Raw genomic sequence first — 115,343 nt, 5'->3', positions numbered from 1 at the left:
CCTCTACGTCTACGAGGTCGAGTCGCTCGACGAAGCGATCGCGATCCAGAACGACGTTCCCCAGGGGCTCTCGTCGTCGATCTTCACCGACGGCATGCGGCACGCGGAGACGTTCCTCTCGGCGCTCGGCAGCGACTGCGGCATCGCGAACGTCAACATCGGAACGTCGGGCGCGGAGATCGGCGGCGCGTTCGGCGGCGAGAAGGAAACCGGCGGCGGGCGCGAGTCGGGGTCGGATTCCTGGAAGGCCTACATGCGCCGCCAGACGAACACGATCAATTGGGGCGACGATCTCCCGCTGGCCCAGGGCGTGCGGTTCGACCTCTAGAAGTCCGATTCTCACTAAGTGCTCCCGCGAGTATCGCCGCGGAGCCGCGATGCGACGAATTCTCAGCGGCTGCCTTCGCGATGCCTGGGATTCGAGGCCCACGGGTATCTAATCGCAGGCATGTTCGAGTGAGGCGGCGATGTGGACATTGCGTCCCCTAGTCGTGGTTCGGGATTGCCTCGTACTCCGCCGCTTCGGACTCGTTGTACTTCCTACTGTTCTCGCCACCTCGTGTGTCGTAACCCACGGTGCCTCGAAGACAGTTGCTCCGAACGTCGCGGCGTCTCCGCATGGGACGACGAGGATCGCCTACAACCGTAATGCCTTGATTGACAGCATCATCGCGGGTCGCGTGGCAGTCGCGCTCACCCATGCCGGCACGTTGCTCCGGTTCTCATTGCCTGAGGTCGCGCTGACGGGCGAGTATTCAGGTCGCAGTCCGATCGCCTGCGTCGGCGCGCTGAACGGCGTCATCATCGCCGCTGCTGAGGACGGCACGGTCTACACCGTCGACATCGCGCGGATGAGTCTGAATGCGATCGCTCACGTCACGGGTCGACCGGTTTGGGTGAGTCCCATGCCGAGCGAATGGGTCGAGCCACGCGTCTTGATCGTAACGGCAAGCAGCGAGCGCAAGCGTTGGACGGCTCAAGAGGGGGGCGGTGAGTACGACGCGGACGTCTTGACCGTATTCAACCTACCCGGGAAGGCGGCATTCCGACTCGAGGGGGAATTCAACGGGGATCGCACCTTCCTCCTGTCGGAGCACCGGCTCTGGATCGGGTTCGACGCGGGCGAGTTCGGAGGGCGATGCGGATACTTGGACGTCGATCTCGGGCGTCAGAAGTGGTTTGACTCGGGCGACGTCTATGGGTTCGCGTCCGTCGATGGGGGCGTCCTCGCGTTCGGCGGAGGCATGCACCTGGGCCTGAGCGGCGCGTTCATCGGCTCAGTTCGAGACGACGCCTTCTCGATCCTCTATGAACAGACGAACTATCGCCCGGACGACCCGAAGTTCGATCCACCCAAGGACCGTCCGTTGTTGCCGATAAGCGCCGTCATCCCTGACGCGACGCCGGGGCATTTGCTCGTCTTCTCCTACGACCGAGTTTTTCTTGTCGACCAAGAGTTCAAGACCTGGAACGATGCCGCACGCCTTCATCTTCGCTACGGTACCGGCCGCGCCAACGCGGTAGGGTTCTATCCATCGATCGTAAAAGCCCACCCTCTCGATCGTCCGTTTCGTTTCTTGCTCGCCACAAAGCTTGATGGGTATCTGCTCTTGGACTTCGGAAAAGTGCTCTCGAAGGCCGTTCCCTTTCAGCCGACCGGCACCGGATTCGACACGCTCGTCACGTTCGGATCCAGCATCGCTTTCGTGAATTCGACCGAGGCGCGCTCGCCACAAGTCTTCGACGGCAAAATTTGGAAAGAACTGCCGGTGTTCCCTTCGGACACGGGCGAAGACTGCTGGAGCGAAGGGTTTGTCACGCCAGGGGCCAACGATTCGCTGCTCATGACGGCGACATCGTGCGAGTCTCCGGGTTCCCGTGTGCTGTCACGCTGGCGCCATGACCGCGTGGAGGTGCTGCACCGATGGACATCCGACGACTGGTGGCGGGACATTCTGGGCACGGCCGACGGCGCGATATGGCATTTCGGCGGCGGGCGGATCACGCGGTTGGTCGGTGGAGACTGGGTCGACGCGGATGCTGGATCCGAGGCAAGCGATCTCCCTGATTCAACCGTGGACCTGCAGAAGGTCGTCTCCGAGATTGGCCCACCGTGGTTCATCTTGAACAGGCGACTCAGTCCTCTGGCGATCGACCATCGTCTGGTCATGTTCGACTACGACCGTGAGTTCCATTCGGCGCGCCTCCGCGACGTCAAACTCGATGGCGATGACAGCCTCGAAGTCTACGACGCGATCGCTCTGGCACCATCCCGCCTGCTGGTGGCTACGAGCGCTGGTCTGAAGGTCTTCGACACACGGAGCAATACTCTCTTGTCGTGCGAGTTTCCTGTCCCCCCACAAGAGGTTCGCCGACTCGCACGAGATCGCCGCGGCCGCATCTGGATGGGCGGTGCCGGACTCTGGATTCTTGACGGACACGACCTGATCGACGGTGGCTCTCGTTTGTCGTCCACTGGGAACGATGTCGAGGCACTCGCCAAAAACCCGATGTCCGATGGCGTGATCGTGCTGCTCAAGCGCGGAATGGTTCTCTTCCTCGACACTCCGAGATGATCGAACTCGGCGTTCGCTGTGCTAGGTGGCGATGAGCGCCGGTCCCGCCGGCGCGAGATGCGCCGAGAAGTGCCTGAGGGTCGGCGGCGCCTCGACGATGCGCACGCCGCGGATCTTCGACGCGAGCGTCTTCACGTGGAGCACGACCTCGGCGACGTAGTCGACGTGGCTCTGCGTATACACCCGCCGCGGGAAGGCGAGGCGCACGAGCTCCATCGGCGCGGGCCGCTCGCTTCCGTCGGGCTGGCGCCCGAACATGACCGATCCGATCTCGACCGAGCGGATGCCGCCCTCGAGGTAGAGGGCGAGCGAGAGCGCCCACGCCGGGTATTCCTCCTGGGGCACGTGGGGGAGGAACCGCTTCGCATCGAGGTAGAGAGCGTGCCCGCCGGCGGGGGTCATCATCGGCACGCCGCCCGCGATGAGGCGCTCGGCGAGGTAGGCGACGGAGCGCGTCCGGTATTCGAGGTAGTCCTCGTGCAGGACTTCCTTCAGGCCGACCGCGAGGGCCTCGAGGTCGTAGCCCGCGAGGCCGCCGTAGGTGACGAACCCCTCCGTGAGGATGAGCAGGTCGCTGCACCGGCGCGCAAGGTCGGGGTCACGAAGGGCGAGGAAGCCGCCGATGTTCACCATCCCGTCCTTCTTGGCGCTCATCGTGCAGCCTTCGGCGAGAGAGAACGTTTCCTGCGCGATCGCGAGCGGTGACAGCGCGGCCCGGCCGGACTCGCGTGTCTTGACGAACCAGGAGTTCTCGGCGAACCGGCAGGCATCGAGGAACAGGGGGATCCCGCGGGCGCGGCAGACGTCGTGGACGGCCCGCACGTTCTCGAGGCTCACCGGCTGCCCGCCGCCGGAGTTGTTCGTGATCGTGAGCATGACGAGCGGGACCTTCCCGGGGTTCTCCTCGAGGACGCGCGTCAGGCGGGCCACGTCCATGTTCCCCTTGAACGGATGTGGCGACGTCGGATCGAGACCTTCGCGGAGCGGAAGGTCGAGCGCCGTCGCCCCGCGATGCTCCACATTGGCCCGCGTCGTGTCGAAGTGCGTGTTGTTCGGGACGACGTCGCCGGGCTTCACCATCGTGCCGAAGAGGATCCGCTCCGCCGCGCGCCCCTGGTGCGTCGGCAGGACGTGGGGATAGCCGGTGATCTCTTGCACCGTCGACTGAAACCGGTAGAACGACTCCGAGCCGGCGTACGACTCGTCGCCGCGCATCATCGCCGCCCACTGCTCCGACGAGAGCGCGCCGGTGCCCGAGTCGGTCAAGAGATCGATGAGCACGTCGCGCGCGGGGAGCAGGAAGAGGTTGTGATGCGCCGCGACGAGGGCGGCCTCGCGCTCGGCGCGGGTCGTCCGCCGGATCGGCTCGACGGTCTTGATCCGGAACGGCTCGATGATGGTCTTGAACGCCATGGCGGGTCAGTCGACCACACCGGGCCACTCCATTCAAGCCGGGCTCGGGACCCTTACGGGCAGGTGGCGTGGGTGCGCGGGCCGCTCGAGGACGCTCCCCATCCGCCGTCCCCGCAGGCGTTCCGGGCGCGGACAACGTAGTAGAAGCCGGCGTCCACCGCAGGAATCGAAGGGTCGCCGAGGCTGGTCGCCGTCCCCGCGGGGCCGTGGCAGAGCGCATCGGCGATCGTCCCGGTGGCGCGCAGCGTCTGAAGATCGCCGCGAACCACGTCATAGACGGTCGCGTTGCCCGCCTGACGGGACTGGTCGTCCCAGGACAGGAGCGTCTTGGAGGCGTTGAATTCGAGCCGCGTCACGTCCGAGGGCGTGTCGTACACCCCGGAGTCGGCCGGCCGGCAGTCGCACACATCGGCGATCCCGTCGCCATCCGAGTCGGGGCCGAAGTGGATCGCGTTGTAGGCGTCGACCAAGCCCCAGCCCCAGAAATTGTTCGGCCGGTCGGCGGCCGTCGTGCCCCCGCAGGTCTGGGGCGAGGACAGAGTGAGCACGGTCGTCGTCGAGCGGCTCAGCAAGCACTTCGTGATCCCGATGAGCCCGCGCACCTGCGGCTTCGCCGACCAGAGGAGCGCCGCCGAGCCGGCGGTGTGGGGGCTCGCCATGCTCGTGCCGCTGAAGCTCGCGTACGTCCCGCCGCGGATCGACGAGCGGACCGAGACTCCGGGCGCCGCGACGTCGGGCCGCATCCTCCCGCTTCCGTCGGTCGTCACCGGCCCGCGCGACGAGAAGCCGGCGAGCGCGTTGTTGATGTCCGACGCGCCCGCGACGAGCGCCTCGTCGTAGATCCCCGGGGGATCGGTCACGGTGCTGCAGCCCGGGCCGCTGTTCTGCGCCGCGGCGACGGCGAGGATCCCCGCGGCCCGGAGCGCCGCGAAGCTCGACTCGAGAACGAAGGCGTCGCAGCCCTCCGACGTCGGACAGCTCCACGAGTTGTTGACGATGTCGGGAGAGAGCGAAGGGTCGCCGTCGGTCTCCGGATCGCCGCCGTGCGGAAAAGGGGCGAGGAAGAACTGGTTGCACGCGATGTAGGTCGACGGCTGCCCGACCCCGTGGTCCATGTTGCGGCAGGCGATCCACTTCGCTCCGGGCGCGACGCCGATCTGATTCCCCGCGCCGTCGTCCCCGACCATCGTGCCCGTGGTGTGCGTGCCGTGGTTGTTGTCGTCGAGCGGCGCCGTCGTCGTGGCGTCGATCGCGTCGAACCAGTTGAAGTCGTGGCTCGCGGTCGTCCCGTTCCAGCCGCGATACTTTCCCTGGATCGCCGGATGCGTCCATTCGACGCCGGTGTCCGCGGAGGCCACGACGATCCCCTCGCCGCGCTTGCCGTCCAGGGTCCAGACGTGGTCGGCGTTCACGCGCGAGACGCCCCACTCGATCGTGTCGATCGCCGACGGGGCGGGGGAGAAGAGGCTCGACTCGATCCCCTGCACCTTCGGATCGCCCACGATCCGGACGACCTCGGGGCGGGCCGCGATCCGCCGCGCCAGCGCGAGATCCCCGCGGAGGGCGAGGCCGTTGACGAGGTAGAGCGGGCGGAACGGAATCCCGTCCGCAGTGAGCGCGGCCCGGAGCGACGCCTGCGTCGCGTGCGCGCGCTCGGTGAGCGCGGCGTAGACCCCGGCGGATCCACGCGCACCGTGGAGCGTGCGCTGCAATCCGGCGTCGTCGTCGAAGAGAACGAGGAGGCCGTCCTGGGCGCCGCCCGCGAGCCGTGAGGAGAGCCACGGGGCGATCTTGACGTCGGCCGGCTCGGCAGCGAGCGCGGCGGCGGCGACAAGCGCGGCGACAAGAACGAGGGCGGGGAGGCGCACGCGGAGGCTTTACGTCGAGGCGCCGCCCTTGTCAACGGGGGCGGGCAGTCCTCGGATGTTGAAGTCGGCCGGCTCGATCTGGAGGGTGACGTGGCCGATCGCGAAACGCTCCGAAAGGAGCGCCGTCGCGACCCTCAGGACGTCATGACCGCGCGCCGAGTGCTCGACCCGGAGGTGCGCGGTCAGGAGCGGGACCCGCCCTCCGAGGGACCAGACGTGGAGGTCGTGGACGTCGGTCACCCCCTGCAGCGCCGCGAGCGCGCGGCGGATCTCCTCGGCGTCGAGATGTCCCGGGGTCCCCTCCATGAGCACGTGCACCGAATCGAGGATGAGGCGGATCGAGCTCACGACGACGATGACGCCGATGACGATGCTCGTCACCGGGTCCGCCCAGCCCCAGCCGAAGAGCGCGATCGCAGCGGAGGCGGCGAGCACCCCGATCGACCCGAAGAGATCGCCGAGGACGTGCAGGCGCGCGGCGCGCGCGTTCAGCCCGTGCGCGTGCCGGTGAAGGAGGAGAGCCGAGACCGTGTTGACCGCGAGCCCGCCGGCGCCGATCCACGCCATCATCCCGGTCCGGATGTCGGGAGGCGCGTTGAAGCGGCGGATCGCCTCCCAGAAGATGAACGCGCACACGACCGCGAGCCCGATCCCGTTCACGAGCGCCGCCAGGATCTCGGCGCGCTGGTAGCCGTACGTCCTTCCGCGGTCGGGAGGGCGGCTCGCGAACCAGGCCGCGAGGACGGCGAGGCCGAGCGCCAGATCGTCCGTGACCATGTGGCCCGCGTCCGCCAGGAGCGCGAGCGAGTTGGACGCCAGCCCGCCCGCGATCTCGGCGACGGTGTACACGAGCGTCAGGGCCAGGACCCAGCGCAAACGGCGCTGCTCCGACTCTTTCGCGTGGCCGTCCGGGCCGTGGGCGTGGCGGTGCACGGGGAAAGGTTAACGCAGGCGAGAACCCGGGCGCCGCCGCCCTCGTACCATCGGGCGTGTCCGGGGTCTTCCCCCCGGCCCGGGGCTGACGATGTTCGGACTGCTGCTCTTGGCGATGGTGCTCGTCGTGCCGCTCATGCTCGTCGGGCTTTTCCTGCGTCTCGTCTTCGCGGTCGTCTTTCTGCCGATTCGCCTCGCGGCGTTCGGCCTCAAGCTGACTTTCGGCCTCGTCTTCGGCCTCCTCGGGCTCGTCGTGGGCGGGATCGGTCTCGCGATCGCCTTCCTCGTCTTCGGCGCGATCCTGATCGTGCCGCTGCTTCCGTTCCTGCTCCTCGCGGGCGCCGTGTGGCTGATGTGGCGCCTCCTGCGGCGGCGGAAGCTCCAGCCTACCTACACGGTCAGTTGAGCCCGCTCGATCCTTCGTCCCGTCCCCTGAGCGATTTCAGCCGCAGCACACGCTCCAGGATCTCGTCCAGGATCTTCGCCGCGCGGCGGTGGCGCTCGATGAGATCGTCGATCTCGAGGAGCGACTGCCGCACGGCGGTCTCGACCGGTAGGATCGTGCAGGCGCCGTTGACCGCCGCCTCGAACGACAGCGTCTCGTCCAGGATCAGCCCTGTGTGCGCGGTACCGGCGAGCTCGCGCGCGAGGCACACCTGCGACGCCAGCAGATCGAGCTTCGCCCGGCGCAGCTTCGGGTCGGTCGCGTTCAGCGGCCGTTCGGGGATCTCGTCGGCGCGGCAGACCCGGTAGGGGGTCTCCCGCGCGACACGGCCGAGGCGCACACGGCTGACGCCGACCAGGCGGAGCAGGAATCTCCCATCGTGCGTCGTCTCGACGTCCTCCATCCGTCCGATCGTGGCGATGGGATGGAACGCGGGGCTCCTGCGGTAGTCCTTCTCCCAGCCGGGCTGGAGGAGCGCCACCGCGAAGGTGCGGTCGGCGGCGAGCGCGTCCTTCACCATCGCGCGATAGCGCGACTCGAAGACGTGGAGCGGCAGGACGGTGCGAGGGAAGAAGACGACGTCGGGGAGGGGGAAGACGGGAACCAAACGCTCGGCCGACATGGAGCCATGGTAGCGCGATCAGGCTTCGGGCTTCCTCGCGACGATCCCGGCGAGCGCGCAGAGCGGCCCGCCCGGCACCGCGGCGTCGATCCGCTCGTGGTGCCGCAGGATCTCGAACGACGAGAACGCCTCTTCCAGCTCGCCCTTCGCGAGGAGGTGGGCGGGGCTCGTCGGCTTGCCGAAGCGGATCTGATCCTCGAAATACGTCTGGTAGACGACGACGCCACCGGGCCGCAGGCCGTCGCGGATGTCGCAGAAGAGCGGGCGGTGGAGGAAGTTGAAGACGACGATGACGTCGTACGCCTCCATCGGCAGGATGTAGGTCCCATCCTCGACGTTGCCGACGATCGCGCGGATCGGCGCGTGGAACCGGCGGGCGGTCTGCCGCGCCGTCGCGACGACGTCCGGGTCGACGTCGACGCCGTCGACGTCGAATCCCCGCGTCGCGAGATAGATCGCGTTCCGGCCGTTGCCCATCGCGACGTCGAGCGCCACGCCCTTCGGGAGGTGATGGAAGTTCTCCACGAGCCACGGCGTCGGCGCAATGAGCTGATGCGGGTGGTGCTGCCCGTTGATCCCCGTGGCGAGCGGCCCGTGCCAGCGCGTCAGGCCGCCGTCCAGGTTGTAGAGAGGGCCGAAGCCGCACTCCGCCAGAAAGTTGCACGCGGAGACGCTGCGGTGCCCTTGCTCGGCGACGATCGCGATCGGCGTGCCGCCGTTCGGGATCTCCGCGGCGCGCGCGGGAAGCTCGTGGAGCGGCATGAGGATCGAGCCGGGGATGTGGGCCTGTGCGTACTCGCCGTCGGTCCGGACGTCGACGACGCAGAACGGCTCGCCCATCGCGAGCCTCTCGTAGAGCTCATCCGCCGCGATGGGCTTGAAGCGATCCCCCGGACGCAATCCCGCTCCTCCCGTGACCAAAGGGACGCGGGGCAATATAGCGAAGGGAGCGGGCGAGCGCCCGTGCGTCAAGGCCTGGGAAACGGACAGTCGGGGTTCAGCGCGCAGCACGGGCAGTCGGGCTTGCGGGCATGACAAACGCGACGGCCGTGCCAGATGAGCCCGGTCGAGGCGAAGGTCCAATCCTTTTCGGGGATGACCTGCTGCAAGTCGGTCTCGATCGCGACCGGATCGGTCTCACGGGTCAACGCCAGACGCCCTGCGACGCGCTGGACGTGAGTGTCGACGGGGATCGCCGGCCGGCGGAACCAGCTCCCGAGGAGCACGTTCGCCGTCTTGCGCCCGACCCCGGGGAGCTTCACGAGCTCCTCCATCGTGTCGGGCACCTTCCCGCCGTGGCGCTCGGCGAGCGCTCGGCCGAGGCCGATGATCGACTTCGCCTTGTTCCGGAAGAACCCGGTCGATCGGATGAGCTCTTCCATGTCGGGTGTCTTCGCGCGCGCATAGTCGGCGGCGGTCTCGTACTTCGCGAAGAGGGCCGGGGTCACGAGGTTGACGCGCGCGTCGGTGCACTGCGCCGAGAGGATCGTCGCGACGAGCAGCTCGAGAGGGTTCCGATGCCGAAGCTCCGTCTCGGCGTCCGGGTAGAGCTTCTTGAGCGTCCGCACGATGCGCTTCGCGCGCGTCTTCCTGTCCGCCGGGGACTCCCTCATCGCCGGCGATCCTGGAGCCACGCGCGCAGCCCGGAAAGGGTTTTCGTGTTGAGCACGTCCGCGGCGGTGCAGCCGCCGCGCCGCGCCGTGTCGATCCCGTAGGTGATGTCGTGCAAGCCGCCGGTCTCGTGAGCGTCGGGATCGATCGCGGTCTCGAGTCCGCGCGCGAGACCGTGGCGGAGACCCACCGGGTCGAGGTCGAGCCGGTGCGGGTGCGCGTTGACCTCGATGGCGACGCCCCGCTCCGCGGCGGCGTCGATGAGCGCGAAGAGGTCGAGCGGGTACGGGTCTCGGCCGAGGAGGATCCGCCCGGTGGGATGCCCGACGATGTCGACGAAGCCGCTCCGGACCGCCCGGATCATCCGCTCCGTCTGCTCGGCCGCGCTCAGGTTGAACCGGCTGTGCACCGAGGCGACGACGAGATCGAAGCTCCGCAGGACCTCGTCGGGATAGTCGAGCGTGCCGTCGACGAGGATGTCGACCTCGATCCCCTTGAGCACGGTGAACGCACCCGCATACTCGGCGTTCAACGTGTCGATCTCGCGATGCTGCTCGAGGACGCGCTCGATCGACATCCCACCCGCGTACGCCGCCGAGCGCGAGTGGTCGCACATGCCGAGGTAGGTCATCCCCATCGCGCGCGCCGCTTCGGCCATCGCGCGGATCGTCGCCGTGCCGTCCGACCAAGTCGAGTGGACGTGCAGGATTCCCTTGAGATCGGCGACGGTCACGAGATCGGGAAGCGGGCCGCGCTCCGCGGCGGCGATCTCGCCGGCGTCCTCGCGCAGCTCGGGGGGGACGTAGGCGAGGCCGAGAGCGGCGTAGATCTCCGCCTCGCTCGAGCACGGGACTCGCGATCCGTCGGCCTCCCGGACGAGCGCGTACTCGTTCAAACGCATTCCGCGCTGCTGCGCCCGGCCGCGGAGCGCGATGTTGTGGGCCTGGCTCCCGGTGAAGTAGCAGAGCGCGAACGGGAACGCTTCCGGCGTCACGACGCGCAGGTCGGCGTTCGGGCCGGCCGCGAGGCGCACGCTGCACTTCGTCGGCCCCCGCCCGACGATGCCGTCGATCCCGGGCAACGCGAGGAACGCCTCCATCACGGGGGCCGGATCCGAGGCGGCCGCGACGAGGTCGACGTCCTTCGACGTTGCCGCTCCGCGGCGCGCGGAGCCCGCGATCTCGACGGTGACGCCGGGGAGCACGGCGAGCGCGTCCCGGAGGCGCCGCGCCTCCTCGAGGATGAGCGGCCGGTGGAACCGGCCGGCGTGCCGGCGGACGCGTCCGATTCCTTCGAGGATCTTCGCCTCGGTCGCCGCGCCGAAGCCTTCGAGGACACGGAGCTTCTCCGCGTGGGCCGCCTCCTCGAGCTCGTCGAGCGTCGAGATGCCGAGCGTCAGGTGGATCGCGCGCGCCTTCTTGACGCCGAGCCCGGGGACGCGGAGCCACTCGAGCATTCCCGGCGGCACCTGCCGCCGGAGCTCTTCGAGCGCGGGGAGGCCGCCCGTCGCGACGAGCGTCGTGATCTTGTCGACGAGCGCGGGGCCGATCCCCTTGATCGTGCCGAGCCGCTTGTCGCGGATCACCGTCTCGAGGTCCTCGTCGAGGCCGCGCACGATGCGAGCGGCGTTCGCGTACGCGCGGGTCTTGAACGCGTTCTCGCCGAGGAGCTCCAGGAGCACGCCGATCTCGTCGAGGGCGTCAGCGACCCTTCCGCGGTCGATCATCGGACGAAGGCGTACCGGCAGAAGATCTCGCCCTCGACGATCTCGGCGGAGACGAGCCTGAGCTTCCGCCGCGACGCCATCGTGAGCCCTTCACCCTCGACCGGCGTCGGCGCGTCCCGGCCGCCGAAGATCGCGGGCGCGACGGTGACGTACAGCTCGTCGATCGCGTCGTTCTCGACGAAGCTCCAGTTCATGTCGCCGCCCCCCTCGACGAGGAGCCGCTCCACGCCCCGCGCCTTGAGGCGCGCGAGGAGCAGCGGGATGTCGACGCGGCCGCGGCCGAGCGTCCAGATCTCCGCCACCTCCCGGAGGCGCCGGAGACGCTCCTCCGGAGCGTCCTCGACCGTCGCCACGACGCACGCCTCGGACTTCGCCGGGTCGAACAGCTTCGATTGCGGATCGACGTCGGCGGACGCCGTGACGAGGACGTTCAGGAGGAGATCCGGCTTGTCCAGCGAGCGACGGTACGCCTTCATCTCCGGGTCGCGGACGTCCTGGCGCGGGTCGTCGTGACGGAGCGTCCCCGCGCCGATGAGCAGGGCGTCCGCCTCGGCGCGGAGCTTGTCCATCGTCTTCTTGTCACGCGGCGACGTGAAGCGCGGCTCCTCCCGGAGCTTGGACGTGATCTTCCCGTCCGCGCTCATCGCCATGTTCACGTAGACGAACGGCCGGTTCATGCCGTCTCCCATTATCGGCGAAGCTCGCGGCCGATCCTGACGACGAGCGGGGGAAGCGCCTCGACATCGGCTCGCTGCGTCCTGAAATTGACGATGCAGGCGCGCAGGAAGACCGCGCCACCGATCTCGGCGTTCGAGACGAAGGCCTCGCCGCCGGTCTGGATCCTCGTGAGGATCTCCCGGTTGAGCGCATCGAGGTCCTTTCCGTCGGGCGGAGCGAATCGGAACGTCGCGATGCTCAAGCCGCCCGGCCCGGCCTCGAGCTCGGGGTGCTCGAGCACCGCCGACTCGAGCGTGCGTGCGAGCGCGATGTCGCCCGAAATCGCGGCGACACAGCCGTCGCGTCCGGCGGCCAGGAGCCCGAGCCAGACCTTGAGCGCGCGAAAGCCGCGCGAGTTCTGGAAGCCGAGGCCGTAATAGTCGAGAGGCGCTTCGTCGTTTTCCGTCTTGAAGGCGTAGTAGCGCGGGTGGTACGCGAAGGTGTCCTCGAGCGCGCGACGGTCGCGGACGAGGACGCACCCGGCCTCGAGGGGCGCGTAGAGCCACTTGTGCGGGTCGACGGCGACCGAGTCGGCGAGGGACAGCGCCTTGAGCGATGCAGGTGCCTCCGGAAGGGCGGCGGCCGGCGCGCCGTACGCCCCGTCGACGTGGAACCAGAGCTCGTGCTCGCGGCAGATCCGCGCGATCGCGTCCAGGGGATCGATCGCGCCGGTGCTCACCGACCCGGCGGTGCCCACGACCAGGAACGGTTGGCGACCGCTCCGCTTGTCCTCGACGATCGCGGCGGCGAGCGCGTCCGTGTCCATGGCGAGGCCGGCATCGGTCCTGATCCAGCGGATCGACGTCGTGCCGAGCCCGAAGAGATCGGCCGCTTTCTCGATCCAGGTATGCGTCTCCTTCGAGACGTACACGACGAGCTCCGGCCCGCCCCGCAGTCCTTCTTCTCGCACGCGGGCGCCTGCCTTCGCGCGGCGCGCCGCGAGGAAGCCGACGAAGTTCGCCATGTTGCCGCCGCTGACGAGGAGGCCGCCGCAGTCGCGCGGGTAGCCGAGGAGATCGGCGATCCACCGGATCGTCTGCGCCTCGATCTCGGTGGCGATCGGCGAGAGCGCGAACGCCCCGCAGTTGGGATTCACCGTCGCCGCGAGGAGATCGGCGAGCGCCCCGATCGGGGCGGCCGACGACGTGATGTAACCGAAGAATCGCGGATGACCGTTCAAGAGCGAATGGTCGATCACGAGATCGGCCGCCCGCGTGACGAGCGGGCCCGCCTCGGCCCCGTGCTCGGGCAGGCGATCGTCGCCGAGGAGCGCGCGGAGCGCGGGCGCCGCCTCCGCCGGCGTGACGGCTCTCGAGGGAACCGCATGGAGAAACTCCGCGAGCCGGTCGACGAGAGCGTGACCGAGCGCACGGAACTCCTCCGGCGGCATGTCGAGCGCAGCCCGGCGGCGCTCCGTCACGACTCGAGCTTGGCGTCCATCGTGATGTTCGTGTTCAGGACGCGCGAGATCGGGCAGCCGGTCTTCGCGTCGTTCGCCGCCTTCTGGAACGCCTCGGCGTTGCCGCCGGGAATGCGGACCTTCACGTCGAGGTGGACGTTCGTGATCGTGGGGCCGGCGTCGGTCTTCTCCATCGTGACCGTCGCCGTCGTCGCGATGCTCTCCGCCGTCATGCCGGCGTTGCCGAGCTGCCCCGAGAGCGCCATCGAGAAGCAGCCGGCGTGCGCCGCGCCGACCAGCTCTTCCGGGTTCGTGCCGATGCCGTTCTCGAACCGCGTCGAGAACGAGTACTGCGCGTTGGAGAGCACACCGCTCTCGCACGAGATCGTGCCCTTCCCGTCCTTGAGTCCGCCCTTCCACTGAGCCGAGGCCGTACGCTTCATTGCTTGTCTCCTATCCAGAGGGGATGGCCGTCCAGCATAGCAGGATCTCCCGGCATTCCGGGCCAATTGGGCGGCGGGTTGCCTCCCCCCTTCGAGGTTCCTAGGTTTCGTCGCAGCGAGGTCGAACACCTCCGAGGAGGCGTCATGGGTTTCTCGGGCATCCGAGCGGTGATCATGATCGCGGTTCTCATCGGGCTGATCCTGTGCGTGACGAAGCTGGACCTTCCGGGCTGGATCCTGCCGGTCGGTCTCATCGTGACCGGCATCGTGCTCCGCAGCGTCACGATCACCCGCGCGAACGCGCAGTAGCGGCTCTTGCGTAGGCGCAGCGCTTGAGGAGGGGACACCGGTCGCAGAGCGGTGCGCTGCGCTTGCACAACGTACGGCCGTGCTCGGCCAGCAGGAGATGCGCCTCGCGCTGGATGCGGGGCGCATCGCCGAGCGCCGCACCCAACGCGCGCCCTGCCGCGTACGTCTTCGCATACGATTTGTCCTCGCGCATCAAGCCGACACGCGCCAGCACGCGGAGCCCGTTCGACTCGGGCGCCAGGAACGCCGCGCGCCCGGCGAAGGTCAGGATCTTCTCCGCCCCCGGCTCGCCGATCCCGGGGAATTTCCGGAGCGCCTTCTTCGCCTGATCGATCGGACCGGCGAGATCGACCTCCATCGCGAGCGTCGCGCAGTCCCGGAGCTTCTCGGCGAACATCGGAGCCAGGATGCCTCGGGCGGTGATCCGCTCGAGCGCCGCCGGCTTCGCCGCCAGGATCTTCGCGGGGTCGGTGCCGACGGTCTGCTTCAGCTCCTCGAATGCCGCTCGACGTTTCTCCGGCGACGCCAGGTACGCGACGTTCTCGTAGAGGACCAGCTCGAACGGATCGGTCGTCGGCGGAGCCTGCGGCTTGCCGTAATGCGCTCGGAGCGCAGCGATGAGGTCGGGAAGGCTCATGACGCTCAATGTCGCACCAGCGCTCGCGCCGTGGCGAGTACCCAGAGGAGAGGCAGCAGGTAGACGATCCAGGCGAGCGCGACGATCAAGCGTTCGGGAGGATCGACGTCGTCGATGTCGCCGCGGTTGTACCACGCCGAGACGAACTCCGCGGTCTTCAGTGGAAACCAGATGGAGAGAAACGGGATTGCCATGAACGTCGCAGCCTTGAAGAAGGGGCCGGGCCCGGGCTGAAACAGGCACGGGCCCAGGTAGATCGCCGCGACCACCAGCGAGAGCACTCGCGACCACGCGATCCGTTCCTTCACGAAGGTCCTCGGCGTGAGCGCGCGAATGTCAGCCCGATTCCGCCGAGCACGAGAACGGAGGATTCCACGAGCCTCAGCGAGAGCGTCTCCCCGAGAAAAGCGATTCCTCCCGCCGCAGTGATCACGGGCGTGGCGAGTTGTACCGAGGCTGCGGGGATCGCCGAGAGAGACCGGAGCGCCTCGTACCAGATCGCATAGCCCAGACCCGAGGCGAGCGCTCCGGACGCGATCGCGCAGACGACGCCGCTCGTCGCCGGAACGCTCCGAGGCCACGTCAACGCGCACACGACGAACACGTAGGGAAGTGACCAGACGAAATTCCGGGCGGTCTGACCGAGCGGGTCGGTAGAGCCGCGGCCGCCCAGCGTGTAGAAGCCCCACGCCGCGCCGGCGACGATCATGAGCGCGGCGTTCGCGGGTCGCGGTGCCGCGACGCCGGGGAGCACGAGCCAGACCACACCGAGAAACGCAATGACGAGGCCGCCCCATTGTCTGAGCGTCGGGGCCGAGCCGCGGACGATTGAGACGACGATCATCGTGATCTGCACCGAGGCGAAGGCCAAGAGAGAACCGGTCCCGGCCGGGAGATCGACGTACGCCCATGAGAACGGCACCGCGTAGAGGGTGAGCCAGAACGCGGCGAGCCAGGGGCGGCGAGCACCTGCCGCCGGCGTCTTTTTTCGCGCCGCCACGAGGATCGAGAGCACGACCGCTCCCGAGACGAGGCGGATCGCGGTGAAGCTCGCGGGATCGATGGCGCCGGCGCGCAGCGCGAGCCGGCACAGAATCGAGTTCGATGCGAAGGCGACGAGGGCGAGGAGGGTGGCGAAGGCGGCGCGCGTCACGCGCGCAGGATAAGGTCAATCGGGAGGCTCGGGATCTTCAACCCACGCGCTCGCCTCGGCGCACCACGACCGGCGATCCGTCCGCCACGAGAACGGAGCGGGGCGCCGACGAGAGCACGGCGCCGAACGCGTCGCCGTAGAACCTTGCGAAGTCGCCGGCGAGCTCGAATCGGCTCGCGCGCCACACGGTCCATCGCGGGTGCTCGACCGCGTATTCGATCGTGCCGCCGTCGCGCTGCCGCGTGTAGCCCCAGAGGTTCTCCGTCATCGCCTCGATGTGGTCGTCCCACGAGGGCGGTTCGTCGTGGTGCGCGCCGAGCGAGAGCCACGACGTCTCGTTCTCGAACGCGTACGTTGCGCCATCGGAATCTACCTTCGATCGTGTCGGCCTCGTGACGTAAGGCTCGTTGTAGATCGCGCGCGCGGCGATCGCGATCGCCCGCTTCGCCACGACCTCGCGCACGAAGACGACGCCGCGGCGCCAGCCTTCGGGCATGCGGCTCCTCACGTAGAAGCGCAGGTTGATCTCGTCGAAGTCGCGGTGGAACGGCACCGGCAGCCCGAGGACGCGCGTCTTCTCGAAGCGGAAGCCGACGAGGCTCACATGCGCGGGCGCATCGAGCTCGGTTCCGTGGGGAACGATCGGGGAGAGAAGAGCGGGGTCCACCGCGAAGTTGAACAGCACCAGATGGCGCCACTCCGCGGTCAGGAAGGCCGCGGCCATCGTTACCTCGAGGGCGCCGTCGGGTGCTTCATCGTCCAGTCGAGGTAGCTCTTGAACGCCTGCGGGTCGCTCGCGGGCGCGATCTCGAACCGTCCGCTCACGATCCCCGCATACGCCTGCTTGTAGGTCAGCCGGAACTTCCCCATGCCGGGGACGTTGCCGCTCGTGAAGACCGCCGAGCCGTCGGCCGTCTCGACGGTGTAGTCGATGACGTGACCCTCGTTGTCGTAGTAGCTCGCGTGGATCTGACCGTCGGACGTGGCGTAGATCACCATGAGGTCGTCGTGCACGGACGCCGGACGATCCTTCGACGCCGGGTAGTCGGCGTGGTTCGTGCGTACCACGACCTTGTTCCCGAGCTTGCGCTCGAACGTCGTGCTGCCGAGGCCGCTTCCCGGCGCGCCGCCGCCGGTCGCTTCCCACGAGCCGAGGAGGAAGTCGAGCGGCGCCAGGGGCGAGCCTTCGGCGCGGGCGGCGGCCGTCGAGACCAGGGCGGCGAGGACGAAGGTCACGAGAATCCGCATGGCGTGCTCCTTCACAGAGGCAGGGCGCCGAGGATCCCCTCGAGCGGCGCCGGGTCGAGCTGATGCCGCGAAAGGCGAGCGTATCGGATCACACCGGCGGTGTCGACGACGAACGACGCGGGCCGCGCGATGTTGATCGAGTCATAGGAGAACGGGACGTACGCGCCCCAGCCCTTCGCACGCGAACGATCGCCGTCAACGAGCAAGGGAAACGGCAGCGGGTGACGCACGACCCACTCGGTGACCGCCGACCGCTTCTGGCAGAGCACGATCACGACGTCGAGTCCGGCGGCTCGAAGGTTCTGGACCCCTTCGCGCAACTGCGCGATGCGTCGCACGCAGTTCGGTCACCAGGTGCCGCGGTGGAACTCGACCAGGACGTTGCGCGCGCGCGGCGCGGCGAGGTCGTAGTGCTCGCCGGTCGCCGTCGTCCCGGAGAGGGGCGGCGCGGAACTACCGACGTCGAGGCGGGTCAGGGCGCGAGCCTCGTCGCGATCGCGACGCCGTCCCGGATCGGCACGATCGACACCGCGAAGTCGGGGGCGCTCTTGAGCGCCGCCGTCAGCTCGAGCACGCCGCGCGTCACGTGATCGTCGGGTGCGGGGTTCAGGACGCGGCCGTCCCACAGCATGTTGTCGATGATGAAGAGGCCGCCGGGACGCACGAGGCGGCGCGCGATCGGCAGCGCCTTGGGATAGTCGTGCTTGTCGATGTCGCAGAACACGATGTCGAACGGTGGCTCGAGCGCCTCCGCGATCGCGAGCCCGTCGCCGACCTCGATGCGGAACCGCCCGCTGAAACCTCCGCGCGTGAGATAGGCCTCCGCCGACTTCGCGTTCTCCGCGCTCCCTTCGGTGAGCATGACCGTGCCCGCCGGCCCCGTGCCGCGCAGGAACCAGTACGCGCTGTAGCCGAATCCGGAGCCGAGCTCGAGCACGCGCTGCGCCCCGCACGCACGCGCCGCCATCTCGAGGAGGCGCCCCACCTGCGGCCCCACGATCGGAAAGTCGCGCTCGGCGGCGATCGCCTCCATCCTGCGGAGAACCGGGTCGTCGTGGGCGGCGAAGGCGGCAAGGTACCGGTCGATGTCGGGCTGCACGAGATCCATGCGTGCCTAGACTACATCAATCCCTCAGGCCGAGACTTCCTCGGTTTCGACCGCTTGGCTCGCGGTCGTCCCCGCCTCGCGCGGTGAGGGCATTCGCGACATCGCGAGCGCGGCGAGCGCCGCCATGGCGAACGCGCCGGCCCAGAGGACGTCGCGGCCGAAGCGCTCGAGGACGACCGTGCCGAGCCACGGGCCGAGCGCGAAGGCGATCCCCCACGACATCGAGTAGAGGCCCATGTACTCGCCGCGTCGGTCGGCGGGGGACAGCTCGGCGACGTAGTTCGACATGCTCGGGAGCAGGGTCATCTCGCCGATCGTCCACACGACGACGGTGGCAGCGACCGCCGCGCCCGTGTGTGCGAACGCCATGGCGCCGAACCCGCACGCGATGAAGAGGGCACCGAGCGCGAGGCTCTTCCGGTGCGGCCAGTGCGCGCTCGAGAGGTTGAGGCGCACCTCCAGGAACACGATCATGATCGTGTTGATCGTGAACATCCAGCCGAAGAACGACTCCGAGAGGCCGAGGTTGCGGACGACGTCGAGCGGGAGCGCTCCTTCGTGCTGGAAGAAGACCGCGGCGAGCGGGACGCACGCGGCGAGGAAGGCGATGAGGCGCAGGTCGCGCCAGGCAGGACCGGAGCGCGGCGCGTCGCCTGCTGCGGTGGCACGGTGGTGCGCGACCTGGAAGCCGGTGAAGGCGAGGACGGCGCACGCGGCGAGCGAGGCGGTGCCGTTGACGCGGAAGATCGAGGGGAAGCTCACCTCCGCGAGGTAGCCCCCGACCGCCGGCCCGACGCTCATCCCGAGGTTGATCGCGAGGCGATTCACCGCGAACGCGGCCTTCCGGAGCTCGGGCGGCGCGATGTCGGTGAGCACCGCGAGGCTTGCAGGGCGGAATGCCTCGGTCGCCACCGCGAGGAGGAAGGTGACGGCGGCGACCTGCGCCGTCGTGTGCGCGAATGGGTAGAGGAACATGAACCCGGCGGAGACGAACAGCGACCCCTTCATGACCCGGACCGGGCCGATGCGGTCGGCCAGCTTCCCGAGGAACGGCGAGGAGACGAGCGAGCCCATCCCGTAGAGGCTCAGCATGAGCCCCGCACGCTCGGCGGTGAACCCGACGTCCTTCGTGAGGTAGAGGACGAGGAAGGGGATCGCCATCGTCCCCATCCTGTTGATCAGGGTGGCGGTGAAGTGGATCCAGATCTTCGGCGGCAGGGCGCCGAGGCCCCGCCACGGATTCCAGCGGGAGAGGCTCATCGCGGCACGCTAGCATAGGGAGCATGAACGAATTGCCGTCACGCGACGAAGCGCTGGGCCTCCTCCACGAGTACACGCAGGGCGCGGGGCTCCGGAAGCACGCGTACGCCGTCGAGTGCGCGATGCGCGCGCACGCGCGGCGCCTCGGCGAGCCCGAGGAGGCGTTCGGTCTCGTCGGCCTGCTCCACGACTTCGACTACGAGAGGTGGCCGTCGCTCGACGATCACCCGTTCCGCGGGAGCGAGATCCTGGAGCGCCTCGGCTACCCGGAGTGGTTCCGCCGCGCGATCCTCTCGCACGGTGACCACACGAAGGTCGCGCGCACGACCGGGCTCGAGAAGTGCCTCTTCGCCGTCGACGAGCTGTGCGGTTTCGTGACCGCGTGCACGCTCGTCCTCCCCTCGAAGGCGCTCGCCGACCTGAAATACGAGTCGGTCAAGAAGCGGATGAAGGACAAGGCGTTCGCGAGGAGCGTGAATCGGGACGACATCGTGAACGGGGCCGCCGCGATCAGGATGACGGTCGAGGACCACATCGTGTTCGTCGTCGATGCGATGCGCGCGTCGGCCTCGGCGCTCGGCTTGTAAGGTATCCTTCCGCGGCTATGGCGATTCCGGGCGGGTCGGCGTTCTCCTACGCGAGGGACATCGCGGAAGGCTTCCAGACCGTGACGGAGCGGTCGTTCAAGGGGCTCACGAAGCCCGAGATGGACCAGCTCGCCTTCGAGATCGACCGCGCCCTGCGCGACATCCGCGCCGAGCAGCCCGCGACCGACGACCTGCCGATGATCCAGGCGAGGAACAGGAAGATCCAGCGCCTGAACGGGGCGATGGTCATGATGCGGAGCTATCGGGCGAAGGTGCGGATCTGATCTAGAACTGCGCGACGAACCCGATGTTCGCATCGTGCGACATCGGGTCGTAGGATCCGCCGACGTGGAAGTGTTGGGGCGCGGTCTCGAACCCGATCGACATGCGCCCGCGCCCGTCGAGGCCGAGGGTCACCCGACCGGTGTTCCCGGAGGGGATGAGCAGCTCGGCACGGGGCGCCATGTGCGCGACGCCGAAGCGCAGGCGCATGCCGCCCGAGTCGGTCCGGAGCGACGAGAGACCGCCGCCTTTGCTTCCACCGCCGAGCGGCAGCGACCACTTGTCGAGGCCGAGCTGCCTGACGACGTAACGCTTGACCGCGTCCTGCGTCGCATTGATCGCGCCGCTGCCGACCCGCTGGACCGTCCGGTTGTCGTGCGTCCACGGATTTGCGAAAGGGTCGCTGCGGAAGCCTGCGTAATCGAGGGCGGCGGCCGCGTCGGACCGCAAGTTCGAGTCGACGCGAGGGACGATGACCGTGTCGAGGAACGTCGAGGACGGCGCCACCGGAGCCGGTGCGAGCGACGGCGAAGGGAGCGACGGGTGATCGTCCGCGAGCGCGGCCGTCCCCGCCAGCAGCATCGCGGCTGCCACGAAAAGACGGCTGGCTCGTGTCGTTCTCACGGTCTTTTACCCGCCAGGACCTATTGCAACACCCGGTCCATGAGGGGGAGGTACGGTGAACAGCGGAGCGGTGCCAGGAGGGGTTGAAACGGCGCACGAAAAGTGCGGCGAATAGTCAGCGGGATGACGGAACCGTGATCGTTTCTGCCGCCGACAATGCAGAATTGACCAGTCTCTGCGGCAATAGCCCGCCGATCCCCGCCACGAGCGCGCACACGACGATCGCCGCCAGGAGCGGGGCGGCGACCGGGACGTCGGGTCCGTCGTCGGTCGACATGAACATGAGACGGGCCACCGACAGGTAGTAGAAGAGAGCGACGACCGCGAGCACGGCGCCGAGGAAGACGAGCCCGTAAAGGCCGGCCTGCGCGGCTGCGAGGAAGACGTACATCTTCCCCCAGAAGCCGAGCACGAACGGGATCCCTCCGAGCGACAACAGGAAGACCAGCATCGACGCCGCCAGCGCCGGGCTCCTGCGCACGAGACGCCTGGCACCGTGGAGCGTCGGCGCCTCGCCCGCGGTCTCGAGCGCCGCGACGACGAGGAACGCGCCCGCGTTCGAGACGAGGTAGGCGACGAAGTAGAAGAGTGCCAAGCCCGCCGCCATCGGCGTGCCCGCCGCGAGCGCCGCGAGCACGTAGCCGATCTGCGCGATGCCGGAGAAGGCGAGGAGGCGCTTGAGGTCTTGCTGCCGGAGCGCGAGAAGATTTCCCACCGTCATCGTGATCGCGGAGAGGAGGACGAGCCAGCTCTTGATCCCGACGCCCGCAGGCCCGAACAGCTCGAAGACGAGCCGGAAGAGCGCCGCGACCGCGGCCGCCTTCGGCGCCACGGACAGGAAGGCGACGACCGGAGCGGGAGCCGCTTGGTAGGTGTCGGGCACCCAGAGCGAGAACGGGAAGATCGCGATCTTGAACCCGAAGCCGACGAGGACGAGCGCGGCGCCCAATCCCACGAGCCGGTCGTGCGGCCACGCGGCCACCTGCATCCAGAAGGTCGTTCCGGTCGCGGCGAAGAGGAAGCCGATCCCGAGGAGGAGGATCGCGGAGCTGACGCTCCCGAAGAGGAAGACCTTGAGCGCCCCCTCGGGCGAGGAGCGTCGCTCCTTCTCGAGCGCCGTGAGGACGTAGAGGGGAAGCGACACCAGCTCGAACGCGACGAAGAGTGTGAGGAGCTCGCGCGCGGAGACGAGCGCCATCGCGCCGACCGTCGAGAAGAGCAAGAGGACGATCGCCTCGGCCGAACGGCCGCCCGAGCCGCGGGCCTTGAGGTAAGGCCCCATACCGACGATCGCCAAGAGCGCCGATGCGAGCAGGATCCGCTTCACGTAGAGCGCGAAGCCGTCGAGCACGAAGGCGTCGGTGAGCGAAGCCGGGGCCGTGACAAAAAACGAAGCGACGAAGAGGGCGCCGAGGCCGACGCACGCGAGGACGTAAGGACCGTTTCCCCGTGCGCGGCCGCCGGGAGACGCGAGGTCCCACAGGAGGACGAGCCCCGCGACCGCGAGGACGAGGATCTCGAGCGCCGCCGCTTGAAAACCCATCTCAGCGCCCCAGCCGGGTCAGGAGCTCGCCGACGCCGGCACCGATCGGATCGAGGAGGAGCTTCGGCCACACGCCGAGGACGACGAGAGCGCCTCCGAGGAGGAGGCAGGTCGCCCACTCCGCTCCGCGCGCGTCGCGGAGGTGCAGGTCCGCGGGCGGGGCCTGGCCCAGGAAGATCGTGCGCACCGCGCGAAGGACGTAGAGCGCGGTGATGAACGCGCCGAGCACGCCGGGGACGAGCCACCAGGGGTGCGCGGAGGTCCAGGCGCCGAGGAAGACGAGGAGCTCGGCGACGAACCCCGCGAGCCCTGGAAGGCCGAGCGAGGACAGCCCCGCGATCACGAAGAAGGTCGCGAGCGCCGGCATCGCGTGGGCGAACCCGCCCATCCTCGTCATGTCGCGGAGGTGCGAGATGTCGTAGACGAGGTTGACGAGCGTGAAGAAGAGCGCCGTCATGATCCCGTGGGCGACCATCTGGTAGACCGAGCCCGTGATCCCCGCCGCGTTGAGCGTGGCCATGCCGAGCATGACGACTCCCATGTGCGAGACCGACGAGTAGGCGATCAGGTACTTGATGTCCTTCTGCCAGCCGGCCCCGAGCGCGCCGTACACGATGTTGATCACGGCGACGAGGCCGACGAGCCACGCGAGATCGGCGGCGGCCGCGGGGAGGAGCCCGAAGCCCACGCGGAGGACGCCGTAGGCGCCGAGCTTCATGAGCACGCCGGCGTGCATCATCGAGCCCGCGGCCGGCGCCGCGGCATGGCCGTCCGGCGACCAGGTGTGGAACGGCCAGATCCCCGCCAGGACACCGAAGCCGACGTAGAAAAGAAGGAAGAGGGTGCGGCCCGAAGCGCCGGCGAAGGTGACGCGCGAGAGCGCGACGTAATCGAACGTGCTCCCACCCTGGACCCACAGGACGAAGATCCCGACCAGGATGAACGCCGACCCGGCGAGGAGGTAGAGGGTCAGCTTCATCGCACCGTATTCCTTGAGCCCGACGCCGACCTTCTTGAAGAGGCCGCCGAACGGACCCCGCCCCGGCACGTCCATCGACGAGCCCCAGATGCCGATGAGCACATACATCGGGAGCACGGCGAGCTCGTAGAAGAGGAAGAAGAGGAACAGGTCGAGCGAGACGAAAACGCCGTAGACGCCGGTGACGAGAAGCGCGACGAAGAGGAAGAACTCCTTCTCGCGCGACTTCAGGCTCCACGAGGTGCAGACCGACGTGACGTGGATGAGCGCGGTGAGGACGAGGAGCGCGACCGCGATCCCATCGGCGCCGAGATGCCACGAGACGCCGAGGCGCGGGATGAGCGGCAGGTGCTCCTCGAGCTGGAACCCCCCGCGCGCCACGTCGTAGCGCGAGAGGATCACGGCCGAGGTCGCGGCCGGCACGAGCGCCCCGGCAAGCGACGCGAGGCGGATCGCGAGGCGGGCGGACTGCGGCAAGAGGAAGACGACGACCGCCGCGACGAACGGCCCCGCGAGGGTCAGCGAGAGGAGATGGCCGCTCATCGCGCCCACGCCAGCACCGCGAGGAGGACGAGCCCCCCTGCGACGAAGTAGAGCGCGTCCTGGACGCGGCCGCTCTGGAGCACGCGCAGGCGGCCGGCGAGGCTCCACGTCCCCCAGGTCACCGCGTTGACGACGCCGTCGACGAGGTAGCGGTCGGTCCAACCGACGGCGGCGGAGATGCCGAGGTAGACGCGGCGGTAGACCGCCTCGAAGAGGTCGTCGATGTAGTAGCGGCGCTCGAGGAGGGTCGTGACCGGTCCCGCGGCGCGGCGGAGCGCCTCGACGTCGAAGCTCTTCTTGACGTAACCCGCCCACGCGACCGCGAGGCCGACGAGCGCGGCGCTCGTCCCGAGGACCGGCACGAAGAACGGAGCGCCCTCGGTCTCCGCGGGCAGGGCGCCGAGCGTCGCCGCGGTGAGGCGCGGCACGACCGGTGCCAGCGCACCCCCCGCGAGCGCCAAGCCGGCGAGGACGAGCATCGGCATCGTCATCGTGCCCGGCGACTCGTGAGGATGACCTTCCGGTTGACCGCTCCCCAGGATCGCGACGAAGAACGCGCGCGCGATGTAGAACGCCGTCATCCCGGCGACGCCGACCAGGATCGCGAAGCCGACCGGGTGGCCGCCCGCCAGGACCGCGGCAAGGATCTCGTCCTTCGAGAAGAAGCCGGACGTCGGCACGATCCCCGCGAGGGCGAGGCCGCCGATCGCGAAGCAGATCGAGGTCAGGGGCATCGTGCGCGCGAGGCGGCCCATCTTGAAGATGTCGTTCGTGTGGACCGCGTGGATGAGCGATCCCGCGGTCAGGAAGAGGAGCGCCTTGAAGAAGGCGTGCGTCGCGAGGTGGAAGTAGGCCGCCGAGGCCGATCCCGCGCCGACCGCGGCCATCATGAATCCGAGCTGGCTCACCGTGGAGAAGGCGAGGATGCGCTTGATGTCGCGCTCGACGAGCGCCATCGAGGCGGCGAGGAACGCCGTGAGGACGCCGATCGCGAAGACCGCTTCGGTCAGGGCCGGCGCGTGCGGGAGGAGCGGCGCGATCCGGACCATGAGGAAGACGCCGGCCGCGACCATCGTCGCCGCGTGGATCAGAGCGGAGACCGGCGTCGGCCCTTCCATCGCGTCGGGCAGCCAGATGTGGAACGGGACCTGCGCGCTCTTTCCCATCGCCCCGAGGTAGACCCCGGTCAGGCCGAGGACGAGCGGCAGTCCCGCCAGGCTGCCGTCGCCGGCTTTCGCGAAGAGGTCGGAGAAGGTGAACGTGCCCGACGCGCCCCAGAGGATCACGATCCCGAGCGCGAACCCGACGTCGCCGAGGCGTGTCGTCCAGAACGCTTTCTGCGCCGCCCGCGCCGCCGCGGGGCGCTCGAACCAGAAGCCGATCAGGAGATACGAGCCGAGACCGACCAGCTCCCAGAAGCCGTAGGTCTGGAGCAGGTTGTGGGAGAGGACGAGACCGAGCATCGCGAAGGCGAAGAGCGAGTGGTAGGCGTAGTAGCGCCCCAGGGACGGCCGCGGCTCGCCGGCCATGTAGGCGAGCGAGTAGATCTGCACGAGGAGCGCGACGAGCGAGACGAGCACCGCCATCGACGCGGAGAGGCCGTCGACGAGGAGGCCGAAGCGGATCGCGGGGGCCGACGCGAGAGGCGCCCAGACGAAGTCGAGCGCCGCGGGCGACGCTCCGTCGCGAAGAAACGGCGCGGCCTGAACGGCCGCCGCAGCGAGCGAGAGCGCGATCCCGGCGATCGAGACGATCGCCGCCGGGAGTCCGCTGCGTCTCAAGGGCGGAAGGAGGCCGATCGCCGCGAGGGCGGCGAGAGGACCGGCGAGGACGACGGCGCCGAGGATCATCCCGAAAGATCCGAAAGATCGTCCAGGACGGCGGTGCGTCGCACCCGGGTCGCGAGGAGCACGAGCGCGAGCCCCACGGCGGCCTCGGCGACGGTGATCGCGATCCCGAAGAGGACGAGCACGACCCCCTCGAGGAGGCCGCGCGACCACGCGATCGCGACGATGGCGAGGTTGACCGCGTTGAACATGATCTCGATCGACAGCAGGACGCCGATCGCGTGACGCCGCGCGAGCAGGCCGAAGAGGCCGATCGCGAAGAGCGCGGCGGCGACGAGCAGCAGGTTCGCGAGCGTCATGCGGTGTCCTTCCGCGCGAGGAGGAGCGCGCCGAACACCGCGCCGAGGAGGAGGACCGAGAGCAGCTCGAACGGAACGAGGTAGGCCCCGAAGAGCGAGGCGCCGATCTCGGCGCCGCTCTCGAGCCCCGGCCCGGGCGGAGGGGTCGGCGTCACGGCGACCACGCGTCCGAGCGCCGCGAACACCGCGACCGCCGCGACCGCCGCCGGCCACGGGCGCCGCCAGCGCGGTCGGCCGGACTCGCCCCCGGCGACGACGAGCGCGAAGACGGTGAGCGTGAGGATCCCGCCCGTGTAGAGGATGATCTGGATCGCCGCGAGGAGCGGCGCTCTGAGGAGGACGTAGAGCCCCGCCGTCGCGAGGAGCGTGGCCGCGAGCGCGAACGCCGCGCGGAACAGGCTACGCGCCGACACGACGACGGCGGCGCCCGCGAGCACGAGGACGGCGAGCGCCCAGAAGGCGGCGTCCCTCATGGGGCCGGATCCGGATCGGGCTTGGGGAGCCCTCGCGTCACGTCGGTCCATTCGCGCAGGCGCGTCCCCGTCGCGAAGGAGGTGAGATCCGGCGACTCGACGAGCGCGCGGCCGTTCTCCATGAGGCGTTCCTTGCTCAGGAAGAGCGCGTCGCGCGTGAGGGCCGCCGGAGCGAGCGCGCGGGTCATGACGATCGCGTCGGTCGGGCAGACCTGGATGCACAGCTCGCACTGCATGCACGCCTGGTAGTCGAGCGTGAACTTGTCGCAGTAGGTGGCGCCGATGCCGTTCTTGCGCGCCTCTCCCTTCCTCAGGGTCACCGCGATGATCTCGGAGGGGCAGGCGTACTCGCAGAGACGGCAGCCGATGCAGTTCTCCTCACCGGTCGCCGGATCGAACGTGAGCGCGAAGCTGCCGGCCCGCCAGGTCTTCGGGATCGCGCGCTTGCGGCGGGGATAGGGGACGGTCGTCGCCGGACGGAAAACGTTCCGGAGCGTCCATCCCATCGCGCGCAGCGTGCCGAGGGCGATCGTGCCGATGGTCGCCATCTCAGCGGCCCGCCACCCACCACGCGACGATCATGAGGTTCACGAGCGACGCGGGGAGGAGGACCATCCAGTTGAGGCGGATCGCCTGATCGATCCGGAAGCGCATCAAGCTCCAGCGGATCCAGAGGATGACGAGGAAGAGCGCGAGGCACTTCAGGATCAGCCAGACCGGCCCAGGCAGGAACGACGGCCCGAGGTAACCGCCCAGGAAGACCGTCGCCGCGAGGCCCGAGATCGCGAGCGTGTGCGCGTACTCGCCCGCGTAGAAGAGGGCGAACTTGATCCCGGAATACTCCACGTTGTACGCCGCGATCAGCTCGGACTCCGCTTCGAGGATGTCGAGCGGCGACTTGTTCCCCTCGGCGAGCGCGCAGAGGAGGAAGATCAGGAAGCCGAGCTGGCCGACGAGCGGATACGCGATGAACCACAGGCCGCGCTGCGCCTCGACCAGGTCCGTGAGGCGGAACGAGCCGGCGAGGACGACCGGGATCAGGAGCGAGAGGATGAGCGGGATCTCGTACGAGACCGCCATCGCCGCCATGCGGAGCGCGGAGAGCAGCGCGTACTTGTTGTTGGATGACCACCCGGCCGCGAAGATGCCGAGCAGGGTGAGCGACGCGAAGGCGATGAAGAAGAGGAACGAGTAGGCGTGATCGGCGATCGCGAGCCCGCGCGCGAGCGGGATGAAGGCGAACCCGATCAACGCGGGCACCACGACGAGGACCGGGCCCAGGTTGAAGAGGACGCGGTCGGCGTCGCGCGGGGTGATGTCCTCCTTGACGAGGAGCTTCGCGACGTCGGCCAGCGGCTGGAGCCAACCGTGGGGGACGCCGACCTCGTACGGCCCGATGCGGTTCTGCATCCGCGCCGCGACCTTCCGCTCGATCCACGTCATGTAGGCGACGAACGTCATCGCCGCGCCGAGCGTGAGCGCCGAGAGGGCGAACGCTCCGATCCAGCCGGTGAAGAGCGCGCTCACCGGTCGACGTCTCCCAGGACCGGATCGAGGGAGCCGAGCGTCGCGACGACGTCGGCGAGCAGGCCGCCCGGGAGGATGTGCGGGACGACCTGGAGGTTCTTGAACGACGGCGCATTGATCTTGAGCCGGTACGGCTTCGCGGTGCCGTCCGAGACGATGTGGAATCCCAGCTCGCCGCGCGGCGACTCGACGGCGGCGTACGCCTCGCCCTTCGGGACCTTCGTCGCCTTCGGGTTCTTGATCGGTTTCCGCGAGAAGACCGGTCCTGCGGGCAGGCCTTCCGCGATGTGCTTCACGAGCGCGAGCGAAGCCTGGATCTCGTCGAAGCGAACCTGGAAGCGCGCCTCGGCGTCGCCGGCGGTGCGCGTCACCGGGACGACGGGGAGCTCGCCGTAGGCGTCGTACGGCGTGGCGGTCCGGACGTCGAACGCGATCCCCGAGGCTCGGAGCGTCGGGCCGGTGACGCCGACGCCGAGGGCGAGGTCGCGCGTGATCGTCCCGACCGCGCGCGTCCGCTCTTGGAAGATCGGGTTGCCGCCGGACATCGCCCAGAGCTCCGGGAGCGCCGCCGCGATGCCGTCCGCGAGGGCGGAGGAGCGCGCGATCGTCTCGGCGTCGACGTCGTAGCGGACGCCCCCCGCGATGTTGAAGTTCGTGTGGAACCGGGTGCCGGTGAGCGCCTCGAGCCAGTCGAGGATCTTCTCCCGCTCCCGGAAGCAGTACATGTAGAGGGTCGTGCCGCCGCCGAGCGCGCCGCCGAGGTCGAGCCCCAGCGTGCCGAGCCACACGAGGTGGCTCGCGACCCGCTGCCATTCGCACGCGAGCGCCCGGAGCCACCGCGCGCGCCGCGGCACCTCGATCGTTCCGAGCTTCTCGACCGCGAGCACGTACGCGTTCGAGTTCGCCGTCGGCGAGAGGTAGTCGTCGCGCTCGTAGACCGGTGCCAACTGGTCGTACGCCAGATGCTCCGAGAGCTTCTCGACGCCGCGGTGGAGGTAGCCGATGACCGGCTGCGCCTTCAAGACCGTCTCACCGGAGAGATGGAGGACGAGACGCAGCACCCCGTGCGTCGACGGGTGCTGCGGGCCCATGTTGAGCGCCAGCTCGCCGAACTCCCGCTCGACGATCTCGACCTGTGCCTCGCTCACTTCCGGTACCCCCACGGCGTCTCCATCGGGAAGTCCTTCCGGAGCGGATGCCCCTCGTAATCGTCGGGCATGAGGATCCTGCGGAGATCGGGATGCGCGCGGAAGCCGACCCCGAAGAGGTCGAAGATCTCGCGCTCGTGCCACTCGGCGCCGGCGTAGACGAACGCCGCCGAGTCGATCGCGGGGGCATCTTTCGGCACCGTCGAGCGCACGAAGATCGTGTCCAGCGGCTCGAGGCGGCGCACCGCGTGGACGATCTCGAACCCGGCCTCGCGCTCGATGGCGCTCCCGACGACGTAGTAGCGGTAGCCGTGCGTGTCCCGGAGCGTGCGGAGCGTCTCCAGGAGCGACGCCGCGGGGACGGAGGCCCCCATCGGATCGGCGGTCGCCCCGAAGCGCGCGGCGAGAGCGGCCAGGACCTCAGGCGCCGGCACGGCCGCCCTCCATGATCTTCTTCTGCAGCGCGAAGACGCCGTCAAGGAACGCCTCGGGGGTCGGCGGGCAGCCGGCGACGTAGACGTCGACCGGGATGACGTGATCGACCCCCGGAACGACCGAATAGACGTTGCGGTAGTGGTCGCCCGAGTTCGCGCAGCTCCCCATCGAGATGACCCACTTCGGGTGTGCCATCTGGTCGTACAGGGTCCGGATGCGCGGCGCCATCTTGATCGTCACCGTCCCGGCGATGACCAGGACGTCGGCCTGGCGCGGCGTCGGCCGCAGGATGACCCCGAACCGGTCGGCGTCGAAGCGGCCCGCGAACGTCGCCATGAACTCGATCGCGCAGCACGCGAGGCCGAAGGTGAGCGGCCACAGGCTCGACTTCTGCGCCCAGTGGAAGAGCGCGTCGGACCGGAGGAGCGCCAAGCCGCCGCCGGGGAAGCGGACGACCTCTTCGGCGATGTCGTCGATCGTTCGCGATTGACCGACCACGGGGAGGCGTTCTTCGCCCATCACCGCGCCCAGTGCAGATCGCCCTTGCGCCAGGCGTAGAGCCAACCGACGAAGAGGACCGCGAGGAAGACGACCATCCCCCAGAACGCCGCCGGACCGGTCTTCCGCAGGGCGAGGACCCACGGGAAGAGGAACGCCGCCTCGGCGTCGAAGAGGATGAAGATCAGGGCGACGAGGTAGAAGCCCACCGGCTGGCTACGCCACGCGGGGCCGATCGGCTCCTCGCCGCATTCGTAGGTCGCGTGCTTCGCCGGGCGGCTGATCGCGACGCGGTGGCGGAAGAGCTTCCCCGCGACGATGAGCGCGATGCCGAGGGTGAGGCAAACGAGGAGGTGGGCCGCGAGACCGATGTACGGAGCCGGCGACGCCAAGGAATCCTCCCCAAACGCAAAGGGCAGGATCTTAGCGTACGGCTACGGCGTCACGTCGACGAAAACGCGCCAAGTCCCATCCGCATTGCGACGCCACACGCGGACATAACCGTATTTCTTGTCCTTTTTCGAGTCGTCGCACGTTCCGTACGCGTACGCGAGATCGCCCGAGGCCGAGGCGGTCACGCGCGCCGCCTCGCAGCGGGGCTCACGCGTGTCGGCCACGAGGAGCGCTGCGCTTCCGGGAGGCCCGCCGTCGCGGTAGACGCGGATCGCAGAATGCGCGACCGCCGCGATCGCCTGGCCGAGGCCCGACGCCCCCGCGCGCGCGAGGAGCTGCTCCGCGTGGAGGACCGCGAGGCGTGCCTGCGCGGCCGACGACGGCGTCGCCTTCGCGGGGGCCGCCGCCGCGAGCGCGTCCACGACTTCGCCCGGCGCGGCGTAGGTCAGCTCGGCGTGGATGCCGAGGTCGGCCTCGACCTTCCACGTGCCGTCGGCCTCTTTCCGCCACGCGGTGAAGAACCACCCGGTCGCCGGAGGCTTGTCTCCGGCCGGGCGGTACTCCCACGGCCCGCTCGTGAAGCCGAGATCGCCGGCGGGGGAGACCGCCGCCCACGCCGGCGCCCACGAGAGCACGACGTCGGCCCGCGGCTTTCCCCCGTGCTTGGCGATCGCATTCGTCGGCGTCGGGTCGAAGACGACCCCGTCAGGCGCGAACGCGGCCGCGAAGGCCGCGTGGAACCCGTCCTTGATCGACGCGGCCGCGAACGCGCGCTCGGCGGCGACGACCTCCGTGTACGGCGAGGCGAGAAGGAGGGCGGCGAGGGCGATCATCGTCAGAACCCCATCTTCAGGCCCAGCTCGAACGTCCGCGGCGGGCCCGCGTTGCTGATCGGCTGCCCGAAGTTCGTGGCGAGCACGCGGCCCTCGACGAGGCCGCCGTTGAACCGGTTGAACACGTTGTATACCTGCAGGTAAGCCTGCCCCGTCCCCTTCGTGCTCGCAAACGGGAAGATGTGGTAGAGGCGCAGGTCGAGCTGCGAGAGGTACGGGGCCGAGAGCGACGTCACGTCGGTCAGGCCGTGCGCCTCGCGGTAGGCGTTGATCGCCGCGAGCGACGTCTCCGGCCCCGTGTTCCGCCCGACCCCCGGCGGCCGGTCGCTCGTGATGCCGTCGACGTTGTCGTCGGCGCCGGTCGTCACGTTGAACGGCAGGTGCGTCGCGTACTCGTAGACGCCGGACAGGTGCATCCTCCCGAAACCGAGCGCGATGTCGCCCGAGGCGACGAACCGGTGCCGCCTATCGTTGTCGGAGAGGCCGCGCTCGGTCGAGAGATCGAACGAGTTCGGCGGCAGGTAGATCCCGCCCTTGAGCGGGTCGGGTCCCATGTCCTCCGACTTCGACAGCGTGTAGGAGAGCGAATACCAGCCCCAGCCGCTCTGCCATCTCCACGCGAGGTCGAGCCCCGTGTACCACGCGCGCCCTTCGGTCGTGACCGCGGCGATCGAGCCGACGTTGACGGTGTCGTACGCGTGGATCGGGATCCCCTGGAGGTCGGTCCCGATCACCGGGTTCAGGTCCCTCATGAGCGGAACGTGATAGGTGAGCGAGCGCGTGACGTTGGCCGAGAAGCTTCCCTCGCGCCCGATGAGCCGCTCGACGCCGAAGTTGAAGAGGTTGGCCTGCGTCGAGTCGAGGCGCGTGCCGGTCGAGAACCGCAGGGTGAGGAAGTCGGGAAAGAAGAGGACCGGCCTGATGGCGTCGATCCCGTTCCGCGCGATGAAGTCCTCGGTGAGCTCGAGCGCGAACCCCTGCGGGAACATGAGGCCGATCTTCGTTCCCGAGGTGACGGCGGCGACCGCCGGGAACGCGAGGATCGTCTTGTTGTAGAAGACGCCGGCGCCGCCGCGGAAGATCCACTCGCGATCGCGTCCCGCCGTGTACGTGAACCCGAGGCGCGGCGCCAGGTTGTTGTAGTCGCGGCCGGCGCCGCCGTTCGGCACCGTCGACTTGACGATCGCGGAGGCAGGGAGCGTGAAGGTGTCGAGGTCGTAGCGCAGGCCGAAGTCGAGGAGCCATCGGGAGGTCGCCTGCCAGGAGTCCTGCGCGAAGAGGGCGATCGCGGTGTTGTTGAGCGTCGCCTTGGGCTGGCCCTCGATGAGCTGGAAGACCTTCGGGTAGGTCCACGGCTTCGCGGGCTCGTCGATGCGCCCGTCGCCGTTGTCGTCGACGCCCGGGATGCCGGGGCAGGGGACCGGGACGTTGTAGTCCGGCGCGCAGTGCCCCTTCCCCATCGCCGGGCACTGGTCGTCCTCGACGTAGCAGGTCTGAGCCGTGTCCCCGGTGCAACGGAACGGGATGTCGCTGACGACGATCCCGCTCGAGAGGTCGCCGAGGTAGCAATCGCCGCCGTCGAACTTCTCGTCGGTGTCGTACGTGAGGTTCCCGTTCGGATTGAACTGGGCGGCGACCTTCGTGCGCGACGGGGTGACGTCGTAGCCGAACTTCGTCGTGTGGTTGCCGGTCACCCAGGTGAGGTTCTGGACGAGCTGGAAGGTCGCGGCGTCGCGCTGCTGCCGGCTCAGGTTGTTCCCGCCGAACTGGGCCGACGGGTGCTCGACGCCGGTCGAGGTCGAGTTCGCGCGCTGGTCGAGCGACGACGATCCGAGGAGGACGCGAAGCTCGCTGATGAGCTTGGGGGAGATGACCGACGTCAAGGTCGCGCCGAGCTGGACGTCGCGCTCGGCCATCGAGAACCCCCACTGCGGCGTCGCGATCCCGCCGACGTTGATCCCCTGCGTGTCGCGATCGTCGATCGACAGACGGACCATGAGCGTGTCGTTCGGGTCGAGGTTGAAGTCGGTGCGCAGGAACGCGTTGTCGTCGCGATTCGGGGCGTCGTAGCGGCCGCCGACCGTGCGGTCGTGCGTGAACCCGGTGTAGGGGATGACCTCGTCCTGCTGCTGGTGCTCGAACGCCGCGAACCAGAACGCCTTGTCCTTCTTGATCGGGCCGCCCCAACGGAGGCCCGACGACCACGACGACGACGCCTCGGAGACGCCCGGCGTCGCCGGGAGCGAATCGACGAGATCGCCCGACGCGGCGAACATCTCGGGGGCGCCCTGGAGGAAGCCGAGCGCGCTCTCCTCGTTCGTCCCGCGCTCCGTGATGATGTTCATCACGCCGCCGGAGGCACGCCCGAACTCCGGCGCGAACTGGTGCGTCAGGAGAAGGAACTCGCTGATGACAAGGCTCGAGAACTCGGCGTTGAGCGACGTGCCGCTCGCCTGGTCGTTGTTGTCGAGGCCGTCGACGAGGTAGCTGTTCGACCGACCCGTCTGGCCGTTGATGACGAACGGCGCGGCCCTCTCGCCGTAGTAGCTCGACGGCGCGGCGCGCCTCACCGAGGAGTCGAGAAGGGCGAGATCGGTCGCGTTGCGCTGTGCCACGGGAAGATTCTCGGCCTGCGTTCCGAGGACGCGCAGCTCGCCCCCGGTCCTCTTCGATTCGAGAATCGGCGCCTCGGCGCTGACGGTGACCTGCTCCTCGAGCCCCTTGCCGATCGCGAGGTCGACCTCGCCGATCTGCTGGAGCCGCAGCACGATCGTCTTCGTGTCGGAGAGCACGCCTTCGGGGCTGCGCGCCACGAGCGCGTAGGTTCCCGGCTGGAGGGCGTCGAACCGGTAGCGGCCGCCCGTATCGGTCGAAGAGGTTCGGACGGCGCCCGAATCCGCGGATCGCGCCTGGACGAGGGCACCGCCGACCGGCTTGCCGTCCGCCGAGCGCACGTGGCCGCCGAGCGTCGCGCTCGTCGACTGCGCGCGGAGCGGCGAGGCGCACACGACCGCTGCGAGGACGAGGGCCGGGAAGAGTCCTTTCACGCGCCGCCGCTCAGTGGTTGTAGTGGCCCCACGGCCCACTGCCGCCGGTCCCCCTCGCCCTCACGAGGACGAAGGTGTGCCCCGGGTCGCCATCCCAGCACGTGGTCAGGCCGGTCTGCCCGGCGACCGTCCACGTCTGATCGGTCGTGTCGTCGTCGGACGAGAGGATGTCGTAGCCGACGGTGCACGGATCGGCCGACGGGCTCCAGCACACGTGCAGGTTCGGGGTCGCGGACCGGTCGATCGTGAGATTCGTGACCTGCGTCTGGGGGATGCACGTTCCGCCGGTCGTCGCCGCCGAGACCTCGACCGGATAGGAGAAGCTCGGATCGCCCGACACGGTCGTCGGATAGCGGATGCTCTCGTACGAGCTCGTGACGCTCGACGACGGGTCGGTGAAGCTCGAGAGCGAGGTCACCGTGAAGTAGTACGTCGTCCCCGGCGTCAAGCCGGAGATCGTCGCGGTCGTCCCGACGATCGACGCCTGTGCGGCGTTCGTCACCGAGTTGAAGGCGTAGTTGCTCGAGGCTCCCGGATCGGTATCCCAGTAGATCTTGTAGCCGCTGATCCGGTGCGTGTCGTTTCCCGGATTCCAGGACAGCGCGATCGACGTGTCGGTCACCGCGCCGGTGGCGATCGACACCGGCGGGTAGAGGCCGTACCCCATGTCGGTGAAGTCGAACGACGTGAAGTTCGTGCACGGCGTCTCCGTCTCGCCGGCGGCGAGATCGACGCGGCGGGGCCCGCGGACGAGCGCAACGGAGCCGAGGTAGGGGACTTCCCAGTAATAGACGACCGTGCGGACCTTATCGAAGAGGACGGCGCACGAGCTGTCGCCGTAGACGCAGAACTCGGTCGAATTCCGGACGACGATTGCGTTCAGCGTGTGTCCGGACGGCGTGATGACGACTCCGGCCTTCACGACTTTGCCCGACTGCGTGCCGGGGTAGGTCTGGCCGCTGCTGGTGCACGCCTTCCCGTAGAGCGGATTCGGCGTCAGCGGCTGCGACGCCCCGCACACGGTCGTGTAGAACGTCTCCTGGCATCCCGCCGGCGGGGCGCTGCCCCATGTGTCCCCGGCCTGCGTGTACCACCCCACGCCATTCTGGTGCGCCATCCGCCAGACCGGCACCTCCTCGCGGTCCTTCCCGGTCTCGTCGGTGAAGCAGAACCGGCTCTCGCCGCTGCCGAAGACCCCGTTGACGTTCTCGTTCTGCGTCCCGGCCCTGAGCCAGAACGTGACGTCGGTCGCCCGGTCTTCCCGCTGGACGACCTGGTTGTCCCTGCGGAGCGTCGACGTGAGATTGCGGTCGAGCCGCTCGAGAATCGGCGTGTGGAGGCCGCCCGTGACCGGATACCCCTGGTAACCGCACCGCGCGGTGTTGCAGCTCTCCGCCGGCACGCTGCTCGCGTCGGTGGTCGCGTTCTCCTTGCCGCTGTTCACGCCGGAGAAATCCCACGTCGAGAGGTTGACGAGGTCGCAAGCGTTGTTGATTCCGGCGTTGGGGACGAGCGCCGACGGCGCCACGCCCGGGCCCCTATCGTAGCCGTACTTGATGTCGATGAAGGTCCCCCGGTAGATCGAGTCGGCGTAGACCTTGAGGTCGGCCGCGCCGAGGGGCACGTCGTCGACGACGGTGCCCTCGGTCACGCCGAGACGGGAGCGGCCGTCGGACGACGCCGGTCCGGCGATCGACGCGAGCACGCCCTTCCTCGGGCTGACCCAGCGGTGCACGAGGAGGTCGGGATGGAACGCCCGCTCGCCGGCGCGCTGCCGCAGGAGGAGCACCCGCTCGAGCACGACCTCCTCGGGGCCGGAGGGGAGGTGGACCCAGCCGATGCCGACGGTCGCGATCTCCGCCGTCACGCGATCGATCAAGCCATCCTTGGTTTCGGTGAGGTCGAGCGTGACGCGCGCTCCCATCTTCATTTGGAGGGGGTCGTGGTCGGGGAGGAACCAGCGCTCGGCGCCCGCCGCGGCGAGGTCGTCGTTCGTGATCGTCCGGGTCGCGGACTCGCCGAGAGGAGCGCCCTCGAGGTGCCACCGCGACTTGCCCTCGGGTGAGACGAGATCGGACGGGAGCGGGGCGCTCACCACGACGCTCCGCACGCGCGTCGTGCGCACGGGAACGGCGGCCAGGGTGATCGAGGCGGCGAGGGCGGCGACGAACATGAAGACCCCTCCTCTATCGGACGTTTTTTACCCGCAGCGGACCGGGAGGGGCAAGCAATTTTTATAAGAACTTCAAGCCGACACCTGGGACTGGAGCAGGTAGAGGGTCCGGTAGAGGCTTCCCTCGCGGGCGATCAGCTCGTCGTGCCGGCCGGTCTCGCGCACCTCGCCGTGGTGGAGGACCAGGATCCGGTCGGCGTCCCGGATCGTGGACAGGCGGTGCGCGATGACGATCGAGGTCCGTCCCTCGAGCAGGCGGCCGAGCGCCTGCTGGATGTGCGCCTCGGTCTCGGGATCGACCGAGGCCGTCGCCTCGTCGAGGACGAGCACGGCCGGGTCGAAGGCGAGCGCGCGCGCGAACGAGAGGAGCTGCTTCTCGCCGACCGAGAAGTTGCCGCCCCGCTCGCGCACCGGCTCGTCGTAACGGTGCGGCAGGCGGTCGATGAACCGGTCCGCGCGGACGGTGCGCGCCGCGCGCTCGATCGTCGCACGGTCGATGGCCGGGTCGTCGAGGCCGATGTTCCCGGCGACGGTCCCCGCGAACAGGAAGTGATCCTGGAGGACGACGCCGATCGTCCTACGGAGCTGCCGGAGGTCGTACTCGCGGACGTCGACGCCGTCCACGAGGATGCGCCCCGACTGGACGTCGTAGAGGCGCGCGAGGAGACGGATGAGCGTCGACTTGCCGGCGCCGGTCCAGCCGACGACCGCCAGGCGCTCACCGGGCTCGACGCGGAACGAGACGTCCTTGAGCACGGGGGGGCCGGAGGCGTAGGCGAACGTCACGTTCTCGAAGACGATCGCGCCCCGCGCGCGCGCCGCCGGCACATGAGGCCGCTCGGGGGAGACGAGCGTCGAGCGCACGTCCAGGAGCGCGAAGATCCGCTCGGCCGACGCCATCGCCGCCTGCATGACGGTGTAGCGCTGCGACAGCTCCTGGACCGGCCGGAAGAACCGGCCCGCGTACTCGAAGAACGCGACGAGCGTGCCGAAGGTGATCGCGCCGCCCATGAGCCGCCGGCCGCCGGCCCAGACGATCGCCGCGAGCGTGACCGATCCCATGAGCTCCGCGACCGCCGAGAACGCGGACTCGTAGAAGACCCCGCCGAGCTGGGCGGCACGGTGCTCGTGGTCGAGCGCGCCGAACTCCCCGGCCGCGAGCGGCTCGCGGCGGAAGAGCTGGATGATCCTGATCCCCGAGACCGACTCCTGGAGGGTCGCGTTGAGCTTCGCGACCGCGGCACGCATCGCGCGGTAGGCGTCGCGCACGCGGACACGGAACCACCACGACACGAGGAGCATCGGCGGGATGACCGCGAAGGTGACGAGGGCGAGCCTCACGTCCATCGCGATCAGGATCACGACGATGCCGAGGAGCTTCGCGAGATCGGCGAGGATGAGGACGACCCCCGACGTGAACGCCTCGTTGATCGCTTCGACGTCGGTCGTGACGCGCGTCATGAGGCGGCCGACCGGCGTGCGGTCGAAGTACGACGACGGGAGCCTCTGCAGGTGGGAGAACACGTCGGTCCTGAGGTCGAAGACGACGTTCTGCCCGGTCCGCTCGAGGAAGTAGATCTGGAAGAAGCCGAGGACGAAGTCGAGGATCAGGGTCGCGAGGAAGAGCCCGACGGGAAGCGCGAGCCCCTCGGTGCGGCGCGCGACGATGAAGCGGTCGATGACCTCCTTGACGAGGTACGGCTGGACGAGCTGGACGGCGCCGCCCGCGAAGAGCATGAGGAGAGTCAAGGCGACGAGGCCGCGGTACGGCCGCACGTACGCCGCGAGCCGGCGCATGAGCCGGCCGTCGTACGCCTTCCCGAGGACGTCGTCGCGGTCGCTCACGCCAGGTTCTCCTCGAGATCGAGCCGGCGGAAGAGCCGCGCATAGACGCCGCCGCGTGCGAGGAGCGCCGCGTGCGGGCCGTCCTCGACCACGCGCCCGCGCTCGAGGACGACGATGCGGTCGACGGCCCTCAAGGTCGAGGCGCGGTGCGTGATGAGGACGAGCGTCCGCCCGGCGAGCGCGCGATCGAGGCCGAGGAGAACCATCCGCTCGGTCTCGGCGTCGAGGCTCGAGAGGGCGTCGTCCAGGATCAGGAGCCGCGGATCGCAGGCGATCGCGCGGGCGAGGGTCGCGCGCTGCCGCTGGCCTCCGGAGAGGGTGAAGCCGCGCTCGCCGACGACGGTGGCGAGGCCGTCCGGGAGCGCGGTGAGATCGCCGGTGAGGCGCGCGAGGGCGACCGCCTCGTCGACACGCGCGGCAGAAGCCCCCGGGGCGCCGTAGGCGACGTTCTCGTGGAGCGGCCGCGAGAAGAGGAACGCCTCCTGGGGAACGAACCCGATCCCCGCGCGGACGCGCTCGACCGGCGTCGTCGCCAGATCGTCGCCGCCGATCGCGATCGTCCCGGCCGGCACCGGATAGACGCGCGCGAGGAGGTGCGCGAGCGTCGATTTCCCCGAACCGACGCCGCCGACGATCGCGACGCGGCTCCCCTTGGGGATGTTGAGGTCGACGTCCTCGAGCGCGGGGCGGTCCTCGCTCCCGGGGTACGCGAAGGTGAGGCCGCGGATCGCGACGTCGCCGTCGACCGGTATCACGCCCTCGGCGGGAAGAGCGGGCGGCGGGATCGCCGGCTCGGCGAGGAGGACCTCGTCGAGGCGCGTCATCGCGCCCGCGGCGCGCTGGAACACGTTGACGATCCACCCGAGCGCGATCGTGGGCCACGCGAGCTGCCCCAAGTAGGCGTTGAAGGCGACGAAGTCGCCCAGGGTGATCCGTCCGTGGATGACGTGGAGCCCGCCGACGAAGAGGACGAGGAGCGTGCCGGCGCCGGAGAAGATCCCGATGAGCGACACCATCGCCCCGCGGATCCGCGCGAAGGCGAGATTGCGGTCGCGGTGCGTCGACGCGAGGGCGCGGAAGGCTGCGATCTCCTGCTCCTCGCGCGCGTAGATCTTGACCTGCTGGATCCCGGCGAGGTTCTCCTGCGCGCGGTTGCTGATCGACGCGAGCTGCTCCTGCACCGCGAGCGAGCGCTGATAGACCCGCTTGCTCATGCGGTTCACGCCGAAGTAGAGGAGCGGGAAGAGCGCGAGCGCGACCAGCGTGAGCACCGCGTCGATCCGCAGCATGACGGCGACGACGCCGACGTAGACGACCGCGGTGTTGAGCGCGTTCATGAGGCCCGGTCCGTAGAACGACTGGAGGAGCTGGAGGTCGTTGACACCGCGCGACATGACGTCGCCGATCCGGAACGAGTCGTAGAACCGGGCGTCGAGCGTCAAGAGCTTCGCGTAGAACGCCTCGCGCACGTCGAAGGCGATCTTGCGGCTCGCGCCCAAGATCGCGAGGCGGGAGAAGGTCCGGACGAACCCCTGCGCGAGCGCGAGGCCGGCCATGCCGAGCGCGAAGAGGGCGAGACGGCGGGCGTTCGTTCCCTTCTCGAGGTCGTGGATCGCGCCGCGGAGGAGCCACGGGATCCCGAGCGCGAGCACGTTCGTCGCGACGAGCCAGGCGGCGCCGCGCAGGTAGGCACCGCGGTACGGCCGCGCCCAGAGGACGAACCGGCGGAAGCCGCCCGGGCTCACGCGTCGGGATCCGCGGGGAAGTCCGAGGTGGCGCTCCGGCGCTCCGGCGCTCGCACGGTCGATCGCTGGTGCCCGGCGAACGTCGCGAGGTAGACGAGGCCGGCGGCGATGTGGAGCATCGCGATCCAGAAGAGCCAGCTCGCCGCGGTCACCGTCTGGATCAGATAGCCGGAGGCGATCATCGGGAGGACGACGACGATCGTCGCGATCCCGCTCCGGCGCCCGAGCACACGGCCGGTCCGCCAGTTGCGCACGATGTGCCGGGTGTACACGGCGCCGACGGCGAACACGAGGACCGGAGCCGCGAGGACGTGCGCCTTCAAGACCCACGGCTCGAGCGGGTGGTGGGTCACGGCGTAAGGATCGTCGCTTCGCATGAAGTACTTGAGAACACCGTAGACGATCCCCGTGATCCCCACCACGATCGAGGACGCCCAGAGGGTCCACTTCTCGAAGGCGGTCACGGCACGGCCCCGTGGATCGCGAGCACGCGTCGCACGGCATCGGTCGCGGCCTGGGAGGAGAGGGTGGCCCCGGTGATCCCGCGGATGCCGCGTTTCACCGAGAGGTCGTCGTCCAGGGCGTGTCCCTTGAACTGGTCGAGCCACGCATGCTTCGGCAGGTAGTCGGGCGGCTCGCCGAACGAGAGGATCTCGACGCGCGCGACCTTGGCGTCGGGGCCGACGACGACCATGAGCGTCTCGTCGAGCGTTCGCACGCGGTGCGTGTCGAAGTACGCCGTGCCGACGACGCGCCCGGCGGCGTCCTTCCCCGTGTAGCGGGTGACGAGCGCGCTCTCGACCGGCACGCCGCCCGCCGCCGCGCGCGCCTTCCGGAGCTGCGTGTCCGTCATGAAGATCGCCTGCCGCTCGACCTTCGTTCCCTCGGGGAAGGCGAGCGCGAGCGCCTTGTCCTGGGTGAGATAGACCGCGGCGCGGGCCGCCGTCACCAGCGCGGCCACGAGAGCGAGAGCGGCGGCCCGGCGCGTCATCAGAACATGAACCCGAGCGCCAAGGCGACCTCGTCGACGCCCGTCCTGGCACCGGTCTTCTCCTGATTCCAGTCGAGCTTGACCGCGATGTTTGGGATCGGCTTCCACATCGCGCCGACGGTCAGGAGCTTGATGTCGTTCGCCGGGTTCAGGGCGAAGCCCGCGGGGACCGCGTCCTGCGTGTTCAGGCGCTCGTAGCGGAAGTAGGGGATGAGCGCCTGCCGCACGTCCTTCACGTGCGTGAGCACGTCGTAGCCCGCCTCGCCGTACCAGCCGTACTGCTTCTCGCCGACCGACTCGTCGCCGACGAGGTCCTGCGCGGCATTGACGTCGGCGGCGTGGTCGATCGAGGTGCGCGCGTAAAGGGCGCGCGTCATGAGGCCGCGCCAGCGGTACTCGGCGTGGAGGTCGGCGACCGTCGTCCAGGCTTCGAGGTGCCCGCCTGCGAACGGCAAGTTCTGGCCCGCGTCGCCGGTGAAGAACGAAGCGCCGATCGTCAGTCCCGAGACCGGAGTGCCGTCGATGCGCCCCGTGAGCGCGAGCTTCTCCGCCGACGCGTACGAGCCTTCGGCGCGGCCGTCGCGGATGCCTTCGGCGGAGAAGCCTCCGGCGCCGCTGGACGTGCCCGCCGCCGCTGCGAGGCCGCTCGTCACGTAGGCACGATAGGTCACCTTCGATCCGAGGTCGCCGAAGAGGCCGGCGCCGAGCTCGGTCCACGTGTCCGGGATGATGACCTGCTCGACGAGCGGCCGGTTCACGCCGAGATAGGTCGGCGGCTCGTGGCGCTCGTTGATGAACCCCATCGGGACGAGGAGAGCCCCCGCCCGCACGTTGATGGGAGCCTTCACGAGGAAGTCCAGGTAGGCGAACTCGAGCGCAACCTCGCCGCGCTCCTCGTCGCCTTCGCCGGTCGTCGCGTGCTCGACCTCGAGCTCGGAGTTGAAGATGATCTTGTCGCCAAACTTCGCGCCGAAGTAGAACACGCCGCGCAGCAGGTCGATCTGGGCGGTCTGGCCGGAAGGAGAGCCGTCCTCGAGCTTCGACGACGGGTTGGTGTAGACGACCTCGCCGTAGCCGCCGAAGGAGACGCCCTTCTTCGCGCTGTAGATCTTGGACGCCGAGGGGCCGAGCCCGTACTTGCCCTCACTCGCCTCGGGCGCCGCCTCGCCCAGCTTGAGCTTCTCGATCTCCGCCGCGAGCACCTGGATCTCACGCTCGAGCTCGGCGATCTTCGCGGAGTCCGGCGAGCCCGTGCGTAAAGCCTCGATCTGTCGTTGCAGCTCTTGCACTTGCTTCTCGAGGTCGCCGGCCGAAGGGTCGGCGGCGAACGCCGCAAGGCTCCACAACGTCACGAGGATCACGAGGACTCTGCGCACAGGGATCTCCTTTCAATAGTTGCGAACCTTTCGCAACATCAATTCAAAAAAAATCAGGCGGAATGCCGGGAGCGTTTGCGCTGGCACGCGCGGCAGGTCCCCGCCATCTCGATGCGGACGACCTCCGGCTGGAATCCGTTGTCGCTCTTCACGCGGCGCTTCAGGTCTTCCCAGAACGACTCGCTGGGCTCGTCGACCCCCTTGCAGACGGTGCACACGAGGTGGACGTGAAGGGTGTTCGGCCGGATCTCGTAGTAGTGCCGCTCGCCGCTGACGTGCATGAGGTCGAGCTCGTCGACGAGCCCGAGCTTCTTCAGCTTGTTGAGGGTGCGGTAGACGGTCGCGCGGTGGATCGAGCCGTCCTTCGCCTTCGCGCGCTGGTAGACCTGCTCCGCGTCCAGGTGCTCGGTCGCGTTCTCGAGGAGGTCGGCGAGGACACGCCGCTGGCCGGTCAGTCGCACGCCGTGGGCCTTCATGCGATCGACCAGCTTCTCCTTCGGCCTCGGTGCCAGCGACATACGACCCTCGGTAGTAGTTGCGAGCAGTTCGCAATACGAGAGACGACGATATCAGAGGCGCGGAACGCGCGTCAAACTTCGGGAGGCGACACGGCGACGCGCAGGATGCGACGCCCGCGGACGCGCACGACCTCGAGCGTCCGCGGGCCGAACGGCACGGAGTCGCCGACCCTCGCGATGCGTCCCAGGCGCGCGAGCACGAGGCCGCCGACGGTGTCGACGTCCTCCTCGACGTCGTCGTGCGTCCCCGTCGCCGTCTCGAGCTCGGCGATCGTGAGCGACGCGTCGGCGAGGATTCGGCCACCGGGCTGGCGCACGACCTTGGGCGACTCCTGGTCGAACTCGTCTTGGATCTCGCCGATCAGCTCCTCGAGGATGTCCTCGAGGGTGACGAGCCCCGCGGTCCCGCCGTACTCGTCGACGACGATCGCGAGGTGGAACTTCTGCCGCTGGAAGAGCGCGAGCGCCTGCTGGATCTTCGCGCTCTCGGGGATGAAGAGGGGACGCCGCGCGAGCGCGGCCAGGGTCGGGGCGCCGATCGACGGCGGCGGCTGAATGAACAGGTCCTTGATGTGGACGATCCCGACGACGCGGTCGATCGTCCCGTCGCAGAGCGGAATGCGCGTGTGCCCGTACTCGCGGGCGCGGGCGAGGCTTTCCGCGTACGACCGGTTGGCGTCGAGCCAGAGGACGTCGCCCCGCGGCACCATGATCTGGCGCACCGCGCGGTCGGGGAAGTCGAGCGCCGCCGAGAGGAGGCGCCCGTGGGCCTCCGAGAGCGCGCCGCTCTTCCGGCTGACCGCGAGGATCATCCGCAGCTCGGCCTCGCTGTGCGCGAGGCTCCGCTCGGTCGGGGCGGGGAGGCCGATGAGGCGCACGACGAGGTTCGCGCTCCGGTTCATGAACGTGATCAGCGGCCAGAAGAGGAACCGGAAGACGCGCAGCGGCCACGACACGGCGAGCGCCGTCGCCTCGGCGTAGGTGATCGCGACGGTCTTCGGCACGAGCTCGCCGAGGACGACGTGGAGGAAGGTGATGAGGAGGAACGCGAGGACGATCGCGACGGTGTGCGCCGCCCCGGCCCTGAAGGCCCCCGCCCAGCCGAAGAGCGGCTCGAGGAGGTGCGCGAACGCCGGCTCGCCGACCCAGCCGAGGCCGAGGGACGTGAGGGTGATCCCGAGCTGACAGGCGGAGATCGCGGCGTCGAGGTGGCGCAGGACCTCGCGCGCCGCCGCCGCGCGCGGCACCCCGCGCTGGACGAGGTCCTCGATGCGCGTGACGCGCACGCGGACGAACCCGTACTCGGCCGCGACGAAGAATGCGTTGATCGCGACGATGAGGAGGGCGATGGCGACGAGGACCGCATCCATCAGCGCGGCAGTATAGGCGACCCCTCGGGGTCGATTAAGACCCCGCGCGCGAGGAACCACTTCAGGCGCGTCACGACCTCGCCGGCGGTCCGGAGGTGCGTCGGGTCGAACGCGACGACCTCGTCGCGATGCTCGGCGAGCCACCGCGCGATCAGCTCGACGTCGACCGGCTTCGGCCGAGAGGAGGTGGGGCCGGGCCCGCCGTCGAAGAACCGCTGCTCGAGGACCCGCTCGATGCGCGCGAGCCCGCCGCCCTTCGGACCGATCGCGATCGTGTCGACGAGACGGCCGTCGCGGATGAGCCAGGCCCTGAGGCTCCACGGCGCCTCGGCGGGCTCGAGGATGAGGATCGACTCGAGGCGCGCGGCGCGTGCGCCCCGCGGATGCACTTCACGCTGGACGTTGGCGGCCGGGGATTCGCGGCGGATCGCCGCGGCCTCGCGGATGAGCGCCGCGAGGCCGGAGCCCGCGGGCGCCAGCTCGAACCGGTGCACCGCGAATACGAGCGCGCGCACCCGGTCGCTGCGGCTTCCGCGATCGCGGAACCAGTCGCCGAGCCTTCGCCTGAGATTCCTCGACTTGCCGACGTAGAGGAGCGTGCCCTCCTCGTCGAAGAACCGGTACGTCCCGGGGACGGCGGGAATCGCGCGGAGATCGCCGGGCGTGAAGGCGTAGCGGTCCCACGGAAGGGCCTCGACCGGCGCGCGGCACGCGGACTCGAGCGCGGCCCACTCTTCGCCGGGCGCGCGGAGCGCGTCGAAGCACGCCGCGACCAGCTCGACGCGGCCGGCGGCATCGTCCGCGACGGTGACGGCGAGCCCGAGCGCGGCCGCGAGCGCCTCGATCGTCGCGTCGAGCGGGACTTCGCGGCGGCGCCGGGCGAGGAGCGGGATCGACAGCGGTCGGTCGAGCGGCTCGCCGAGCCAACCCTCGATCGCCGCGAGCCCTCCGCGCGGCGCGTGGAGCGCGACGTCGGCGCCCTCGAGAAGACCGCGCAGCTCTTCCTTGAGCGCGCCTCCGGGCGGCCAGAGCGCCAGCTCGCCGCCGCAGGCCGCGACGATCTCCTCGCCGCGCCGCCGCACCGCGGCGACCACCGTCAGCCTGACCGGCGCGTGCGCGGCCGCGCGCCCTCCCTCGACCAGGACGAAGGCGATGTCGCGGCCGGCCCGGAACGGCACGGGCGCAGCGTCCTCGACGACGGCGGACTCGGCGAGCGACCACGTGCCCGACCCGTAAGTGAGACGAGGGTCGTCGGCGAACGCCCCGCGCAGCACGAGTGCCGCCTGCGCCTCGTCGCCGATCGTGAGCGCGAGCAGCTCGCGCGCGAGGACGATCGAGCTCGTCGCCGACCCCGATGCGCGGAGATGTCGAACGGCCCGCTCCGCGACGACGGACGTCGGCCGCCTCTCCATCGTTACTTCGCGGCGCCGCCGGCCCTGAGGTGCACGACGAGCGACGCGACCTGCGCGTCGTCGAGCGGGCCCCCCATGAGCTGCGAGAAGCCGGGCATCTTCGGGCTCGCGGTCCCGTAGGCGATCACGTCGGCGATCGCCTTGTCGTCGTGAGAGGCGAGGTAGGCCTTGTCGAGTCCCGAGCCGTGGCACGGCGCGCAGATCGCGGTGAAGAGGGCGGCGCCGGTCTTCCCCGCCGCCGGTGCGGCGTGGCATCCGCCGCACGATCCCATGAGGAGCGACTGACCGGCGATCCTCGGATGCTCGCCGGGCTTGAGCGGTGTCTCGTGCACGACGATCTTCGCCTTGATGGTGAGGATCGTCCTCGGATGTTCCGGATCGTTGGTGACGACCGTGATCGTCTTGCGCACGTCGCCGACCTGGCCGGCCGGATCGAAGGTGACGAGCAGCGTTCCCGTCGATCCCGGCGGGACCGTCGCCGGATCGGCCACGGTCGCCGTGCAGCCGCACGACGGGTCCGCGGAGCGGATCTCGAGGGCCGCCGTGCCGGTGTTCCGGTAAGGCCACGCGTACGACTGCTTCTCGTCGGAGGGAATCGTCCCGAAGTCGTGCGTCGAGGCCTCGAACTTGATCGCGGGGCCGCCTTCCCCCGCGGCCGTGGCGAGGACGAGCGCGATTGCGGCCACCGTCTGCATCCCCACCGCCATGCGCCGGTTTGTACCATCCGCCCTCGCCCGCGTCAAAATGCGCGCGTGACGGACGAATGCCATGACCTCGCGATCGTGGGTGCCTCCGCCGCCGGGCTCATGGCCGCGATCCAGGCGGGCCGCGAGGCCGGGCGGCGGGGACGCCCGCTTCGCGTCGTCGCACTGGACGGCGCCGCGAGGCTCGGCGCCAAGATCCTCGTCGCTGGAGGTGGCCGCTGCAACGTCACGCACGACGTCGTCGACGAGCGCTCGTTCTCGGGCTCATCGGCCGCCGCCGTCCGCAACGTGCTGCGGCGCTTCGACGTCGCGGCGACGATCCGCTTCTTCGAGGAGCTGGGCGTTCCGCTCAAGCGCGAGGAGACGGGTAAGCTCTTCCCGGTCGATGACCGCGCCCGCAGCGTGCTCGAGGCGCTCCTCCGCGCGTGCCGCGACGTGAACGTCCGCCTCCTCCACCCGTGGCGTGCCGCGTCCATCGAGCGGTCGCAGGCCGGCTTCACGATCGCGGGACCCGGAGGCTCGATCGAGGCGGGGCGCGTCGTGCTCGCGACAGGCGGGCTCGCGCTCCCGAAGTCGGGGTCCGACGGAGCGGGGCTCGCGATGGCGCGCCGCCTCGGTCACACGACGGCGCCGGTGTTCCCCGCGCTCGTTCCGCTCGTCCTCGCCGATGGCGCCTTCGTCCGCTCGCTCGCGGGAATCGCGGTCCCGGCGCGCCTCACGCTGCGCTCGAGCTCCGGCAAGGCGTTCACGAAGATCGATGGTCCGGTGCTCTGCACGCACTTCGGCCTCTCCGGCCCCGCGGTGCTCGACATGAGCCGTCACTGGAACGCGGCGCGGCGCGAGGACCCGTCGGTCATGCTCACCCTCGACTGGATTCCCGGGTGGAGCTGGGACGACGACGGCACCGCGGGCGTTTGCCTGCGCAAGCACCTCCCCGAACGCTTGGCCGACGCGCTCTGCCGCGAGGCCGGCGTCGAGCCGGGCGCCCCGCTCGCACGGCTCTCCCGCGAGAGGCGCCGCGCGCTCCACGAGACGACCGGCGCGTGGCGCGTTCCGGTCACGGGCGATCGCGGTTTCACGCACGCCGAGGTGACGGCGGGCGGGATCCCGCTCCGCGAGGCGCATCTCACGACGCTCGAGTCGCGCGTCTGTCCCGGCCTTCACCTCGCGGGCGAGATCCTGGACGTCGACGGCAGGATCGGCGGCTACAACTTCCAGTGGGCGTGGGCGACGGGAACGATCGCGGGCTCTTCCGCGGCCGCGGCTCTGCTTCAGGACACCGCGTCGCGCTCCGGCGGCAGCACGCCGGCCGCCTCCAGGTAACCGAGCCCGCGCTTCTGAGCGTAGACGGCGCACTCCTTGATCTTCCGGAGGAGCGACGTCGCCATCGGCCCTTCGCCGGCCCGCGTCGCCGCGCCGATGATCTTGGCGCCGTGCCCCGCGAGGAAATCCACGAGCCCGCCGATCTCGGCCGGCGCGACGAACGCGCCCACCGCGGGGGACGAGCGCATCTCGAGCCCCAGGCTCTCCTTGAGCGACGGGAACGCCTCGCACGCTTCGGCGAACGGGCGGAACGCGGGGCTCAAGCAATCGGGCGGCGGCACGCCGGCGGCGCGGCAGATCGTCTCGAGACCGTCGACGTCCTTCGCGATCCAGAACGGGTGCGCGCGCCCGTGGAGGACGACCGCGTGCGCGGGCAGCACCTGCGGAAGCGCGGAGACGGCGCTCGCCCCGTTCGTCCACGGCTTGCCCTCGCGCGCGAGCCGCGGGAGGTCGTGGGCGATCCGGAGCGATGCGAGGAGATCGGTCCGGTAGGCGAGATCGCTTCCGAGATCGGGGATCTCGGCCGGCTCGACGAGCGGCGGAAGCGCGGGATCGATCTTCCCGAGCTGCGCGCGGGCGATCGCGTCGGCGGCCTCCGACGTCTCGGCGGAAGTGAACGCGACGACCGCGTCCGCGACCTTCTCCGCCGAATTTTCGGCGATGAAGAACGGCCTCCCGTCGAGGTGGAGATCGGCGTCGAACCCCTTGGCGGCGAGCCGGGCGGCCTCGTCAGGCTTGAAGTCGATCGCCTCGATGTTGCTCTTGAGGCGCTGCCAGAGGTTGCCGCCGGGATCGGGCTTCGGTGCCTCGGCAAGCTGCGAGAGCTGATCCAAGGCGACGGCGTAACGGCGTGCGACCCAACCGTTGCGGCGCACGCGGACCGCGTCCGCGACGAACGCCTCGGGGTTCACCTTCTTCCCCGCGATGAGGGGCGCGATGAGATCGTCGAAGAAGCCCAGGTCGATCGGATGGAACGAGACGAACCCCTTCATCGCGGCGCGGAGTCTATATGATGAGCGGCCCGCCGCGAACATGTCACAGGGAGGTCCCGATGGTCCGCGCGCTCCGCATCGTCACGCTCGTCTCGATCACGCTCCTCGTCTCGGCCGCGAAGCCCGAGCCGCCGGCGCCCGCCCTCGACAAGGACACCCTCGCCGCGCTCAAGGCGCGCGCGATCGGCCCCGCGATCATGGGCGGCCGCGTCTCGTCGATCGCGCTCGACCCATCGGACGGCGCGACGTTCTACGTCGGCCTCGGCACCGGCGGCATCATGAAGACGACGAACGCGGGCGCGTCGTTCTCGGCGATCTTCGAGAAGGAGAAGGTCGCCGCGATCGGCGACATCGCGGTGGCACCCTCCGACCCGAAGGTCGTCTGGGTCGGCAGCGGCGAGGGGAACGATCGCAACAGCTCGTCGTGGGGCGACGGCGTCTATCGCTCGGAAGATTCGGGCGCGACCTGGACGAACGTCGGCCTCGGCTTCTCGAAGGCGATCCCGCGCGTCGTCGTCGCGGCGAAGGACCCGAAGACCGCGTGGGTCGCGGTGATGGGCGATCTCTGGAACCCGGGCGGCGAGCGCGGCCTCTACAAGACGACCGACGCCGGCAAGAGCTGGAAGCGGCTCCTCTCGGCACCGTCGCCTCAAGACGCCGTCGCCGGCTGCGGCGACTTCGCCGTCGATCCGCAGAACCAGGACGTGATCTACGCCGCGCTCTACGCGCGCCGGCGGACACCCTGGTCGTTCGCCTACGGCGCCGCGGTTACCGACGGGAAGAACGTCTCGGGCATCTTCAAGACGATCGACGGCGGCGCCCACTGGACGAAGCTCACGAAGGGCCTTCCGGACGACACCGGCCGCATCGGCCTCGCGGTCTTCGCGAAGAACCCGCGCATCGTCTACGCGGTCGTCCAGTCGGACGAAGAAGGCAGCTCGACGTGGGGCGTGCGCTCCAAGAGCGGCGGCGTCTTCCGCTCGGACGACGCCGGGAGCACGTGGACGCGCGTCAACCCGCTCAACCCGCGGCCGTTCTACTTCAGCCAGATCCGCGTCGATCCGGAGTCCGACCAGCGCGTCTATCTTCTCGGGTATCTGGTGCACGTGTCCGACGACGGCGGGAAGTCGTTCCGCGAGGACGCCTTCAAGAAAGTCCACCCGGACTGCCACGCGCTCGTCATCGATCCCGCCAAGCGCGATCGTCTCCTCCTCGGCACCGACGGCGGCGTCTACCAGACCTACGACGTCGGCAAGACGTGGGACCTCCTCAACAAGTTCGCGGCGGGGGAGTACTACCGGATCAACGTCGACGACAGCGTTCCCTACCGGATCTGCGGCGGCCTCCAGGACAACTCGAACTTCGTCGGTCCGGTCCGCACCTACAGCAAAGACGGGATCATGAACTCCGACTGGATCCAGATCGGCGGCGGCGACGGCTTCTCGTGCGCGTTCGACTCGAAGAACCCGACTCTCGTCTACGCCGAATCGCAGGGCGGCGAGATGCACCGCTTCGATTTCGCCACCGGCGAGATCAAGGTGGTGAAGCCCGAGCCCGCGGAGGGAACGCCCGGCTACCGCTTCCACTGGAACTCGCCGCTCATCGGGAGCGTGCACGAGCCCGGCGTCCTCTACCTCGCGGGCAACCGCGTCTTCCGCTTCACGAACAAGGGCGAGAACTGGAAGGCGATCAGCCCCGATCTCACCGCGAAGATCGCCGATCGCATCGAGACGGTCGGCAGCGGCGCCGAGACGTACGGCATCGTCTACACGCTCGCGGAGTCGCCGGTGAAGAAGGGGATGCTCTGGGCCGGCACCGACGACGGCAAGCTCTGGGTCACCGAGGACGACGGCGGGACGTGGAGCGAACTCACCTCGAGCCTCCCCGCCGCGGCCAAGGGCGAGTGGATCTCGCGCGTCGAGCCCGGCCACGACGCCGCGACCGCGTACCTCGTCGTCGACGCGCATCGCTCCGGCAAGCTCACCCCGATGATCTGGCGCACCGGCGATCGCGGGAAGAGCTGGGCGAGCGTCTCGGGCGACCTGCCCGACGGCGGCCCCGCGAAGGTCGTGCGTGAAGACCCGACGCGCCCCGACGTCCTCTACGCCGGCACCGAGTTCGGCCTCTTCGCCACGCTCGACCGCGGCGCGCACTGGGTCCCGTTCGGCGGCCTCCCCACCGTCGCCGTCGACGACATCCTCGTGCACCCGCGCGAGAAGGATCTCGTCATCGCCACGCACGGCCGCAGCCTCTTCGTCGTCGACGACGTGAGCGCGCTCGGCGCTCTCACGAAGGAAGCCCGTTCCGAGGACGCGAAGCTCTTCCCGATCCGCGCGGTCCTGGGCCGCTACCCGTACCCCGGCTGGGTCGACTCCTCGGGCGGCACGGTCTACCGCGGCGACAACCCGCCCGACGGCGCGCTGCTCACCTTCTGGGTGAAGGCGACCGGACCCGACCCCGTGAAGATCGAGATCAAGAACGCCTCCGACCAGACCGTGGCCAACCTCACCGCGCCCGCGATCGCCGGCCTCGGCCGCGTCGCGTGGGACCTCAAGCCGACGAAGGACGTGCTCACCGAATACGGCGGCGAGGGCTCGCTCTTTGTGCGTCCGGGGACCTACACCGCGATCCTCACGCTGGGGAAGGCGACGTCCAAGCAGAGCTTCGACGTGAAGATCGCGCCCGGAATCGAGACGCGTTAGGTCGTCTTCGCCGGCCGGTTCGCGGCTACACTCCCCCAAGAACGTCAGGGGGAGACATGAAACGCTTCGTGTGCCTTTCGATTGTCGTGCTCGCGCTGTCCTTGGCTCGAGCAGCGTCCGATCCGTCGGCCGACCCGCAGGGCTGGCTTCGCGATCTCGATGCGGCGAAGCCGAAGGCCGAAGGGTGGAAAGTCGACAAGATGCGGGTCGAGCTGGGCCCGGCGCATCTCGACATCGAGAGCGGCTGGCTCGTTCCGGTCGCCGGCCCCGCTCCTCAGCAGGAATTCCTCTTCATGGGTCAGGCGCGCTTCGTCCTGGCGACGGACGACCCGGTCGAGGGGTATCAGCTCGACCTCTTCACCGGGCACGAGGCGCTCGACGAGCCGGTGACGAGCGCGGTCTTCGCCATGGGAAACGATGCGGTGGTCGAAGCGATCTCCTCCCGCCCCGGAGCGGCGGCTCTCGACGCCACCGTGACACGCGACGCCGCGGCGCTGTTCAAGGACTGGCGGGCCTCGCGGGAATACCGCCGCGGAGGGGTGCGATTCAACGCGCTTGCGGACGCGGCCGGCGATCGTCCGGCACAGCGATTCTGCGCGACGTGGTGCGCATCGCCCCGGCTCGGCCATTTCTACTTCGACGTGTCACCGTTCGCGAAGGAGCCGATCACGCTCAAGCAGTTCGTGCCGATACGGGCGGGCGACCAGGACAAGGACTCCTGGCAATCGTGGCTGAAGCGCGAGCAAGCGCAAGGCCGCGAGCTGACGACCGAGCTGGAAGACTATGGAAGCTGGGACACCTGGTATTCGTCCGGACTCGCGACGAAGTCGGGCACGGCGTACGGCCACCAGTCGTTCGAGCCCGATCATTACGATCTCCAGCTCGCCGTCGACGATGCCGTGGAGAGCGTCACCGGCAACGTCACGATCGCGCTTTCGGCCCGCGCCGACGGAGCGAGCAGCTTCCGGCTCTCGCTGTATCCGGACCTCGTCGTGGATGCCGTGACGGTCGGAGACGCTCCTGTTCCCTGGGTTCGAAGCAAGTATGACGTCGTGGCGATGCTCGCGAGTCAGGCCCTGGTCGGGGACAAGCTCGTCGCGCACGTCAAGTACCACGGAGTTCTGTTCGCGCGGACGCCCGACGGGCTCATGAGCAAGCGGACCACGCAGGATTGGTATCCGCACGCGGGGACGATCGACCGCGCGACGTACAAGGTCGAGCTCGAGGGCCCCGAGTCCTACGGAATCCTCGGCGCCGGGAAGCTGCTCGACACCTCCACCACCGCCGGCCGGCGCCGGCAGGTTCGCGAGCTCGACAAGCCGACCGATTTCTTCGGGTTCGAGATCGGGAAGTTCAAAATCATCGACCGAACGATCGGTCACGTCGCGCTCCAGATCGGCTTCCTGAGCGATCAGCGCACCGCCGGGGAGGCCGATCGCGAGAAGACGATCGCGACGATCGCCGACGCGCTGACCGCCTACGAGCAGAAATTCGGGCCGTACCCGCTCGATACGCTGAGCGTCGCGACGACGCGCTACGACTTCGCTCAAGGGTTCCTCGGTTTCGTCACGCTCGCGGACGACATCGTCCAGGGCATCGCGCTCGAGGGGAGCGACGCGCTCGATCAGCGCCGCATCGTCGCGCACGAGCTCGCCCACCAGTGGTGGGGCAACCTCGTCGGCTGGGCGCGCGACGGCGACGTGTGGCTGAGCGAGTCGCTCGCGAACTACTCCGCGTCGATCTTCCGGAATGCCGAGGCGGCGAAGACGGGACAGAAGGTTCAGGCCGCGTACCTCGATCTCGAAATCAATGCCGCCACGCTCGCCACAGCGACCGCCGCGGACCGGCCGCTCGAAGCGATGGGCCCTCTGGCCATCGGGTCGCGACTTCAGTCCAGTCTCAGCCGCGATGCCTATCACGCCGTCATCTACGAGAAGGGCGCGATGGTCCTGACGCTCCTCGCGGAGCAGCTCGGAGAGGAACCGTTTCTCGGCATGCTCAAGGAGGTCGCGCAGCGCGCCCAGTTCCGCTGCCTCGACACGGAGACCGTGCTGGGTGCGATCGGAAAGATGTCCGGACGCGACGTCGAGCCGTTCATGCGCCAGTTCATTCGCGGCGTCGGCTACCCCGAGATCCACTACGACTACGCCATCGCCCCGGTCGACGGCGGATTCGCCGTACGCGGTGCCGTGCATCAGGTCGCGCGCGGCGTTCGCCGCGACCGTCTCGTCAAGGTCGGCGACCGCGGCTTCGACATTCAGCCCACGTTCCGCGTCCTGCAATCCGACGAGAAGGCGCAGGCGTCGATCGCCGCCATGCTTCCGATCGAGGAATCGTCATCGGACGCTCCGCGCTCCGCCAACCTCGGCGACTGGAAGATTCTCGCGCCGGGTCGCTCGAACCAGATGCGGGGGTTCCGGACCACCGTGGCCGTGTCCGGCCCGGAAACGCCGATCGCCTTGAAGGTGGCTCAGCAGCCGTCGGCGCTGCACCTCGACCCGCGCGGCATGGTGCCCACGACGGTGATCGACGCCACGCAGGAGCCGAAGCGATCGCTCGCGGCGCAGGCCGCGGCGCGTCAATCGACCGGACAGACGGATCAGGCCAAGGCGCTCTACGAGCGCGCGCTGACGATGAAGCTCACCGCGCCTCCCGCCAACGCCGTTGAGCAGAAGAAGAGCGAGACCGGCTGGTGGAACGATCGTCTCGACGGCCGCATCCATTTGCGGCTGGCAGAGATCGCGCTCGACGCCGGCCGCGTCGACGATGCGACCGGCGCGATCGGCGATCGGACGGTCGGGGTCGCCGTCGACGCGGACGACTACGGCGACGAGACGCGGGCGCGATTCGTCCGTGACATGCTCCGGGCGCGTCTCGCGCTGCGCGCGGGCGACGCTTCCGGCGCCTACAAGGTGCTCAGCAAGAACCTCTACCTTTACTTCGAGCAGAAGGAGACCGACACCGTCTTCGACGCCGCGCGCAAGAACCGTCGCGCCGAAGGCGACATCGGGACGGGCGGCGACTACCTCCTCTACGCGGCCGCCGCCCATGCGACCGGTCATGAAGACGTCTGCCGCGAGGCGACCGCCGAAGCGAAGCGTCACGGGGCCGATGCGTCGCTCCTCGCGGAGCTGCACGCGGCGGGGCGTTAGCGAAGCCGGAAGTCGACGCGGATCACGAGAGGGACTTCGATCGGCCGGCCCGCCCTTGTGGCAGGCCTGTAACGTCGCGAGCGGACGGAGTCGGCGGCTGACTGGTTAAACATCGCACTCGTCGACTTGAGAACATGCAGCGAGCCGACGCTTCCATCCTCACGAATGCGCGCAAGGAGGATGACACTTCCTTCGATGCGCGCACCTCGGGCAAGCTTGGGATAGGTCGGCGGCCGCTCCGATACAAGAGTGGGAAGAGCGACGTCATCGCCGATGTCGCCGCGCGCATTCCATTCCTCGGGGTACCGAGCGAGAAATGCAGCGCCCAGTCCGCGGGCATCGCCGGGATTCGCATCGAGGTAGTCGAGCACTTTGAGCGACTTCGGCCGCTCGGTCGAAACCAGGACGGTCTGATAAATCTCGAGCATCCGCTCGACCTGCGGATCCGCGTTCCTCGCGCGGACCGAATCGAACAGCGGTTGTGTCGAGGTCCAGGGCACTCGGCCGAGACCGTTACGCAGAACAGCGATGTCGATCGCGAGCCGAACCGATTCGTCGTCTGTCGGCGCCGACGCCAAGAGCGCCGCTGTGTCGTTCCAACGCTTCAGATCGACGAGCAAGGCCGTCGTGGCACCGTAGACATCGGGGTTTCTCGGCTCGGTTACCCGCCATGTCTCGTAAGCCTTCAACGCTTCGTGGGACCGGCCGGACGCCCGCAACGAGATCGCGCGCAGCGCGAGGAGTTTCGGCTGCCCCGGCGTCTTCGAAAGAGCGCTCGAGATTGCATCGGCCGCCTTCTGGCCGTAAGCCAAACTTTTTTCTTGATCTCCCTGCGTGAGAGCGTCCTCTGCCCGGATGAGGTTCAGGCGGCAAGTGAGCTGCTGGTACTCCGAGCTCTCCGAAGCGGATTTCTTGGCCGCCTTCAGGTGCTCTTCGCCGCAATAATCGTTCTTCATGGCGATGCAGGCCGCCGCGGCGGTGAGCTGCCCTTGCACGTTCTTCGGATCCGTCGCCAGCAGTGGCGCGAGCAACTTGAGCGCCCCAGGATAGTCGCCGCTCTGCACCAGGAGCTGAGCCTGGCTCACGGGATCGATCGGGGGGCCTGCGGCGCCGAGCCAGGTGATGAGAACGGCTATGGCCCAGATCATGTGCCGGCGCGAAGGAGGAAGTCGACCCGAATCGTCCAAGCGACTTCGACCGGAGCACCGGCCTTGGTCGCGGGCTTGAAACGCATCGAGTTGACGCTCGCGATCGCCGGGTCGCTGAACAACGGATTCGAGGATCGCAGGACGTGCACCGAGCCGACGCTGCCGTCCGACCGGATACGTGCCACCACGACCACGACGCCTTCGATGCGCGCGCGTCGCGCGATATCGGGATACTTCGGCGTGTCACCGGATACTCTTTCCGGAGGCGTTGCATCGCCGACCGGTAGCTTGCCCTCACGGGCCTTGTCGAGGAGCGCGCGACCGACGCCCAGGGTGTCGGCGGGATCGGCGTCGAGATAGTCCAGCATCTGGAGCGGCGTCGGTGACCCGGAAGCCGCAAGAACCGTCCGGAATGCATCGAGCGAGCGTCCGATCTGCGGATCGCTGGTGCGCGAACGGACCGAATCGAACAGCGGTTGGATCGTGCTCCAGGGAACCCGGCCGAGACCGCTGAACAGAACGGCGGTGTCGATGGCGAGCCGGAGCGACGCGTCGTCGCTCGGCACCGTTCCCAATAGCGCCGTCGTCTCGTTCCAGCGGTCAGCATTCGCCAGCACCGCCGCCGTCATGGCGTACGCCTCGGGATTCTTCGGCTCCGCGCCGCGCCAGGCCTCGCAGGCCCGGAGTGCCTCATCGTTCCGTCTGGCGGCGCGGAGTGCCATCGCGTGAAGCGCCAGGAGCTTCGGTTGACCGGGAGACTCCGCGAGCGCCTTCGAGATCGAGGCGGCCGCCTTGTCCGCCAAGGACTTGCTTCTCTTGAGGTCGCTCTGCTGCAGTGCCATGTCGGATTCGATGAGGTAGAGACGGCCGCGCAGGGAGTCGTAGCCGGTCGTCTCCTTCGCGAGCTTCTCGATCGCTTCGAGGTTCTGCTCGCCGCAGTAAACGTTCTTCAGCGCGACGCACGCTGCAGCCGCGGTGAGACGCGCTTGGATGTTCTTGGGTTCCGACGCGATGAGTGGATCGAGGAGAGTCAATGCTCCCTTGAAGTCGCCGTGACGGATGAGATCTTGGGCCTGAGCTACTCGATTGTCGTCGGCAGCCGAAGCGCTCAACCCGACGACGGCGGCCACGATGATTGCGAAACGCATGCGTCCCCCGTTGCGAGGGATGATACGACTAACCTGCCAAACGGAACGCGTTCGCCTTGACGATGAGGTGAACGGGCGCGCCCCGTGACAAGGCGAGCTCGACGATCGACGCGCGGGTGAGGCGCGCGCGGATCGGAGCGGGCGTGAGCACGGTGACGTCGACGCCGCCGTCGGCGTCGGTGAGCGTGCCGACCTTGCCGGCGAGGACGTTGCGCGCACTGGTGCCGTGGATCTGGCCGCGGGCGAGGAGGACGTCCTCCGCGGGGAGGCCGAGGACGACGATCGAGCCGGCGGGGCGGCCGAGCGGGCGCGTCACGACGGTCGTGCCGCCGAGATCGACGCGCGTCTCCTCGGGGCCGTCGGCGAGGACGATGCCGCGGAGCCAGTTCTCGGAGCCGAGCGCCTCGACGCGGCCGAGCGCGCCCGAGAGCACGTCGGCGGTCGGGCCGCTCGCGACGACCTTGCCGGCGTCGAGCGCGATCGTCGTCTCGCCGACGCGCAGGGCCTCGGCGGGATCGTGCGTGACATGGAGGAACGGCACGCCGGCTTCTCGTTGCAGGTCGACGAGCAGCGCGCCGATCGCGGCTCGCCCGGCGGGATCGAGCGCGGAGAACGGCTCGTCGAGCAGGAGGAGCTTCGGGCGCGAGGCGAGCGCGCGGGCGAGGGCGACGCGCTGGCGCTCGCCTCCGGAGAGGTCGATCGGCTTGCGCGCGGCGAGGTTCAAGGCGCCGACACGCTCGAGCCAGGCATCGGGGCGCTCGTTCTCGGGCGCGCCGAAGGCGACGTTCCCGCGCGCGTCCATGTGGGGGAAGAGGAGCGCGTCCTGGAACACGATGCCGACGCGGCGGTCGCGGACGGGAACGTTCACTTGGGTCTTCGCGTCGAAGAGCGCGCGCCCGGTCAGCTCCACGCGTCCTTCCTCGGGCGTGAGCGCGCCGAGGAGGGCGAGGAGGAGCGTCGACTTGCCCGCGCCGGAGACGCCGATCACGGTCGTGATCCCTTCGGCCGCGATCGCGGCGTCGAGGACGAACGTCTCGCGGCGCACGCGAACGGTCGCGTTGAGCGCGCTCACGGCTTGCCTCGTCCCAGCCGGCCGACCCAGAGGAGGACGACGATCGAGACGGCGGTGAGCGCCGCGCACATGAAGAGGGCGGCGACGCTCTCGCCGGTCAGCGTCGCCTCGTACAGGGCGAGCGGCAGCGTCTGCGTCTTTCCCGGGATGTTGCCGGCGAGCATGAGGGTCGCGCCGAACTCGCCGAGCGCGCGGGCGAAGGCCAAGGCGGCCCCGGCGGCGAGGCCGCGGCGCGCGAGCGGGACTTCGACGCGCCAGAAGGTTCTCGCGGTCGCGGCGCCGAGGCTGGCGGCGGCGAGCCGTTGGCGGGGATCGATCTCCTCGAAGGCGACGCGCGCCGCGCGCACGACGAACGGGAGCGCCATCACCGTCGCCGCGATGACGCAGGCGAGGAGCGTGAACGGGATCGTGAAACCGAAGGCGAGACGGATCGGGGCGCCCAGCACGCCGTTCCTTCCGAGGAGCACGAGCAGGTAATAACCGGTGACCGTCGGCGGGAGGACGAGCGGAAGGCTGAAGAGCGTGTCCAGCAGCTCGCGCCCCGGGAAGGGCCTCCGCGCGAGAGCCCAGCCGAGGAAGGTCCCCGTGACGACCGCGATCGCCGTCGCGGCGGTCGCGACGACGAGGGAGATCTCGAGGGCCTGGACGATCACTTCGGCGGGGCGGTGAACCCGCTCTTCGTCAGGACGTCGCGGCCGGCCTTCGATTTCAGCCAGTCGAGGAACGCCTTGGCGCGCGCAGCGCCGGGCGCGTCTTTTACGACCGCGCCCTCGTACACGAGCGGGCCGTGGAGCTTGTCGGGGACCTCGAAGACGAGCTTGACCGCGCCCGCCCCGAGTGCCACGTCGGTCGCGTAGACGAGACCTGCGTCGGCCTCGTTCCTGGTGACGAGATCGACGACCTGGCGCACGTTCTCCGCGAAGACGAGGCGGTCCTTTACCTTGTCGGCGATCCCGGCGGCGGTGAGCGACTCGTCGGCGTAGCGGCCAGCGGGAACGGTCTTCGGATTCCCGATCGCGATCTTCGCGTACATCGGTTTCGCGAGATCGGCGAGCGAGTTGATCTTCGGGCCGCCCTCGTGCGTGATGACGACGAGGCGGTTCCCGGCGATGGCGCCGCGCGTCGCGGGATCGATCTTGCCCGCCGCCCTTAGGCGCTCGACCTCGACCGGCGACGCGGCGATGAAGAGGTCGGCAGGCGCGCCCTGCTCGATCTGCGCCGCGAGCTGGCCGCTGCTCCCGAAGTTGAAGGTGATCTCCTCGCCGGGCGCGCTCGCGACGAACTGCTTCGCCGATTCCTCGAGCGGGGCTTTCAGGCTGATCGCCGCCGCGACGAGGGCGGCCGCGAGCTTGAGGTTCATCACATGCTTCCCAGCTCGGTCATGAGGTGCGCGGCGGCTTCGTTCCCCGTGTAAAAGTTGTCGAGGTCGATCTTCTCGTCCGGGGCGTGGAGGTTGTCGTCGTGGAGGCCGATCCCCATCAGGACCGACGGGACCTTGAGGATGCGTCCGAAGGCGGCGACGACCGGAATCGATCCCCCTTCGCGCGTGAAGACCGGCACCTTGCCGTACGCCGCCTTGACGGCGCGCGACGCGGCCTTGAGCGCGGGGTGATCGGTCTCCGCAAGCCAGGCCTCGCCCGAGTGGATGTGCGAGACCGTCACGTCGACCTCGCGCGGCGCAATCTTCTTGACGTACCTGATGAACTTCGCGGCGATCTCCTTCGGCGTCTGGTTCGGGACGAGGCGCGTCGAGATCTTGGCATGGGCTTCCGCCGGGATCACGGTCTTGGCGCCTTCGCCCTGGAAGCCGCCCCAGATGCCGTTCACCTCGAGCGTGGGCCGCGCCCAGACGCGCTCGAGCGTCGTGTACCCCTGCTCGCCGAAGAGCGCCTTCGCCCCGATCGACTTCTTGAGCTTGGAGTCGGTGTGCGGCAGCTTCTTCATGTCCTTCCGCTCGGCCGCCGTGAGCTTGCGGACGTTGTCGTAGAAGCCGGGGACCTTGACCTTCCCCTTCGTGTCCTTGAGCTGCGCGATGATGTGCGCGAGCGCGAACGCGGGATTGATCACCGTGCCGCCGAACGTTCCCGAGTGGAGATCGCGGCGGGTCCCGCGCACGTCGATCTGGAAGTACGAGAGGCCCCTCAGGCCCCGCACGATCGACGGCGTCTTCTTGTCGAACATCGCCGAGTCCGAGACGACGACCGCGTCGCACTTCAGGAGCGCCGTGTTCTTCGCGACGAACGGCTCGAGGTTGGGGGAGCCGATCTCCTCTTCGCCCTCGAGCAGGAACTTCACGTTGACGGGGCAGGTCCCGCTGGTCTTCAGGTGGGCCTCGAGCGCGTTGACGTGGATGATGAACTGGCCCTTGTCGTCCGACGCGCCGCGCGCGTAGAGGCGGCCGTCGCGGATCGTCGGCGTGAACGCCGGCGTCGTCCAGAGCGCGACCGGGTCTTCCGGCTGCACGTCGTAGTGGCCGTAGAAGAGGATGGTGGGCTTGCCGGGAGCGCCGAGCCACTCGCCGTAGACGATCGGATGGAGCGGCGTCTCGAAGACATCGACCCGCGTGCAGCCGGCCTTCGCGAGGTGCGCCTTGACCCAGCCCGCGGCGCGCTTCACTTCGCCTGCGCGGCTCTTGTCGGTCGAGACCGACGGGATGACGAGGATCTGCTTGAGCTCCTCGAGGTGGCGATCGCGGTTCTCGCGGACGTAGTTCGCGGCGGCGTTCATGACGTTCGGTCCTCCGATGGGGCCGGACATTCTAGAACGGTTTCCCGGCCGAACCGATTGACCTGGCGACACCTTTCGACCTAGGCTCCGGCCCCGGAGGACCACGATGGCTCAAGAAACCCAGAAGGGCGCCGATCAGGGCGCAGGCGAGCACAAGCCGTTCGTCCCGCAGTCGATGGACATGCGGGAGTTCACGTGGGGCACGCTCGTGCTCGGCCTCGTCATGACGGTCATCCTCGGCGCCGCGAACGCCTACCTGGGCCTGAAGGCCGGCCAGACGATCGCCGCGACCTACCCGGCCGCGGTCATCAGCATGGCGTGGCTCCGGATCCGGAAGGGGACGATCCTCCAGGAGAACATCGCCCGGACGGCCGGCTCGATCGGCGAGTCGGTGGCGGCGGGCGCCGTGTTCACGCTGCCCGCATTCCTCATCTCGGGCGCGTGGCCGTCGTTCGAGGGGCCGGGCGCTTATCTGCGCTCGACCGTGCTCATGATCATCGGCTCGGTCCTGGGCGTGCTCTTCGTCTCGCTCGTCCGCCGCGCGATGGTGGAAGATCGCTCGCTGCCGTTCCCGGAATCGACCGCGGCCGCCGAGATTCACAAGGCGGGGCAGCGGGGCACCGGTGCCGCGAAGTTCCTCTTCATGAACATGATCACCGGCGCCGGGGTCATCCTCGGGAGCACGCTGAACCTCTTCGCCTTCTCGAAGGACTGGCTCGTCCACATCGGGCAGCTCGGCGCGAGCAAGGTGCGCCTCGGCGCGGCCGCGACCGCGAACGCGCTCGGGACGGGCGGCGTCACGAAGCTCTCGACCCCCGACACCAGCCCCGCGTACATCGGCGTCGGCTACATCCTCGGACCGAGCGTGGCGTCCCTCAACTTCGCCGGCTCGCTCTTCGCCTGGGGCTTCATGGTCCCGATGCTCATCTACTTCCTCGGGCCGCAGCTCCAGCAGTTCATGCCGGCGAATGCGCCGGTCGACAGCTGGGATGCGACCGCGGTGAGCGTGTGGAGGTTCATCGTCCGTCCGATCGCCGTCGGCGGCATGCTCGTCGGCGCCGCGTACACGATGTTCCGGATGCGCCAGAAGATCGGGCAGGGGCTCGCGCGCGCGGTCAAGGAGCTGTCGGCGGGCGACGCCGGAGCGAAGTCGGTGCGCACCGAGCGCTACATGGCGTCGAAGACGGTCTTCCTCCTCATCGGGATCACGTTTATTGCGATGGCCGCGCTCTACGTCAGCTTCGCGGGCGCCAAGGCGGGGATGACGGCGGCGATCGTCATGCTCATCGCCGGCTTCTTCTTCTGCGTCGTCTCCGGGTATCTCGTCGGCATGATCGGCTCGACGAACAACCCGATCTCGGGAATTACGCTCTCGACCTTGATCGTTGCCGCGCTGCTCATGGTCGCCCTGGGTGTCTCCGGCGAGAGCGGTGTCATCGCGGTGCTCGGGGTCGCTTCGGTCGTGTGCGTCGCGGCCGCCGTCGCGGGCGAGCTCCTCCAGGACTTCAAGGTCGGCTACATCCTCGGCGGCACGCCGCGCACGATCCAGCTCGTCGAGCTGATCGCCGTGGTCGTCGCCGCCCTGGTCATGTACTTCCCGCTCCTCATCCTCTACAAGGCGAACATCGCCCACGGCGGCACCGGCTTCGGCGACCCGGCGCTCTCGGCGCCTCAGGCCAGCCTCATGGCGTTCCTCGCGAAGGGGATCGTCGGCGGCGACATGGCGTGGCCGCTCGTCGTCGTCGGCATCGCTTTCGGCTTCACGATGATCCTGCTCCAGGTGAAGAGCCCGATGCTCGTGTCGGTCGGGATGTATCTGCCGTTCGGCACGACCTCCGCGATCTTCGTCGGCGGGATGATCCGCTGGCTCGCCGACACGATCGCCGAGAGGAAGGGGTTCAACGAGGCGCAGATGGCCCGCTTCGGCAACGTCGGAGTCTTGATCGCTTCGGGATTGATCGCGGGCGAGGCTCTCATGGGCCTCGTCATCTCAGGCCTCGCGATCGGCAATCAGGACGTCAGCAAGTGGCTCACCGGCGGTTATTTCGATCACCCGTCGTACTTCGTGAGCTTGCTCGTCGTCCTCGCGATCGCCGTCCTTCTCATCAAGGTTCCCTTGGACAACGGCGGCGACCCGAACGAGCCCGCGCCTCCCGCCGCGATGATGTAAGGCCGAAGACGGGACAGCTTCCAAAACAAAAGGGGCACTCCGAGGAGTGCCCCTTCGAGTTTCAGAAGCTGTGCGCTTGGCTCTAGCCCTGGTGCGCGACGATGTGCGACTGCACCTTGTCGTACGTCGCCTTGGGGAGGACCTTCTTGTGGAGAAGGTCGTCCTTACCCTTGTAGGGCCGGCCGGCGATGATCTTGTCGGCGTAGGCTTCGCCGATACCCGGGAGCTTCGCCAGCTCTTCCTTCGTCGCCGAGTTGATGTCGACCTTCGGCATCTTCGCGGCGGTCGAGCCGGTGTGGTGGTGCGGGGCCGGCGCAGGGGCCGGAGCCGGGGTCGGCGCCGGCGTCTGGGCCAGCGCGATACCGCTCGCGAACACCGCGGCGGTCAACAGTCCTGCGATCTTCCTCATCTCCCTCTCTCCTTCTCACCCGTTGGGGGGCGAGTCCAGAAAACTCCAGTGCTCCACGATATCGCGAACGACCGGCTCGTCCTTCGCGAGACCCTCTGCCGGGTATGCCGCGCGAAGGACGAAGAGTCGCTGCTTCCGCTGCACGACCCAGTACGTCACCTTCGACGGTGGGCCCTGGGCTCGCACGCGGATGGGGTAATTGAACTCGGTCGCGGGCAAACCTGCAATGGTCGACGGCTGTCTCGTATAGTCGCCGTTCAGGATGTAGTAATACGTCGTCCAGCCGGTGAGCTGTGGGATGAGCGAATCGGGGAGGCTGGCGACCCAGTCTTTCTTGGCCTCGACAAGATCGTAGACGCGCACGGTGAGGAGCGTTCCCTCGGGCGAGCGGATTTCAGCATCGAGATTCTTCCATCCCTGCGGGACGACGTAGCGGATCCCGCGATCGGGGTCGGTCACGGTGCGCTGCGCCTCGGACTTCGGGGCGGCGCAGCCGGCCGTGACGACGAGGACGATCGCGGAAGCGACGCGACCCCTCACCGAAGGGCGGCCTCGCAGCCGAACGCGCGCTTGTAGTCGTCGGGCGTGTCGATGCCGGTGACGACGCCGGCGTCGTCGATCGCGAGCTCGACGCGGTCGGCGTGCGCGTGGACGACGGCGCGCGCGCCCTCGGTGGGGTCGGCCGTCAGGAGCTCGGGGACGAGCCGCGCCGCGAAGAGGCCGGGGTGTCCGCGCGTGCCGTCGTACACGGGAACGACGACGGGAGCGGCCGTCTCGCGGTAGGTGGCGAGGAGCGCGGCGACGGTCGTCGGCTTCACGAGCGGATGATCCACCGGCCAGAGCAGGAACGCATCCGCCGTCTTCGGAAGCGCCAGGATCCCGCACTGCACCGACGACAGCATGCCGGCCCCGGGCTCGGGGTTGACGACGAGATCGGACGACGGGGCGTGCGGCGTGCCGGGCGCGACGACGACCCGGACGATGTCGATCCCCACGTCCTGGAGGAGCCTGCCGATCGCGGCGAGGAACGTCGGCCCGCCGGGTCCCATCGGCAGCAACGCCTTGGGGACGCCCATGCGCGAAGAGGCGCCGGCGGCCAGAACGACCGCCGCGATCATCGCGATGCGGCGAGGCCGCGGAAGCGCACGAGCCGTTCCAGCGCCTCACGTCCCGCGGCCGAGCCGAGTCCCCGGCGCGCGAGATCGACCGCCTCTCCGGCGAGATCGGCGATCGCCGTGCCGTCGACCTTCGCCGCGAGACCCTCCTTCGCCGCCGCATCCATTCCGCGCCTCCACCGCGCGGCGTCGTCGAACACGCGGCCGAGGTGGAGCGCGCGGTCGAGCGCGGCGTCGTCATAGAGGATGCCGGACCACAGCGCGGGCACCGCGAGCACGAGCGGCCCGGGGAGGAGGTCGGCGCTCCGCACCTCGAGATAGCTGTACGAGCGCACCTCGGTGAAGATCGACGAGAGGTGCAGCTCCCAGTCGTCCATCGTGACGCCGTCGCATCCGGCCTGCGCGAGGAGCGACCGGAAGGTCGAGCCGCCGGAGGCGACGAGTCCACGCGCGCGCCTGAGGAACAGCGTCGGGACGTCGCAGACCCACTCGACCCAGCGGTCGATCGAGAAGCCGGGCGAAAACACGATCGACGGCAGATCGCACCGGTCCGGGTCGGTCTCGCGCCAGATCGCCTGGCGGTACGAGGCGTACCCGCTGTCCTTCCCGTCGACCCTGGACGAGTTGGCGAAGAGCGCGACCGCGACCGGCGAGAGGAGCGCCGCCGCGCGGAACTTCCGCGTCCAGTCCTCGTCCGACGCGTAGTCGAACGCGCACTGGATGCTCGCCGTCTGCGTCATCATGCGATGCGCGAGGCGGCCCTTCTCGCCCATGATCGTGCGCATGATCTCGTAGCGCGCCTTCGGCATCCACGGCATCTCGCCGACCGGCACCTCCGGCTGCACGGCGATGTCGAGCCACTTGGCACCGGTCGTGGCGGCGACGGACGCCATCGTATCGAGGTGCGCCGTGACATCCGCGGCGAGCGCATCCAGGCTCGCGGCCGGGCGCGACGACCACTCGACCTGGCCGCCGGGCTCGAGCGAGATGTTCCCCCACGGCGCGTCGAGGCCGATGAGGCGGTCGCCTTCGAGCACCGGCGACCCGGAGCGCAGCGCGCGATAGGCTTCGAGCACGCGCCGCACGGAGGGACCGGTCGCGTCGTAGGGGAGCGGCCGCGCGGTCGCGGCGTCCTGCCCCATCATCTCGACCTCGATGCCGACGAGCCACTGCTCGCGCGGCCGGAAGCTCTCGCGGAAGTACTCCGCGAGCTTCGGGCAGGTGAGCTTCTCTCGGATCACGCGCGGCATCGTCTTGGCTCCGGTCGGGCCCCGATTGTAGGCGAAAGGATAGACTCCCGCAGTGAGCTCCCGCGATCTCGTCCTCGGCATCGGCACCGTGCGGTTCGACGGCTGGACCGCCGCAGCCGCGCGCGCGGCCGACGAGCGCTGGGGCGGCTTCGTGCGTCCGCCGTCGCCGTCGCACGCGCCCGACCTCGTCGCCGAGGCGGTGCGCGGCAACGACGAGGCGTGGCTGCCGCCGTGGGAGCCGGGGGAGCGCTACCGCATCGAGGCCGAGGGCCGTGACGGCACGCTCATCGTGCGCTCGTACGGGTTCAACCTCATGCGCCGCGGCGACGGCGTGTGGACCGTCGCCTTCAAGGACGACGGCGCCGAGCCGCTCGGGCGGGTCGTCGACAACGTCGCGCGCTACCTCGTCGCGCGCTTGGCGCTGGCGCACGGGGGCATCCCGCTCCACGGCGCTGCGGTGCGCCGCGGCGGCCACGCCTACGTCTTTGCCGGCCCCTCGCGCGCGGGGAAGAGCACCGCCGCCCGCGTCTCCGCGCCGGCCGCGGAGAGCCTGGGGGACGACTTCGCCGTCGTCGTGCCTCACGGCCACGCGTGGGCGACCTGCGCGCTTCCCTTCGACAACGCGGAGCGCGCCCCCGAGAGCCCGCTTCCCGGCCTCGTGCCACTCTCGAAGGTCTGCCGCCTCTACCAGGCGCAGGAGCATGCGGTCCAGGCTCCCGGTGCGCCGCTCGCGCAGGCGTCTCTTCTTTCGTGCCTCGCGTTCCCGTGGGCCTGGCCCGACGCGATCCCCGCGGCCGAGGCGTCGATCGACCGCCTCGTGGAAGCGGGGAAGCTCGTCCACCTCCACTTCAGCCCCGACGACGGCTTCTGGAAGCTGATCGAGTAGAATCCGCGCCCCTCAGGAGGAGCCGCCTTGTCCAAGTCGAAGTGGCTGTCCGGTCCGAAGATCGCCCCCGAGCCGATCGCGAAGGGGATCGGCGCCGCCGACCTCGTCGATCGCGTCTTCCTCTCCTACAACGCCGGCCGCCTCCAGAAGGCCGCGCGCCTCTTCGTCGAGAAGATGCTCGCCGACGACGCGTTCGTCGGCATGAGCTTGACCGGCGCGCTCACGCCCGCGGGGCTCGGGCGCTCGGTGATCATTCCGCTCATCCGCGCCGGCTTCGTCGACTGGATCGTCTCGACCGGCGCGAACCTCTACCACGACGCGCACTTCGGCCTCGGGCTCTCGCTCCACCAGGGCACGCACGAGGTCGACGACCGCCTGCTCCGCGCCGAAGGGGTCGTGCGCATCTACGACATCCTCTTCGACTACAAGGTGCTCCTCGAGACCGACGCGTACCTGCGCAAGGTCATGGCCGGCCCCGAGTTCCAGAAGGACATGTCGAGCGCCGAGCTGCACCATCTCCTCGGCAAGTACCTCGCCGCGCGCGAGGATGAGCTGAAGGTCCAGGACACGTGCGTGCTCTCGACCGCCTACCGCTGCGGCGTCCCTTGCTACACCTCGTCGCCCGGCGACTCGTCGATCGGCATGAACGTCGCGGAGCTGTGGCTCAAGAGCCGCGGCCCGCGCCTCGACGTCTGCCGCGACGTCAACGAGACCGCGGCGATCGTCTACGAAGCGAAGAAGAGCGGGGGATCGTCGGGCGTCCTCATCTTCGGCGGAGGATCGCCGAAGAACTTCATGCTTCAAACGGAGCCGCAGATCCAGGAGGTCCTCGGTCTCGACGAAGCCGGTCACGACTACTTCGTGCAGGTGACCGACGCGCGCCCCGACACCGGCGGCCTCTCCGGCGCGACTCCCGGCGAAGCCGTCTCGTGGGGAAAGGTCGATCCCGAGAAGCTCCCCGGCACCGTCGTCGTGTACGGCGACTCCACGATCGTCGCGCCGCTCCTTGCCGCCTATGCGCTGACGCGTCATGAGCCGCGGCCGCTCAAGCGCCTCTACGATCGCCTCGAGCCGATGCTCGACCGCTTGCGCGGGGATTACGTCAAGAAGACAGAGGGGACAGCTTCCGAAACTAACCCAGAGAGCCATGCGAAAAGATGACCGCTCTCACGAGAACAAACTGACCGGCTCTCGACTTTTCCCATGGCTGGTCGGCGTCTCAATCTAAGGGGACGGCATCGGCGAATAGTGATTGAGCACGAGCTGCCACTTGCCGTCCGTCATCACCCACACGCGCGTGAAACGATTCTCGTGCGGAACGGGCTTGCCCCTGTCCTGTCCGACCATCGTGGAGCGGCCGGTTTCCACAGCGGTATTCCCATACACGCGCACGCGAACCTCGGAGGTCTGGATCGATTGGTAGCTCAGCGAGTGCGTCGTGAAGTCGGCAATGACGTCTGCCTTGTTGCGCACGACGCCGGTCGGTCCGATGCCGAGAAAGTCATCGGCGTAGATGCGGCCGAGGGCCGTGGTATCGGCGGCGATCTGCGCGTGTATCCGCTCCTGATCCTGCTGGCGAATTGCCTGCTCGGCTCCCGCCGCATCCGGTGTCCGTACGCTCTGCTGCTGGGCGAGGGCGGCCAAGCAGATCGACGGCACGAGCGCAGCGATGGTCAGCGTTCGTTTCATGCGACCCTCCTTGGGCGACGATCGTAAGCGCAAATCGCGACCGCGGGAGGGTCAGCTCAGGCCGTTCCTCGCCCGATGAGGCAAACGACGGCGGCGAGCGGCTAGCGGAGGGGTAGAGGGAGAACGTTTTCTCGGGGAAGGGCCTTGTTGCGCCCAGCGTACGGCCGCCGAGGAGTCACGTCAATTTCTCCCTAAACCTTCGGCCCCCCGCGCGGGGTCCAAAGGACGAAAAGGAGAGACGACCATGAAGCTCCCCCGCATCGTCCCGATCGCCGTCACGTTCGCGCTGCTCGCGAGCGGTCTCGCCGTCGCGCAAGGACCCGGCCGTTACCGGTCGAGGGGTGGCCAGCTCGAGAACCTCTCGCGCCAACTCGACCTCACGGACGGCCAGAAGGCCCGCGTGAAGGAAATCTTCGCGGCGCATCGCGCCGACGGTCTCGGCGCGGCCGCGCAGGCGTCACGCCAGGCGCGCCGCACCCTCAATCAGCTCATCCACGATCCCGCGGCCGACGAAGGCGCGATCCGCGACGCCGCGGCGCGCGCCACGCAGGCCCAGGGCGACCTCGCGGTCGAGCGCCACAAGATGTTCGGCGAGATCTACGCGATTCTGACGCCCGAGCAGCAGGCAAAGGCGACGCAGCTTCGCCAAGAGCGAATGAATCGAGACGTCCAAGACGCCCAATAGTCCTCCTCCTCCTTGTCCCCTCGAAGCGTCGCCGTCACGGCTGGGCTGCCCTTCACAAGTCGCCGTGACGGCGGCGCCCCTTTCCGGTCCTTCTCCACTCCTAGCCCCTCCCGCGCCGTCGTCACGGTCACGCATCAGGCCCCCCGCGTAGGCCGTGACGGCGGCGCCTCTTTCGTTCACGAAGCGAGGCTGCGAGACACGGTAAGCTCCGCCCGATGAGGAGTCCCGCGCCGGCCACGCTCTCCGACACTCCGCCCGATGACGACCCTCGCGCAGTCTGGCCGGAGCACGTCCTTCGGCTCGGTGCCGAGCTGCGCACGTCGTCCGGTGCCACGCGTCGTCGCATCATGGGCGCGCTGTGGGGCGTGGTCAGCGTCGCCCTCCGCCGTTACGCGCGCCACCATGCTCGCCGATTCGGGCGCCTCGACCCGGAGGAAATTCGGGACATCGCCTCCGACAAGGCGTCAGATCTCGTCGCGCGGATCGATGAAGAAGGATGGGACCCCGCCGCCTCGACGCCGGCGTCGGTCCGGTCGTTCCTCAGCGCGGTCGCGAGGAACGGTGTCGTCGATGCGTTACGCTCGAGCCGGAAGGTGGTGCTCGTGGGCGACGATCTCGAGCCGCTGGAGAGGGGCGGCGTCGAGGGTGGCGGGCAAGACGATGCGGCGATCGGAGGCGAGTTCGTCGATACGCTCCTCGGCTGTCTTTCGGGGCTGACGGCGCGGGCGCGTAAGGCGTGGTTCCTGCGAGTATTCTACGAGTTCAGCTCCGCGGAGATCGCGCGCCATCCCGATGTGGCCTCGAGCCCCGCGGGTGTCGACGCGATGCTCGCGAGAAGCCGCGAGCAAGTCCGGGCATGCATGGAATCGAAGGGGGTGGCCATGCGGACCCTGCCTGTAGGCACGTTCGTCCGATTGTGGGAGTCGACGGTCGAGGAGCGATCGCGGCTGGGTGCGGATCGATGAACGGGCATCTGTCGGAGGATCGCCTGCTCGATCTGGCGGCGGGTCTCGTGGAGCGCTCCCTGGCGGAGCCGCTGCTTGCGCATGTTCGGAGCTGCGGCGCGTGCGAGAGCCGCTTCCGCGACATCTGCGGCGAGCTCGAGCGATCGAATCTCGCGCCGCCGGTCGGTTTACGACGAGCCCGCGTGCGCGTCGCGATCGGGCTTGCCGCCGCGGCGTTGATCGGGATCGTCCTCTTCCCGCTGCTGCGTGTCGCGAAGGCTCCGGGGCCGGCGGAATACTGGCTCCCGGTCGAGAACGACACCGTTGCCCTCCGCGCCGGCCGGCCGCTCGGCGACGACGCCGTCTTCGCCGAGGCGGCCGAGGCGTACGCGCGGCACGACGCGGCACGCGTCATCGGGCTTCTCCGGGACCGGACGATTCCCGAGACCCAGGATCCGCTCAAGCTCCTGTACGCCAGCGCCGCGCTGCATCGTGGCGACGCGCCGGGCGCGCTCGCGACGCTCGAGGCGCTGGAGGTCGACTCGCTGCCGCAACCCTACCGCGATCGTGCGAAGTGGATCGAGCTGGGCGCGCTCCTCGCGCTCTCGCGCGGCGACGACGCGAGACGTCTCGCGGCCGAGCTGGCGGCGCGGCCGGGCGAGTTCTCGAAAGAGGCGGAGCGGTACGTGCGTCCGTGATCTTCAGTGAGGAAGGCCGAGGAGGAAGAAGCCGGCCCAGTACACCGGATGCGCGTAAGGGTGCGCGCCCGTCGCATCGGTGAGGGTGCGCACGTAGCTCCGCGCCTCGCGCAGCGCGCGTGAGGCCTCCATGGGCACGCCGGTCGCGCCGAGCCTGCGGTCCTGATACCGGCCGGTGTAGTTCTCGTAGAAGCGGCTCATCAGGATCGTCGTGGCGCGATCGTCGACCGGCCAGAGGCTCGACAGAACGCGCTTGGCGCCGGCCGCGAACAGCGCCGGCGTGAACCCGTACGGCTCACCGCGCGCGGCGCCGGCCGCGCGCAGCGTCTCGCAACCCGAGAGCGTGATGAGATCGGCATCGAGCCGCCAACCGAGCACGATGTCCTCGACCTCGAGAACGCCGGGATCGTCGCCGGCGCCTTCCGACAGTGCCAGCGCGCAGCGCTCGGGCGCTCCATCGGTGAGCGTGTGCGTCGCGAAATGCAGGACCCGATACGACGCGAGGCGGTCCAGGGCGGCGAGGCGTCCGATCGTCGTCGCCGTCCGGTCTCCTTCCAGCACCGTCGCGTCGTCGAATTCAGAGGCGATGCTGCGTGTCTCGAGGGCGGCATAGTGAAGCTTGGGAAGCGCGCTCAGGGCGGTTTCTCCGCGCCGGTAGGCTGACCTGCCGCCGCGGTGCGCGCTCGGAGCGTCCGCCATGCCGACGAGCTGGTCGACGCGCGTGTCCAGCGAAGAATCCGTGGGACCGGCAACGGCCAAGACGGGCCCGAGCTTCGCGGAGCGACCCTTGGGCTCGTCGTCGGCGAGCAGCGACAGCGTCAGAGCCGAAGGCGCATACGAGACGTCGAAAACATCGCCGAAGAGCCTCCCATTCGCGAGCACCGCCAGATCGATCGGCTCGATCAAGCGCTCGATGACGACATGGTCGACTCCGCGGAGCGACGGAAGGACCGGGTCCAGATTCCAGCGCGACCACGAGCGCATCCACTCGCCGATCTGCGGATCCTCGGAGACGCGGGTCGGCCACGCCGCGGCGCGGTTGAGGACGGCGAAGAGCGGCCCCCACGCTCCGCGCATGACTTGGTCGGACGCCGGGCTCGCGTGCCGCCACAGCGGGACCCAGGCCACCGGCCCCGTCGCGCGCACGACGAACGCGGCGGACTCGGACCGGTCCGGCCCGACGGAGTCGAGCGGAGTTCCCCCCAGGCGCCGTTCGACCCAGCCGACGAGTGCGTCGTTCGGACGAAGGAGCCGTTGGACCCGCTCGAGCGACGGGGCGGCGGGGCGATGGATCTCGAGGAAGCGCTGCGACATGTGCGCGATCTTGGCTCGAAGCGACAGGTCGACGAGGAATGTCGGCGCGGTCGCCGCGTTCCAGGCCGGCGCTCCGCCCGACGACATGATGAGACGCTTGCGCACGTCGTCAAGCCGCCGCCGCTCATAGGTCCAGCTCTTGAACCCTCGAGGGTCGAGGCGCGGCCACGCCCCGAGCGTCGCGAAATCCACGTGCGTCGCGCCTCGCCCGGTTTCGGCGAGCTGCCACGCCTTCTCTCCATCGCCGCGGGCGAGGGCCGCGATGGCCAAGGCATCGAAGCTGTCGAGCGGGAACACGCGCCGCGAATAGCCGCCGAGTTGCCGGCGGCGGAGAGAGACGCAGACGTCCGCGGCGACCCGGTAGCGGGCCTCCGCCTCGGCGTTCCGCCCTTCCAGCGTGAGTCGGTCGGCGACGATCTCCTCGAGCGTCGCGCGGAGCGCATGGTGGGAGAGCCCGAGCGCCTCGAGGCGCCGCAAAGCGTCCTCGGCATAGGGCTGGGCTTCACCACGCCGGCGGGCATGGGCGAGGGTCCACGCCAGCCACGTCTCGTTGTCCGCGATCGCGAACGAGGCCTCGGGGGCGGCGATTCTCCGAAGGGCGAGGGCTCGCTCGTAGAGGTCGACCGAGGGAGCGTCGTCCTCGCCCCGCATCCAATCGGCGCGGAGCTGAAGGAGCTCCGCCTGGAGGGCCGGGTGCCCTTCTTTCCGTGCGGCGAGCAGCGCGTCGGCCTCGTCGTAGAGCGAGTGCGCTCGGGCCCGATCGCCGCGGAACCGCGCCGCGCGGCCGCGCCTGAGCAGCGATTCCACGATCGCCGGATCGCCTTGCGGAAGAACGCGTCGGCGTGCATCGATCACCGCGCCCAGCACGTCGTCTGCCGTCGCCTGGTCGCCGGCGAGATGAGCGACGACCCCGACCCTGTGGAGCGCCAGGAGCGTATTCGGATGTGTGGCGCCCCATCGGCGGTCCGACTCCTCGAGCTCGGCGATCGCCCGGTCGAACGCTTCCGCAAAGCGTTGCTCGGCGACCAGCGACTCCAGCGCCGCGCTCGACGTCGAGGTCGCCTCGAGATCGACGAACCCCGAGCGCCGCCCGGATGCGGCCCACGCGGTCGAGCCGACGGCGAGGACGAGGGCCACCAGGATCCGCAAACGCATCGGGCCCTTCTTACGCGCACGCGGATCGTCCGGCAACAAGTTCGCGACCTCCGGCGTCAGATCGGACCTCGTCCCACGACTCATCGTTGAACGCGGCCGCATGCGACGGGCCGAAGGGGGGAGGACGAATGAGAGCCAGGTCAGGCTGGGGCATCCCGATCGTGCTGTTGCTGGCGTCCGGCGCTCCGCGCGTCGCGCTCGCGCAGCAGGAGAAGTCCGGTCAGAGCTTGGGCGAGGTCGCGCGCTTCGCCGGCTCGTACGGGGACAAGGTCGACATCGCGGTGCCACCGTTCCATGGCATCGAGCCGTCCCTCGCCCTCGAGTACGACTCGTCGCGCGGCAACGGGTTCGCCGGCGTGGGCTGGGCGCTCGCGGGCGTCGATTACGTTCAGCGCCCGCACCAGTCTCTCTACGAGAACAACGCGCTCGGCGGCGATCCGATCGTCCAGTGCGACACGCAGTCGCTCAGCCCGAGCTGCAACTTCACGAACGTCCCGACGTCGCTCGACGCCGGCGATCCTCCACCGGACGGAGGTCTCTCCGATCCGCCGACGGAGGACCCGACGGCGCCGGATTCGACCGACGCGACCCCGCAAGCCCTGTCCTACGCGACCCGGCACGAGACATTCGTGAAAATCCGCCGCGACCCGACCCCGACGACCGACACGTGGATGGTCTGGGACAAGGACGGCGTGAAGAAGGTCTACGGTGGTCCGGGCCACCTCTTCTCCGACTATGGCTCGGTCTTCCGCTGGTACCTCGCGAGCAAGACCGATCGCCACGGGAACATGGTGTATTACGACTGGACGTGCGAGACCCAGCCCGGTTTCAACGGCGATCAGATCAACGCGGACTGCTATCCCAGCGCGATTCGCTACCGCAACGTGACGATCTCGATCCTCCGCGAGACGCGCCCCGATACGATCCTGTTCGCGACCGGTCAGCCGGTCCACGGCGGCTGCACGTCGTGCGGAAATCTTCAGATCATGCTGGGCCGGACGACGAAGCGTCTCAAGTACGTCATTGTGAAGGTCAACGACGGGACCGGCGACAAGGTCTTCCGCGCGTACGTCCTGACCTACAAGACGTTCGTCGACGAGCCGACGGCCACGCGCCGCTCGGTGATCGGGACGGTTCTGGAGTACGGGACCGACACGACCCTCAAGGCCGACGGGACGCCGAACACCGCAGGCGCGAGCGCGCTCCCGACCCGGAGCTTTTCCTATACCGGCGCGACGCAGCCCACGCTGACCACCGCGATCAGCTCGGGCACGGTCAACGGCATCTACTGCGCTGCCAACGGCGGGCCGCTCCTCTCGGGAGACTTCGACGGGGACAAGTGCGCCGATCTCATCGACCGCTCTCCGACCGGCTCGTTCTTCCCACGAGTCTTCCTGTCGAACTGCGATGGGACCTTCAAGCCGCCGGTCCTCATCGCCGTACCGTACTGGAACCTCGACGCCTCGCGGTGGAGATTCGGGGATTTCAACGGAGACGGGAAGACCGACCTCGCGGTGCTGACATCCCTCGGCTCCTCGGAGCCGGTGCGGATCTACCTCTCGCAGGGACGCGATCCGGTGACCGACAACTTCAAGGGCTGGACCTACGTCCCCGGCTTCAACCACACCATCGACGGGAGCACGAATCAGTACCTGCGGCAGGCCGATCTCGCGCGCTATCAGAACGGCGACTTCGACGGCGATGGGCTCACCGACTTCGCCGTGACGCAGGGCCAGTGCACCGCCGTCTACCCGACCCCGTGCACCGACACGAAGCCGATCGACATCGTCCTCGCGCGCATCGTCAACGGCTCCTTGACCTGGGTCCACACGAACGGCCCGACTCACTCGGTGACCTACGGCCTCGACGGCGACCCGCTGTACTCGGTGCGGCGAATCAAGTACGCCGATTTCAACGGTGACGGGCGCACGGACGTCGCCGTGATCGAAGGCGACGACACCCAGGCCGGCGGGATCGCGCGCCCGGCGGTACCGATGAGCATCTACCAGTCCGGCCTCGAGCCGGCCGGAGCGAGCTTCACCGGCGGCTTCACGGCGTTTCCCACACGGGGGCCGGCGATCCCGTACCGGCGGCAGCCGTTCATCGTCTCCGCCGGGAACATTCAGGACGACCAGCGCGTCAGATTCGGGGATTTCAACGGCGACGGGATGACCGACATCATGGTCGTGCACGGGAATTCGCCTCCGTTCGAGTCGACGCTGGCGAACGTCACCGTCCACCTCTCGCATGGCGCGGACGGGTTCTTCGCGGCGCCGATCACCGGGCCTCAGATCTACATCTACAACAACGAGTATTCGTTCTTCGACCCGGGCTGGGTCCCGCTCGGCGATTACAACGGCGATGGCCGCACCGACATCGGCTTCAACACGGGCATCGGCTCGAATGCCAACGTCTACCTGTCGGAGGGGTTCTCGTCGACATCGATCAACTTCAGCAACTCCATCGGTGCGGCGAGCGGCTACCGGTTCGACTGCGGCCTCACCGCCGACGTCAACGGCGACGGGAAAGACGACCTGATCGATACGCAGAGCAGCCCGGTCCAGGTGTACCTGTCTTCAGGATCGCCCCCCGATCTTCTGAGCACCGCCACGAACGGTCAGGGCGGGAAGATCACCGTGACCTACACGCCGTCGTCCCGATGGAAGAACGTCGACGGCCCGCCGCTGCAGCAGACGGTCGATTCCACCACCGTGGAAGACGGACGGGGCCAGTCGGCGCACACCACCTTCAGATACGACGGCGGGCGATTCGACAAGACCCAGCGCCGGTTCCTGGGGTTCCGGTCGGTGACGGCCGGGCTGCCCCTGACGGCGTCCGACGGCGTGGTCCAGCCGTTCAAGCGCACGTGGTTCGTCCAGGACTACCGTGCGCCGACCAGCCTGATCGACAAGGAACAGCTCTTCCGCTCCGACCCGGATCTCGGCGGTGTCCTTCTGCGCGAAGAGCAGCACGAGTACTACCTCGGCGGCCTGGGCGCACAAGGAGGCGTCTGCGACGGCGATCAGACGGACGACGTCGCGCCGTTCGTCGCGCTCCAGACCGGAATCACGACGACCGATTACGACGGCTCCGGCAATGCATGCCCGAATCCGTGGGCGGCCGGAAGCCTCTGTGCGTACGGCCGGCGCACGCGCTCGGAAATGCAGTACGACGTCATCAACCCCAACTTGGCGTGCGTGGCCGACGGACGCCTCAGGCTCCGCCTCGGGTTCGGCAATCTCACCGAGCAACGCTCGTACGGCGACTGGGACGCCGCCGACGGCGAGGAGAACACGGTCGACTACGTCTTCCCGTCGGTGCCGAACGGCGACTACTACGTCGTCGGCAAGCCCGTGCGCAAGGTGACGACGTCAGGGACGAGCCCGGGAGGAGCGATTCTCGAGCAGGAGAACTACTTCTACGACGGCACCACCCCGGGAGACGGCTCGACGGGATGGGACTCCACGCCCCAGAAGGGCGATCTCACCGCGAAGGCGCAGTGGCTGAACCTCCCGGTCTCGAAGTACGTCGTCGAGAAGTACGAATTCGACTCGTACGGCAACAAGACCCGCGTGTACGACGCCCTCGGCAACCCCACGACCACCACCTACGACTCGGATGACCATGTGATCGTCGCGAGTCAGATCAACGCGCTGAATCAGACGGTGACGTTCGGCAATCTCGACCGGGTCTGCGGTCTGGCACGCACGGCCACCGATCCGAACGGCGGGGTGACGAACAACAGCTTCGATGCCTTCTGCCGGCCCGCGCGGATCGATCATCCCGGCGGCCGCTTCGACCTCTTCACCTACGCCTTCAGCGCCACGAATCCGGAGAGCCAGTACGTTCGCACGGAGTCTCCGGGGCCGAACGCGACGAATCTGTACGTGCAGAAGCACTTCGACGGACTCGGCCGTGAGTGGAAGGTGCGGCGGAGCGGTCCCACGACGTCACAGGAGATCGTGACGACGACGGGATACGACGCCCGGGGGAACGTCGAGACGACGACCGACGCGCGCTACGCCAACGAGACCGCCCAGACGACGACGCGCACCTACGACGCCTGGGGCCGTTTGACGCGCGGTCAGCACCCGGACGGCAGTGTCGTCACGGTCGCCTACGCCGACCGCAACGGCACCTCGACCACGACACGCACCGACGAGGAGGGCCACGCGGTCGCCGACGTATTCAACGGCTTCGGCAAGGTGACGCAGCACTTCGAGCCGAGGGCCGGCGGTGGAACGATCGAGACGCAGTACATGAACTTCCCGCAACGGACTGAGACGTACGACGCCTCGATGACCCGCTTCGTCAGCCAGCGAGACAGTCTCGGCCGGGTGATCCAGGAGCAGCACCCCGATCGCGGCGTCTGGACTTACGAGTATTACGACAACGGCCCGCTCCTCCGGGTGACCGACGCGATGTCGCCGGGGCAGATCACCGAGTTCGCCTACGACGCGATCCAGCGAAAGACATCGAAGACGACGCGGAAGGGAGCGGCCGGCCAGGCCATCGTGACGTGGAGCTACGATCAGCCGCGCACCGGCTACTTCAACGTCGGCCGGCTCACGCGGACGACCGACATCACGGGGAGCGAGACGTTCGACTTCGACCTCGCGGGTCGTCCCGTCAACAAGGTCCGGACGATCGGTGGCACCAGCTACACCTTCCAGTCGGGTTTCGATCTCGGCGACCGTCTGCTCTGGCGCACCTTCCCGGACGGCGACGTGCTCGGCACCGTGGGGAACCCGATCCTCTACGACGACGGCGGCCGTGTCGTCTCCCTACCGGGGTACGTCTCCGGCGTTCAATGGACGGCCTGGGGCAAGCCGCTCTCGTGGTACGACCTCAACAATACGACGGCCGTACGCACCTTCGATCCGGCGCGTCACTGGCTGAACACGAGCCACGTCGAGAAGCCCCCGTCGCAGAGCTGCCAGCTCTACGCTCCGCACAGGAACATGTGCATGATCGACACGCCGTGTCCGGACGATCCGATCTGCTATCCCAACTCCGAGGTCTGCTGCCAGGCGATCCCGGCGCTCGTCGTGCAGGACCTCGTCTACCAGCACGACCACGAGGGGAAGATCACCCGGGTCGACAGCCTGGCCTATCGCGGTGGCTGGACGTACGACTACACGCCGAACCATTGGCTGCAAGGGGCGCACAGCTTGTCGTCGTCGGCCTACGACCAGATCCTCACGTACAGCGACACCGGAAACGTCGTGACGAACTCGCTCAGGACGGGGAGCTACGTCTACCAGTCGCCGTCGAACTCGGGCGGATGGCGTTCGCACGCGGTGAGCGCCGTGGGCTCCGATGCGTACGGCTACGACCGGAACGGCAACCAGATTTCGCGCCCCGGCCAGGTGATCACGTGGGGAGGCGACAACCTGCCGACGCGCGTCAGCCCTCCCGGGACGTACGTGGGCGCTCTCGATCTCGAGTACGACGCCGACGGACGCCGCATCCGTAAGACCCGCTGGCTCACGACGAACTCGACCGAGGTCACAGTCTACCCAGAGGAAGACTACGAGATCGTGGGGAGCGAGACGACGAAGTACTTCCACCTCGGTGACGTCCTCGTCGCGAAGAAGAAGGGCGGCCAGGCCTTCTGGCTCGCGACCGACGTGCTCGGAACGCTCCAATCGATCACCGGCCCGACGGGCGACCCGGTCTGGAACCAGTCGTATTCGCCCGAGGGCGACCGCAACGTGCTCGGTTACCCGCACACGGAGACGCGCGGATTCACGGGGGAGAGGGAGGACGAAAGCGGCCTCATGCAGATCGGCGCCCGCTCCTACGACCCCGCGCTCGCGAACTTCATCTCGCCCGATCCGACGATCCCGGATCATCGCGTCGTGAGCCTGAACCCGTACGCTTACGCCGGCAACGACCCGATCAACCGGATCGACCCGACCGGTTTCAGAGACGCCGAAATCGAGCGCAGGCGCCCCGACGAAGATCACGCTCAGGAGTTCGCGACCGCGGCGGCGGACGCGACACGGACCGCGTCTCCCGCGACCAACGGGAACCAGCCGGTCGCGACGGTCGTCGACAAGAACGGCATCCCGATCTACATCTTCTCGATTCCCAAGGAACCCGGCGCGGGGACGGTCCGGGTCGAGTTGTTCATCGCGACGAAATCGGCGTTGGTGCTGAAGGGCGACAACCGTGGCTTCGACAACGGCCCCAACGACGACAACTCACGGGCGATCTTCTCTCTCAACTTCGACCAAGGGGTCGGCAGCATGAAGGTCAACCCCTCGAGCTTGGCGAACGGCAGTGACAAGACCGCGCCGCTTCCGCTGGGCAAAGGGAACGAGCTCGTCGTGACCGCGGGGGGCGATTCGGTATCCATCGGTGCGGGCCTCAAGAACTCGGTCATCGGCGGTCCATCCATCAACCTAAACTTCACGGTGAAGGCCACGCAGGACTCCGTGACTTTCAAGGGTGTGCGGAACTCGTACCCGTCCCTCGAGGTGACCCGGAACGGTCAAACGTGCGACGGTTGCCGGGTCAAGGAGGGCACACCGCTCAATCTCTTCGACATCGTCCCGAAGTCCACGTTCCAAGGTGGGTTCGCGAGACATTGACGTCCGGGGGCATCTCGCCGCACAACGGCGGGATGCCCCGGTGTACCGCGCGAGGCTCACGGTCGGGCACGAATGCTCCGTCGGCGCCACGCCTAGCGTTCGTGGTCCGAGTCATGCTCCCTCGCGGTCGGCTGGGCTCACTCCCGCAATGGCGTCGGCGACACGCGTGATCTGATCCGTCACCGTCAGTTCACCGACGAGCCGGATGACCGGGCAATGGAGCGAGGTCAGCCAGCTCTCATGCTTGGCGAGGCTGCGCCCTTCCGCAGGGCCCTCATCGTACTGCGCGGCCCACTCGAGAAACGCCGGGTTCGCTCGACCGAAGAGCGCTTCGTCACGCTCGCGCAGTCGACGAAGGCGGACCGACGTCTCGACGTAGAGGAAGACGACGAGGTCGAGCGACGCCTCGACACCCCATCCCACGACGGAGCCGGCAACGACGCAGCGCTCGTGCGACGCCAACGCATGCTCGAACAGGGCGCGACGAACCTCCGGATCCCGCTTGCGCCGATAGGGCGGATCGGTCGGCAGCCAGAAGTAATCATCGGCCTCGAGCGCGGGAACGCCCCACCGGCGCGCCAAGGCCTCCGCGAGCGTCGACGTTCCCGAGCCCGCCGCTCCCGTGATGAGGACGTACATCACTTTTTCGGGCACGGATTGTCTCGAACGTAGTCACCGAGGCGCCCGGCGTTGCTCATCTCGACGAGCTCGTCGAGCTTCGCGTTTCGTGCCTTCGGCTTCTCCAGGAGAATTCGCGCATACACACGCAGTCCGGCTTCGAGCCCCGCCTGCATGTAGGCGAGGCGGTCCGAGCTCTCATCCGGGTGCTGAAGGTAGAAGTCTCCACTCGAGAGGACGACCTGCCAGAACACGTTCATCAGGAGCTTCGGCTTCGCATCCATCAAGAAACCGATCTGATCGAGACACACTTCGTAGGGAATCGGCTCGAAGTAGACGATCAAAGCGGCGCGGACTTGGTCCGCTTCGTCGCCGAACGGCTGAGCCTCCACGGACTGGACGAGCTTGTGAACCTTGTCCTTGTCCAGCGATCGAATCTCGTGTTCGAGCCTGGCCCGCTCCTCCTTCGACATCGCAGGGGACGGAGTTGTCGAGAGAGCGGTGGCCGCGATCGTCAGGCCGATCGCCAAGAGAACGTGGTGTCGACGATGCATACGGCTCTCCGGCCCCCCAGAGCGCCTTAGAGCAAGTCCATCAAGATCGCCGTCTCCGCGGCGATCGCGGCCTTGATCGTAGGCTCGCGCTCCGGCGCCCACAACGGCGAGTGCACGCCGGGCACCGGCACACCGGACTTGCGCGAAGCCTCCAGCTTCGCCGCGTCGACCGCGCCGACGTGCAGCAGGACGGAACGGACGCCCGCCAGTCCGAATTGCGAGAAGTCCTCTCCGCCCATCTGTGCGGGCATCTCGACCACGCGGTCGGCACCGAGCGCCGCGCGCGCGGCGGCGACCATGCGCTGGGTCAGCTCGGGATCGTTGTAGACGGCGTCGGTGCTGGACTTCGTCTCGATCAGCGGCTCCCTGGGAGCGCCCGCGGCGAGCGCCTCGCCCTTCGCCTGGCGCGCGATGGCCGCGAGCAGGCGCTTGTGGACGGCCGGATCGAGCGAGCGCACGGTGATCTGCAGCTTCACCTCGTCGGGGATGATGTTCGAGGCGGTGCCGCCGTGGATGCTGCCGACCGTGATCACGGCGGGATCAGCCGGGTCGTTCTCGCGCGACACGATGCTCTGCAGGCCGACCACGATGCGCGCGGCGATCAGCACCGGATCGATCGCATTCTGCGGATAGGCGCCGTGGCCGCCCTTCCCGTACACCGTCATCTCGAGGCCGGTCGAGTTCGCGCGGAAGAAGCCGGAATGGAACCCGACCACGCCGGCGGGCAAAGACTGCTCGTCGTGGATGCCCAACGCGTAGTCCGGTTTCGGGAAGCGCGTGAACAGGCCGTCCTTCAGCATCGCGGTCGCGCCCGCGACGATCTCCTCGGCCGGCTGCCCGACCAGCATGAGCGTTCCGTGCCAAAGGTCGCGGTGCTTCGCCATGAGCTCGGCCGTGCCGGCCCACACCGCCATGTGCAGATCGTGCCCGCACGAGTGGGCCAAGGGCACCACGTCGCCGGCGTCGTTCTTCGTCTTGGCCGTGCTCGCGAACGGCAAGCCGGTCTTCTCCTCCATCGGTAACGCGTCGAGCTCGGTGCGCAACATCACCGTCGGGCCGGACCCGTTCTTCAGGATCGCGACGACACCGCTGCCGCCCACGCCGGTCGTGACCTCGTACCCCAACGCCTTGACGCGAGCCGCGAGCGTCGATGCCGTGCGCTGCTCGTGAAACGCCAGCTCCGGGTTGCGGTGCAAGTCCATGTAGAGCTTCTCGATGTCGGGGTAGATCGCATCGACCTGCGCGGCGCCGACGCCACGTTGCGCGGCCGGCGTCTGCGCCGACACGATGGAGACGAGCGCCAGGGCCGCGATCACGAAGCACGGTCTCATGCTCTGTCCTCTCACGTCTTCAGCAGCCTCACGGCTATGGAAACGAGCAGCACCGCGGCGATCAGCAGAACGATACCCCGAGAAACGAGGATCAGAACACGAAGACCCGCGAGCTTCCCTGGACCGCCCCACCGTCCGAGCAGAGCACGCCCTCGGAAGAGCGTTCGTTGCCAGCGCACCATCCGACGATCGACGCTCCTCGATGAGAGCGACTCGCTCCACATACGCTCCCAGAACGACAAGAACTTCCACCACGCAGCGAGCAGCGAGAGGATGCCTATGGTGATCGGGGCCACGACCAACCAGGAGTCGGTCTGAAGGTTCACGACCATCGTTTTGAACGTCCTCTCACAAGGGACTGTCGTAGAGCAAGAGCTCCGTCTCGTCGGGTGCTTCGAAGCGCGTGATCCACTCTCGGATCGCATCGTCAGAAAGCGGCGGATGCTCCCTCGCCCTCGCACGAATGCGTTCGACCAGGACACTCGGCTCGGCCGATACGTAGTGGAGCTCGACGGCCGCGCCCAGGGCACGCGCTCCCAAGCGTAATACCTCGCGCTCCGATCTCGCCCAGGTGCCCCATTCGATGATGACCGTTTGACCGAGGCCGAGCAGCCGCTGAGCCAGGTTCCACTGAAGCGCTTCGATCCGCGCTCGACCGCTTTCGTCATGGAGGCTGATGCCGAGCGCGTCCATCCAATCGTCGGGCGACATGCGGACGGCCTCAAGCCTGGCCTCGAGTGACGATGCGAGCGTCGTCTTCCCGGAGCCGGGCAGGCCGCAAACGATCACGAGCCTTGCCCCTGTTGGACGCGCCACTGTTCCCTCGGACGAGGTGACTCTAAGGGCCGCAAGGCCGCACGTTCAATAGGGATCGTTCACCGCCCGTCATCTCCTTGCGCCGCGCCGATGCCCCGGATTGGGATAACTCGATGAGGGCGCTGTCACTGGCGATCGTAAACGACCACCGTCGTCATCGCGCTGTGTGAAATCGGATCCACGGAGACGATCATGAGCGATGCGCCGTCGCTCGAACGATAGGCGCGGTACGCGAAGACCGGCTTCCCTCGAAAGGAGAACGTCGCATCGAGCAGCGATGGAATCGGTTGCGACAATGAGACCGAATCGATATCAGGGATGCCCGTGACCGGCGCCGGCGAAGCATCTGTCGGCGTTGCAAATTGCGCTGTGAGCTTCCGACCGTCCTGACGGACGCTACGGATAACGCACCGCACCAGCTTGCGATCAATGTCGCACGTGAACGTTTCACTTCGCCGCACGTCCACACCGGTGCCGTAGTGCGTTCGCGAGAGGTTCAGACGCCACTGGCCCACGATCGGCACGGTCGGCGCCGAAACGTTCCCGGGTTGAACGGCCGCCACGGCGACCGCGCCAAGAAGGAGGAGCGGAGCGGCGCTGAAACGTGTCGTCCCTCGATTCATGAAGTCCGCCGTTGCGGCTCCTCGTACAACCCGAATTCATTGCCGACGGGGTCGGCGAAGACTGCGAAGGTGCCCATGCCGGGGCCGATGTCCGTGCGGAATGTCAGCACTCTTCCGCCTGCGGCCTCTATCTGCTCGAGCGACTCTCGGATGTTGTCGACCATGATGTACACCCGAGTTCTTTCATCGGGAGTTCGGTCGCTCCCCTTGACCCACGTGCCGCTCACGCTGCCGTTGTCGTCGAAGGCGAGATTCCCGTCGCCGCGAGGGCGTACCTTCCAGCGGAAGATGCTCTCGTAGAAGGCCGCTGCGTCTTCCGCTCTGTTGGCTGGGATTTCGAGATAGCAGATCTTGCCGTGGGGCATGGGCGTGTCTCCTATCACTCCTTGACATCGTGCGCGGCGCCCCACCCGGCGATGAGGTTTTCCGTGACGAGTGGAGCGCCACCGATTTAGAGCCGCGGGCCGGAACGAATGTGGCTGATCGCCATCGCGATGATCGTACCGTCGACGCGGCAGGGTGCCCTCGCAGACGACTGCCTACTTCTCCATCACGACGTTCCAAGGTCCGTCGGCCTCGACGAAGAAGACGGCGGCTTCCTTGCCCTCGACTTTGGCGACGTGGGCTGCCTTGTTGGTCAAGGCGAAGTAGTCGCCGGGCCCAAGTTTGTAGTCCTTGCCGTTGACGGTGAGCGTCACGGCACCCGAGATCAACGTGACGTAGTGGTCGGTGTCGTGATGGTGCTTCGGTGTCACCAGGCCGGCCGGGTACTTGAGGAAGAAGCGGCTGGGACCCTTGTCCATGTCGCCTGAAACGGGCGCAGCTTGGACCCCGTTCCCCATGTCCTTCCACTTGAGCTCGGACTTCGTCATCACGACCGTCGGGCCTGCGGCGACGGCGGCCAGCGGCACCGCTGCGATGAGCGCCGCCGAAATCGAGATGATCGCTGCGTGCTTGAACGTCACGGGACTCCTCCTTCGAAGTGTCGAGAGCCCGCCTCCGCGTTTTCGCCGAGACCCCCACGGCGATGGCGGACGCGCTCCGTCGACAACGTGGATCTGATCTTACGCGCTCGGTCCGTCCGGTGAGGGAGTGTCCTTGTCCATTCGGCCGGCAGCATGCCGATCCTCACTCCTTGATGTCGTGCGCGGCGCCCCACTCGGCGATGAGGTTGCCGGCGACGAGCGCGCCGCCGCCGATAAAGAGCCACGTGCCGGGACGGCCCAGGCCGATCGCCATCGCGATGATCGTGGTCCAAACGGGCTCGAGCGCGTAGAGGATCGCGGCGCGGACGGGATCGATCGCGCGCTGGTAGAGGTTCATGAGCGTGAGGGCGAGGATCGTCGCGAAGAACACGGCGAAGAGGAGAGGCGTCACGAAGGCGTGGTTGCGCAGGAGCGCCACGAGGTCGCTCGTGCTCGGCGCGCCGGGAACGGCGAGGGCGACCGGCAGTGCCACGATCGCGAACGCCGCTGTTGCGACGAACATCGCGAGTGTGACGGGGAGAGGCGGGAGGGCCTTCGTGATGCGGTCGGTCGCCAGGATGTGGATCGAGAAGATGAAGGCGCAGACAACGGTGAGCCATTCGGCGGGGCCGAAGGCGAGCTGCGGCGGCCCCTGGATGAAGCCGGCGCCGAACGTCGCGAGGCCGACGCCCATGAGGAACGGCGTGTGCGGGCGGGTGCGGTGCATCCACGCCGAGATGAGCGCGGCGACGACGACGTAGAGGCTCGTCAAGAACGCCGAGACGGGAGGCGAGACGCCCTCGAGGCCGAGCATCTGCGCGAGGAACCCGGTGAAGAGGAGGATGCCGAGGATCGCGCCGCCGCGCCACGCGCGGGCGTCGAGGCCGCGGCGCGCGCGCGGCCAGAGCGGGAGGATCGCCGCCGCGATCGCGAAGCGGATCGCGACGTAGAGGCAGACGACGGCAGCGCCTCCGGGCCGGCCCAGCGCCTGGGCGGCCGCGGTGAGGCTCTGCTTCATCCAGACGAAGGTGCCGCCCCAGAGGATCGTGACGATGAGGAGGGCGAATACCGCTTTCGCCCGCTCGCTCACATCGACGCGTCCTGCAGGATCCGCCAGCCCTCCTTCGTCTTCTTGAGGACGAGAAGGGTGAGGCCGGTGGCCTCGGGCTTGTCGGGCCACGTCAGCGTCCACTGCGCGACGACCGACGCTGCGTCGGGGGTCAGCTCACGCACCTCGATGACGTCGAGGCGGAGCTTGCCCATCCCGGCGGGGTCCTTGTACTTGACGCGGTAGCGATCGAGGACCGCCTTCTTGGTCTGCGTCAGGCCGCTCGGTGTGATGAACGCGGCGTCGTCGACGTAGACGCTGCAGAAGCCGTCGAGGTCGCCCTTGGACCATGCCGCCGACTGCGTGTCGAGGAGCTTCTCGATGTCCTTTCGGATCGACGACGGTGGCGGAGCGGGGGCGGGCCTGACCGTACCGGGTGCTGCGAGGAGACCAGCGAGAAGAGCGGCGGCGGTGAGGAGCATGAGAGACACCTCGAGAAGTCGGTAGACTACCGACTCGCAGCTAGACGACGTCCCAGGTCTCTCCGCCGTAGATGAGCGCCTGGAGGTCGCCCTTGCCCTTGCTCGCGACGACGTCGTCGATCTGCCGGTGCATCGCGGCCTCGAGCACGGGGGCGTCGATGTCCCGGAGGACCCCGATCGGCGTCGGGAAAGCCGGCGCCTCCATCTGGGAGAGCATGAACGCGTAGGCGGCGGGTGCCTTGACGTCGTGGACGACGAGGTCCTTCTCGGTGACGCCGTTCCCGAGCGTGACGACCTCGGGGGTGAAGCCGTTCATCCGGATGCCCCGGTCCTTCGCCTTGCCGAAGATCAGCGGCTCGCCGTGCTTCAGGTGGACGACGTTGTCGTCGCGAAGCTCCTTCTCGCGGTATTGCTCGAAGGCGAGGTCGTTGAAGATGTTGCAATTCTGGAAGATCTCGATGAACGCGGTGCCCTTGTGCTTGGCGGCGGCGTGGAGCACTTCCTTCAGGTGCGGGGCGTAGACGTCCACGCTGCGCGCGACGAACGACGCGCGGGAGCCGATCGCGACGGAGATCGGGTTGAACGGGCGATCGACGGAGCCGAACGGCGTCGACTTCGTCTTCTTGCCGACTTCCGAGGTCGGAGAGTACTGGCCCTTCGTCAACCCGTAGATACGGTTGTTGAAGAGCATGACCTTGACGTCCACGTTGCGGCGCATGAGGTGGATGATGTGGTTCCCGCCGATCGAGAGCGCGTCGCCGTCGCCGGTCGCGATCCACACCGAGAGGTCCGGGTTCGCGATCTTGACGCCGGTCGCGACCGCCGGCGCGCGGCCGTGGATCGTGTGGAAGCCGAACGTGTTCATGTAGTACGGGAATCGCGAAGAGCAGCCGATCCCCGAGACGACGACGAACTTCTCTTTCGGGATCCCCAGCTCGGGAAAGACCGACTGCACCGACGCAAGGATGGCGTAGTCGCCGCAGCCGGGGCACCAGCGGACTTCCTGGTCGCTCGAGAAGTCTTTCTTGGTGAGAAGGACGCCGCCGCTCATGCCCGCACCCCTTCCTTCGCCGGAGCCAGATCCTGGATCTTCGCCAGGATCTCGCTCTCCTTGAAGGGTTGTCCCTGCACCTTGTTGAGCTGCACGACGTCGCGCAGGAACTTCGCGCGGATGAGCATCGCGAGCTGCCCGAGGTTCATCTCGGGGAGGAGGATCGTGTCGTAGCGGGCGAGAACCTCGCCGAGGTCCGCCGGCATCGGGTTCAGGTAGCGGAGGTGGAGGTGCCCGACGCGGCGCCCTTCGGCGCGGCCTCTTCGCACCGCGCCCGTGATCGCGCCGAAGGTCGAGCCCCAGCCGAGGACGAGCAGGCCGTCGGGATCGCCTTCGACGTTGCAGGGCGGGATCTCGTTCGCGACGCGCGCCACCTTGTCGGCCCTGAGGTGGACCATCGCCTCGTGGTTCGCCGGCTCGTAGGAGATGTTGCCGGTGCCGTTCGACTTCTCGATGCCGCCGATGCGGTGCTCGAGCCCCGGCGTTCCGGGAACCGCCCAAGGGCGCGCGAGCGTCTCCGGGTCGCGCGCGTAGGGGAGGAACCCGGTGGCCTCGGTGTGGAGGCGCACGTCGATCGCCGGCAGCGCGTCGATCTTCGGAAGCTTCCACGGCTCCGCCCCGTTCGCGATGTAGCCGTCCGAGAGCAGGATGACCGGGGTCATGTGCTTCATGGCGAGGCGCACGGCCTCGTAGGCGACGTCGAAGCAATCGGACGACGAGCGTGCGGCGATCACGATGCACGGCGCCTCGGACGGGCGGCCGAACATCGCCTGGAGGAGATCGGCCTGCTCGGTCTTCGTCGGGAGGCCGGTCGAGGGGCCGCCGCGCTGGATGTCGACGATGACGAGCGGCAGCTCGACCATGATGGCGAGCCCGATGAACTCCATCTTGAGCGCCATCCCCGGGCCGGAGGTCGTCGTGAGGCCGATGTCGCCGGCGAACGCGGCGCCGAGCGCGGAGCCGATCGCCGCGATCTCGTCCTCGGCCTGGAAGGTGACGATGCCGAAGTTCTTGTAGTTCGACATCTCGTGGAGGATGTCGGAAGCGGGGGTGATCGGGTACGAGCCGAGGAACATCGGACGCCCGGCCTTCTGCGCCGCGGCGACGAAGCCGAGGCAGAGGGCCTGGTTCCCCGAGATGTTCCGGTAGGTGCCCGGCTCGAGCTTCGCCTTCGGGACTTCGTAGGTGACCTGGAAGATCTCGGTCGCCTCGCAGTACGCATAGCCGCCCTTGAGCGCGAGCTTGTTCGCCTCGACCAGCTCCGGCTTCTTCCCGAACTTCTGCTCGATCCAGTGCATCGAGACGTCCATCGGCCGGTGGTACAGGTAGTACATCATCCCGAGCGCGAAGAAGTTGCGGCACTTGTCCTGGATCCGCTGCGGGAGCCCGGTCTCCTTCAAGGCCGCGCGGGTCAGCTTCGTGATGTCGACCTCATGAACCTGGAACGCGGCGAGCGAGCCGTCGGTGAGCGGGCTCTTCGCGTAGCCGGCCTTCGTGAGGTCGCTGTCGCGGAACGAGTCGGTGTTGACGATGAGGATGCCGCCCGGCCTCAGGTCTTTGACATTGGCCTTGAGCGCCGCGGGGTTCATCGCGACGAGGACGTCCGGCGCGTCCCCCGGGGTGAAGATGTCCTCGGAGGAGAAGTTGACCTGGAACCCCGAGACGCCGGCGAGCGTGCCCGCGGGGGCGCGGATCTCGGCGGGGTAGTCGGGGAAGGTGGCGAGGTCGTTGCCGATCGCCGCCGCCGTCGCCGTGAACTGAGTGCCGGTGAGTTGCATCCCGTCGCCGGAGTCGCCGGCGAAGCGGATGACGACGCGGCTCAGCGTCTCGACCGGTTCCTTCTGTCTCGTGGTGCTCGTCGTGTCCATGCGCGCCTTTCGGAGCGGGCCGGGACGGCCCGATCGCCAGTCATTATGGCGAATGCCGGAGGGCGCTTCAATGAGGGCGCAGGCTAGGTCTCGGACTGGATCGGCCCCATTTTCCTGAGGATCCAAGCCAGCCGGCCGCGCACGGAGTCGGCGTCCGGCGCCTGCGGGACGAGGGCGAGGTAGCTCTCGAGGTCCGCCACGGCGGCGTCGGGCCGTCCCAAATGCGCGAGGAGGAGGCCGCGATCGCGGATCTCCTTCGCGTCGCCCGGCGCCACGATGAGGAGCCGCTCGACGACCCCCAAGGCGGCGTTGTAGTCGCCCTGTGCCAAGTGGATCCGCTTCAGGTTCATGAGGAGGCGCGAGAGCATCGCGCGCGGGGAGGCGACGTCGAGCGAGTCCTTCCGGAAGAGCGAGGCGCGCCCGGTCGTACGGACGACGAGCTCCTTGCAGTCTTCGATCGTGATGACGTGGCCGCCGTGGAACGGGTCGACGTAGAGCTTCCGGCCCTGCTCTTCGACGCGGACGATGAAATGCCCCGGGAGGCCGATCCCACAGGCGTCGAGGCCGGCGCCGCGTGCGACCTCGATCGTGAGGATCGAGAGCGAGAGCGGGATGCCGAGCTTCCGGTCGAGGACGTCGTCGAGATACGAGTTCCGCGGGTCGTCGTACTGGTCGACGTTCCCCTTGAGGCCGATCTCGTCGAAGAGGAGCGAACGCACCGCTTCGAGACGCGCGAAGGGGTTCGTGTGCTCGGCGACGCGCTCGCGTGCTTCACCCGCGATCGTCATGACGCGCCCGACCTGCGTGAGCACGTCCATCCCCGAATGCTCCTCCGCCGCGACGAGGAGCGTGGCCTCGAGGAGCGGGAGCGGCCCCGGGCTTCCCAGGATCGTCGCGAGGCGCGCCCGGGCCGCGGCCGCATGCGCCGTCAGACGCGCATCTTGAGGCGCGCCCAGGTCCTCCCTGGAAGGTGGCCGCGACGACTGCGGCGACAACGCACGATCCATCGGTTTCCCGCTCACGCCAGCCCCTCCTCCGCGACCCGCGCGCTTGGCACGGGTTGAAGGATCGTACGACGATGACAGTACTCGTGGCGGGCAATCTCGGCCTGGGTCAAATCATCGCGGATCGACGCGTAAAGCTGCGCGGCCTCCGAGAAGCTCCGGCGCTGCCAAGCCCCCTCGGCCCTCCGCCTGACCAGCTTGACCCTCGCCTCCTTGACCAATCTCTCCGATTCCCGGCGCCACTGCTCGAGGACCTGCGATTGGTGCGCCTCCAGGCTGGCCCACTGCGAGAAATCGCCGGAGAGGAGGTCGGCGCAGAAGCGCTCGAGGAGCTCCGCCTGCCTGTCGATCTCTTCGTGGGCCTCTTCCGGTCCCCACGGATAGCGAGGGAGGAAGAGGATCGACGGATCCTGCGCGCCGACGATGAACGAGAGGCGCACGGCGCGTCCCGTCTCCGCCGGACGGAGGGAGACGACGATCGACCCCCAGTCGAGCTCGACGACGACGTCGCAGTGCCGCGCCTTCGCGACGAACGCGTAGTCGTCGTCGCGCGTCAGCTTGAAGCCGTAGGGTTCCAAGAGGTACGCGAACGCGGAAGGAACGCGCTCGTGGAACACATCCAGCACCGTAGGAATCGTCATCGTCTGTTGTCGCCGCCCTGACCCTGAGGAACCGTCAAATTACGGTGGGAAATGCGCGAAGTCCATGAGTTCCACGCGCTTCTACGCGACCGGTTTTCGTCGTCGATCTTCGTGAAATGCCGACGAGGCCGCGCATCACGACAGTGCTGCGGCGACGCTCGTGCTTGTCGGCGTTACGGTCAGTCGGCGGGAACGAAACGCATCGTCGAGACCGCGGCCGCGTCGACCGCGGCGCGCGTGAACGGGAGCGGGAAATCCTCGTTCGTGCTCCACGCGTCGAGCTGGTCGTGCGCGTGCCGGTCGAAGAGCTGGCCCGACTGCCCCAGCGGGAGCACGAGCCGGCTCTGGTCGAGATCGCCGAGATCGACGATGAGGCGCGCGGAGGGGATGTGTCTCACGTCGAACCGGTCCGAGCGGAGCGAGAAGCCGGCGACGTCGAGCGTGTTCCACTCGCCGGGAAGCGCGACCGGCCCGAAGGCGAGGCGGCGCGCGACGGCGCCCGGCAACTCGCCCGCGAAGAGATGGGGGTAGCTCAACCGATGAGCCGCCCCGAAGCTCCAGCGGTCGGGGGAGCTCCCCTCGCTCTTCTCGATCGAGGCGAGCGCCGAGGCGAGCGCTTTCGAGAGGCGCGCGTCGCGCTTCTCGCCGTCCCAGTAAGTATCCGGCGCCTCGCCGGTCACGAGGCGGTCGAGGAGCGACCACGAGGCCGCCGGCGCCGCCTTCGCGATCTCGCGGCGCAGCTCGCCGAGGAACGCGTAGAAAAGGTGGGAAGGTCCCGTCGTGTCGGCGTGGCGGTCCCAGTGCTGAAGGATCGTCACGGCCCGCCGGGCCCCCGGGTCGGCGAAGGTGTCGCGTGCGAGGGCCGCGACGATGCGCGCCGCGTAGGGGGAGTAGACGTCGGCCTGCATCGCGCGCATGTCGGCGACCTTCGCTCGTGTGAGCGCCTGGGCGAGCTGGCGCGCGCGGCCAGCGCGATCGCTCGTCGCGTAGAGGCCGGGGTAGGGGAGCGGCCGGCCCGCGACGCTCCAGTCGTCGTTCGCGGTGACGACGAACCCTTCCTTCGGGTCGGCGACAGCGGGGAGCCGGTCGAACGGGATGCGTCCTTCCCAGCCGTAGGCTCCCGTCCACGCGGGGACGGGGAATCGTCCGGAGCCCGCGATGCGGGCCGGGACCGCTCCCGCGACGTGGACGCCGACGTGCCCCTCGGTGTCCGCCCAGCAGACGTTGAGCGCGGGGCCGCCGTAGCGCGAGAACGCGCCGAGGAGCGCGGTGCCGGTCTTCGCCCGCGCCGCGTCGAGGAACGCGCGGATGCCGTTGGTCTCGCCGTCGGGCGCGAACCGCCGCGCGAGGCCGTAGCCGCCATCGAGCCGCTCGACGATCGGCCCATTCGCGGTGCGCGCGACCTCGAGGACGACGTCGCCCGAGCCCTTGACGTGGATCGTCTCCTTGCGGGTCAGGGCCGCGGCGCCGTCCAGCTTCTCGAGGAAGAGGTCGCCGTCGTCGGCCTGGTTCATCGTGATCGACCATGCGACGCGCGCGGTGTGGCCGATGAGGATCGCCGGCGCGCCCGCGAGCGTCAGCCCCGCGACGTCGAGCCCGTCCGCGCTCGTCAGATGCGCCGCGTACCACACCCCCGGCCGCTCGGCATCGAGATGCGGATCGCCGGCGAGTAGCGGCTTCTTGGAAGCGGTCCTCTCGCCGGAGAGCGCCCACGCGTTGCTTCCGGCGGGGGAAGAAGAGGGGACAGCTTCCGAAACTCGTACTTCAGAGTTTCGGAAGCTGTCCCCTCTGAGAAGCTCCGCGATTTCTGGCGCGACCTCCGTCGTCCCACCCTCAGAGGCGTCGTACTGCTTCACCGCGGCGAGCCCGCGCGCACGGGCGTCGTCGAACAGCTCCTGCTCGCGCGACGCGGCGATCGAGAGGTCGTCGAACATGAGGCGCTGGAAGGAGAGCGAGTCGAGCGGGGTCCACGGCTCGGGGTGGAGGTGGAGCACCTCCAGCTCGAGGGGGAGCGGGTGGTCGGCCAGGTAGGCGTTGACGCCGTCGGCGTACGCCTGGAGGATCGCGCGGTCGTCGTCCGGTGCCACGTCCCAGTCGTGCTCGGCCATCGAAGCGAAGCCGAGCGTGCGCGCCCGCTTGTCCATCTCGAGCGCGGCCGTCCCGAAGACTTCGGAGAGGCGTCCCGCCGCGGCGCGGCGCCGCAGCTCCATCTGGAAGAGCCGGTCGGCGGCGTGGACCCACCCGAGGGTGCGCCACGCGTCGATCTCGAGGACCGAGCGGACGTGGGGGATCCCCTGGCGATCGTAGGTGGCCTCGACCGGCGTCGCGAGGCCGCCGATCGTCGCCGTCCCTCGCCGCGTCGGCAGCGGCCAGAGAAGGACCGCGAGCCCCGCGAGGCCGGCGAGAACGAGCGCGATCGCCGCCAGGGCGGCGATCCGTGCGATCACTTCGCGGTCGGATCGGCCTTCGGGCCGACGGCGAGGATCTTCTCGACGAGGCCGGGCTCGGCGGGGAGCTGCCCGACCTTCGGAAGGCGCGGGACGAGGAGCATCCACGCGGGATTCATCCGGAACGCCTTCGCGAAGAGCGGCATCGCCTCGTTCGTGCGCTTGTTGGTGACCAGCGTCACCGCGGTCCAGAAGACGAACTCGTCGTTGTCGGGGACCATCCGCTGCGCGCCGCTGTACTCGCGGAGCGCCTCGTCCATCTTGTCGACGGCGACCGCCTCGTCGCCGCGGTTCATCATCTCGTACGCGCGGTGGAGGGTGAGGAGGCGCCTCATCTCGACCAAGGGCTGCGGGTGGTCCTCGATCCGGAGGTCGACGAGACGGTCGGTCCACGGCTTGTCGCTCGCCTTCGCGCGGACGACGAGGATCGCCGCCGACTGCTTGCCGCGGATGTCGCCGCCGACTCCCTGCGCCGCCTCGAGCGCGGCGAGCATCCGCTCGGCGAGCGGCCCCTCGGCCTTCTCGAACGCGGCGGCCATCGCGTCGGGGACCTCGTTCGTGAGCATGAGGTTCGCCTGGGTCGCGTAGCCGTCGCCGACGTGGCTCCCGGCTCCGGGGATGCACTTCGCCCCGGTGTGCGACGCCGAGCGCCCGGAGGCGTCGACGATCCCCACCTGCCGCACGTCGCTCTGCTTGTCCTCGACGAGGAGCTTCGCCAGGGCGTCCTTCGGCGACGCGCCCTGCTTGAGGAGGGCGAGCCCCTTCGGCCCGTACGCCGGCTCGACGAACGACTGCGTGGCCACCGCGCCGACGCCCGCTTCGGCCCACGTGACGACCGAGCCGACCGAGAACCAGTGGCTCTGCACGGCGACGCCGAGGTCGCCGGTCTTGGGATCGCGCGCCACGATCGAGAAGGTGGCGACCGGCATCGACGGCTTCGCGACGGCAGGCATCGCGGCGAGGAGAGCGGCGGCGAGGATCGGCATCGCCTAGTCCTCGTCGAACCGCGGCTTCGGCACCGGGTTCTGCGGCGAGATGAGCTGCGGGTCCGCCGGCTCCGTGAATCCGAAGCCGCGGCGTCCGCGACCTCCGCGCCGCCCGCGGCGGCGGCCGCCGGTCGCGGCGGGCATCAGCTCGTGCGCGACGACCCCTCGCGGAACGGACGGCTCGTCGTCGTGGCCGGATGACGGAGCGGCGGCGGTGGCCGGGGGCGCAGGCTCCTGGCCGGCGTTGTCGCTACCGTTCGACGGCGCGCCCTGCGGCGCACCGCGTCCGCCACGCCCGCGGCGTCCGCGGCGGCGCCGGCGACGGCGGCGTCCGCCCTCGCCGTTTTCATCTTGCGAGGCGCCTTCGCCCTGAGCGGCGACCTCCGGCGTGTCGCCGGCCGGCTCCTCGAGCGCGTCGTCGCCGTCCTCGTCGTCGATCGCTTCGCCGAGATCTTCCGCCGGGGGCGCCGCGGCGACCTCGGGAGCTTCGGGTGGAGGAGCGTTCTCGGAATCGCCTTCCTGGCCGCGAGAGCGGTTACGGCCGCGCCCGCCACGACGCCCGCGGCGGCGACGGCGCTTGCCGCTGCCGTTCTCGTCCTCTTGCTGGGGAGCCGCCTTCGCCTCGGCCTCCGCGGCCTCCGGCTCGTCGGCTTTCTCCAGATCGACGAGGTCCGGCGGAGCCGGGGGAGCCGGCCGGTCGCCGGCAACGAGCGCCGGCGGAACCTCGATCTTCTCGCGCGGGAAGAACTCGAACTCGCTCTCGTGACGGAGGAGCGAGCCCTTCGGCTCGACCAGGATCCGCACCTGGTAGCGGCGCTCGAGCGAGACGAGGTCGTCGCGCTTGTGGTTCAGGATCCAGTGGGCGATCTCAGGCGGGACGCGCATGTGGACCTTGCCGAAGTCGTTCCGGATACAGCGCGTCTGGAGCTTTCGGAGAGCCGCGAGCCCGGCCGGCTCGACGTTCTTGATCAGGCCGTACCCCTCGCACTCCGGGCAGGTCGCGTACGACGCCCCCATCTTCTCGCCCTTGATCCGCTGGCGTGCGATCTCGAGCAAGCCGAGCTTCGAGATGCGGGTGACGTCGTACTTCGCGCGGTCGGTCTTCATCGCGGCGCGCATCGCCGTCTCGACCTTCTTCTGGTTCCTTGCGGCCATCATGTCGATGAAGTCGATGACGACGAGGCCTCCGAGATCGCGAAGGCGGAGCTGCCGGCCGATCTCGGCGGCGGCCTCGAGATTCGTGTGGGTCGCGTTGTCCTCGGCGTCGCCGTGCTTCGGCGCCCCCTTGCTGTTGACGTCGATCGCGGTCAGCGCCTCGGTGCCGTCGATGACGATCTCGCCGCCGGTCTTCAGCGGGACGCGGCGCTTGTAGATGCTCTCGATCTGCTCCTCGAGGTTGAACTTCGAGAAGAGCGGCCGGTCGCCGGTGTGGAGCTTGATGATCTTCGCCTTCGCCGGCATGACGTCGGAGACGAACTCGAGCGCGCGGTCGTACGTCTCCTGGCTGTCGATCCACACCTCGTCGATGTCCTGCGTGAAGTAGTCGCGCATGGTGCGGATCACGAGGTCGCGCTCGCGGTAGACGAGGCCCGGGAACTCGGTCTGGCGGCTGGCCCGCTGGATCGAGTCCCAGAGGCGCAGCAGGTAGCGGAGGTCGCGCTGCAGCTCGGTTTTAGTTTGACCGACGCCGGCGGTCCGCACGATGAGGCCGAACCCCTCGGGCGGGTTCAGCTCGTCGACCATCTTCTTGAGGCGGTCGCGCTGCGCTTCGTCCTGGATCTTGCGGGAGATTCCCGCCGAGTCGGCGCCGGGCATGAGGACGAGGTAGCGCCCCGGGAGCGAGAAGTAGGTCGTCACCGTCGGCGGCTTCCCGGCGAACGGCTCGCGAACGACCTGGACCATGAGCTTCTGGCCGGGGTGGAGGTGCTGCCCGATCCGGCCCTTCGCCCGCGACTCGGTACGCGCGGGGAGGAGCTTGAAGTTGACCTCGTCGAGAGGGAGGAAGCCCTTCAGGTCGCCGCTGATCCTGAGGAACGCGGCGTCGAGCGCGGGGTGGATGTTCTCCACCACCGCGTTGTGGATGTTGCCCTTGATGTTGGTGCGGTTGATCGTCTCGATCTCGTACTGCTCGAGGACGCCGTCCTCGAGGATCGCGACGCGCGACTCTTCGACGTGCGTCACGTTCACAAGCATGATCTTGGACATCGGGTTTTTGTCGTTCTCCGGCGGACCCGCCACTTTCGTTCGCGTCGCTCCATGCGACGTTCGCGTCGCCGCGGAGCCGCCGGGGCCTCAGTGGGCCTCTCCAGCGCTCACGCGGGGGCGGGTGCGCAATCGCGAACAGCCTAGCACACGGGGGAGAGATCACAGTTGACAGTTCACAGTTAACAGTTCAAAAACCTCTGAACGATCGACTAACGACTGTGAACTGTCGACTGTCGACTGTCGATTATCATCCCGGCGTGCGGATCACGGCCAACCAGGTCACGCTCGCCCGGCTCGTCCTGCTTCCTGTGCCGATCGTGATGATTTACCGGAACACGCACGGATGGATGCTCGGGGCGCTGGCGGTCTACGTCGTCCTGGGGCTGACCGACGCGCTCGACGGCTATCTGGCGCGGAAGTACGGCTCGACCCCGCTCGGGGCGCTCCTGGACCCGGTCGTCGACAAGATCTTCCTCGTCGCTGGGTTCGTCCCGCTCTCGGATTTCCAGATCATGCCGGCGTCGCTCGTCCTCATCCTCTTCGTCCGCGAGCTCGCGGTCACGGCGCTCCGGAGCATCGCGCTCGAGGAGGGGTTCTCGTTCAAGACGAGCAACATCGCGAAGCTGAAGACGATGGTGCAGATGGTCGGGGCCGGTTTCATCCTCCTCATGTGGCTCTACCAGGACGACCGGACGATCGCGATCCTCCTGGGGATCTCGGCCGCGATCGCCTGCTTGCCGGCCGCGATCGCGCTCGTCCGCGGACGCCGCCCGAGCTGGATGGAGTGGAGCTGGGCCGGTTTCTTCGTCGTGCAATTCCTCGGGCGCCTCGTCCTCCAGCCCAAGCCCGCGATCTTCGCGTCGCTCTCCGTCATCGTCGCGATCACGCTCTGGACGGGCGCGGAGTACGCGTGGGGGATGCGGAAGGTGCTCGCCGCGCGATTCTCGAGGCGGCCGGTCGAGGCGCTCCGACTTGCCGGGCTGTCCTTGGCGCTCCCCATCTTCTATCTGCCGGCGCTCGACCGGCCGGACGACCCCACGGTGTCGATCCTCTGCCTGCTCGCGGCCGAGCTGGCCGCCGGGGGGATCGACAATTCGCTCGTCCAGATGGGCTATGTCCGGGACGCTCTTCCGGACCTCGTCCGGTCGGGAGTGCAGGCGGTCTGCGGGGCGATCCTCCTCTGGGCGCTCCTCGCCGGAAAATCGCCGTCGCTTGCGCTCGCGGCCACCCTCTTCGCCCTCGGGACGACCCTCGGCGACCTGGGGCTCCGGACGTGGCGGCATCGCGCCGCCTTCAGCTCGACCGCAGCCGTTTCTTGACTTGCCCCCGGGCGGTCCACAGATTCCTCCTTGCAATTATTTTGGGTTCCCGGTCCGACGAGGGGGGATCTGCACGGATGCGCTGCCTTGCCGCCGCGTTCCTGACCACGGCACTCGCGGTCACCGCCTCGTGCGATAGCTCCGACGCCCAGTCGCCGACGATGCCTTCCGGAACGGTGCAAGCGCCGGTCCGCGGCGGAACGTTCCGCATGGTGCTCGAAGCCCCGGTCGCGCTCGACCCGGCGACCGTCGACTCGGTCTACGACGCGCTTCCCGTCCATCAGATCTTCGACGGGATCGTCGCCCTCGATCCCGGCCTGAACGTCGTGCCGGCGCTCGCCGATACGTGGACGATCTCGCGCGACTCCCGCCTCTACACGTTCCATCTGAGGACCGGCGTGCGCTTCCACGACGGGAGCCCGCTGACGTCGGACGACGTCGTCTTCAGCATCAAGCGCCTGCTCGATCCGAAACTCGGGAAGAAGAAGAGCATCGGCGCGAGCTACCTCCAGGTCGTCGACGGCGCCCCCGCGTACGCCTCGGGGAAGGCGCCCGAGCTCGTCGGCCTGCAGGCGCTCGACCCGCAGACGCTCCAGATCAGCCTCTCGCATCCTTACCTGTCGTTCCTCGAGGTCCTGGCGATGGACGACCTGCGCATCGTTCCGCGCGGCGTGGTGACGCGGATGGGCGAGGCGGCGTTCCGGCGCTCGCCGGTCGGCACCGGGCCGTTCAAGTTCGGGAGCTGGACGAAGATGTCTTTGACCCTCGTCGCGAACACCGACTACTGGGGCGGCGCGCCGTACCTGGACGGCGTCGTCATCAACTTCCCCGACGTCAAGCTCCGCGACAACGGCAACGCGAAGTTCCTGGCCGGCGAGACCGAGATCGTCGAGCCGTCGTCCGACAACGTCGCGTCCCTGCTCCAGGACCCGACGGTCGAGATGCACCGCTACCAGGACCTGAGCCTGAGCTTCATGGGCTTGAACACCGGAGCCCGCGGGCTCCAGGACGAGCGCGTCCGCCGCGCGATCGCGATGGCGGTCGACCGCAAGGCGCTCGCCGACCTGGCGCCGTCGAACCGCCGCGAGGCCCAGGGGATCCTGCCTCCCGGGCTTCCCGGCTACTCGGCGACGCCGAAGGCGATGGCGTTCGATCCCGAGGGCGCGCGCAAGCTCCTCGCGGAGGCCGGCTATCCGGGCGGGCGAGGGCTGCCGCCGATCGAGTTCTACACCGCGCAGGCCGCGGCGACCGCGAACACCAAGACGAACGAGCTGCTCAAGAGCAACCTCGCCGACGTCGGCGTGAAGCTCGTCATCCACGAGACGACCTGGTCGGAGCTGATCACGCACATCGAGGACAACGCCGCGCCGTCGTTCCAGCTCGGCTGGGTCGCGGATCTCCCCGACCCCGATGCCTTCCTGCGCACGCTGTTCGAGCCGGGAGGCTCCGCGAACTACTTCTCGTTCCTCGACCGGCCGACGGCCGCGGCGCTCGAGCGCGGCGCCTCGGAGATCAACCCGATGGAGCGCACGAAGATCTACCGTGAGCTCGAGCGCTCGATCCTGGAGAAGGCGCCCCTCGTCCCGCTCTTCCACTCGGTCGGCATGATCGCGTCCCGGAAGACGGTGCACGGCTTCAAGCCGGGGCCGCTGGGGGTCGGCAGCCTCGACCTCGAGCACGTGTGGCTGACCCCCGCGGGGAGCAAGGGCTGATGCGTAGTCTCTTCCACGGGCGGACGCTCGAGCAGAGCTTCTCGATCTCGACCGCGCTCCTCGTCCTCGTCCTCATCGGGACGACGATGGTCATCGTCGAGAAGCGCGTCGAATCGAACATGCGCCACGGCCTCGAGGACCGCGGCACCGCGATCGCGGAGAGCATCGCCGCCGTCTCGACGCCCTCGCTCCTGGCCTACAACTACGCCGCCCTGCAGCTCGCGGCGGAGGGCGCCGCCGGGAACCAGGGGGTCGTCTACGTGACGATCCGCGACAAGGAAGGTGCGCTCGCCGGCGTCGCGGGCCGCACCTCCTCCGATCTCAAGGCGCAGGACGCCGACGTCTCGGCGGCGAGCGCCACGCGCGACGTCGAGGTCGCGCGCGCCAAGGGCCACCCCGAGCAGGTCGTCGAGGTCTCGGTGCCGGTCCACGTCGAAGGCGTGGACGTGGCGTGGGGCCGCGTCTCCGTCGGCCTCTCCTACGACATCGTCGCGACCGAGCTCCGCCGTCTCGGGATCCAGCTCTTCCTCCTCGGTGCTCTCCTCGCGATCGTCGCGGTCCTCTGCGTGCGGTGGCTCGCGCGGCGCATCACGGCGCCGCTCCGGAACCTCGTCGCCGGAACGGAAGCGCTCTCGGCCGGCGAGCTGCAGCACCGGATCCCGGTGTCGGGCACGAAGGAGCTCGTCGAGCTGGCGCGCGCGTTCAACACGATGTCGGACCGGCTCGAGGGAAAGGCGGAAGAATCGGCGACGCTCCAGACCGCCCTCGAGGCGCTCAACGCGACCCTCGAGCATCAGGTCATCGAGCGGACGCGTCTCCTCGAGGAGTCGACGGCGCAGTACAAGTCGCTCGTCGAGAGCTCGCCCGACTCGATCCTCATCGTGCAGGACGGCCGCGTCCGCTTCGTGAACCGCTCGTTCGCCGACACCTTCGGCGTTCCCGAGACCGAGGCGATGCGCCCCGACTTCCAGCTCTCCCGGCTCTTCGACCCCAGCTCCGCGGCGCTCGCGGGCGGGCGGATCGCGGCGTGGGAGCGCGGCGAGGCGCCCGCTCCTGCCGAGGTGCTCGCGCAGGACGCGCAGGGGCGCACGCGGCACCTCGAGCTGCGCGGGAGCCGCATCGAGTACCAGGGCCGCCCCGCGGCGGAGTGCCTCCTCGTCGACATGACCGAGGCGAAGCGCCTCCGTGAGCGCCTCTCCGAGACGGAGAAGCTCCGCGCGCTCGGCGAGCTCGCCTCCGGCGTCGCGCACGACTTCAACAACCTCCTGGGCGCGATCCTGGGGCGCGCCCAGCTGCTCCGCCGGTCGGGCGAGGTGAAGGCGGCCGATCACGATCTCGCCGTCATCGAGAAGGCGGCCCAGGACGGGCGCGAGACGGTGCGCCGCATCCAGGAGTTCTCGAGAACGCGCCGCGACAAGAAGTTCGAGCCGGTCGACGTCGCCGAGATCCTGAAGGACTGCCTCGAGATCACGAAGACCCGGTGGTCGGACGACGCGCTCCGGCGCAAGGTCAACATCAAGCCGTCGCTCGATGCGCTGACGGTGCCGCCGATCCTCGGCAACGCCAGCGAGCTGCGCGAGGTCTTCACGAACCTGATCCTGAACGCCGTCGACGCGATGCCGCAGGGCGGCCGCCTCGAGCTCTCGTGCGCCGCTGCTGGCGACCGCGTCGTCGCGCGCGTGACCGACACCGGCGTCGGCATGACCGAGAACATCCGCCAGCACCTCTTCGACCCCTTCTTCACGACGAAGGGGACGCGGGGGATGGGCCTCGGCATGAGCGTCGTCTACGGCATCGTCACACGGCACGAGGGCAAGATCGACGTCGCCACCGCACTCGGGAAGGGCACCACCTTCACCTTGGAGTTCCCCGTGTCCCACGAGAGACCGATCCACGTCGCAGGGGGCGACGGCGCGTCGCTCCCGCAGCTCATCCGCCCCGGCAAGATCCTCGTCGTCGACGACGAGCCCGAGGTCGCCGCCGTCGTCCGCGACGTCCTCGAGTCGGCCGGCCACGCCGTCGACACGGCGATCTCCGGGGTCGACGCCCTCCAGATGCTCGACGTCTCGCCGTACGACCTCGTCTTCACCGATCTCGGCATGCCCGACATGTCGGGCTGGGAGGTCGCGGAGAAGATCAACGAGGTCAAGCCCGGGACGCCGGTGGCGCTCGTCACCGGCTGGGGCACGGCGCTCGACGAGGGCGACGCCCGGAAGAAGGGCGTGACCGCCGTCGTTCACAAGCCGTTCGAGATCGACGAGCTCCTGCGCATCGCGCACAGCCTCTTGGCGCAGCGCCTCGCAGTCCCCAACAGCAACTGAAGAGGGGACAGCTTCCGAAACTCACTCAAACGGAATGGGAATCTGCCGTTTGGGTGAGTTTCGGAAGCTGTCCCCTCTGAAATTCCCCTTATTCGCTATACTTCCTACTCCTACTGAATAAACGGGGGATTCCCTTTGAACGCGAAGGGCCGCGCGCCGCGCATCGCCAACGGCCAGGGATTCTGGGGAGACTCCGTCGATGCGCCGATCCGGCTCGTCGAGGAAGGCCCGCTCGACTACCTGACGCTCGACTACCTCGCCGAAGTCACGATGTCGATCATGCAGAAGCAGCGGCAGCGCGACCCGGACATGGGGTACGCGACCGACTTCGTCGGGCTCATCCGCAAGCTCCTCCCCACGCTCCGTGAGAAGGGGATCCGCGTCATCGCCAACGCCGGCGGTGTCAACGCCGACGGTTGCCGCCGCGCGCTCATCGAGGTCGCGAGCCAGCAGGGAGCGACGGGGCTCAAGATCGGTACCGTCACCGGCGACGACATCCTCCACCGTCTGGACGAGCTGATCGCGGAAGGCGTGCCGTTCGCCAACCTGGACGACGGCCGGCCGTTCTCCGAGGTGCGCGGCGACGTGCTCTCGGCGAACGTCTACATCTCGTCGTTTCCCGGCGCCGAGGCGCTCCAGCAGGGCGCGCACATCGTCGTCTCGGGACGCACGACCGATCCGGGGCTCGTGCTGTCGCCGCTGATCGCCGAGTACGGCTGGGGCGAGACCTCGTGGGACCTGCTCGCCGCCGGCACGATCGCGGGGCACATCCTCGAGTGCGGCGCGCAGTGCACCGGCGGGAACTACTCGCGGTGGTGGGAGGTCTCCGGGTGGGACCACCTCGGCTACCCGATCGCCGAGGTTGCGCCCGACGGCACCTTCGTCGTCACGAAGCACGACGGCACCGGCGGGCTCGTCACCGTCGACACGATCGCCGAGCAGCTCGTTTACGAGATGGGCGACCCGACGCGCTACCTCACGCCGGACTGCGTCGCCGACTTCACGTCGATCCGCCTCGAGCAGGCCGGCAACGACCGCGTGCGCGTCTCCGGGATCAAGGGCGGCCCCGCCACCGACACGTACAAGGTATCGATCTCGTACCTCGAGGGGTACAAGGCGGTCGGGCAGCTCACGGTCTCCGGTCCCGATGCCGAGGCGAAGGCCCGGATCTGCGCCGACGCGATCTGGGGGCGCCTGAAGCGCTCGGGCGTCACCTTCGAGCAGACCCTCACCGAGCTCGTCGGCGTCGACGCTTGCCATGGCCCGATGACGCGCGGCGAGGCGAAGCCGGGGGAGATCGTGCTCCGCGTCGGGGTGAAGGATCGCGCGAAGGCGAAGGTCGACCGCTTCGGGAAGGAGCTGGCGCCGCTCGTCACCTCGGGCCCGCCGGGCGTCACCGGCTTCGCCGGCGGCCGGCCGAAGGCGACCGAGGTGCTCGGGTACTGGCCGACCCTGATCCCGAAGAAGCAGGTCGTTCCCCGAGTCGTCGTCGAGGAGGTGCGATGAAGAAGATCCGCCTCTACGCGATGGCGCACGCGCGCTCGGGCGACAAGGGCGACGGCTCGAACGTCGGCGTCCTCGCCTACGACGACCGAGGCTACGAGATCCTGGAGAAGTGGCTCACGCCCGAGCGTGTCAAGGCGCACTTCGGCGAGATCGTGAAGGGGAAGGTCGACCGTCATCTCATCCCGAACCTGCGCGGCCTCAACTTCATCCTTCACGACGCTTTGGGCGGCGGCGGCTCCGCGAGCCTGAAGACCGACGCGCAGGGGAAGACGCACGGGATGGGCATGCTGCGGATGCTCGTCGAGGTTCCCGACGACTACGAGCCCCGGAAAGCGGCGACCGCGCCGAAGGGCGAGCTGTGATCCACGTCGAGGAGAAGCCCGGCGGCGTCCGGGTGCTGGCGATCGACCGGCCGCCGGTGAACGCGCTCGGCCGGGAGCTCGTCGCCGCGCTCGGAGGCGCGCTCGGCGCTCTCCGTGAAGACGCCGGCGCTCGCTGCCTCGTGATCCGCTCGGCGGGCGCGCACTTCTGCGCCGGGGCCGACCTCAAGGAGCGCCAGGGGATGTCGCTCGAGGAAGTCCGGGCGTTCGTCCCCAAGCTCGCCGGGATCTGCGCCGCGATCGCCGAGATTCCGTATCCCACGATCGCCGCGGTCCGCGGCACGGCGGCCGGCGGGGGGTGCGAGCTGGCGCTCGCGTGCGACCTGCGCGTCCTGGCCGACGATGCCAAGATCGGTCTCAGGGAGACGGCGCTCGCGATCCTCCCGGGGGCGGGGGGGACGCAGCGGCTCCCGAGGATCGCCGGCATGGCACGCGCCAAGAGATGGATTTTCACCGCGCGGCTCTTCAGCGCCGAGGAGGCGCGCGCCGACGGCGTCGCCGACGCGGTGGTCGCGACGGGCGCGCTCGACGACGAGGCGCTGGCGCTCGCCTCCGCGATCGCAGCGAACGGCCCCGTCGCCGTGCGCCTGGCGAAGAAGGCGATCGAAGGCGGCTGGGACCTCTCGATGGACGAGGCGCTGGCGCTCGAATGGCAGTGCTATCAAGGCGTGCTCGGCACCTCCGACCGCGAGGAGGCTCTCGTCGCCTTCGCGGAGAAGCGCCCGCCGCGCTTCACGGGGCAGTGACGATGCTGAGGCTCGGGACGCTCGCGCTCGATCCGCCGCTCGTCCTGGCGCCCATGGCGGGGATCACCGACCGGCAGTTCCGGCTCGTCCTCCGCCGCGTGGGCGGCGTCGGCCTCGTCACGATGGAGTTCATTTCGTCGGAGGCGCTCGTCCGCGGCAACAAGCGCACGCGGAAGCTCCTCCACTACGTCGATGAGGAGCGGCCGATCTCGATCCAGATCTACGGCTCGAGGCCCGAGGCGATGGTGGAAGCCGCGCGCCTCGTGCAGGAGATCGGCGCCGATGCCTGCGACATCAACATGGGCTGCCCGGCGAACAAGATCCTCAAGGGCTGCTCGGGCTGCGCGCTCATGGGCGATCTCGACCTCGCGCGGGAGATCATCCGCGAAGTGCGCCGCGTCCTGACGATCCCGCTCTCGGTGAAGTTCCGCCTCGGCCTGAAGGACGAGTCGAGAAACTATCTCGAGCTGGGCCGCATCTGCGAGGGCGAGGGGGTCGACGCCGTCGCGCTCCACGCGCGCACGGCGAAGCAGATGTTCTCGGGCCGCGCCGACTGGAGCCAGATCGCGCGCCTCAAGGAAGCGATCTCGATCCCGGTCGTCGGGAACGGCGACGTCCACGAGGCCGCCGACGCGATCTGCATGATGCGGGAGACCGGCTGCGACGGCGTCATGATCGGCCGGGCCTCGATGAAGAATCCCTGGATCTACCGTCAGACCGCCGATCTCCTCGCGGGGCGAGCGCCCTACGAGCCGACGGTCGGCGACCGCGAGGCTGTGATCCGCGCGCACTTCGACATGGTCACGACCCAGGAAGAGCCGGCGTTCGCGGTTCACAAGCTGCGCACCTTCACGGGCTGGTACACCCACGGCCTTCCGGACGGCAAACACCTCCGCGCCCGTATCGGAGAGCTCACGACCCCCGAAGCGTTCCTCGAGGCGGTCGGGGCGTTCTTCGACGGCGCCACGAGGGCGGCGGCATGAAAGTCAGCAAGCGCGGCCAGTACGGCATGAGGGCGCTCTGCCATCTCTCGGAGACGCACGGCCAGGGCGTCGTGCAGATCCGCGAGATCGCACGGCGCGAGCAGATCCCGGCGAAGTTCCTGGAGGGAATCCTCCTCGAGCTGAAGCACGCGGGGATCGTCAGGAGCCGGCGCGGGATCGACGGCGGCTACGAGCTGGCGCGCGACCCGCACGAGATCATGCTCGGCCAGGTCATGCGCGTGCTCGACGGCCCGCTGGCGCCGCTCGGAAGCGCCGCCGAGCTCAAGGAGCTCATGAGCTCGGACCCGCGGCAGGCAGGGTTCTATTCGGTCTTGATGGACGTCCGCGACGCGGCGGCGACGATCCTCGACCGGACGTCGCTCGCCGACGTCGTCGCCCGCAACGCGAAGCTCGAAAGCGCACGTTAGCTCGGAGGCAGCGATGAACTTGACGGCGATCCAGACGGCGCTCCGCGACCAGAAGCTCGACGGCTGGCTCTTCTGCGACCACCACCGCCGCGACCCGATGGCGTACGGCATCCTCGGGCTCGACCCGCACGCGATGGCGAGCCGGCGATGGTTCTACTACCTGCCGGCGTCGGGCGAGCCGGTGAAGCTGGCGCACCGCGTCGAGCCGCGCATGCTCGATCGCCTTCCGGGCCGCCAGGAGCACTACCTCGCGTGGACCGAGCTGCACGCGAAGCTCAAGGAGATGGTCGGCGGAAAGAAGCGGATCGCGATGCAGTACAGCCCGGACAACAACATCCCGTACGTCGGCCTCGTCGACGCGGGCACGATCGAGCTGATTCGCTCGTTCGGCCCCACGATCGTCACCTCGGCCGATCTCGTCCAGCAGTTCGAGGCGACGGTGGGCGAAGCCGGTTGGGACTCGCACGTCTGGGCCGGCGAGCGCGTCCAGAAGGTCAAGGACGAGACGTTCGAGGCGATGGCGAAGGCCCTCCGCGAGGGGAAGAACGTCACCGAGTTCGAGCTGAAGGAGCGCATCGTCCGCCGCTTCGAGGAAGAAGGGCTCACCTGCGAGGGCGAGAGCCCGATCGTCGGATTCAACGAGCACCCGGCCGACCCGCACTTCGAGCCGACGCAGGAGAACGCCAAGGTCCTGACGAAGGGCGACACGATCCTGCTCGACCTCTGGGCGCGACGCGCCCTACCCGTCGGGATCTACTACGACATCACCTGGTGCGCGTTCGCCGGGAAGGAGCCGCCGAAGAAGTACGTTGAGATCTTCCACGTCGTCCGCGACGCGCGCGACGCCGCCCTCGCCTTCGTCGCGAAGAAGCTCGAGGCGGGAACGCCGGTCCACGGCTACGAGGTCGACGACGCGTGCCGCAAGGTCGTCGTCGATGCCGGCTACGGCCCGAACTTCCTCCACCGCACCGGCCACTCGATCGGCACGCACGTCCACGGGAACGGCGCCAACATCGACAACCTCGAGACCAAGGACGAGCGCCTCATCGTCCCCGGCACCTGCTTCTCGATCGAGCCGGGAATCTACCTCGCCGGCGAGATGGGCGTCCGCGCCGAGATCGACGTCTTCGTGCGCGCCTCCGGCAAGGCCGAGGTCTACGGCGCGATCCAGAAGGAGCTGGTCCTCGTTGGCTGACCTCTCGGCCTGGACGCCGAAGTCGGTCCAGGCCCTGCGCGGTTACGACCGCGCCACCTTCGTCGCCGACCTCGTCTCGGGCGTGACGGTCGGGTTCGTCGCGCTGCCCCTCGCGATGGCGTTCTCGATCGCCTCGGGACTTCCCCCTCAGTCGGGCATCTACTGCGCGATCGTCACCGGCTTCGTGATCTCGCTCCTCGGCGGCTCGCGCTGCCAGATCGGCGGCCCGACCGGCGCGTTCGTCGTCGTCATCGCAGGAATCGTCGCGAAGCACGGCGTCCCCGGCCTCTTCATGTGCACGATGATGGCGGGGGTGCTCCTCGTCGTCATGGGGCTCACCGGCCTCGGAAGCGCGGTGAAGTTCATCCCGCGCCCGGTCGTCGTCGGCTTCACGAACGGTATCGCCGTCCTCATCGCTTCCACGCAGCTCCGCGACTTCCTGGGTCTGAGGCTCGACGCCGTCCCCGGCGATTTCACGGGGCGGATCGCGACGATCGCCGTCCATCTGGGCGAGGCGAGCCCGATCGCAATCGCGCTCGCCGCCGGCGCCGCCCTCACGATCGCGCTCACCCGAAAGTACGCGCCGCGGATCTCGGGGAGCGTCCTGGTGCTCCTCCTAGGGACGGTGCTCGTCCTCGTCCTCCGCCTCCCCGTCGAGACGATCGGCTCCCGCTTCGGCGGCATTCCTTCGGGCTTGCCGCATTTCGAGATTCCAGCCCTCAGGCTCGACCTCGTTCACGGCCTGCTCCCGTCCGTCCTCACCGTCGCGATGCTCGGCGCGATCGAGTCGCTCATGTCCGCGGTCGTCGCCGACAGGATGAGCGGCGACCGTCACAACCCGAACGTGGAGCTCGTCGCCCAAGGGGTCGCGAACGTCGTCTCCCCGATGTTCGGCGGCCTGCCCGCGACCGGCGCCATCGCCCGCACCGCAACGAACATCCGGACCGGTGCGAAGACTCCCGTGTCGGGGATGATCCACGCGCTCGTCCTCTTGGCGATCATTCTGTTCGCGGCGCCGCTCGCGAGCTACGTCCCGATGCCGATCCTCGCCGGCATCCTCATGATGACCGCCTACGGCATGGGGGAGTGGGGCCAGGTCCCCGAGCTCTTGCGCCTCAGCAAGGCCGAGATCGCGGTCTGGCTCATCACCTTCTCGCTCACCGTGTTCGCCGACCTCACGGTCGCGGTCGAGACGGGGATGATCCTCGCGACGCTTCTCTTCATCCGCAACGTGACCGCGACGACGACCGTGAGCCGCGTCACCGACGACTACGTCAGGGACGGCTTCGTCCATACCCTCCAGGACAAGGACATCCCGCCGTACGTCGCGATCTTCCGCATCCACGGCCCCTTCCTCTTCGGCGCGACCGACAAGATCGCGGAGATCACGGAGCGCCTCGAGGCCCTTCCGCCGATCGTCGTCGTCCGTCTTCGCAACATGACGGCGCTCGACGCCACCGGTCTCCTCGCCTTCCAGGACCTCGCCGAGGTCCTTCACGCGAGCGGCCGCACGCTCCTCTTCTGCGGCGCACGCGACCAGCCGCGGAAACTCATGGCGCAGGCGCGGTTCGCCGAGATCGTTGGGCGCGAGAACATCTGCGACAACGTCCTGGAAGCGCTGGCCAGGGCGAGAGCGATTCACGAGGCCGAAAGCGTGTCCTCGACCGCCTGAACGACCTTAGCCGCCGCCTCGGGCGCGCGCCCCGGGAACAGGTGCGGCGCCCCCTCGACCGCGTAGAGCCGCCCCGGCGGCGTCATCTTCGCGATCCGCGCGCGCACCTCGTCGATCGAGCCGAATTCGTCCTGGGTGCCTTGGACGACGCCGAAGGGACGATGCCACTCTTCGAGGTCCCCGAACTTCCAGATCCGCAGCGGGAGACCGATCGCGACGATCGCCGCGACGTCGCCGCCGCCATGGAGGGCGTAGTCGACGACGCAGCGCGAGCCAAACGAATAACCGACCAGGACGAGCGGCGCCGAAGGTGCTGAGCCGCGCGCGTACTCCGCCACCGCCGCGACGTCGCCGACCTCGCCTCGCCCATCGTCGTGGAATCCTTCGCTCGCGCCGACGCCGCGGAAGTTGAAGCGCACGGTGGTCAGCCCCGCGCGGTTCAGCTCGCGGTCGGTGTGGAAGATCACTGGATTATGCAGCGTGCCGCCGTAGAGCGGATGAGGGTGCGCGATCACCGCGACCGCGCGCGGTGTCTCCGCGGTGCGCACGGCGGCCTCGAGCTTCCCGGCCGGCCCCGCGATCGTGATCGTCTTCGCGTCGCTCACACCGCGCATTGTAGAGGGCGTATGCTCGCATCCTCGTGCGCGACGACCTTCCGTACACGACGCCCCTCGGCGCCTACGACGCCGAGGCGGAAGCCCTCCTCGCCGCCCTGAAGGCCGGCGACGACGATGCCCGGTGGCGTTTCAAGTGGGCGCACCCGCGCTACCGCGGCGAGAAGGTCGAGGCGGTCGATCCCGGAGCGCTCGATCTCTCCGATGCCCGTCTCGTCGTCGCGCACGGCTATGCCTTCGAGAGCTGGGCGGACCTCGCCGCCTTCGCCGCCGACGAGGGGCCGAAGCCGTTCGAGGCCGCCGCCGACGCGATCGTCGCCGGCAAGCTCGCCACGCTCCGGACGATGCTCCAGGCCGACCCCGCGCTCGCACGCGCGCGCTCGACGCGCCGGCACCGCGCGACGCTCCTCCACTACATCGCGGCGAACGGCGTCGAAGGCTACCGGCAGAAGACGCCGCCGAACGCCGTCGAGATCGCACGCGTCCTCCTCGAATCCGGCGCCGAGGTCGACGCGCTCGCCGACATGTACGAGCAGAAGTGCACGACGATGAGCATGCTGGTCTCGAGCAGCCCGCCGCACGCGGCCGGCCTCCAGTTCGCGCTCGCGGAGGCGCTGCTCGATCACGGCGCCGCCTACCGCGGGCCGGGGACGGAGTGGCAATCGGCCGTCTTGACCGCGCTCGCCTTCGGCTTCCTCGACACGGCGCAGGCGTTCGTCCGCCGCGGCGCTCCCGTCGAGAGCCTCGCCGCGGCCGCGGGGCTCGGACGAGTCGGCGACGCGGCACGCCTCCTCCCGCAAGCCGGCGAGGAAGAGCGCCACGTCGCGCTCGCCCTGGCGGCGCAGCATGGCCACGCGGAGATCGTGACGCTCTTGCTCGAGGCCGGCGAGGACCCCGATCGCTACAACCCGCCGAAGTTTCATGCCCATTCCACTCCGTTGCATCAGGCGGTGTGGGCGGATCATGAAGGGGTCGTGAGGCTTCTCATCGCGCGCGGTGCGCGGCTCGATCTCCGGGACACGATCTTCGACGGCACCCCGCTCGGCTGGGCGCTCCACGGGAAGAAAGACGAGATGGCCGAAATCCTGCGACGAGCGGGTGCGCAGGAGTAGCTGGGCGAAGGGAACTCAATCGCCGGCAGCCTGTCTCATCCAGCGGGAGGTGGATGATGAAGCGCAATCTCTTGGTGGTGTTCGCGGCTATCGGCCTCGTGTCGGCGGGTTTCGCGATCGCGCACGCGCAGAACAGGTGGAACGCTCCGCAACCCGATACCAGCTCACCGCAATGGAAAGCGGTCTCGAGCGAGCTCGGTGTGTGGATCACCGAGTCCGAGACGTTCGGCCTCCAGGCGCGCCTCTACGTGCTGGTCGACGGAAAGTGGGTCCCGGTCGCGGTCGACGGGACGCGCGAGATGCACGGAGTCATGCCCGTTCGCTGATCTTCGCCGTAAGATTCGCGCATGGATTGGCTCCAGATCGAGAACCGTCACACCGGCGAGAAGCTCAAGCTCAGGCGTGTCGCGCGCGACGGCGTCGTCTCCCTCGAGCTGTCGGGCACGTTACCGCCGAAGCGGAAAGGGCCGCCGCTCCACATTCACCACGCGCAGGTCGAGGAGGGGACCGTCGTCTCGGGGACCATCTCGTTCATTCTCGATGGGAAGGTCTCCACAGCGGCAACGGGCGCCGCGGCTCGGTTCCCCGCCGGCAGCGTGCACCGCTGGTGGAACGGCGGCGACGACGAGCTCGTCTTCGCCGGCACGGCGAGCCCGGCGGTCGATCTCGATCGCTACCTGCACTCGGTCTTCGACGTCCTCAATGCGGGAACGGCCGAGCGGCCACCGCTCTTCTACATGGCTCACGTCGCGTGGCGCCACCGGAAGACTCAGGAGGTCATCCTCGCGCCGCGTCCCGTGCAGGCCGTCATGCTTCCGCTCATCGTCTTCGTCGGGACGATCCTCGGCCGCTATCGTGGCGACGATTGGCCCGGCGCGCCTGGCCGCGCGCGCGAAGCGCCGCTGTTCGTTCCGTGAGGGACGACCTTCGGCTCCGCTCCTTAGTCCTGGATCCGACTCGTTCCTAGGACGCCTCCCCATCGCAGGCGCGCGACGGATTCGGGACAATGGAACCGCCACTCAGGAGCAGAAGGAGGGGCCTTGGGCTCCGAGCTCGATCCGCGCATTCTCGTCGCCGACGACAACGCGGACATACGGCGCTACATCGTACGCATCCTCGGCGAACGCTACCGCACGCTCGCTGTCGCCGACGGCGAGGCCGCGCTCGCGCTCGCCCGCGCCAGCGTGCCCGACCTCGTGCTCTCCGACGTCATGATGCCGCGCCTCGACGGCTTCGGACTCTTGCGCGGACTCCGCGCGGACCCGCGGACCCGGAACGTCCCCGTGATCATGCTCTCCGCGCGGGCGGGAGAGGACAGCCGCGTCGACGGGATGGAGGCGGGCGCCGACGATTACCTCGTGAAGCCGTTCTCCGCGCGCGAGCTCCACGCGCGGGTCGCGGCCCATCTGGCGATCGCCGAGGAGCGCCGTCGCGTGCGCGAGACCCTCGAGGACTCGAACCGCCGCATGGACGATTTCATGGCGACGCTCGCCCACGAGATCAGGAACCCTCTGGCGCCGATCAGGAACGGGCTCGAGATCTTGAGGCTCGCGAAGGACGATCCGGGCGCCGCCGAGCAGGCGCGCGAGATGATGGAGCGCCAAGTCGGCCACATGGTCCGCCTCATCGACGACCTGATGGACGTCAGCCGCATCAGCCGCGGGAAGATCGTCCTCCGGCGCTCGAGGATCGACCTCGCCGAGCCGCTCGGTCAGGCGATCGAAGCGAGCCGCCCGGCGATCGACGAGCGCGGCCACACGCTCACGCTCCTCCCGGCGGACGAGCCGCTCCCGCTCGACGCCGACGTGACGCGCTTGTCCCAGATCTTCTCGAACCTGCTCAACAACGCCGCCAAGTACATGGAGCCGAACGGGAGCATCGCCGTCGAGGTGACGCGCGACGAGGGAAGCGCGGTCGTCCGGATTCGCGATGCGGGGGTTGGAATCTCCGCTGCGATGCTTCCGAAGGTCTTCGACATGTTCACGCATGCCGACGGCGTCCTCGAGCGGGCGCAAGGAGGGCTCGGCGTCGGTCTCTCGCTCGTCAAGAGCCTGGTCGAGATGCACGGCGGCACCGTCGAGGCGGCGAGCGCGGGACCCGGGCTTGGAAGCACGTTCACGATCCGCCTGCCCCTCGCGCGCGCGGCCGCCGTCGTCGCGGAGGCCGGTGCGGCGCCGGCGAGCGTGGTCAATCACCGGCGGCGCGTCCTCGTCGTCGACGACAATCGCGACGCGGCGGTCAGCCTGGCGAAGATGCTCGAGCTCATGGGGAACGACACGCGGACCGCCTACGACGGGCTCGAGGCGCTCGTCTCGGCGGCGGCGTTCCGGCCCGATCTCGTGATGCTCGACATCGGGATGCCGCGATTGAACGGCCTCGACACCGCCCGCAAGATCAGAAGCGAGGCGTGGGGGAAGCAGGTCACGCTCGTCGCGCTGACCGGCTGGGGACAGATGGAGGATCGCCGCCGGACGATCGAGGCCGGCTTCGACGGCCACCTCGTGAAGCCGGTCGAGCCCGAGAAGCTGACCGAGATCCTCTCGGGGTTGCCCCGAGGAAACCCCAGCGGCGTCTTGCCGGAGTCTCCCGCCGCCGGCGCCGTGACATCGTAGGAGCCGTCCCGGTCACCGTCCCTCCTCGTCGGGTGTTCCATGAAGGCATGGCGAAGGAAGCTCGCGGGCACGCTGTGGCTCGCCGCGTGGTGCGCCGTTCTCTATACGTTCGCCGCGCCGTGGCGGCGGCTCGGCGGCCTCGAGAGCGAGCGCCTCAGGTATCTCGAGTGGTGGGTGCTCTTCGGTGGTGTCGCCGCCGGTTACGCTGCGGGCCGGCTCGCGAGGGACTGGGTGCAGGGCGCCGCAGGTCGTAGCCACGCGCGCGCGCTCCGCGTCGCGCTCTATCCGCCTGCTGCTCTCGCCGCGGCCGGCCTCGCGGGGCTCGCCGCCGCCGGCGAGCGCGGACCGGTCGGGGTCGCCGCCACGGCGTTCCTCGCCTACTGGGCCGGGCTCGACGTCGCGTTCGGCGCGGTCCCGCTCATGGAGGGGAAGCCCTACAGCTTTCTCGGCGAGCTGCCCGCCGACGAGCCCGAGGGCTTGTCCGCCTGGGACCGCTTCTGAGGGAGGACGGCGCGCGCGATCTTCATCGTCGCGCCGGACGTGGCGATCTCGCCGAGCTTGGACGGCTCGATCCAGAGGCGGTCGCGGCCGCGTCCGGCCGGCGCCTTGGCGGCGACCACCTCGAGGGCGAAGCGTGTCGTCAGGATCGTGTGGGTCACCCGCGTGAGCGCCTTGCCCGGAGCGAAGCTCGCGCGCGTGAGCGCGGTAGCCGCGGTTTCCTTCCCCTCGATGGCGACCGCCGGCACGTCCCACGTCCCGCGGAGAGAGCCCCCGGCGCTCCGGCGCACGAGGAGCACGCGTCCGCGCCGCTCGACCCACGCCGCCGCGAGGCGCCGATTTCGGATCGTCTTCCGCGGTGCCGGTGCCGGGAACTCTGCCTGGCGGCCCGCGCAAGAGGCGGCGCAATGGGACGCGACCGGGCACGCCAGGCAGTTCGGCGCCTTCGGCGTGCAGACGAGCGCGCCCAGCTCCATGACGGCCTGGTTGAAGTCCCCCGGGTGCAACCCGCGGACGAGCGTCTCCGCGATCGGCCAGCAGCGGCGTTCGAGGGCCGCACCTTCGCCGGGAAGCGCGAACAGGCGTGCGAAGACGCGCTTGACGTTGCCGTCGACGATCGGCGCGGGCAGACCGAAGGCGACGCTCGCGATCGCGCCGGCGGTGTAGCGGCCGATCCCGGGGAGGGTGCGGAGCGCTTCGACGTCGCCGGGAACGCGCCCGCCGTGACGTAAGACGACGGCCGCGGCCCCGAGGCGCAGCGCGCGGGCGCGGCGGTAGTAGCCGAGGCCGGTCCACTGCGCGAGCACGTCGTCTTCGCTCGCGCGGGCGAGCGACGCGACGTCGGGAAAACGCTCGAGGAAGCGCGCGTAGTAGGGGAGCACCGCGCCGACCGTCGTCTGCTGGAGCATGACCTCGGAGACCCAGATCGCGTAGGGGTCGCGCATCCGCCGCCACGGGAGGTCGCGCGCGTTCTTCCGGTACCACCGGAGGAGAGGCGCGCGCACGGCGCGAGCCGTCTCAGACCGCATCGCGGGCCAGGAGCGAAGCGCCGGCGGCGGTGCGGAGGGGGCGGTGGTCGACGTCGATCTCGGCGCGCATCGCCCTCGCGATGCGAACGGTCAAGTGAGGCGATGCGGCGGCGCCGCCCGTGGCGACGCATCGCGCGGTAGAAAGTCCCGCGTCGCGCACGAGCGCGGCGATCGCTCCGAAGCGGCGGGCGAGATCGTCCAAGGTCCCGGCGACGATCGCCTCCGGCTCCTCGCACCCGTCGTCGATGGAGAACCGCGGGGCGACGACCCAGTCGGGAGTCCCGGTGCCCTCGGGCGCGGCCGTCACCGCGGCGGCGCGCGTCGCGCTCCCCGCGCGCGACGCGATCCGCTCGACCGGGAGCGACTGCCATCCGCCGGACGCTCCGGCCCGCGCGATCGCCGCGGCGAGGCCGTGGACCGTTCCCTCGACCGCGAAGAGCGGGCCCGCCGCATCTTCGTAGAGGATCGACGTGAGGAGACCCGCCGCGCGCACGGCGGCGCGTCCGGTCGGGACGACGACGAATCCGCCCGTGCCGAGGACGAGGACGCCGGCGTCGTCCTGCCCCGCGCCGCGGACCGCGGCACCGACGTCGCCGGCGAGGGCGTGGAGCGGGACGCGCGAGCGGCCGAGGCGGAGGAAGCCGCGGTGAGACGTCGAGGGCGCGACCTTCGGCCACGAAAGCGCCGGCACGCCGAGGATCGCCGCCAGCTGGTCGCTCCACCGTCCCGCGCGGAAGTCCCAC

106 protein-coding genes (2 of these 106 only partly in view) are annotated in these 115,343 nt (G+C 69.0%); 31 read left to right on the top strand and 75 right to left on the bottom strand.

Features of this window, described 5'->3' with window-relative positions:
• Both VFV19_05095 and VFV19_05090 read left to right on the top strand, forming a co-directional pair.
• Positions 1-328, top strand: partial view of an aldehyde dehydrogenase family protein gene (locus VFV19_05095; protein HEX4823663.1) — the 3' portion only. 1,199 nt of this gene lie to the left of the window's left edge; only the last 328 of its 1,527 coding nucleotides appear in the window; the start codon falls outside the window, past its left edge; it ends in the stop codon at positions 326-328.
• 325 nt (positions 329-653) lie between these two features.
• Positions 654-2,576, top strand: a complete 1,923-nt coding sequence (locus VFV19_05090; protein HEX4823662.1) for a hypothetical protein — start codon at positions 654-656, stop codon at positions 2,574-2,576.
• A 21-nt stretch (positions 2,577-2,597) separates the two neighbouring features.
• On the opposite strand, the gene VFV19_05085 is transcribed toward VFV19_05090, so the two are convergent.
• The 3 genes from VFV19_05085 to VFV19_05075 are packed head-to-tail and all read right to left on the bottom strand — an operon-like array spanning position 2,598 to position 6,790.
• Positions 2,598-3,989, bottom strand: coding sequence for a tryptophanase (locus VFV19_05085; protein HEX4823661.1), 1,392 nt, complete (start codon positions 3,987-3,989; stop codon positions 2,598-2,600).
• Between the two features lie 53 nt (positions 3,990-4,042).
• Positions 4,043-5,857 carry a S8 family serine peptidase gene (locus VFV19_05080; GenBank protein ID HEX4823660.1) on the bottom strand — a complete coding sequence of 605 codons (1,815 nt, stop codon included), beginning with the start codon at positions 5,855-5,857 and terminating at the stop codon, positions 4,043-4,045.
• 9 nt (positions 5,858-5,866) lie between these two features.
• Positions 5,867-6,790, bottom strand: a complete 924-nt coding sequence (locus VFV19_05075) for a cation diffusion facilitator family transporter (protein HEX4823659.1) — start codon at positions 6,788-6,790, stop codon at positions 5,867-5,869.
• 91 nt (positions 6,791-6,881) lie between these two features.
• Here VFV19_05075 and VFV19_05070 point away from each other — a divergent pair, with 91 nt between their 5' ends.
• Positions 6,882-7,196, top strand: coding sequence for a hypothetical protein (locus VFV19_05070; GenBank protein ID HEX4823658.1), 315 nt, complete (start codon positions 6,882-6,884; stop codon positions 7,194-7,196).
• On the opposite strand, the gene VFV19_05065 is transcribed toward VFV19_05070, so the two are convergent.
• The 7 genes from VFV19_05065 to VFV19_05035 form a co-directional block, all read right to left on the bottom strand.
• Positions 7,189-7,857: an LON peptidase substrate-binding domain-containing protein gene (locus VFV19_05065; GenBank protein ID HEX4823657.1), complete on the bottom strand. Its 669-nt coding sequence runs from the start codon at positions 7,855-7,857 to the stop codon at positions 7,189-7,191. The two genes, VFV19_05070 and VFV19_05065, sit on opposite strands and share 8 nt — an antisense overlap.
• Before the next feature lie 18 nt (positions 7,858-7,875).
• Complete coding sequence (locus tag VFV19_05060; GenBank protein ID HEX4823656.1) at positions 7,876-8,757, bottom strand: rhodanese-like domain-containing protein; 882 nt, start codon at positions 8,755-8,757, stop codon at positions 7,876-7,878.
• Positions 8,758-8,825: 68 nt separating this feature from the next.
• Positions 8,826-9,470 (bottom strand): endonuclease III, encoded by a 645-nt coding sequence (gene nth, locus VFV19_05055; protein ID HEX4823655.1) that lies wholly within the window; start codon positions 9,468-9,470, stop codon positions 8,826-8,828.
• Positions 9,467-11,194 carry a DNA polymerase/3'-5' exonuclease PolX gene (gene polX / locus VFV19_05050; protein ID HEX4823654.1) on the bottom strand — a complete coding sequence of 576 codons (1,728 nt, stop codon included), beginning with the start codon at positions 11,192-11,194 and terminating at the stop codon, positions 9,467-9,469. Before polX ends, nth begins: the two co-directional genes overlap by 4 nt.
• Complete coding sequence (locus VFV19_05045) at positions 11,191-11,871, bottom strand: dihydrofolate reductase family protein (GenBank protein HEX4823653.1); 681 nt, start codon at positions 11,869-11,871, stop codon at positions 11,191-11,193. The genes polX and VFV19_05045 overlap by 4 nt, the downstream gene beginning before the upstream one ends.
• Before the next feature lie 11 nt (positions 11,872-11,882).
• Positions 11,883-13,331 (bottom strand): aminotransferase class V-fold PLP-dependent enzyme, encoded by a 1,449-nt coding sequence (locus VFV19_05040; GenBank protein HEX4823652.1) that lies wholly within the window; start codon positions 13,329-13,331, stop codon positions 11,883-11,885.
• On the bottom strand, positions 13,328-13,753 hold the full coding sequence (locus VFV19_05035) for an OsmC family protein (GenBank protein ID HEX4823651.1): 426 nt from the start codon (positions 13,751-13,753) through the stop codon (positions 13,328-13,330). The genes VFV19_05040 and VFV19_05035 overlap by 4 nt, the downstream gene beginning before the upstream one ends.
• Before the next feature lie 144 nt (positions 13,754-13,897).
• On the opposite strand from VFV19_05035, the gene VFV19_05030 reads away from it, so the two are divergent.
• Positions 13,898-14,062 (top strand): hypothetical protein, encoded by a 165-nt coding sequence (locus tag VFV19_05030; protein HEX4823650.1) that lies wholly within the window; start codon positions 13,898-13,900, stop codon positions 14,060-14,062.
• On the opposite strand, the gene VFV19_05025 is transcribed toward VFV19_05030, so the two are convergent.
• The 8 genes from VFV19_05025 to VFV19_04990 form a co-directional block, all read right to left on the bottom strand.
• Complete coding sequence (locus tag VFV19_05025) at positions 14,040-14,699, bottom strand: hypothetical protein (GenBank protein ID HEX4823649.1); 660 nt, start codon at positions 14,697-14,699, stop codon at positions 14,040-14,042. The genes VFV19_05030 and VFV19_05025 overlap by 23 nt on opposite strands.
• Positions 14,700-14,704: 5 nt before the next feature.
• Positions 14,705-15,007 (bottom strand): hypothetical protein, encoded by a 303-nt coding sequence (locus VFV19_05020; GenBank protein ID HEX4823648.1) that lies wholly within the window; start codon positions 15,005-15,007, stop codon positions 14,705-14,707.
• Positions 15,004-15,852 (bottom strand): DMT family transporter, encoded by an 849-nt coding sequence (locus VFV19_05015; GenBank protein HEX4823647.1) that lies wholly within the window; start codon positions 15,850-15,852, stop codon positions 15,004-15,006. Before VFV19_05015 ends, VFV19_05020 begins: the two co-directional genes overlap by 4 nt.
• Before the next feature lie 37 nt (positions 15,853-15,889).
• Complete coding sequence (locus VFV19_05010; GenBank protein HEX4823646.1) at positions 15,890-16,576, bottom strand: DUF2071 domain-containing protein; 687 nt, start codon at positions 16,574-16,576, stop codon at positions 15,890-15,892.
• A gap of 2 nt (positions 16,577-16,578) precedes the next feature.
• On the bottom strand, positions 16,579-17,100 hold the full coding sequence (locus VFV19_05005) for a hypothetical protein (GenBank protein ID HEX4823645.1): 522 nt from the start codon (positions 17,098-17,100) through the stop codon (positions 16,579-16,581).
• Positions 17,101-17,111: 11 nt separating this feature from the next.
• On the bottom strand, positions 17,112-17,438 hold the full coding sequence (locus VFV19_05000) for a redoxin domain-containing protein (protein ID HEX4823644.1): 327 nt from the start codon (positions 17,436-17,438) through the stop codon (positions 17,112-17,114).
• Positions 17,439-17,572: 134 nt separating this feature from the next.
• Entirely contained in the window at positions 17,573-18,208 is a 636-nt protein-coding gene (locus VFV19_04995) for an O-methyltransferase (protein HEX4823643.1), read from the bottom strand.
• 24 nt (positions 18,209-18,232) lie between these two features.
• Positions 18,233-19,468, bottom strand: a complete 1,236-nt coding sequence (locus VFV19_04990) for an MFS transporter (GenBank protein HEX4823642.1) — start codon at positions 19,466-19,468, stop codon at positions 18,233-18,235.
• A gap of 23 nt (positions 19,469-19,491) precedes the next feature.
• Here VFV19_04990 and VFV19_04985 point away from each other — a divergent pair, with 23 nt between their 5' ends.
• Together VFV19_04985 and VFV19_04980 are read left to right on the top strand one after the other, a co-directional pair.
• Positions 19,492-20,055 carry an HD domain-containing protein gene (locus VFV19_04985; protein ID HEX4823641.1) on the top strand — a complete coding sequence of 188 codons (564 nt, stop codon included), beginning with the start codon at positions 19,492-19,494 and terminating at the stop codon, positions 20,053-20,055.
• Positions 20,056-20,072: 17 nt separating this feature from the next.
• The gene (locus tag VFV19_04980; protein HEX4823640.1) at positions 20,073-20,339 is read left to right on the top strand and encodes a hypothetical protein; all 267 of its coding nucleotides are present in this window, start codon (positions 20,073-20,075) and stop codon (positions 20,337-20,339) included.
• A gap of 1 nt (position 20,340) precedes the next feature.
• Here VFV19_04980 and VFV19_04975 read toward each other — a convergent pair whose 3' ends face one another.
• From VFV19_04975 to VFV19_04860, 24 genes are all read right to left on the bottom strand, one after another.
• Positions 20,341-20,931 carry a hypothetical protein gene (locus VFV19_04975; protein ID HEX4823639.1) on the bottom strand — a complete coding sequence of 197 codons (591 nt, stop codon included), beginning with the start codon at positions 20,929-20,931 and terminating at the stop codon, positions 20,341-20,343.
• A gap of 145 nt (positions 20,932-21,076) precedes the next feature.
• The gene (locus VFV19_04970; GenBank protein HEX4823638.1) at positions 21,077-22,504 is read right to left on the bottom strand and encodes an NADH-quinone oxidoreductase subunit N; all 1,428 of its coding nucleotides are present in this window, start codon (positions 22,502-22,504) and stop codon (positions 21,077-21,079) included.
• A 1-nt stretch (position 22,505) separates the two neighbouring features.
• On the bottom strand, positions 22,506-24,026 hold the full coding sequence (locus VFV19_04965; GenBank protein ID HEX4823637.1) for an NADH-quinone oxidoreductase subunit M: 1,521 nt from the start codon (positions 24,024-24,026) through the stop codon (positions 22,506-22,508).
• A complete protein-coding gene (nuoL, locus tag VFV19_04960; protein HEX4823636.1) occupies positions 24,023-25,876 on the bottom strand; it encodes an NADH-quinone oxidoreductase subunit L in 1,854 nt (617 codons plus the stop codon). Before nuoL ends, VFV19_04965 begins: the two co-directional genes overlap by 4 nt.
• On the bottom strand, positions 25,873-26,172 hold the full coding sequence (gene nuoK, locus VFV19_04955) for an NADH-quinone oxidoreductase subunit NuoK (protein HEX4823635.1): 300 nt from the start codon (positions 26,170-26,172) through the stop codon (positions 25,873-25,875). Before nuoK ends, nuoL begins: the two co-directional genes overlap by 4 nt.
• Positions 26,169-26,645, bottom strand: coding sequence for an NADH-quinone oxidoreductase subunit J (locus VFV19_04950; GenBank protein HEX4823634.1), 477 nt, complete (start codon positions 26,643-26,645; stop codon positions 26,169-26,171). The genes nuoK and VFV19_04950 overlap by 4 nt, the downstream gene beginning before the upstream one ends.
• Positions 26,642-27,193 carry a 4Fe-4S binding protein gene (locus VFV19_04945; protein HEX4823633.1) on the bottom strand — a complete coding sequence of 184 codons (552 nt, stop codon included), beginning with the start codon at positions 27,191-27,193 and terminating at the stop codon, positions 26,642-26,644. The genes VFV19_04950 and VFV19_04945 overlap by 4 nt, the downstream gene beginning before the upstream one ends.
• A gap of 1 nt (position 27,194) precedes the next feature.
• Positions 27,195-28,172, bottom strand: coding sequence for an NADH-quinone oxidoreductase subunit NuoH (gene nuoH / locus VFV19_04940; protein HEX4823632.1), 978 nt, complete (start codon positions 28,170-28,172; stop codon positions 27,195-27,197).
• Positions 28,169-29,320, bottom strand: a complete 1,152-nt coding sequence (locus VFV19_04935; GenBank protein HEX4823631.1) for an NADH-quinone oxidoreductase subunit D — start codon at positions 29,318-29,320, stop codon at positions 28,169-28,171. The genes nuoH and VFV19_04935 overlap by 4 nt, the downstream gene beginning before the upstream one ends.
• On the bottom strand, positions 29,317-29,754 hold the full coding sequence (locus VFV19_04930) for an NADH-quinone oxidoreductase subunit C (GenBank protein HEX4823630.1): 438 nt from the start codon (positions 29,752-29,754) through the stop codon (positions 29,317-29,319). The genes VFV19_04935 and VFV19_04930 overlap by 4 nt, the downstream gene beginning before the upstream one ends.
• Positions 29,741-30,274 carry an NADH-quinone oxidoreductase subunit B family protein gene (locus VFV19_04925; protein ID HEX4823629.1) on the bottom strand — a complete coding sequence of 178 codons (534 nt, stop codon included), beginning with the start codon at positions 30,272-30,274 and terminating at the stop codon, positions 29,741-29,743. The genes VFV19_04930 and VFV19_04925 overlap by 14 nt, the downstream gene beginning before the upstream one ends.
• Complete coding sequence (locus VFV19_04920) at positions 30,274-30,645, bottom strand: NADH-quinone oxidoreductase subunit A (protein ID HEX4823628.1); 372 nt, start codon at positions 30,643-30,645, stop codon at positions 30,274-30,276. The genes VFV19_04925 and VFV19_04920 overlap by 1 nt, the downstream gene beginning before the upstream one ends.
• A gap of 42 nt (positions 30,646-30,687) precedes the next feature.
• Positions 30,688-31,479: a DUF4440 domain-containing protein gene (locus tag VFV19_04915; protein ID HEX4823627.1), complete on the bottom strand. Its 792-nt coding sequence runs from the start codon at positions 31,477-31,479 to the stop codon at positions 30,688-30,690.
• Positions 31,480-31,481: 2 nt separating this feature from the next.
• Positions 31,482-34,526 (bottom strand): TonB-dependent receptor, encoded by a 3,045-nt coding sequence (locus VFV19_04910; protein ID HEX4823626.1) that lies wholly within the window; start codon positions 34,524-34,526, stop codon positions 31,482-31,484.
• Positions 34,527-34,536: 10 nt separating this feature from the next.
• Positions 34,537-36,699, bottom strand: a complete 2,163-nt coding sequence (locus tag VFV19_04905; GenBank protein HEX4823625.1) for a fibronectin type III domain-containing protein — start codon at positions 36,697-36,699, stop codon at positions 34,537-34,539.
• A 72-nt stretch (positions 36,700-36,771) separates the two neighbouring features.
• The gene (locus VFV19_04900) at positions 36,772-38,544 is read right to left on the bottom strand and encodes an ABC transporter ATP-binding protein (protein ID HEX4823624.1); all 1,773 of its coding nucleotides are present in this window, start codon (positions 38,542-38,544) and stop codon (positions 36,772-36,774) included.
• Complete coding sequence (locus VFV19_04895) at positions 38,541-40,289, bottom strand: ABC transporter ATP-binding protein (protein HEX4823623.1); 1,749 nt, start codon at positions 40,287-40,289, stop codon at positions 38,541-38,543. The genes VFV19_04900 and VFV19_04895 overlap by 4 nt, the downstream gene beginning before the upstream one ends.
• The gene (locus VFV19_04890) at positions 40,286-40,753 is read right to left on the bottom strand and encodes a hypothetical protein (GenBank protein ID HEX4823622.1); all 468 of its coding nucleotides are present in this window, start codon (positions 40,751-40,753) and stop codon (positions 40,286-40,288) included. Before VFV19_04890 ends, VFV19_04895 begins: the two co-directional genes overlap by 4 nt.
• A complete protein-coding gene (locus VFV19_04885; GenBank protein HEX4823621.1) occupies positions 40,750-41,280 on the bottom strand; it encodes an FMN-binding protein in 531 nt (176 codons plus the stop codon). The genes VFV19_04890 and VFV19_04885 overlap by 4 nt, the downstream gene beginning before the upstream one ends.
• A complete protein-coding gene (locus VFV19_04880; GenBank protein HEX4823620.1) occupies positions 41,280-42,656 on the bottom strand; it encodes a FlxA-like family protein in 1,377 nt (458 codons plus the stop codon). Before VFV19_04880 ends, VFV19_04885 begins: the two co-directional genes overlap by 1 nt.
• 53 nt (positions 42,657-42,709) lie before the next feature.
• Positions 42,710-43,174, bottom strand: coding sequence for a Fur family transcriptional regulator (locus VFV19_04875; protein ID HEX4823619.1), 465 nt, complete (start codon positions 43,172-43,174; stop codon positions 42,710-42,712).
• A gap of 71 nt (positions 43,175-43,245) precedes the next feature.
• On the bottom strand, positions 43,246-44,544 hold the full coding sequence (locus tag VFV19_04870; GenBank protein ID HEX4823618.1) for a hemolysin family protein: 1,299 nt from the start codon (positions 44,542-44,544) through the stop codon (positions 43,246-43,248).
• Entirely contained in the window at positions 44,544-45,956 is a 1,413-nt protein-coding gene (locus tag VFV19_04865; protein HEX4823617.1) for a nucleotide excision repair endonuclease, read from the bottom strand. Before VFV19_04865 ends, VFV19_04870 begins: the two co-directional genes overlap by 1 nt.
• Positions 45,957-45,958: 2 nt before the next feature.
• On the bottom strand, positions 45,959-46,663 hold the full coding sequence (locus tag VFV19_04860; protein HEX4823616.1) for a DUF1573 domain-containing protein: 705 nt from the start codon (positions 46,661-46,663) through the stop codon (positions 45,959-45,961).
• A 45-nt stretch (positions 46,664-46,708) separates the two neighbouring features.
• Between VFV19_04860 and VFV19_04855 the strand changes: the two genes are divergently transcribed.
• A complete protein-coding gene (locus VFV19_04855; GenBank protein ID HEX4823615.1) occupies positions 46,709-47,983 on the top strand; it encodes an NAD(P)/FAD-dependent oxidoreductase in 1,275 nt (424 codons plus the stop codon).
• Here VFV19_04855 and VFV19_04850 read toward each other — a convergent pair.
• Positions 47,932-48,975 (bottom strand): hypothetical protein, encoded by a 1,044-nt coding sequence (locus VFV19_04850; protein ID HEX4823614.1) that lies wholly within the window; start codon positions 48,973-48,975, stop codon positions 47,932-47,934. The genes VFV19_04855 and VFV19_04850 overlap by 52 nt on opposite strands.
• 59 nt (positions 48,976-49,034) lie before the next feature.
• On the opposite strand from VFV19_04850, the gene VFV19_04845 reads away from it, so the two are divergent.
• Both VFV19_04845 and VFV19_04840 read left to right on the top strand, forming a co-directional pair.
• Entirely contained in the window at positions 49,035-51,677 is a 2,643-nt protein-coding gene (locus tag VFV19_04845) for a hypothetical protein (protein HEX4823613.1), read from the top strand.
• A 56-nt stretch (positions 51,678-51,733) separates the two neighbouring features.
• Positions 51,734-54,829: a M1 family aminopeptidase gene (locus VFV19_04840; protein HEX4823612.1), complete on the top strand. Its 3,096-nt coding sequence runs from the start codon at positions 51,734-51,736 to the stop codon at positions 54,827-54,829.
• Here VFV19_04840 and VFV19_04835 read toward each other — a convergent pair.
• From VFV19_04835 to VFV19_04810, 6 genes are read right to left on the bottom strand one after another with little or no spacing between them, the layout of a single operon-like run.
• Positions 54,826-55,977, bottom strand: coding sequence for a TonB family protein (locus VFV19_04835; protein ID HEX4823611.1), 1,152 nt, complete (start codon positions 55,975-55,977; stop codon positions 54,826-54,828). The genes VFV19_04840 and VFV19_04835 overlap by 4 nt on opposite strands.
• Positions 55,974-57,125, bottom strand: coding sequence for a TonB family protein (locus tag VFV19_04830; protein HEX4823610.1), 1,152 nt, complete (start codon positions 57,123-57,125; stop codon positions 55,974-55,976). The genes VFV19_04835 and VFV19_04830 overlap by 4 nt, the downstream gene beginning before the upstream one ends.
• A 28-nt stretch (positions 57,126-57,153) precedes the next feature.
• Complete coding sequence (locus tag VFV19_04825; protein ID HEX4823609.1) at positions 57,154-58,197, bottom strand: ATP-binding cassette domain-containing protein; 1,044 nt, start codon at positions 58,195-58,197, stop codon at positions 57,154-57,156.
• Complete coding sequence (gene modB / locus VFV19_04820) at positions 58,194-58,850, bottom strand: molybdate ABC transporter permease subunit (protein ID HEX4823608.1); 657 nt, start codon at positions 58,848-58,850, stop codon at positions 58,194-58,196. Before modB ends, VFV19_04825 begins: the two co-directional genes overlap by 4 nt.
• Positions 58,847-59,557, bottom strand: coding sequence for a molybdate ABC transporter substrate-binding protein (gene modA / locus VFV19_04815; GenBank protein HEX4823607.1), 711 nt, complete (start codon positions 59,555-59,557; stop codon positions 58,847-58,849). Before modA ends, modB begins: the two co-directional genes overlap by 4 nt.
• The gene (locus VFV19_04810) at positions 59,557-60,924 is read right to left on the bottom strand and encodes a dipeptidase (protein HEX4823606.1); all 1,368 of its coding nucleotides are present in this window, start codon (positions 60,922-60,924) and stop codon (positions 59,557-59,559) included. The genes modA and VFV19_04810 overlap by 1 nt, the downstream gene beginning before the upstream one ends.
• Positions 60,925-61,030: 106 nt before the next feature.
• Between VFV19_04810 and VFV19_04805 the strand changes: the two genes are divergently transcribed.
• The gene (locus tag VFV19_04805; GenBank protein HEX4823605.1) at positions 61,031-63,094 is read left to right on the top strand and encodes an oligopeptide transporter, OPT family; all 2,064 of its coding nucleotides are present in this window, start codon (positions 61,031-61,033) and stop codon (positions 63,092-63,094) included.
• Positions 63,095-63,176: 82 nt separating this feature from the next.
• On the opposite strand, the gene VFV19_04800 is transcribed toward VFV19_04805, so the two are convergent.
• The 4 genes from VFV19_04800 to VFV19_04785 are packed head-to-tail and all read right to left on the bottom strand — an operon-like array spanning position 63,177 to position 65,868.
• Positions 63,177-63,503, bottom strand: coding sequence for a helix-hairpin-helix domain-containing protein (locus VFV19_04800; GenBank protein ID HEX4823604.1), 327 nt, complete (start codon positions 63,501-63,503; stop codon positions 63,177-63,179).
• 15 nt (positions 63,504-63,518) lie between these two features.
• Entirely contained in the window at positions 63,519-64,043 is a 525-nt protein-coding gene (locus VFV19_04795) for a hypothetical protein (GenBank protein ID HEX4823603.1), read from the bottom strand.
• The gene (locus tag VFV19_04790) at positions 64,040-64,621 is read right to left on the bottom strand and encodes a nucleotidyltransferase family protein (GenBank protein HEX4823602.1); all 582 of its coding nucleotides are present in this window, start codon (positions 64,619-64,621) and stop codon (positions 64,040-64,042) included. Before VFV19_04790 ends, VFV19_04795 begins: the two co-directional genes overlap by 4 nt.
• Positions 64,618-65,868 carry a glutamate-cysteine ligase family protein gene (locus VFV19_04785; protein HEX4823601.1) on the bottom strand — a complete coding sequence of 417 codons (1,251 nt, stop codon included), beginning with the start codon at positions 65,866-65,868 and terminating at the stop codon, positions 64,618-64,620. Before VFV19_04785 ends, VFV19_04790 begins: the two co-directional genes overlap by 4 nt.
• A 52-nt stretch (positions 65,869-65,920) precedes the next feature.
• Between VFV19_04785 and VFV19_04780 the strand changes: the two genes are divergently transcribed.
• Both VFV19_04780 and speY read left to right on the top strand, forming a co-directional pair.
• Positions 65,921-66,754 (top strand): hypothetical protein, encoded by an 834-nt coding sequence (locus tag VFV19_04780; GenBank protein HEX4823600.1) that lies wholly within the window; start codon positions 65,921-65,923, stop codon positions 66,752-66,754.
• A gap of 27 nt (positions 66,755-66,781) precedes the next feature.
• Positions 66,782-67,915 (top strand): deoxyhypusine synthase, encoded by a 1,134-nt coding sequence (gene speY, locus VFV19_04775; GenBank protein ID HEX4823599.1) that lies wholly within the window; start codon positions 66,782-66,784, stop codon positions 67,913-67,915.
• Between the two features lie 63 nt (positions 67,916-67,978).
• Here the strand turns inward: speY and VFV19_04770 are convergent, their stop codons facing one another.
• Positions 67,979-68,443 carry a nuclear transport factor 2 family protein gene (locus VFV19_04770; GenBank protein HEX4823598.1) on the bottom strand — a complete coding sequence of 155 codons (465 nt, stop codon included), beginning with the start codon at positions 68,441-68,443 and terminating at the stop codon, positions 67,979-67,981.
• Between the two features lie 244 nt (positions 68,444-68,687).
• On the opposite strand from VFV19_04770, the gene VFV19_04765 reads away from it, so the two are divergent.
• The 3 genes from VFV19_04765 (at position 68,688) to VFV19_04755 (ending at position 70,770) form a co-directional block, all read left to right on the top strand.
• The gene (locus VFV19_04765) at positions 68,688-69,128 is read left to right on the top strand and encodes a Spy/CpxP family protein refolding chaperone (protein ID HEX4823597.1); all 441 of its coding nucleotides are present in this window, start codon (positions 68,688-68,690) and stop codon (positions 69,126-69,128) included.
• A gap of 215 nt (positions 69,129-69,343) precedes the next feature.
• Positions 69,344-70,093, top strand: coding sequence for an RNA polymerase sigma factor (locus VFV19_04760; GenBank protein ID HEX4823596.1), 750 nt, complete (start codon positions 69,344-69,346; stop codon positions 70,091-70,093).
• Positions 70,090-70,770, top strand: a complete 681-nt coding sequence (locus VFV19_04755) for a hypothetical protein (GenBank protein HEX4823595.1) — start codon at positions 70,090-70,092, stop codon at positions 70,768-70,770. The genes VFV19_04760 and VFV19_04755 overlap by 4 nt, the downstream gene beginning before the upstream one ends.
• A 3-nt stretch (positions 70,771-70,773) precedes the next feature.
• Here VFV19_04755 and VFV19_04750 read toward each other — a convergent pair whose 3' ends face one another.
• Positions 70,774-73,239 (bottom strand): CHAT domain-containing protein, encoded by a 2,466-nt coding sequence (locus tag VFV19_04750; protein HEX4823594.1) that lies wholly within the window; start codon positions 73,237-73,239, stop codon positions 70,774-70,776.
• A 128-nt stretch (positions 73,240-73,367) separates the two neighbouring features.
• Between VFV19_04750 and VFV19_04745 the strand changes: the two genes are divergently transcribed.
• A complete protein-coding gene (locus VFV19_04745) occupies positions 73,368-79,835 on the top strand; it encodes an FG-GAP-like repeat-containing protein (GenBank protein ID HEX4823593.1) in 6,468 nt (2,155 codons plus the stop codon).
• 111 nt (positions 79,836-79,946) lie between these two features.
• Here VFV19_04745 and VFV19_04740 read toward each other — a convergent pair whose 3' ends face one another.
• From VFV19_04740 to VFV19_04660, 17 genes are all read right to left on the bottom strand, one after another.
• Complete coding sequence (locus tag VFV19_04740) at positions 79,947-80,489, bottom strand: AAA family ATPase (GenBank protein ID HEX4823592.1); 543 nt, start codon at positions 80,487-80,489, stop codon at positions 79,947-79,949.
• Positions 80,474-81,007, bottom strand: coding sequence for a hypothetical protein (locus VFV19_04735; GenBank protein ID HEX4823591.1), 534 nt, complete (start codon positions 81,005-81,007; stop codon positions 80,474-80,476). The genes VFV19_04740 and VFV19_04735 overlap by 16 nt, the downstream gene beginning before the upstream one ends.
• Positions 81,008-81,033: 26 nt before the next feature.
• A complete protein-coding gene (locus VFV19_04730; GenBank protein HEX4823590.1) occupies positions 81,034-82,338 on the bottom strand; it encodes an amidohydrolase in 1,305 nt (434 codons plus the stop codon).
• Between the two features lie 11 nt (positions 82,339-82,349).
• The gene (locus VFV19_04725) at positions 82,350-82,670 is read right to left on the bottom strand and encodes a hypothetical protein (protein HEX4823589.1); all 321 of its coding nucleotides are present in this window, start codon (positions 82,668-82,670) and stop codon (positions 82,350-82,352) included.
• A gap of 16 nt (positions 82,671-82,686) precedes the next feature.
• Positions 82,687-83,127 carry an ATP-binding protein gene (locus tag VFV19_04720; protein ID HEX4823588.1) on the bottom strand — a complete coding sequence of 147 codons (441 nt, stop codon included), beginning with the start codon at positions 83,125-83,127 and terminating at the stop codon, positions 82,687-82,689.
• A gap of 152 nt (positions 83,128-83,279) precedes the next feature.
• Positions 83,280-83,777 (bottom strand): hypothetical protein, encoded by a 498-nt coding sequence (locus VFV19_04715; protein HEX4823587.1) that lies wholly within the window; start codon positions 83,775-83,777, stop codon positions 83,280-83,282.
• Positions 83,774-84,142 (bottom strand): VOC family protein, encoded by a 369-nt coding sequence (locus VFV19_04710; GenBank protein ID HEX4823586.1) that lies wholly within the window; start codon positions 84,140-84,142, stop codon positions 83,774-83,776. The genes VFV19_04715 and VFV19_04710 overlap by 4 nt, the downstream gene beginning before the upstream one ends.
• 174 nt (positions 84,143-84,316) lie before the next feature.
• A complete protein-coding gene (locus tag VFV19_04705) occupies positions 84,317-84,742 on the bottom strand; it encodes a cupin domain-containing protein (protein HEX4823585.1) in 426 nt (141 codons plus the stop codon).
• 163 nt (positions 84,743-84,905) lie between these two features.
• Positions 84,906-85,832 (bottom strand): DMT family transporter, encoded by a 927-nt coding sequence (locus VFV19_04700; protein HEX4823584.1) that lies wholly within the window; start codon positions 85,830-85,832, stop codon positions 84,906-84,908.
• Positions 85,829-86,272 carry an SgcJ/EcaC family oxidoreductase gene (locus tag VFV19_04695; GenBank protein HEX4823583.1) on the bottom strand — a complete coding sequence of 148 codons (444 nt, stop codon included), beginning with the start codon at positions 86,270-86,272 and terminating at the stop codon, positions 85,829-85,831. Before VFV19_04695 ends, VFV19_04700 begins: the two co-directional genes overlap by 4 nt.
• Before the next feature lie 40 nt (positions 86,273-86,312).
• On the bottom strand, positions 86,313-87,323 hold the full coding sequence (locus VFV19_04690) for a 2-oxoacid:ferredoxin oxidoreductase subunit beta (protein ID HEX4823582.1): 1,011 nt from the start codon (positions 87,321-87,323) through the stop codon (positions 86,313-86,315).
• Positions 87,320-89,191 (bottom strand): 2-oxoacid:acceptor oxidoreductase subunit alpha, encoded by a 1,872-nt coding sequence (locus tag VFV19_04685; GenBank protein ID HEX4823581.1) that lies wholly within the window; start codon positions 89,189-89,191, stop codon positions 87,320-87,322. The genes VFV19_04690 and VFV19_04685 overlap by 4 nt, the downstream gene beginning before the upstream one ends.
• Before the next feature lie 83 nt (positions 89,192-89,274).
• Positions 89,275-90,213, bottom strand: a complete 939-nt coding sequence (locus VFV19_04680) for a tetratricopeptide repeat protein (protein ID HEX4823580.1) — start codon at positions 90,211-90,213, stop codon at positions 89,275-89,277.
• Positions 90,210-90,836, bottom strand: coding sequence for a hypothetical protein (locus tag VFV19_04675; protein HEX4823579.1), 627 nt, complete (start codon positions 90,834-90,836; stop codon positions 90,210-90,212). The genes VFV19_04680 and VFV19_04675 overlap by 4 nt, the downstream gene beginning before the upstream one ends.
• A 179-nt stretch (positions 90,837-91,015) precedes the next feature.
• Complete coding sequence (locus VFV19_04670; GenBank protein HEX4823578.1) at positions 91,016-93,283, bottom strand: penicillin acylase family protein; 2,268 nt, start codon at positions 93,281-93,283, stop codon at positions 91,016-91,018.
• Positions 93,280-94,269: a DUF1028 domain-containing protein gene (locus VFV19_04665; GenBank protein ID HEX4823577.1), complete on the bottom strand. Its 990-nt coding sequence runs from the start codon at positions 94,267-94,269 to the stop codon at positions 93,280-93,282. The genes VFV19_04670 and VFV19_04665 overlap by 4 nt, the downstream gene beginning before the upstream one ends.
• Before the next feature lie 3 nt (positions 94,270-94,272).
• On the bottom strand, positions 94,273-96,474 hold the full coding sequence (locus VFV19_04660) for an Rne/Rng family ribonuclease (protein ID HEX4823576.1): 2,202 nt from the start codon (positions 96,472-96,474) through the stop codon (positions 94,273-94,275).
• A 257-nt stretch (positions 96,475-96,731) separates the two neighbouring features.
• Here VFV19_04660 and VFV19_04655 point away from each other — a divergent pair, with 257 nt between their 5' ends.
• From VFV19_04655 to VFV19_04610, 10 genes are all read left to right on the top strand, one after another.
• The gene (locus tag VFV19_04655; GenBank protein HEX4823575.1) at positions 96,732-97,793 is read left to right on the top strand and encodes a CDP-alcohol phosphatidyltransferase family protein; all 1,062 of its coding nucleotides are present in this window, start codon (positions 96,732-96,734) and stop codon (positions 97,791-97,793) included.
• A gap of 77 nt (positions 97,794-97,870) precedes the next feature.
• Positions 97,871-99,505, top strand: coding sequence for an ABC transporter substrate-binding protein (locus VFV19_04650; protein ID HEX4823574.1), 1,635 nt, complete (start codon positions 97,871-97,873; stop codon positions 99,503-99,505).
• Complete coding sequence (locus VFV19_04645) at positions 99,505-101,826, top strand: ATP-binding protein (GenBank protein ID HEX4823573.1); 2,322 nt, start codon at positions 99,505-99,507, stop codon at positions 101,824-101,826. Before VFV19_04650 ends, VFV19_04645 begins: the two co-directional genes overlap by 1 nt.
• 135 nt (positions 101,827-101,961) lie before the next feature.
• Positions 101,962-103,332 carry an acyclic terpene utilization AtuA family protein gene (locus tag VFV19_04640; GenBank protein ID HEX4823572.1) on the top strand — a complete coding sequence of 457 codons (1,371 nt, stop codon included), beginning with the start codon at positions 101,962-101,964 and terminating at the stop codon, positions 103,330-103,332.
• Entirely contained in the window at positions 103,329-103,694 is a 366-nt protein-coding gene (locus VFV19_04635) for a hypothetical protein (GenBank protein HEX4823571.1), read from the top strand. Before VFV19_04640 ends, VFV19_04635 begins: the two co-directional genes overlap by 4 nt.
• Positions 103,691-104,458 (top strand): enoyl-CoA hydratase-related protein, encoded by a 768-nt coding sequence (locus VFV19_04630; protein ID HEX4823570.1) that lies wholly within the window; start codon positions 103,691-103,693, stop codon positions 104,456-104,458. Before VFV19_04635 ends, VFV19_04630 begins: the two co-directional genes overlap by 4 nt.
• A gap of 2 nt (positions 104,459-104,460) precedes the next feature.
• On the top strand, positions 104,461-105,441 hold the full coding sequence (dusB, locus tag VFV19_04625; protein HEX4823569.1) for a tRNA dihydrouridine synthase DusB: 981 nt from the start codon (positions 104,461-104,463) through the stop codon (positions 105,439-105,441).
• Entirely contained in the window at positions 105,438-105,869 is a 432-nt protein-coding gene (locus tag VFV19_04620; GenBank protein ID HEX4823568.1) for an Rrf2 family transcriptional regulator, read from the top strand. The genes dusB and VFV19_04620 overlap by 4 nt, the downstream gene beginning before the upstream one ends.
• Before the next feature lie 13 nt (positions 105,870-105,882).
• The gene (locus VFV19_04615; GenBank protein HEX4823567.1) at positions 105,883-107,064 is read left to right on the top strand and encodes a M24 family metallopeptidase; all 1,182 of its coding nucleotides are present in this window, start codon (positions 105,883-105,885) and stop codon (positions 107,062-107,064) included.
• Positions 107,057-108,736 carry a SulP family inorganic anion transporter gene (locus VFV19_04610; protein ID HEX4823566.1) on the top strand — a complete coding sequence of 560 codons (1,680 nt, stop codon included), beginning with the start codon at positions 107,057-107,059 and terminating at the stop codon, positions 108,734-108,736. The genes VFV19_04615 and VFV19_04610 overlap by 8 nt, the downstream gene beginning before the upstream one ends.
• On the opposite strand, the gene VFV19_04605 is transcribed toward VFV19_04610, so the two are convergent.
• Positions 108,703-109,341, bottom strand: coding sequence for an alpha/beta fold hydrolase (locus VFV19_04605; protein HEX4823565.1), 639 nt, complete (start codon positions 109,339-109,341; stop codon positions 108,703-108,705). The two genes, VFV19_04610 and VFV19_04605, sit on opposite strands and share 34 nt — an antisense overlap.
• Before the next feature lie 35 nt (positions 109,342-109,376).
• On the opposite strand from VFV19_04605, the gene VFV19_04600 reads away from it, so the two are divergent.
• The 5 genes from VFV19_04600 to VFV19_04580 all read left to right on the top strand — a co-directional run bounded on the left by VFV19_04600 (position 109,377) and on the right by VFV19_04580 (position 113,575).
• The gene (locus tag VFV19_04600; protein HEX4823564.1) at positions 109,377-110,462 is read left to right on the top strand and encodes an ankyrin repeat domain-containing protein; all 1,086 of its coding nucleotides are present in this window, start codon (positions 109,377-109,379) and stop codon (positions 110,460-110,462) included.
• A gap of 56 nt (positions 110,463-110,518) precedes the next feature.
• Positions 110,519-110,788 (top strand): hypothetical protein, encoded by a 270-nt coding sequence (locus VFV19_04595; GenBank protein HEX4823563.1) that lies wholly within the window; start codon positions 110,519-110,521, stop codon positions 110,786-110,788.
• Between the two features lie 21 nt (positions 110,789-110,809).
• A complete protein-coding gene (locus VFV19_04590) occupies positions 110,810-111,379 on the top strand; it encodes a cupin domain-containing protein (protein ID HEX4823562.1) in 570 nt (189 codons plus the stop codon).
• Between the two features lie 123 nt (positions 111,380-111,502).
• Positions 111,503-113,074 (top strand): response regulator, encoded by a 1,572-nt coding sequence (locus VFV19_04585; GenBank protein HEX4823561.1) that lies wholly within the window; start codon positions 111,503-111,505, stop codon positions 113,072-113,074.
• A 39-nt stretch (positions 113,075-113,113) separates the two neighbouring features.
• Complete coding sequence (locus VFV19_04580; protein ID HEX4823560.1) at positions 113,114-113,575, top strand: hypothetical protein; 462 nt, start codon at positions 113,114-113,116, stop codon at positions 113,573-113,575.
• Here the strand turns inward: VFV19_04580 and mutY are convergent.
• Together mutY and VFV19_04570 are read right to left on the bottom strand one after the other, a co-directional pair.
• Positions 113,509-114,576 carry an A/G-specific adenine glycosylase gene (mutY, locus tag VFV19_04575; protein ID HEX4823559.1) on the bottom strand — a complete coding sequence of 356 codons (1,068 nt, stop codon included), beginning with the start codon at positions 114,574-114,576 and terminating at the stop codon, positions 113,509-113,511. The two genes, VFV19_04580 and mutY, sit on opposite strands and share 67 nt — an antisense overlap.
• A 13-nt stretch (positions 114,577-114,589) precedes the next feature.
• Positions 114,590-115,343, bottom strand: the end of a protein-coding gene (locus tag VFV19_04570; GenBank protein ID HEX4823558.1) for a glycerophosphodiester phosphodiesterase family protein. It continues 1,337 nt past the right edge of the window; only the last 754 of its 2,091 coding nucleotides appear in the window; the start codon falls outside the window, past its right edge — the gene reads right to left on this strand; it ends in the stop codon at positions 114,590-114,592.

This window comes from Candidatus Polarisedimenticolaceae bacterium (assembly GCA_036275915.1).
GTDB lineage: Bacteria > Acidobacteriota > Polarisedimenticolia > Polarisedimenticolales > DASRJG01 > DASRJG01.
The sequence above is the reverse complement of the archived record's forward strand: the minus strand, read 5'-3'. Positions and strand labels throughout refer to the sequence as shown.

Coding starts and splice junctions, on each gene's coding strand:
- VFV19_05085 (HEX4823661.1), bottom strand. CDS start 3,989: ATGGCGTTCAAGACCATCATCGAGCCGTTCCGGATCAAGACCGTCGAG.
- VFV19_05070 (HEX4823658.1), top strand. CDS start 6,882: ATGTTCGGACTGCTGCTCTTGGCGATGGTGCTCGTCGTGCCGCTCATG.
- VFV19_05065 (HEX4823657.1), bottom strand. CDS start 7,857: ATGTCGGCCGAGCGTTTGGTTCCCGTCTTCCCCCTCCCCGACGTCGTC.
- nth (HEX4823655.1), bottom strand. CDS start 9,470: ATGAGGGAGTCCCCGGCGGACAGGAAGACGCGCGCGAAGCGCATCGTG.
- polX (HEX4823654.1), bottom strand. CDS start 11,194: ATGATCGACCGCGGAAGGGTCGCTGACGCCCTCGACGAGATCGGCGTG.
- VFV19_05045 (HEX4823653.1), bottom strand. CDS start 11,871: ATGAACCGGCCGTTCGTCTACGTGAACATGGCGATGAGCGCGGACGGG.
- VFV19_05035 (HEX4823651.1), bottom strand. CDS start 13,753: ATGAAGCGTACGGCCTCGGCTCAGTGGAAGGGCGGACTCAAGGACGGG.
- VFV19_05030 (HEX4823650.1), top strand. CDS start 13,898: ATGGGTTTCTCGGGCATCCGAGCGGTGATCATGATCGCGGTTCTCATC.
- VFV19_05025 (HEX4823649.1), bottom strand. CDS start 14,699: ATGAGCCTTCCCGACCTCATCGCTGCGCTCCGAGCGCATTACGGCAAG.
- VFV19_05010 (HEX4823646.1), bottom strand. CDS start 16,576: ATGGCCGCGGCCTTCCTGACCGCGGAGTGGCGCCATCTGGTGCTGTTC.
- VFV19_05005 (HEX4823645.1), bottom strand. CDS start 17,100: ATGCGGATTCTCGTGACCTTCGTCCTCGCCGCCCTGGTCTCGACGGCC.
- VFV19_04995 (HEX4823643.1), bottom strand. CDS start 18,208: ATGGATCTCGTGCAGCCCGACATCGACCGGTACCTTGCCGCCTTCGCC.
- VFV19_04990 (HEX4823642.1), bottom strand. CDS start 19,468: ATGAGCCTCTCCCGCTGGAATCCGTGGCGGGGCCTCGGCGCCCTGCCG.
- VFV19_04985 (HEX4823641.1), top strand. CDS start 19,492: ATGAACGAATTGCCGTCACGCGACGAAGCGCTGGGCCTCCTCCACGAG.
- VFV19_04980 (HEX4823640.1), top strand. CDS start 20,073: ATGGCGATTCCGGGCGGGTCGGCGTTCTCCTACGCGAGGGACATCGCG.
- VFV19_04970 (HEX4823638.1), bottom strand. CDS start 22,504: ATGGGTTTTCAAGCGGCGGCGCTCGAGATCCTCGTCCTCGCGGTCGCG.
- VFV19_04965 (HEX4823637.1), bottom strand. CDS start 24,026: ATGAGCGGCCATCTCCTCTCGCTGACCCTCGCGGGGCCGTTCGTCGCG.
- nuoL (HEX4823636.1), bottom strand. CDS start 25,876: ATGATCCTCGGCGCCGTCGTCCTCGCCGGTCCTCTCGCCGCCCTCGCG.
- nuoK (HEX4823635.1), bottom strand. CDS start 26,172: ATGACGCTCGCGAACCTGCTGCTCGTCGCCGCCGCGCTCTTCGCGATC.
- VFV19_04950 (HEX4823634.1), bottom strand. CDS start 26,645: ATGAGGGACGCCGCCTTCTGGGCGCTCGCCGTCCTCGTGCTCGCGGGC.
- VFV19_04945 (HEX4823633.1), bottom strand. CDS start 27,193: ATGGCGACCATCGGCACGATCGCCCTCGGCACGCTGCGCGCGATGGGA.
- VFV19_04925 (HEX4823629.1), bottom strand. CDS start 30,274: ATGGGCGAAGAACGCCTCCCCGTGGTCGGTCAATCGCGAACGATCGAC.
- VFV19_04915 (HEX4823627.1), bottom strand. CDS start 31,479: ATGATCGCCCTCGCCGCCCTCCTTCTCGCCTCGCCGTACACGGAGGTC.
- VFV19_04905 (HEX4823625.1), bottom strand. CDS start 36,699: ATGTTCGTCGCCGCCCTCGCCGCCTCGATCACCCTGGCCGCCGTTCCC.
- VFV19_04885 (HEX4823621.1), bottom strand. CDS start 41,280: ATGACGCGCCGGGCCGCCGCTCTCGCTCTCGTGGCCGCGCTGGTGACG.
- VFV19_04875 (HEX4823619.1), bottom strand. CDS start 43,174: ATGTCGCTGGCACCGAGGCCGAAGGAGAAGCTGGTCGATCGCATGAAG.
- VFV19_04870 (HEX4823618.1), bottom strand. CDS start 44,544: ATGGATGCGGTCCTCGTCGCCATCGCCCTCCTCATCGTCGCGATCAAC.
- VFV19_04865 (HEX4823617.1), bottom strand. CDS start 45,956: ATGGAGAGGCGGCCGACGTCCGTCGTCGCGGAGCGGGCCGTTCGACAT.
- VFV19_04860 (HEX4823616.1), bottom strand. CDS start 46,663: ATGGCGGTGGGGATGCAGACGGTGGCCGCAATCGCGCTCGTCCTCGCC.
- VFV19_04850 (HEX4823614.1), bottom strand. CDS start 48,975: ATGAAGGGGTTCGTCTCGTTCCATCCGATCGACCTGGGCTTCTTCGAC.
- VFV19_04845 (HEX4823613.1), top strand. CDS start 49,035: ATGGTCCGCGCGCTCCGCATCGTCACGCTCGTCTCGATCACGCTCCTC.
- VFV19_04840 (HEX4823612.1), top strand. CDS start 51,734: ATGAAACGCTTCGTGTGCCTTTCGATTGTCGTGCTCGCGCTGTCCTTG.
- VFV19_04835 (HEX4823611.1), bottom strand. CDS start 55,977: ATGATCTGGGCCATAGCCGTTCTCATCACCTGGCTCGGCGCCGCAGGC.
- VFV19_04830 (HEX4823610.1), bottom strand. CDS start 57,125: ATGCGTTTCGCAATCATCGTGGCCGCCGTCGTCGGGTTGAGCGCTTCG.
- modA (HEX4823607.1), bottom strand. CDS start 59,557: ATGAACCTCAAGCTCGCGGCCGCCCTCGTCGCGGCGGCGATCAGCCTG.
- VFV19_04810 (HEX4823606.1), bottom strand. CDS start 60,924: ATGAACGCCGCCGCGAACTACGTCCGCGAGAACCGCGATCGCCACCTC.
- VFV19_04805 (HEX4823605.1), top strand. CDS start 61,031: ATGGCTCAAGAAACCCAGAAGGGCGCCGATCAGGGCGCAGGCGAGCAC.
- VFV19_04800 (HEX4823604.1), bottom strand. CDS start 63,503: ATGAGGAAGATCGCAGGACTGTTGACCGCCGCGGTGTTCGCGAGCGGT.
- VFV19_04790 (HEX4823602.1), bottom strand. CDS start 64,621: ATGATCGCGGCGGTCGTTCTGGCCGCCGGCGCCTCTTCGCGCATGGGC.
- VFV19_04785 (HEX4823601.1), bottom strand. CDS start 65,868: ATGCCGCGCGTGATCCGAGAGAAGCTCACCTGCCCGAAGCTCGCGGAG.
- VFV19_04770 (HEX4823598.1), bottom strand. CDS start 68,443: ATGAAACGAACGCTGACCATCGCTGCGCTCGTGCCGTCGATCTGCTTG.
- VFV19_04765 (HEX4823597.1), top strand. CDS start 68,688: ATGAAGCTCCCCCGCATCGTCCCGATCGCCGTCACGTTCGCGCTGCTC.
- VFV19_04760 (HEX4823596.1), top strand. CDS start 69,344: ATGAGGAGTCCCGCGCCGGCCACGCTCTCCGACACTCCGCCCGATGAC.
- VFV19_04755 (HEX4823595.1), top strand. CDS start 70,090: ATGAACGGGCATCTGTCGGAGGATCGCCTGCTCGATCTGGCGGCGGGT.
- VFV19_04750 (HEX4823594.1), bottom strand. CDS start 73,239: ATGCGTTTGCGGATCCTGGTGGCCCTCGTCCTCGCCGTCGGCTCGACC.
- VFV19_04745 (HEX4823593.1), top strand. CDS start 73,368: ATGAGAGCCAGGTCAGGCTGGGGCATCCCGATCGTGCTGTTGCTGGCG.
- VFV19_04735 (HEX4823591.1), bottom strand. CDS start 81,007: ATGCATCGTCGACACCACGTTCTCTTGGCGATCGGCCTGACGATCGCG.
- VFV19_04730 (HEX4823590.1), bottom strand. CDS start 82,338: ATGAGACCGTGCTTCGTGATCGCGGCCCTGGCGCTCGTCTCCATCGTG.
- VFV19_04725 (HEX4823589.1), bottom strand. CDS start 82,670: ATGGTCGTGAACCTTCAGACCGACTCCTGGTTGGTCGTGGCCCCGATC.
- VFV19_04715 (HEX4823587.1), bottom strand. CDS start 83,777: ATGAATCGAGGGACGACACGTTTCAGCGCCGCTCCGCTCCTCCTTCTT.
- VFV19_04710 (HEX4823586.1), bottom strand. CDS start 84,142: ATGCCCCACGGCAAGATCTGCTATCTCGAAATCCCAGCCAACAGAGCG.
- VFV19_04695 (HEX4823583.1), bottom strand. CDS start 86,272: ATGCTCCTCACCGCCGCCGCTCTTCTCGCTGGTCTCCTCGCAGCACCC.
- VFV19_04690 (HEX4823582.1), bottom strand. CDS start 87,323: ATGAGCGGCGGCGTCCTTCTCACCAAGAAAGACTTCTCGAGCGACCAG.
- VFV19_04685 (HEX4823581.1), bottom strand. CDS start 89,191: ATGGACACGACGAGCACCACGAGACAGAAGGAACCGGTCGAGACGCTG.
- VFV19_04675 (HEX4823579.1), bottom strand. CDS start 90,836: ATGACGATTCCTACGGTGCTGGATGTGTTCCACGAGCGCGTTCCTTCC.
- VFV19_04665 (HEX4823577.1), bottom strand. CDS start 94,269: ATGCCGATCCTCGCCGCCGCTCTCCTCGCCGCGATGCCTGCCGTCGCG.
- VFV19_04660 (HEX4823576.1), bottom strand. CDS start 96,474: ATGTCCAAGATCATGCTTGTGAACGTGACGCACGTCGAAGAGTCGCGC.
- VFV19_04650 (HEX4823574.1), top strand. CDS start 97,871: ATGCGCTGCCTTGCCGCCGCGTTCCTGACCACGGCACTCGCGGTCACC.
- VFV19_04645 (HEX4823573.1), top strand. CDS start 99,505: ATGCGTAGTCTCTTCCACGGGCGGACGCTCGAGCAGAGCTTCTCGATC.
- VFV19_04635 (HEX4823571.1), top strand. CDS start 103,329: ATGAAGAAGATCCGCCTCTACGCGATGGCGCACGCGCGCTCGGGCGAC.
- dusB (HEX4823569.1), top strand. CDS start 104,461: ATGCTGAGGCTCGGGACGCTCGCGCTCGATCCGCCGCTCGTCCTGGCG.
- VFV19_04620 (HEX4823568.1), top strand. CDS start 105,438: ATGAAAGTCAGCAAGCGCGGCCAGTACGGCATGAGGGCGCTCTGCCAT.
- VFV19_04615 (HEX4823567.1), top strand. CDS start 105,883: ATGAACTTGACGGCGATCCAGACGGCGCTCCGCGACCAGAAGCTCGAC.
- VFV19_04595 (HEX4823563.1), top strand. CDS start 110,519: ATGAAGCGCAATCTCTTGGTGGTGTTCGCGGCTATCGGCCTCGTGTCG.
- VFV19_04590 (HEX4823562.1), top strand. CDS start 110,810: ATGGATTGGCTCCAGATCGAGAACCGTCACACCGGCGAGAAGCTCAAG.
- VFV19_04580 (HEX4823560.1), top strand. CDS start 113,114: ATGAAGGCATGGCGAAGGAAGCTCGCGGGCACGCTGTGGCTCGCCGCG.